The sequence below is a fragment of the Klebsiella sp. 141240 genome (assembly GCF_050600805.1).
GTDB classification, from domain to species: Bacteria; Pseudomonadota; Gammaproteobacteria; order Enterobacterales; family Enterobacteriaceae; genus Klebsiella; species Klebsiella aerogenes.
The window spans coordinates 56408-154448 of the sequence record NZ_JAQIRK010000012.1; the positions used below are offsets into that span (position 1 = coordinate 56408).

82 protein-coding genes, 3 tRNA genes, 1 other RNA gene and 3 pseudogenes (1 of these 89 only partly in view) are annotated in these 98041 nt (G+C 56.2%); 49 read left to right on the forward strand and 40 right to left on the reverse strand.

The annotated features are described in order from the left end of the window. The 3 genes from PGQ95_RS19305 to sseA all read right to left on the reverse strand — a co-directional run. A protein-coding gene (locus PGQ95_RS19305) for a hypothetical protein (RefSeq protein ID WP_087858402.1) crosses the window boundary here: on the reverse strand, positions 1-480 show its 5' portion. Its footprint begins 315 nt before the window's first position; only the first 480 of its 795 coding nucleotides appear in the window; its start codon is at positions 478-480; its stop codon lies off the left edge, out of view. A gap of 237 nt (positions 481-717) precedes the next feature. After that, complete coding sequence (locus PGQ95_RS19310; RefSeq protein WP_087858403.1) at positions 718-1368, reverse strand: DUF5066 family protein; 651 nt, start codon at positions 1366-1368, stop codon at positions 718-720. 164 nt (positions 1369-1532) lie between these two features. Next, entirely contained in the window at positions 1533-2390 is an 858-nt protein-coding gene (sseA, locus tag PGQ95_RS19315; RefSeq protein ID WP_087858404.1) for a 3-mercaptopyruvate sulfurtransferase, read from the reverse strand. A gap of 204 nt (positions 2391-2594) precedes the next feature. Between sseA and PGQ95_RS19320 the strand changes: the two genes are divergently transcribed. From PGQ95_RS19320 to PGQ95_RS19370, 11 genes are all read left to right on the forward strand, one after another. After that, positions 2595-7538 carry an alpha-2-macroglobulin gene (locus tag PGQ95_RS19320; RefSeq protein WP_430919055.1) on the forward strand — a complete coding sequence of 1648 codons (4944 nt, stop codon included), beginning with the start codon at positions 2595-2597 and terminating at the stop codon, positions 7536-7538. Beyond that, positions 7539-9863, forward strand: a complete 2325-nt coding sequence (pbpC, locus tag PGQ95_RS19325) for a peptidoglycan glycosyltransferase PbpC (RefSeq protein ID WP_430919057.1) — start codon at positions 7539-7541, stop codon at positions 9861-9863. A 160-nt stretch (positions 9864-10023) separates the two neighbouring features. After that, positions 10024-10455, forward strand: coding sequence for a nucleoside-diphosphate kinase (gene ndk, locus PGQ95_RS19330; RefSeq protein WP_004866348.1), 432 nt, complete (start codon positions 10024-10026; stop codon positions 10453-10455). A 290-nt stretch (positions 10456-10745) separates the two neighbouring features. After that, positions 10746-11912, forward strand: a complete 1167-nt coding sequence (locus PGQ95_RS19335) for a bifunctional tRNA (adenosine(37)-C2)-methyltransferase TrmG/ribosomal RNA large subunit methyltransferase RlmN (protein ID WP_015370322.1) — start codon at positions 10746-10748, stop codon at positions 11910-11912. 274 nt (positions 11913-12186) lie between these two features. Then, positions 12187-13173 (forward strand): cytoskeleton protein RodZ, encoded by a 987-nt coding sequence (rodZ, locus tag PGQ95_RS19340; RefSeq protein WP_430919059.1) that lies wholly within the window; start codon positions 12187-12189, stop codon positions 13171-13173. A gap of 26 nt (positions 13174-13199) precedes the next feature. Further along, complete coding sequence (ispG, locus tag PGQ95_RS19345; protein ID WP_087858408.1) at positions 13200-14321, forward strand: flavodoxin-dependent (E)-4-hydroxy-3-methylbut-2-enyl-diphosphate synthase; 1122 nt, start codon at positions 13200-13202, stop codon at positions 14319-14321. A gap of 89 nt (positions 14322-14410) precedes the next feature. Then, positions 14411-15685: a histidine--tRNA ligase gene (hisS, locus tag PGQ95_RS19350; protein ID WP_015703166.1), complete on the forward strand. Its 1275-nt coding sequence runs from the start codon at positions 14411-14413 to the stop codon at positions 15683-15685. A gap of 34 nt (positions 15686-15719) precedes the next feature. Next, positions 15720-16340 (forward strand): YfgM family protein, encoded by a 621-nt coding sequence (locus tag PGQ95_RS19355; protein WP_045377550.1) that lies wholly within the window; start codon positions 15720-15722, stop codon positions 16338-16340. Between the two features lie 10 nt (positions 16341-16350). Further along, a complete protein-coding gene (gene bamB, locus PGQ95_RS19360; RefSeq protein WP_045392712.1) occupies positions 16351-17529 on the forward strand; it encodes an outer membrane protein assembly factor BamB in 1179 nt (392 codons plus the stop codon). Between the two features lie 113 nt (positions 17530-17642). Continuing rightward, positions 17643-19121 carry a ribosome biogenesis GTPase Der gene (gene der / locus PGQ95_RS19365; RefSeq protein WP_015370328.1) on the forward strand — a complete coding sequence of 493 codons (1479 nt, stop codon included), beginning with the start codon at positions 17643-17645 and terminating at the stop codon, positions 19119-19121. Positions 19122-19238: 117 nt separating this feature from the next. After that, positions 19239-19454: a zinc ribbon domain-containing protein gene (locus PGQ95_RS19370; protein WP_087858409.1), complete on the forward strand. Its 216-nt coding sequence runs from the start codon at positions 19239-19241 to the stop codon at positions 19452-19454. Here PGQ95_RS19370 and PGQ95_RS19375 read toward each other — a convergent pair. The 3 genes from PGQ95_RS19375 to xseA form a co-directional block, all read right to left on the reverse strand. Then, positions 19451-19789 carry a protealysin inhibitor emfourin gene (locus tag PGQ95_RS19375; protein WP_045386960.1) on the reverse strand — a complete coding sequence of 113 codons (339 nt, stop codon included), beginning with the start codon at positions 19787-19789 and terminating at the stop codon, positions 19451-19453. The genes PGQ95_RS19370 and PGQ95_RS19375 overlap by 4 nt on opposite strands. After that, on the reverse strand, positions 19786-20814 hold the full coding sequence (locus PGQ95_RS19380) for a M4 family metallopeptidase (RefSeq protein ID WP_087858410.1): 1029 nt from the start codon (positions 20812-20814) through the stop codon (positions 19786-19788). The genes PGQ95_RS19375 and PGQ95_RS19380 overlap by 4 nt, the downstream gene beginning before the upstream one ends. Positions 20815-20894: 80 nt before the next feature. Continuing rightward, complete coding sequence (gene xseA, locus PGQ95_RS19385) at positions 20895-22268, reverse strand: exodeoxyribonuclease VII large subunit (protein ID WP_087858411.1); 1374 nt, start codon at positions 22266-22268, stop codon at positions 20895-20897. 158 nt (positions 22269-22426) lie between these two features. On the opposite strand from xseA, the gene guaB reads away from it, so the two are divergent. From guaB to PGQ95_RS19400, 3 genes and pseudogenes are all read left to right on the forward strand, one after another. Next, positions 22427-23893, forward strand: coding sequence for an IMP dehydrogenase (guaB, locus tag PGQ95_RS19390; RefSeq protein ID WP_015370334.1), 1467 nt, complete (start codon positions 22427-22429; stop codon positions 23891-23893). Positions 23894-23962: 69 nt separating this feature from the next. After that, complete coding sequence (gene guaA, locus PGQ95_RS19395) at positions 23963-25540, forward strand: glutamine-hydrolyzing GMP synthase (protein ID WP_015703162.1); 1578 nt, start codon at positions 23963-23965, stop codon at positions 25538-25540. Positions 25541-25743: 203 nt separating this feature from the next. Beyond that, positions 25744-25977, forward strand: a pseudogene (locus PGQ95_RS19400) (type II toxin-antitoxin system RelE/ParE family toxin); the annotation flags it as partial. A 34-nt stretch (positions 25978-26011) separates the two neighbouring features. Here PGQ95_RS19400 and PGQ95_RS19405 read toward each other — a convergent pair. Then, positions 26012-27220: an MFS transporter gene (locus PGQ95_RS19405; protein WP_087858412.1), complete on the reverse strand. Its 1209-nt coding sequence runs from the start codon at positions 27218-27220 to the stop codon at positions 26012-26014. 98 nt (positions 27221-27318) lie between these two features. Between PGQ95_RS19405 and PGQ95_RS19410 the strand changes: the two genes are divergently transcribed. Then, positions 27319-28212 (forward strand): LysR family transcriptional regulator, encoded by an 894-nt coding sequence (locus PGQ95_RS19410; RefSeq protein ID WP_087858413.1) that lies wholly within the window; start codon positions 27319-27321, stop codon positions 28210-28212. Positions 28213-28215: 3 nt separating this feature from the next. Here the strand turns inward: PGQ95_RS19410 and PGQ95_RS19415 are convergent, their stop codons facing one another. Next, positions 28216-28407 carry a YfgG family protein gene (locus PGQ95_RS19415; RefSeq protein WP_015370389.1) on the reverse strand — a complete coding sequence of 64 codons (192 nt, stop codon included), beginning with the start codon at positions 28405-28407 and terminating at the stop codon, positions 28216-28218. A 370-nt stretch (positions 28408-28777) separates the two neighbouring features. Between PGQ95_RS19415 and PGQ95_RS19420 the strand changes: the two genes are divergently transcribed. Further along, positions 28778-31009 (forward strand): EAL domain-containing protein, encoded by a 2232-nt coding sequence (locus tag PGQ95_RS19420; protein WP_087858414.1) that lies wholly within the window; start codon positions 28778-28780, stop codon positions 31007-31009. Positions 31010-31057: 48 nt separating this feature from the next. Here the strand turns inward: PGQ95_RS19420 and ppx are convergent, their stop codons facing one another. Both ppx and ppk1 read right to left on the reverse strand, forming a co-directional pair. Continuing rightward, positions 31058-32584, reverse strand: a complete 1527-nt coding sequence (gene ppx, locus PGQ95_RS19425; RefSeq protein WP_087858415.1) for an exopolyphosphatase — start codon at positions 32582-32584, stop codon at positions 31058-31060. A 3-nt stretch (positions 32585-32587) separates the two neighbouring features. Next, on the reverse strand, positions 32588-34648 hold the full coding sequence (ppk1, locus tag PGQ95_RS19430; RefSeq protein WP_087858416.1) for a polyphosphate kinase 1: 2061 nt from the start codon (positions 34646-34648) through the stop codon (positions 32588-32590). 177 nt (positions 34649-34825) lie between these two features. Here ppk1 and PGQ95_RS19435 point away from each other — a divergent pair, with 177 nt between their 5' ends. Then, the gene (locus PGQ95_RS19435) at positions 34826-36484 is read left to right on the forward strand and encodes a hypothetical protein (RefSeq protein WP_430919095.1); all 1659 of its coding nucleotides are present in this window, start codon (positions 34826-34828) and stop codon (positions 36482-36484) included. 5 nt (positions 36485-36489) lie between these two features. Here the strand turns inward: PGQ95_RS19435 and PGQ95_RS19440 are convergent, their stop codons facing one another. Continuing rightward, positions 36490-37587, reverse strand: coding sequence for a glycoside hydrolase family 88/105 protein (locus tag PGQ95_RS19440; RefSeq protein WP_430919064.1), 1098 nt, complete (start codon positions 37585-37587; stop codon positions 36490-36492). Then, on the reverse strand, positions 37562-39013 hold the full coding sequence (locus PGQ95_RS19445; protein WP_430919097.1) for an MFS transporter: 1452 nt from the start codon (positions 39011-39013) through the stop codon (positions 37562-37564). The genes PGQ95_RS19440 and PGQ95_RS19445 overlap by 26 nt, the downstream gene beginning before the upstream one ends. Positions 39014-39434: 421 nt before the next feature. Here PGQ95_RS19445 and PGQ95_RS19450 point away from each other — a divergent pair, with 421 nt between their 5' ends. Continuing rightward, complete coding sequence (locus PGQ95_RS19450; RefSeq protein WP_430919066.1) at positions 39435-40775, forward strand: glycoside hydrolase family 28 protein; 1341 nt, start codon at positions 39435-39437, stop codon at positions 40773-40775. Positions 40776-40828: 53 nt separating this feature from the next. On the opposite strand, the gene purN is transcribed toward PGQ95_RS19450, so the two are convergent. Together purN and purM are read right to left on the reverse strand one after the other, a co-directional pair. After that, the gene (gene purN / locus PGQ95_RS19455) at positions 40829-41470 is read right to left on the reverse strand and encodes a phosphoribosylglycinamide formyltransferase (protein ID WP_015370398.1); all 642 of its coding nucleotides are present in this window, start codon (positions 41468-41470) and stop codon (positions 40829-40831) included. Beyond that, positions 41467-42504 (reverse strand): phosphoribosylformylglycinamidine cyclo-ligase, encoded by a 1038-nt coding sequence (gene purM / locus PGQ95_RS19460; RefSeq protein WP_020078194.1) that lies wholly within the window; start codon positions 42502-42504, stop codon positions 41467-41469. Before purM ends, purN begins: the two co-directional genes overlap by 4 nt. Before the next feature lie 249 nt (positions 42505-42753). On the opposite strand from purM, the gene PGQ95_RS19465 reads away from it, so the two are divergent. From PGQ95_RS19465 to PGQ95_RS19480, 4 genes are all read left to right on the forward strand, one after another. Next, positions 42754-44184 carry a 6-phospho-beta-glucosidase gene (locus PGQ95_RS19465; protein ID WP_045379879.1) on the forward strand — a complete coding sequence of 477 codons (1431 nt, stop codon included), beginning with the start codon at positions 42754-42756 and terminating at the stop codon, positions 44182-44184. 196 nt (positions 44185-44380) lie between these two features. Then, positions 44381-45007, forward strand: coding sequence for a uracil phosphoribosyltransferase (gene upp, locus PGQ95_RS19470; protein ID WP_015370402.1), 627 nt, complete (start codon positions 44381-44383; stop codon positions 45005-45007). A 96-nt stretch (positions 45008-45103) separates the two neighbouring features. Further along, positions 45104-46390, forward strand: coding sequence for a uracil permease (gene uraA, locus PGQ95_RS19475; RefSeq protein ID WP_015370403.1), 1287 nt, complete (start codon positions 45104-45106; stop codon positions 46388-46390). Between the two features lie 98 nt (positions 46391-46488). Beyond that, complete coding sequence (locus PGQ95_RS19480; protein WP_026612247.1) at positions 46489-47190, forward strand: DnaA inactivator Hda; 702 nt, start codon at positions 46489-46491, stop codon at positions 47188-47190. Here the strand turns inward: PGQ95_RS19480 and PGQ95_RS19485 are convergent. The 3 genes and pseudogenes from PGQ95_RS19485 to bepA form a co-directional block, all read right to left on the reverse strand. Next, a pseudogene (locus PGQ95_RS19485) lies at positions 47187-47417 on the reverse strand (ISNCY family transposase); the annotation flags it as partial. The gene PGQ95_RS19480 and the pseudogene PGQ95_RS19485 sit on opposite strands and share 4 nt — an antisense overlap. Before the next feature lie 26 nt (positions 47418-47443). Then, the gene (arsC, locus tag PGQ95_RS19490; protein WP_047043470.1) at positions 47444-47803 is read right to left on the reverse strand and encodes an arsenate reductase (glutaredoxin); all 360 of its coding nucleotides are present in this window, start codon (positions 47801-47803) and stop codon (positions 47444-47446) included. Between the two features lie 9 nt (positions 47804-47812). Then, the gene (gene bepA / locus PGQ95_RS19495) at positions 47813-49276 is read right to left on the reverse strand and encodes a beta-barrel assembly-enhancing protease (protein ID WP_015703149.1); all 1464 of its coding nucleotides are present in this window, start codon (positions 49274-49276) and stop codon (positions 47813-47815) included. 223 nt (positions 49277-49499) lie between these two features. On the opposite strand from bepA, the gene PGQ95_RS19500 reads away from it, so the two are divergent. Next, positions 49500-50564 (forward strand): AI-2E family transporter, encoded by a 1065-nt coding sequence (locus PGQ95_RS19500; protein ID WP_087858424.1) that lies wholly within the window; start codon positions 49500-49502, stop codon positions 50562-50564. A 65-nt stretch (positions 50565-50629) separates the two neighbouring features. Here PGQ95_RS19500 and bcp read toward each other — a convergent pair whose 3' ends face one another. Together bcp and PGQ95_RS19510 are read right to left on the reverse strand one after the other, a co-directional pair. Next, positions 50630-51100 carry a thioredoxin-dependent thiol peroxidase gene (gene bcp, locus PGQ95_RS19505; RefSeq protein WP_015365462.1) on the reverse strand — a complete coding sequence of 157 codons (471 nt, stop codon included), beginning with the start codon at positions 51098-51100 and terminating at the stop codon, positions 50630-50632. Positions 51101-51103: 3 nt separating this feature from the next. Beyond that, entirely contained in the window at positions 51104-51679 is a 576-nt protein-coding gene (locus tag PGQ95_RS19510) for a glycine cleavage system transcriptional repressor (RefSeq protein ID WP_430919068.1), read from the reverse strand. Positions 51680-51832: 153 nt separating this feature from the next. Between PGQ95_RS19510 and dapA the strand changes: the two genes are divergently transcribed. The 6 genes from dapA to ypfH all read left to right on the forward strand — a co-directional run bounded on the left by dapA (position 51833) and on the right by ypfH (position 58431). After that, positions 51833-52711: a 4-hydroxy-tetrahydrodipicolinate synthase gene (gene dapA, locus PGQ95_RS19515; protein WP_032712143.1), complete on the forward strand. Its 879-nt coding sequence runs from the start codon at positions 51833-51835 to the stop codon at positions 52709-52711. A 16-nt stretch (positions 52712-52727) separates the two neighbouring features. Continuing rightward, entirely contained in the window at positions 52728-53762 is a 1035-nt protein-coding gene (gene bamC, locus PGQ95_RS19520; RefSeq protein WP_087858426.1) for an outer membrane protein assembly factor BamC, read from the forward strand. Between the two features lie 142 nt (positions 53763-53904). Further along, positions 53905-54618, forward strand: coding sequence for a phosphoribosylaminoimidazolesuccinocarboxamide synthase (purC, locus tag PGQ95_RS19525; protein WP_015703148.1), 714 nt, complete (start codon positions 53905-53907; stop codon positions 54616-54618). A gap of 121 nt (positions 54619-54739) precedes the next feature. Beyond that, entirely contained in the window at positions 54740-55615 is an 876-nt protein-coding gene (gene ypfJ / locus PGQ95_RS19530; protein ID WP_045392648.1) for a KPN_02809 family neutral zinc metallopeptidase, read from the forward strand. Positions 55616-55624: 9 nt separating this feature from the next. Continuing rightward, a complete protein-coding gene (locus PGQ95_RS19535) occupies positions 55625-57625 on the forward strand; it encodes a tRNA(Met) cytidine acetyltransferase TmcA (protein ID WP_430919070.1) in 2001 nt (666 codons plus the stop codon). Between the two features lie 107 nt (positions 57626-57732). Then, positions 57733-58431, forward strand: coding sequence for an esterase (gene ypfH / locus PGQ95_RS19540; RefSeq protein WP_430919072.1), 699 nt, complete (start codon positions 57733-57735; stop codon positions 58429-58431). 273 nt (positions 58432-58704) lie between these two features. Here the strand turns inward: ypfH and PGQ95_RS19545 are convergent, their stop codons facing one another. Genes PGQ95_RS19545 through PGQ95_RS19555 form a run of 3 tightly spaced genes read right to left on the reverse strand, consistent with a single transcriptional unit; the run spans position 58705 to position 60446 of the window. Continuing rightward, entirely contained in the window at positions 58705-58905 is a 201-nt protein-coding gene (locus tag PGQ95_RS19545; protein ID WP_015365470.1) for a YpfN family protein, read from the reverse strand. A 53-nt stretch (positions 58906-58958) separates the two neighbouring features. Beyond that, on the reverse strand, positions 58959-60086 hold the full coding sequence (dapE, locus tag PGQ95_RS19550) for a succinyl-diaminopimelate desuccinylase (protein WP_113374476.1): 1128 nt from the start codon (positions 60084-60086) through the stop codon (positions 58959-58961). A gap of 3 nt (positions 60087-60089) precedes the next feature. Continuing rightward, positions 60090-60446 carry an ArsC family reductase gene (locus tag PGQ95_RS19555; protein WP_015703145.1) on the reverse strand — a complete coding sequence of 119 codons (357 nt, stop codon included), beginning with the start codon at positions 60444-60446 and terminating at the stop codon, positions 60090-60092. A gap of 355 nt (positions 60447-60801) precedes the next feature. Between PGQ95_RS19555 and ypfM the strand changes: the two genes are divergently transcribed. After that, positions 60802-60861, forward strand: coding sequence for a protein YpfM (gene ypfM, locus PGQ95_RS19560; protein WP_087867655.1), 60 nt, complete (start codon positions 60802-60804; stop codon positions 60859-60861). 84 nt (positions 60862-60945) lie between these two features. Here the strand turns inward: ypfM and acrD are convergent, their stop codons facing one another. Then, positions 60946-64059: a multidrug efflux RND transporter permease AcrD gene (gene acrD / locus PGQ95_RS19565; RefSeq protein WP_308958894.1), complete on the reverse strand. Its 3114-nt coding sequence runs from the start codon at positions 64057-64059 to the stop codon at positions 60946-60948. 383 nt (positions 64060-64442) lie between these two features. Here acrD and aegA point away from each other — a divergent pair, with 383 nt between their 5' ends. The 3 genes and pseudogenes from aegA (at position 64443) to PGQ95_RS19580 (ending at position 68193) form a co-directional block, all read left to right on the forward strand. Continuing rightward, positions 64443-66413: a formate-dependent uric acid utilization protein AegA gene (aegA, locus tag PGQ95_RS19570; RefSeq protein ID WP_430919074.1), complete on the forward strand. Its 1971-nt coding sequence runs from the start codon at positions 64443-64445 to the stop codon at positions 66411-66413. Between the two features lie 58 nt (positions 66414-66471). Next, positions 66472-67069 (forward strand): annotated as a pseudogene (gene nudK / locus PGQ95_RS19575) (GDP-mannose pyrophosphatase NudK). 77 nt (positions 67070-67146) lie between these two features. After that, on the forward strand, positions 67147-68193 hold the full coding sequence (locus PGQ95_RS19580) for a DUF1176 domain-containing protein (protein WP_087858432.1): 1047 nt from the start codon (positions 67147-67149) through the stop codon (positions 68191-68193). Here PGQ95_RS19580 and tkt read toward each other — a convergent pair. Both tkt and tal read right to left on the reverse strand, forming a co-directional pair. Then, positions 68183-70177 (reverse strand): transketolase, encoded by a 1995-nt coding sequence (gene tkt, locus PGQ95_RS19585; protein ID WP_113374472.1) that lies wholly within the window; start codon positions 70175-70177, stop codon positions 68183-68185. The genes PGQ95_RS19580 and tkt overlap by 11 nt on opposite strands. Before the next feature lie 6 nt (positions 70178-70183). Then, the gene (gene tal / locus PGQ95_RS19590; RefSeq protein ID WP_430919076.1) at positions 70184-71152 is read right to left on the reverse strand and encodes a transaldolase; all 969 of its coding nucleotides are present in this window, start codon (positions 71150-71152) and stop codon (positions 70184-70186) included. A gap of 293 nt (positions 71153-71445) precedes the next feature. On the opposite strand from tal, the gene maeB reads away from it, so the two are divergent. Next, entirely contained in the window at positions 71446-73725 is a 2280-nt protein-coding gene (maeB, locus tag PGQ95_RS19595) for an NADP-dependent oxaloacetate-decarboxylating malate dehydrogenase (protein WP_015365481.1), read from the forward strand. Between the two features lie 58 nt (positions 73726-73783). Here maeB and hemF read toward each other — a convergent pair whose 3' ends face one another. After that, the gene (hemF, locus tag PGQ95_RS19600; RefSeq protein ID WP_015365482.1) at positions 73784-74683 is read right to left on the reverse strand and encodes an oxygen-dependent coproporphyrinogen oxidase; all 900 of its coding nucleotides are present in this window, start codon (positions 74681-74683) and stop codon (positions 73784-73786) included. Then, the gene (gene amiA, locus PGQ95_RS19605) at positions 74683-75555 is read right to left on the reverse strand and encodes an N-acetylmuramoyl-L-alanine amidase AmiA (RefSeq protein WP_087858435.1); all 873 of its coding nucleotides are present in this window, start codon (positions 75553-75555) and stop codon (positions 74683-74685) included. The genes hemF and amiA overlap by 1 nt, the downstream gene beginning before the upstream one ends. A 211-nt stretch (positions 75556-75766) precedes the next feature. Here amiA and PGQ95_RS19610 point away from each other — a divergent pair, with 211 nt between their 5' ends. The 4 genes from PGQ95_RS19610 (at position 75767) to PGQ95_RS19625 (ending at position 78271) form a co-directional block, all read left to right on the forward strand. Continuing rightward, complete coding sequence (locus PGQ95_RS19610; protein ID WP_045392622.1) at positions 75767-76192, forward strand: GNAT family acetyltransferase; 426 nt, start codon at positions 75767-75769, stop codon at positions 76190-76192. Beyond that, positions 76179-76628 (forward strand): DUF2919 domain-containing protein, encoded by a 450-nt coding sequence (locus PGQ95_RS19615; RefSeq protein ID WP_087858436.1) that lies wholly within the window; start codon positions 76179-76181, stop codon positions 76626-76628. The genes PGQ95_RS19610 and PGQ95_RS19615 overlap by 14 nt, the downstream gene beginning before the upstream one ends. Positions 76629-76689: 61 nt before the next feature. Further along, positions 76690-77277, forward strand: a complete 588-nt coding sequence (locus PGQ95_RS19620) for an RpoE-regulated lipoprotein (RefSeq protein ID WP_430919078.1) — start codon at positions 76690-76692, stop codon at positions 77275-77277. Positions 77278-77371: 94 nt separating this feature from the next. Further along, positions 77372-78271: a Dyp-type peroxidase gene (locus tag PGQ95_RS19625; protein WP_430919080.1), complete on the forward strand. Its 900-nt coding sequence runs from the start codon at positions 77372-77374 to the stop codon at positions 78269-78271. A gap of 74 nt (positions 78272-78345) precedes the next feature. Here the strand turns inward: PGQ95_RS19625 and PGQ95_RS19630 are convergent, their stop codons facing one another. Further along, on the reverse strand, positions 78346-78708 hold the full coding sequence (locus tag PGQ95_RS19630) for an endonuclease domain-containing protein (protein ID WP_072059378.1): 363 nt from the start codon (positions 78706-78708) through the stop codon (positions 78346-78348). 200 nt (positions 78709-78908) lie between these two features. Here PGQ95_RS19630 and PGQ95_RS19635 point away from each other — a divergent pair, with 200 nt between their 5' ends. The 5 genes from PGQ95_RS19635 (at position 78909) to cysM (ending at position 83727) form a co-directional block, all read left to right on the forward strand. Continuing rightward, entirely contained in the window at positions 78909-79925 is a 1017-nt protein-coding gene (locus PGQ95_RS19635) for a sulfate ABC transporter substrate-binding protein (protein WP_015365488.1), read from the forward strand. Beyond that, positions 79925-80758 carry a sulfate/thiosulfate ABC transporter permease CysT gene (gene cysT / locus PGQ95_RS19640; RefSeq protein WP_015365489.1) on the forward strand — a complete coding sequence of 278 codons (834 nt, stop codon included), beginning with the start codon at positions 79925-79927 and terminating at the stop codon, positions 80756-80758. Before PGQ95_RS19635 ends, cysT begins: the two co-directional genes overlap by 1 nt. Continuing rightward, entirely contained in the window at positions 80758-81633 is an 876-nt protein-coding gene (gene cysW / locus PGQ95_RS19645; RefSeq protein WP_015365490.1) for a sulfate/thiosulfate ABC transporter permease CysW, read from the forward strand. Before cysT ends, cysW begins: the two co-directional genes overlap by 1 nt. Next, positions 81623-82717, forward strand: a complete 1095-nt coding sequence (gene cysA, locus PGQ95_RS19650) for a sulfate/thiosulfate ABC transporter ATP-binding protein CysA (RefSeq protein ID WP_015365491.1) — start codon at positions 81623-81625, stop codon at positions 82715-82717. Before cysW ends, cysA begins: the two co-directional genes overlap by 11 nt. A gap of 98 nt (positions 82718-82815) precedes the next feature. Further along, a complete protein-coding gene (cysM, locus tag PGQ95_RS19655) occupies positions 82816-83727 on the forward strand; it encodes a cysteine synthase CysM (RefSeq protein ID WP_430919082.1) in 912 nt (303 codons plus the stop codon). 43 nt (positions 83728-83770) lie between these two features. Here the strand turns inward: cysM and PGQ95_RS19660 are convergent, their stop codons facing one another. Together PGQ95_RS19660 and ptsJ are read right to left on the reverse strand one after the other, a co-directional pair. Beyond that, positions 83771-84487, reverse strand: coding sequence for a type 1 glutamine amidotransferase (locus tag PGQ95_RS19660; RefSeq protein WP_430919084.1), 717 nt, complete (start codon positions 84485-84487; stop codon positions 83771-83773). 14 nt (positions 84488-84501) lie between these two features. Further along, entirely contained in the window at positions 84502-85797 is a 1296-nt protein-coding gene (gene ptsJ, locus PGQ95_RS19665; protein ID WP_430919086.1) for a transcriptional regulator PtsJ, read from the reverse strand. Positions 85798-85879: 82 nt separating this feature from the next. Between ptsJ and pdxK the strand changes: the two genes are divergently transcribed. Further along, positions 85880-86743, forward strand: a complete 864-nt coding sequence (pdxK, locus tag PGQ95_RS19670) for a pyridoxine/pyridoxal/pyridoxamine kinase (RefSeq protein ID WP_087858439.1) — start codon at positions 85880-85882, stop codon at positions 86741-86743. Positions 86744-86745: 2 nt separating this feature from the next. Further along, positions 86746-86973 (forward strand): cytoplasmic protein, encoded by a 228-nt coding sequence (locus PGQ95_RS19675; RefSeq protein WP_087858440.1) that lies wholly within the window; start codon positions 86746-86748, stop codon positions 86971-86973. Positions 86974-87015: 42 nt separating this feature from the next. Here PGQ95_RS19675 and crr read toward each other — a convergent pair whose 3' ends face one another. The 5 genes from crr to cysZ all read right to left on the reverse strand — a co-directional run bounded on the left by crr (position 87016) and on the right by cysZ (position 91887). Next, positions 87016-87525 (reverse strand): PTS glucose transporter subunit IIA, encoded by a 510-nt coding sequence (gene crr, locus PGQ95_RS19680; protein WP_015365497.1) that lies wholly within the window; start codon positions 87523-87525, stop codon positions 87016-87018. A 42-nt stretch (positions 87526-87567) separates the two neighbouring features. Further along, positions 87568-89295: a phosphoenolpyruvate-protein phosphotransferase PtsI gene (ptsI, locus tag PGQ95_RS19685; RefSeq protein ID WP_015365498.1), complete on the reverse strand. Its 1728-nt coding sequence runs from the start codon at positions 89293-89295 to the stop codon at positions 87568-87570. 44 nt (positions 89296-89339) lie between these two features. Beyond that, on the reverse strand, positions 89340-89597 hold the full coding sequence (gene ptsH, locus PGQ95_RS19690) for a phosphocarrier protein Hpr (protein ID WP_000487600.1): 258 nt from the start codon (positions 89595-89597) through the stop codon (positions 89340-89342). 379 nt (positions 89598-89976) lie between these two features. Then, on the reverse strand, positions 89977-90948 hold the full coding sequence (gene cysK / locus PGQ95_RS19695) for a cysteine synthase A (protein ID WP_430919088.1): 972 nt from the start codon (positions 90946-90948) through the stop codon (positions 89977-89979). Between the two features lie 177 nt (positions 90949-91125). Next, positions 91126-91887, reverse strand: a complete 762-nt coding sequence (gene cysZ / locus PGQ95_RS19700; protein ID WP_213794802.1) for a sulfate transporter CysZ — start codon at positions 91885-91887, stop codon at positions 91126-91128. A gap of 230 nt (positions 91888-92117) precedes the next feature. Between cysZ and zipA the strand changes: the two genes are divergently transcribed. From zipA to PGQ95_RS19715, 3 genes are all read left to right on the forward strand, one after another. Then, positions 92118-93200: a cell division protein ZipA gene (gene zipA, locus PGQ95_RS19705; RefSeq protein ID WP_213317530.1), complete on the forward strand. Its 1083-nt coding sequence runs from the start codon at positions 92118-92120 to the stop codon at positions 93198-93200. Positions 93201-93276: 76 nt separating this feature from the next. Further along, complete coding sequence (gene ligA / locus PGQ95_RS19710) at positions 93277-95292, forward strand: NAD-dependent DNA ligase LigA (protein WP_087858441.1); 2016 nt, start codon at positions 93277-93279, stop codon at positions 95290-95292. Between the two features lies 1 nt (position 95293). Beyond that, positions 95294-95512 (forward strand): DUF3820 family protein, encoded by a 219-nt coding sequence (locus PGQ95_RS19715; RefSeq protein ID WP_013878164.1) that lies wholly within the window; start codon positions 95294-95296, stop codon positions 95510-95512. Here PGQ95_RS19715 and PGQ95_RS19720 read toward each other — a convergent pair. Beyond that, a complete protein-coding gene (locus tag PGQ95_RS19720; protein WP_013878163.1) occupies positions 95509-96507 on the reverse strand; it encodes a bile acid:sodium symporter family protein in 999 nt (332 codons plus the stop codon). The genes PGQ95_RS19715 and PGQ95_RS19720 overlap by 4 nt on opposite strands. 89 nt (positions 96508-96596) lie before the next feature. Between PGQ95_RS19720 and PGQ95_RS19725 the strand changes: the two genes are divergently transcribed. Continuing rightward, positions 96597-97523, forward strand: coding sequence for a LysR family transcriptional regulator (locus PGQ95_RS19725; protein ID WP_430919091.1), 927 nt, complete (start codon positions 96597-96599; stop codon positions 97521-97523). Positions 97524-97589: 66 nt separating this feature from the next. On the opposite strand, the gene PGQ95_RS19730 is transcribed toward PGQ95_RS19725, so the two are convergent. The 4 genes from PGQ95_RS19730 to PGQ95_RS19745 form a co-directional block, all read right to left on the reverse strand. Continuing rightward, a non-coding RNA gene (locus PGQ95_RS19730) (RtT sRNA) lies at positions 97590-97725 on the reverse strand. 22 nt (positions 97726-97747) lie between these two features. Next, positions 97748-97823: transfer RNA gene (locus PGQ95_RS19735), tRNA-Lys, on the reverse strand. Positions 97824-97827: 4 nt separating this feature from the next. Then, a tRNA-Val gene (locus tag PGQ95_RS19740) sits at positions 97828-97903 on the reverse strand. Positions 97904-97949: 46 nt separating this feature from the next. After that, positions 97950-98025, reverse strand: a tRNA-Val gene (locus PGQ95_RS19745). Positions 98026-98041: the final 16 nt, after the last annotated feature.

Consider the following 98041-nt stretch of genomic DNA (forward strand, 5'->3'; position numbering starts at 1 on the left):
TTGTGACTGTCGCCAGGCGTCGTACAGTAGCATTCCACCTGTCGCCAGCAAAGTCATTATATATAGAATATGCTTAATTGTATGGATGGCAGATAACGTTACATAGCATGAAAGGATGTACTGCAGGATACAGTTGAGTATCAGCGCACATACTATATATCGAAAACAATTTTTAGCTGAAGGTTCGTTGTGCAATATCCATCCGGCGATGGATGCTTTGGCATAGCCGGGATGTAATAACACAATAAGAAAGCTGGAAAAGATTAAGCCGATGTATATCTTCAGCTCAGGGTAAGTTCTTTGTTCCATTGTTTCGCGAGATAAGCATATTAAAATGTTCTTAAATGTTATATCAGGAAGCCAGGATCCCCATTCGTTCAAGAAATAGAGTATAACCCCCCCTACGATCAGCCCCGCAATACCGCCCGACCAAAGATGATTTCGTGTGCTATCACGATTATTTTTGTCTATCAATGACATTATCTTTCCTTGTTCTTATTTATGCCTGAAAAATTAATAAACCATGAGTTATTCTGAAAATTACAGTTGATAGGCCGGATAAACGTAGCGCAACTCGGTAAAAATACGCATGCATTAGCTTAATTGTTATACGGGTTGGAGGAGACGACGTTAACGATGACACGTCCCAATACATACGCCGTTATCATCCCTGTGAATAGCGCGAACTGGCCGCGCTATTCGGGGTGAGACCGCGAGTTAGTCAGAGCAGCCTTCGATTTTCGCGTAAAGGTCCTCGTGGATGTATTCCAGCTCCAGCAAGGCGCCATCGCGTGCCTGGTTGAGGTCCTGCTGGCGTTGCCATTCGTCGTGGCTCTCCTCCTCATCGGTAAAGACCCCTTGCAGATATTCAATCAGCGACGATTCCGCCAGCCAGAGGTCATTCTCTTTACCTTCGAAGCGGACGACAGGATATTCACCCTGTTCATCACGTTCAGTGACATAAATAAATACCTGCTGATCGCCGGCATGGCTGATGCGAATCAGGGCTGGAAGACGCGGATCGTCGTTCCAGATTGGCGTCAGCTCTTCAAAGTCCAGTCCGGCCATATCAAGACCATTCATGTAATAAGCATCTTCATCCAGCGAGTCGGAAAGCAGGATGCCATGTTCATCAATAGAGTCTACAACCCATTCCAGTACCAGCTGGCCGGAGGGGCCTTTCAGCTGGCAATCGTAGGCCAACAGCGCTTTCAGACTGTCCGGAAGCGCCACGGTTTCGCTATTTTGCGGATCGCGATATTTCCGGACCCGCAGGCGCTCCACCTCATCTTCCGGCATAGGTTTCGGTGTGGGATTGCGGTTGTACTTTTTTACGACATCCATGAGGTTCTGTAATGAAACGGTCATTATTTAATTTCCTTATAAATTGGGTGTAAGTAGAGCAAATACGGCAGCTACAAGCCCTGCGGCAGGATAGAGTAACCGGTTTGGCGAGAAGCAGAATAAAAGGGCGGGGAAAATCAGAAATTATTTAGTGACCGCGGGACGGGAGGCCCGCGGTCACGCCGCGGTTACTCAGCGGCAGGAGCCGGCTCGATCGGCAAATCCGTTCTCGCGCCCCATTCGCTCCACGAACCATCGTACAGGCACACGCCGTTGACGCCGAGGGTGGTCAACGCCAGTACCACCACTGCCGCCGTTACCCCGGAGCCGCAGCTGGCGATAATCGGTCGTGAAAAATCAACGCCCTGACGCTTAAAGATATCGTTCATCTCATCAACTGTCTTCAGTTCGCCATTAATCACCAGCTCGGTCCACGGGACGTTAAGCGCGCCGGGGATATGCCCGCGGCGTAAGCCCGGACGCGGTTCATCCGCCAGTCCGTTAAAACGCGCCGCCGGACGGGCATCGACGATCTGCGCCGATCCTTCATGGCTGACCAGCAGCACATCGGTTAAGCGTTTGATCACCTCAGGATCGAAGTTCACCTCAAATTCGCCTTCTGGCAGGTCCGGTTCGCCTTTCTCCAGCGGCAATTCATCGCGGCGCCAGCCTTCGAGGCCACCGGCGACAATCGACACTCTTTCGACGCCGAAGGTGCGTAGCATCCACCAGGCGCGCGGCGCTGAGAACAGATTGCCTTCATCATAAACCACCAGGTGCTTATCGCTGCTGACGCCAAGCTCGCGCATCGCCACGGCGAAGGTTTCCGCCCGCGGCATCATATGCGGCAGCGGGCTGGTGTGGTCAGACAGCGCTTCGATATCAAAAAAAACCGCGCCGGGGATATGCCCGTCGCGGTATTCCGCCGCCATATCGCGCAGCGCTTCCTGACCCGCCGGTGCCATCCGCGCGTCCAGAATTTGAATCTGCGGGTCATCAATATGTTCCGCCAGCCAGTCGGCCGCAACAAAGAATGAGGTGGACATGAGTGCCTCCGTTTTATTATCGATCGATGAATTGTCGGCGTTTTATAAAGGGCTGACAAGTTAAGGTCGCGGGAGTGGGGAGGTGGTCACGTAGTTTCCCGATTCATCGGTGGTTTCTATGCTGGTAGCTGTTGAGAATCGCCGTGATGGCGCATAATAGAACGTTATTGATTGCATCAGGCTCTGGGCCGAGGGGTTAGAAGGATGAAACCATTTCGTTTAGCGGCGCTTTCGTTGGCGCTCCTTACCGCACTATCATTAAGCGGCTGCGATAACAGCGGTGAGCCGCAGGCCGTGTCGGCGGCCGATAAAGGCGCTACCGATAGCGCGAAAAAGCCGGATAGCGCGCAGCTGGCGACGTTAAAAGAAAAAAGCCAGGGCAAGGCTTTGACGTTGCTCGACGCTTCTGAAGTGCAGCTAGATGGCGCAGCGACGCTGGTGCTGACCTTCTCCATTCCGCTCAAACCGGATCAGGATTTTTCCCGCAGCGTCCATCTGGTTGATAAGAAAAGCGGCAAGGTTGACGGCGCGTGGGAGCTGGCGCCGAATCTCAAAGAGCTGCGTCTGCGCCACCTCGAGCCAAAGCGTGAATTGATCGTCACCGTTGACCCAACGCTCATTGCCCTCAATGACGCCACCCTCGGCAGCCCTTTTGAAAAAACCATCGCCACTCGCGATATCGCGCCGAGCGTCGGTTTCGCCAGCCGCGGTTCGCTGCTGCCGGGGAAAGTGGTCGCCGGGCTGCCGGTGATGGCGCTGAACGTCGACAATGTCGATGTCAATTTCTTCCGTATTAAGCCGGAATCACTCTCGGCCTTCGTCAGTCAGTGGGAATACCGTAATTCGTTAAGCAATTGGGAATCTGACGAACTGCTGAAGATGGCCGATCTGGTTTATAGCGGCCGCTTCGATCTCAACCCGGCGCGGAATACCCGTGAAAAGCTGCTGCTGCCGCTTAACGACATCAAGCCGCTCCAGCAGCCAGGCGTCTATGTGGCGGTGATGAACCCGGCGGGTCATTATAGCTACAGTAATGCGGCAACGCTGTTCACCCTCAGCGATATCGGCGTCTCCGCGCATCGCTACCATAACCGGCTTGATGTCTTTACCCAGAGCCTCGAAAACGGCGCCGCGCAGTCGGGTATTGAAGTGCAGTTGCTAAACGCCAAAGGGCAGACGCTGGCGCAGGCGAAAAGCGATAACCAGGGCCATGTTACTCTGCAAACCGATAAAGAAGCGGCGCTGCTGCTGGCGCGAAAAGACGGGCAGACTACGCTGCTTGACCTTAAACTGCCGGCGCTGGATCTGGCGGAGTTCTCCATCGCTGGCGCCCCTGGCTTCAGCAAACAGTTCTTTATGTTTGGCCCGCGCGATCTCTATCGCCCGGGGGAAACGGTTATCCTTAACGCGCTGTTGCGTGACGGCGATGGAAAACCGCTGGCGGAGCAGCCGGTGAAGCTGGAAGTGGTGCAGCCGGATGGCCAGGTGATTCGCTCTGTGATGAGCAAACCGGTCAATGGCCTGTATCAGTTTACTTATCCGCTCGACAGCGGCGCGGCCACCGGTATGTGGCACATTCGCGCCAGCACCGGCGATAATCAACCCCGCGAGTGGGATTTCCACGTCGAAGACTTTATGCCCGAGCGCATGGCGCTGAATCTGACGCCGCAGGCCGCGCCTATCGCCCCGGATGCCGACGTCGCCTTTAGCGTCAGCGGCGCTTATCTCTACGGCGCGCCGGCCAGCGGCAATCAGCTGCAGGGCAAACTATTCCTGCGCCCGCTGCGCGATGCCGTCGCTGCGCTGCCGGGCTTCCAGTTCGGCGATATCGCGGAAGAAAACCTCTCCCGTAGCCTCGATGAAGTTCAGCTGACGCTGGATGAAAAAGGCCATGGAGAAGTGACGACTTCGAGCCAGTGGCAGGATAGCCACTCGCCGCTGCAGGTGGTGTTGCAGGCCAGCCTGCTGGAGTCAGGCGGCCGTCCGGTGACCCGCACCGTACAGCAGCCAATCTGGCCTGCCGAGGCGTTGCCGGGGATCCGCCCGCAATTTACGCTGAAGGACGTTTACGACTACCGCACCGATACCACGGTGAAACAGCCGGTGGTTGATGAAAACAGTAACGCCGCGTTTGACATCGTCTATGCCGATGCCAAAGGCGAGAAAAAAGCGGTCTCCGGTCTGCAGGTGCGGTTGATCCGCGAGCGGCGCGACTACTACTGGAACTGGTCCGATAGCGAAGGTTGGCAGTCGCAGTTTGATCAAAAAGATCTGCAGGAGGGCGAAACGTCGCTGGATCTACAGGCCGGGCAGACTGGTAAAGTGAGTTTCCCGGTGGAGTGGGGCTCGTATCGCCTGGAGGTGAAAGGGCCGGACGACGTTGTCAGCAGTGTGCGCTTTTGGGCGGGCTATAGCTGGCAGGATAACAGCGAAGGCGCCGGCGCGGCGCGTCCTGACCGCGTAACGATGAAGCTCGATAAACCAGGCTATAAACCGGGTGACACCATCAAGCTGCATATTGCCGCCCCGGCGGCGGGTAAAGGCTACGCGATGGTGGAATCCAGCGAAGGGCCGCTGTGGTGGCAGGAAATTGACGTCCCGGCGGAGGGGATGGATCTGTCTATTCCGGTTGATAAAGCCTGGAATCGACACGATCTCTACCTCAGCACGCTGGTGGTTCGCCCCGGCGATAAATCGCGCTCGGCGACGCCGAAACGCGCGGTCGGCTTGCTGCATCTGCCGCTGGGCGATGAAAACCGCCGTCTGTCTCTGGCGCTGGAGGCTCCGGATAAAATGCGCCCGAACCAGCCGCTGACGGTGAAAGTGAAGGCCAGCGTGAAAGAGGGCGAGGTACCGAAACAGGTTAACGTTCTGCTCTCGGCGGTGGATAGCGGGGTGCTGAATATTACCGATTATGCCACGCCGGATCCATGGAACGCCTTCTTTGGCCAGAAGCGTTACGGCGCGGATATTTATGACATCTACGGCCAAGTGATCGAAGGGCAGGGACGCTTAGCCAGCCTGCGCTTCGGCGGCGATGGCGACGAGTTAAAACGTGGCGGCAAACCGCCGGTTAATCACGTGACGATCGTCGCCCAGCAGGCGCAGCCGGTAGTGTTGAATGACCAGGGCGAAGGCACGGTGACGTTGCCCATAGGCGATTTTAACGGCGAGCTGCGGGTGATGGCCCAGGCGTGGACGGCAGATGACTTCGGCAGCAGCGAAGATAAAGTGGTGGTTGCCGCCCCGGTTATCGCGGAACTGAATACCCCGCGTTTCCTTGCCAGCGGCGACGCCACGCGTCTGGCGCTGGATCTCAGCAATCTGACTGACAAACCGCAAACCCTGCAGGTGCATCTTACCGCCAGCGGGTTAGTCACGTTGACCGATGGCCAACTGCCGCCGGTACAGCTGGCCCCGGGCGCGCGCAGCACGCTGTTTATACCGGTGACCGCGTTAGCGGGATTCGGCGATGGTCAGGTCAATGCCACCATCAGCGGCCTGAACCTGCCGGGCGAAACCTTCGCGCCGTTGCAAAAACAGTGGAAAATCGGCGTGCGTCCGGCGTTCCCGGCGCAGACCGTCAATAGTGGCGCGGTGCTACAACCAGGCGAAAGCTGGCTGGCGCCGGCGGCGCAGAGTCAGGGGTTCGCCCCGCAAACGCTGCAGGGCCAACTGCTGCTCAGCGGTAAACCGCCGTTGAATCTCGCCCGCTATATTCGCGAGCTGAAAGCCTATCCTTACGGCTGCCTTGAGCAGACCGCGAGCGGCCTGTTCCCTTCTTTATACACCAGCGCGGCGCAGCTAAAAGCGCTGGGCATCAGCGGCGATAGCGATGAAAAACGCCGCGCGGCGGTCGATGTAGGTATCTCGCGCCTGCTGCAGATGCAGCTGGAAAACGGCGGCTTTGCGCTATGGGATAAAGAGGGCCCGGAAGAGTACTGGTTGACCGCCTACGCCATGGACTTCCTCGTCCGCGCGGGCGAGCAGGGCTATAGCGTGCCGGTCAACGCCCTTAATAAAGGCAACGAGCGCTTGCTGCGCTATCTGCAGGAACCGGGGTTGATGACCGTGCGCTACAGCGACGATGCCCAGGCCAGCCGCTTTGCCGCTCAGGCATACGCCGCGCTGGTACTGGCGCGTCAGCAAAAAGCGCCGCTCGGCGCTTTGCGTGAAATCTGGAGCCGTCACGAACAGGCGCGCTCCGGATTGCCGCTACTGCAACTCGGTATTGCGCTGAAAACCATGGGCGATGCGCCGCGCGGCGCTGAGGCTATGAAGCTGGCGGTTGCCACGCCGCGCCAGGATGAGAATCGTTGGCTGGGCGATTACGGCAGCCAACTTCGCGATGATGCGCTGAAGCTGGCGCTGCTGGAAGAAAACAAGCTGCTGCCGGAGGTGCAAAACCAGCTGTTGGGCAGCTTGTCGGAAGAGGCCTATGGCCAGCGCTGGCTGTCGACGCAGGAAACCAACGCGCTGTTCCTTGCCGGGCGTACGCTTGCCGACCTGTCGGGCAACTGGCAGGCGCAAACCTCGCTGCAGGCGGAGCCGCTTGCCAGCGACAAAGCGCAAACCCGCAATCTCGACGGCGATCGGCTGGCGTCGCTGCAGGTGACGAATACCGGCAATCAGCCGCTGTGGCTGCGCCTCGATAGCAGCGGTTATCCGCAAAGCGCGCCGCAGCCGGGAGGCAACGTGTTGGGGATTGAACGCGCTATTTTCGATACCCACGGACAGCAGAAATCGCTGACCTCGCTGCGCAGCGGCGAACTGGTGCTGGTCAAGCTGGAGGTGACCGCCAAACGTAACGTTCCTGACGCGCTGGTGGTCGATCTGCTGCCGGCTGGACTTGAGCTGGAAAACCAGAACCTGGCCAATAGCAGCGCCAGCCTGCAGGAGAATGGCGAAGCGGTACAAAACCTGCTTAACCAGATGCAGCAGGCGGATATTCAGCATATCGAGTTCCGCGATGACCGCTTTGTCGCCGCAGTCGCCATTAATGAAGGTCAGCCGGTGACGCTGGTCTATCTGGCGCGGGCGGTGACGCCGGGCACCTATCAGGTTCCGCAACCGCAGGTGGAATCGATGTATGTACCGCAGTGGCGGGCAACCGGAACGGCCAGCGGCCCGCTTACCGTTACGCCGTAAATGCGCGCATTACCTCGCATAAAACGTCGCTGGCGCTGGCTGGCGGCGTTTATTTTTCTAGTGTGGCTGGCGCTATTGGCGGCCGATCGTCTGTGGCCGCTGCCGCTGCATGAAGTCACGCCTGCCCGCGTGGTGGTGGCGGAAGACGGCACGCCGCTCTGGCGCTTTGCCGATGCGCAGGGCGTCTGGCGTTATCCGGTCACCATCGACGACGTTTCGCCGCGCTATCTGCAGGCGCTCATTCAGTATGAAGACCGCTGGTTCTGGAAACATCCGGGGGTCAATCCCTTCGCGGTGCTGCGTGCCGCCTGGCAGGATCTGACTTCCGGGCGGGTGGTTTCTGGCGGCAGCACGCTCACCATGCAGGTGGCGCGTCTGCTCGACCCTCATCCACGCACCTTCGGCGGCAAGCTACGCCAGCTATGGCGGGCGCTGCAGCTGGAGTGGCATCTGTCAAAAAGCGAAATTCTTACCCTGTATCTGAACCGCGCGCCGTTTGGCGGCACCCTGCAGGGGATCGGCGCGGCTAGCTGGGCTTATCTTGGTAAACCGCCCGCTCAGCTTAGCTACGGCGAGGCGGCGCTACTGGCCGTGCTCCCGCAGGCGCCGAGCCGTTTACGCCCGGACCGCTGGCCGCAGCGGGCGCAGGCGGCTCGCGATAAGGTGCTGGAGAGGATGCTCAGCCAGGGCGTCTGGCCGCAGCGAGCGGTACATGAAGCGATGGAAGAACCTGTATGGCTATTCCCACGGCAGATGCCTCAGCTGGGGCCGCTGTTTGCGCGCCGGGCGCTGGCGACAAGCGGTGATGAAAAGGTGACGACAACGCTCGATGCCGGGCTCCAGCGGCAGCTTGAAGATCTGGCGATGAACTGGAAATCACGTCTGCCGCCGCGCAGCTCACTGGCGATTGTTGTCGTCGATCATACTGATATGAAAGTCCGCGGCTGGGTGGGATCGGCGGATATCCGCGATGATAGCCGCTTTGGCCACATTGATATGGTCTCGGCGGTGCGCTCGCCGGGGTCGGTGCTGAAACCCTTTATCTACGCGATGGCGATGGATGACGGGCTGATTCACCCGGCATCGCTATTACAGGATGTGCCACGGCGCTTTAGCGATTATCGCCCCGGTAATTTCGACAGCGGGTTTCATGGCCCGGTGAGCGCCAGCGAGGCTCTGGTGCGTTCGTTGAATCTGCCGGCGGTGCAGGTGCTCGAAGCCTATGGACCAAAACGCTTTGCGGCTAATTTACGCAATGCCGGGCTCCCTCTGATGCTACCCGCCGGCGCCGAACCGAATCTGTCGCTGATCCTCGGCGGCGCCGGAGCGAGGCTGGAAGATATTGTCGCGGCGTACGGCGCTTTCGCCCGCCATGGCAAGGCGGCGCGGCTGCGCATGAAACCCGACGACCCGCTGGTGGAAAGAGCGCTAATGTCGCCGGGCGCGGCGTGGATCACCCGGCGGATATTGGCAGGCGAAGCCCAGCCGTTACCCGATGCGTCGCTGCCGCAAGCGGTGCCGCTGGCGTGGAAAACCGGTACCAGCTACGGCTATCGCGATGCGTGGGCGGTAGGCCTCAACGCGCGTTATTTGATTGGCATTTGGACCGGACGGCCAGATGGTACGCCGGTGGTGGGGCAGTTTGGTTTTGCCAGCGCTGTGCCGCTGTTAAACCAGGTCAATAATATGCTGCTGGCGCGTCCGTTAATGAGCCGTGGCGGGCTGCCGGTCGACCCGCGTCCACAGTCGGTCAGCCGCGGCACTATCTGCTGGCCCGGTGGGCAGGATCTGCCGGTTGGCGATAGCAACTGCCGCCGGCGCTTAGCCAGCTGGCTACTGGATGCCAGCCAGCCGCCGACGCTGCTGCTGCCGGGTCAGGAGGGCGTGCGCGGTATCCGCTTCCCGGTATGGCGCAACGCAGCAGGAGAAAGGGTCGCCGCGGATTGTCCGGGCGCGACAGAAACTTCTGTTGATGTCTGGCCGCTGCCGCTGGAACCCTGGCTGCCGGTTAGCGAGCGCCGCCGGGCGCGGCTGGGCATGGCATCGAAGACGTGTCCGCCGCTGCAAACTCAGGATGCCGCGCCGCTGGTGCTTTCCGGCATTCGCGAAGGGGCGGTGATAAAACGGCTCCCGGGCGAGGCGCGGGTGATGTTACCCGTGCAAACGAGCGGTGGAGAAGGGCGGCGCTGGTGGTTTATTAACGGCGAACCGTTAGAGGCGACAGGCGCAAGAACGACAATTACGCTAGATAAACCTGGCGAGTGGCAACTGGTGGTAATGGATGAGGCAGGGCAAACGGCAGCCGCCAGTTTTACCTTACAATAAACAGGGTAAATCTGTTGTTGGCGGTTTGTGTTGCTAATACTCATCTTATTTTAACAAAATGTTACCTTCATCCGTAGGCATCGCCGACGTTGCTCATTATAATGCGCGCCAGGCCATACGATCGTATGTGCAACAACAGAACATTTAATTAGAGGTAATCATGGCTATTGAACGTACTTTTTCCATCATCAAACCAAACGCGGTGGCAAAAAACGTTATTGGCAGCATCTTTTCTCGCTTTGAAGCTGCAGGGTTCAAAATCGTCGGCACCAAAATGCTGCATCTGACCGTTGAGCAGGCTCGCGGCTTCTACGCTGAGCACGAAGGCCGTCCGTTCTTCGACGGTCTGGTTGAGTTCATGACCTCCGGTCCGATCGTGGTTTCCGTACTGGAAGGCGAAAACGCGGTACAGCGTCACCGTGACCTGCTGGGCGCCACCAACCCGGACAACGCCCTGGCTGGTACCCTGCGCGCTGACTACGCTGACAGCTTCACCGAAAACGGCACCCACGGTTCCGACTCTGTAGAATCCGCTGCTCGCGAAATCGCGTTCTTCTTTGCTGAAGGCGAGGTTTGCCCGCGCACTCGCTAATCCTCGTCGTCTTTTCGACCGTCGCGGCGTTGGCTGCGCGCGTTCACCCCGGTCACATAGTTATCTATGCTCCCGGGGATTCACTAGCTTGCCGCCTTGCGACAATCGAAAAGCCTTAGAGGATTAAGTACGCAGCAACAGATTTTTTCATCATTGACTGCGTGTAGGCATGGCTTCTATGCGTCAGAATTTGTAGAATATAGCGCCCCCGGACGAGCAGTCGCTCTCCGGGGCGTTTCTTTTTCAACCCACCTGGGGCCATAACGTGTAATAACGAGGCCGGAAAAATTATGTCTGAACAAATTGTCACACCTGATACCGCCGCTCTGACGGTGCCGAATAAAGATGCCAAAATCAACCTGCTGGATTTAAACCGTCAGCAGATGCGCGAGTTTTTCAAAAACATGGGCGAGAAGCCTTTCCGCGCCGATCAGGTGATGAAATGGATGTATCACTACTGCTGCGATGACTTTGATGAAATGACCGACATCAACAAAGTCCTGCGCGGCAAACTGAAGGAAGTCGCCGAGATCCGCGCCCCGGAAGTCGTTGAAGAGCAGCGCTCCAGCGATGGCACCATCAAATGGGCGATTGCCGTTGGCGATCAGCGCGTTGAAACGGTCTACATCCCGGAAGAAGACCGCGCTACGCTGTGCGTCTCTTCACAGGTTGGCTGTGCGCTGGAATGTAAATTCTGCTCCACCGCTCAGCAAGGCTTCAACCGTAACCTGCGCGTTTCCGAAATTATCGGCCAGGTCTGGCGCGCGGCGAAAATCGTCGGCGCGGTGAAGACTACCGGCGTGCGTCCAATTACCAACGTGGTAATGATGGGAATGGGCGAGCCGCTGCTGAACCTCAACAACGTCGTTCCGGCGATGGAAATCATGTTGGATGATTTCGGTTTTGGTCTCTCCAAACGCCGCGTGACCTTGTCCACTTCCGGCGTGGTGCCGGCGCTGGATAAACTCGGCGATATGATCGACGTTGCGCTGGCGATTTCTCTGCACGCGCCGAACGATACCATCCGCGACGAAATTGTACCGATTAACAAAAAGTACAATATTGAGACCTTCCTGAACTCGGTGCGCGGCTATATTTCGAAGTCCAACGCCAACCAGGGCCGCGTGACTATCGAGTACGTCATGCTGGATCACGTCAACGACGGTACCGAGCATGCCCACGAACTGGCGGCGCTGCTGAAAGATACGCCGTGCAAGATCAACCTGATCCCATGGAACCCGTTCCCGGGCGCGCCGTATGGCCGTAGTTCTAACAGCCGTATCGATCGTTTCTCCAAAGTGCTGATGGAATATGGTTTCACCACCATCGTGCGTAAAACCCGCGGCGACGATATCGATGCTGCCTGCGGCCAGCTGGCGGGCGACGTAATCGACCGCACCAAACGTACGCTGCGTAAGCGTATGCAGGGCGAAGCGATCGACGTTAAAGCCGTCTGATAAGTTATGCAGCGCACAGCTTTCGCTGCGCGCTGCATAAATATGTCGAATTGCCAGGCGAAATACGCTGATTCGGTTAATAATTACGGTGCGTTTTTGTCGACTTTGAGGCAGTATGTAGCGGTACAACAACCGCTTAGCATTCAATATTGATAAGTCTCTGTGATAGTCGCCCGGACAGCCTTATACTGTCGGTTGACGTTGAGCAGTGTCTCGCGGCGCAGGCTCTTTCCCGCGCTGAACTTTAAATTTCACGTACCAGTAGTTGTAGCGAATGAATACTGAAGCCACTCAAGACCATCAAGAAGCAAACTCTACGGGCGCGCGCCTGCGTAACGCCCGCGAACAACTCGGACTCAGCCAGCAAGCGGTGGCTGAACGCTTATGCCTGAAGGTTTCCACGGTTCGTGATATTGAAGAAGATAAGGCGCCAGCCGATCTCGCTTCGACCTTCCTGCGCGGCTATATCCGTTCCTACGCTCGCCTCGTACATATTCCGGAAGAAGAACTGCTGCCGATGATGGCGAAGCAAGCGCCAATTCGCGCCGCCAAAGTGGCGCCGATGCAGAGCTTCTCGCTGGGTAAACGTCGTAAAAAACGCGACGGTTGGCTGATGAGCTTTACCTGGCTGATTTTGTTTGTGGTTATCGGCCTGAGCGGCGCATGGTGGTGGCAAGACCACAAAGCGCAGCAGGAAGAGATCACCAGCATGGCCGATCAATCCACCAGCGACCTGAACGGCAGTCAGTCAATTCCGCTGGATACCAGCTCGGCGAATAATGCGCTGGATACGACGGCAGCCAATACCAATAGCGCGCCGGTCGATACCTCCACCGCACCTGCGCCAAGCGCACCAGCGGCTACCTCTGCGCCGGTGGATAACAACGCCGTGGTCGCCCCTTCGCAGGCTAACGTCGATACCGCCGCCGCCGCGCCGGCTGCGCCAGCCCCGACCTCCGCGTTGCCGACCGATCAGGCGAATGCCGCAGCGGCGGCTTCCGCTCAGGATCTGGTAATGAACTTTAGCGCCGATTGCTGGCTGGAAGTGAGCGATGCGACCGGTAAAAAACTGTTCAGCGGCCTGCAGCGTAAAGGCGGGAACCTGAACCTGAGCGGTCAGGCGCCATATAAGCTGAAAATCGGCGCCCCGGCTGCGGTACAAATCCAGTATCTGGGCAAACCAGTCGATTTGAGTCGTTTTATCAGAACTAACCAGGTTGCGCGTCTGACCCTAAATGCCGAACAATCACCGGCGCAGTAACAGACGGGTAACGCGGGAGATTTTTCATGCATAACCAGGCTCCGATTCAACGTAGAAAGTCCAAACGCATTTACGTTGGTAATGTGCCGATTGGCGATGGGGCACCCATCGCCGTACAGTCGATGACCAATACTCGCACCACCGATGTGGCCGCGACGGTAAATCAAATCAAAGCGCTGGAGCGCGTGGGCGCGGACATCGTCCGCGTTTCCGTCCCGACGATGGACGCGGCGGAAGCTTTCAAGCTCATCAAACAGCAGGTCAATGTCCCGCTGGTCGCCGATATCCACTTTGACTACCGTATCGCGCTGAAAGTCGCGGAATATGGCGTTGATTGCCTGCGCATCAACCCAGGCAACATCGGTAACGAAGAGCGTATCCGCATGGTTGTGGACTGCGCGCGCGACAAAAACATTCCTATCCGCATCGGCGTCAACGCCGGTTCGCTGGAAAAAGATCTGCAGGAAAAATACGGCGAGCCGACGCCGCAGGCGCTGTTAGAGTCCGCCATGCGTCACGTCGATCATCTCGATCGTTTGAACTTCGATCGGTTCAAAGTTAGCGTAAAAGCCTCTGATGTCTTCCTCGCCGTTGAATCCTATCGTCTGTTGGCGAAGCAGATCGATCAGCCGCTGCATCTCGGGATCACCGAAGCCGGCGGCGCGCGTAGCGGCGCGGTGAAATCCGCGATCGGTTTAGGTTTGCTGCTGTCTGAAGGGATCGGCGATACCCTGCGCGTGTCGCTGGCCGCCGACCCGGTGGAAGAGATCAAAGTCGGTTTCGATATCCTCAAGTCGCTACGCATCCGCTCTCGCGGTATTAACTTCATCGCTTGCCCGACCTGCTCGCGTCAGGAATTTGACGTCATTGGTACGGTGAACGCGCTGGAGCAGCGTCTGGAAGATATCATCACTCCGATGGATGTTTCGATCATCGGTTGCGTGGTTAACGGCCCAGGCGAAGCGCTGGTTTCCACTCTCGGCGTCACCGGCGGCAACAAGAAAAGCGGCCTGTACGAAGACGGCGTGCGCAAAGACCGACTGGACAATAACGACATGATCGACCAGCTGGAAGCGCGTATCCGTGCGAAAGCTACCATGCTGGATGAAGCGCGTCGTATTGAAGTTCAGCAGGTTGAAGCAAAATAACGTGTTGGGAAGCAATACGCTTCCCGTGTATGATTGAACCTGCGGGCGCAAGGCGCCGGGGTTCATTTTTATATATAAAGAGAATAAACGTGGCAAAGAACATTCAAGCCATCCGTGGCATGAACGATTATCTGCCGGGCGAAACCGCTCTCTGGCAGCGCATTGAAGGCTCACTGAAGCAGGTGCTCGGTAGCTACGGTTACAGCGAAATTCGTTTGCCGATTGTAGAGCAGACCCCGTTATTCAAACGCGCGATCGGCGAAGTGACCGACGTGGTTGAAAAAGAGATGTATACCTTCGAAGACCGCAATGGCGATAGCTTGACGCTGCGTCCGGAAGGAACGGCGGGCTGCGTACGTGCCGGCATCGAACATGGTCTGCTGTACAATCAAGAACAGCGTCTGTGGTACGTGGGGCCGATGTTCCGCCACGAGCGTCCGCAGAAAGGGCGCTACCGTCAGTTCCATCAGATTGGCGCGGAAGTCTTTGGCCTGCAGGGCCCGGACATCGACGCCGAGCTTATCATGTTGACCGCGCGCTGGTGGCGCGAGCTTGGCATTTCCGATCACGTCAGCCTCGAACTGAACTCCATCGGTTCGCTGGAGGCGCGTGCCGCCTATCGCGACGCGCTGGTGGCCTATCTGGAACAATTCAAAGATAAGTTGGATGAAGACTGCAAACGCCGCATGTATACCAACCCGCTGCGTGTGCTGGACTCTAAAAATCCGGAAGTACAGGCGCTGCTGAACGATGCGCCGGCGCTGGGCGATTATCTGGACGACGAGTCCAAAGAACACTTCGCCGGTCTGTGCGCGCTGCTCGACGCGGCCGGAATTCGCTATACCGTCAACCAGCGTCTGGTGCGCGGGCTTGACTATTACAATCGCACCGTATTTGAGTGGGTCACCACCAGCCTCGGTTCGCAGGGCACCGTCTGCGCCGGCGGCCGTTACGACGGTCTGGTTGAGCAGCTTGGCGGTCGCGCAACGCCTGGCGTTGGCTTTGCAATGGGCCTGGAACGTCTTGTTTTACTGGTTCAGGCCGTCAATCCGGAATTTAAAGCCGATCCTGTTGTCGATATATACCTGGTAGCCTCCGGTACCGATACTCAGTCCGCAGCAATGCGTCTGGCTGAGCAGGTTCGCGATGCGCTGCCCGGCGTTAAGCTGATGACTAACCACGGCGGCGGTAACTTTAAGAAGCAGTTCGCCCGCGCTGACAAGTGGGGCGCGCGCGTCGCGCTGGTGGTCGGTGAGTCAGAAATTGCTGACGGAAACGTGGTAGTGAAGGATTTACGCTCAGGTGAGCAAACTACCGTAACGCAGGATAGCGTTGCCGCGCATTTGCGCACACTTCTGGGTTAATTTCCCGGAAACTATTAGTCAGGAGAAGGACTGCGTGGAAACTTTCAACAACGAAAACGAGCAGGTCGACGCCCTCAAGCGTTTCTTTGCCGAGAACGGTAAAGCGCTGGCCGTCGGGGTGATTTTAGGGATCGGCGCGCTGGTTGGCTGGCGCTACTGGACTTCCCATCAGCTGGATTCGGCCCGGGATTCCTCTTTGGCCTATGAGAATGCCATTTCCGCGCTGAAGTCAGGTTCGCCTGAAACGCTGACCGCGGCGGAGAAATTCGCCGCCGACAGTAAAAACACCTATGGCGCGTTCGCATCGCTGGAGCTCGCGCAGCGTCTGGTCGATAAAAACGATCTGCAGGGCGCGGAGAAGCAGCTGCAACAAGGGCTGGCTGCCGCCTCTGATGATAACCTGAAATCAGTTATCAATATGCGTCTGGCGCGCGTACAGCTGCAGCTCAAGCAGCCGGATGCGGCGCTGAAAACCCTGGAAGGCATTAAAGGCGAAGGCTGGACCGCTATCGTCGCCGATTTGCGTGGTGAAATTCTGCTGAGCAAAGGCGACAAGCAGGGCGCCCGCGCGGCCTGGGAAGCAGGCGTGAAAAGCGATGCATCGCCAGCGCTCAGCGAAATGATGCGTATGAAAATAAATAATTTGTCCATCTGAGAGGGACTCGATGCAATTGCGTAAATTACTTTTGCCAGGGCTGCTTTCCGTCACCTTACTGAGCGGTTGCTCGCTGTTTAACAGCGAAGAAGATGTGGTGAAAATGTCACCGCTGCCGACGGTGGAAAATCAGTTTACGCCGTCCACGTCCTGGAGCACTTCAGTTGGCGATGGTATCGGTGATTTCTATTCCAACCTGCACCCGGCGTTTGCCGACGGCGTTGTGTATGCGGCTGACCGTAAAGGCACCGTGAAAGCGCTGCACGCTGAAGACGGTAAAGAAGTCTGGTCAGTGAACTTGGCGGAAAAAGACGGCTGGTTCTCGCGCGCTCCGGCGCTGCTCTCCGGCGGGCTGACCGTTTCCGGCGGCCACGTTTACGTTGGTACTGAAAAGGCGCAGCTGTTCGCGCTGAATACCAGTGACGGTACCGTCGCGTGGCAGAGCCGTGTTGCGGGTGAAGCGATTTCTCGTCCGGTCGTTAGCGATGGCATGGTACTGGTGCATACCAGTAACGGTCAGCTGCAGGCGCTGAACGAAACCGACGGCGCGGTGAAATGGACCGTGAACCTGGACATGCCTGCGCTCTCCCTGCGCGGTGAATCCGCTCCGGCTACCGCCTATGGCGCGGCGATTGTCGGCGGCGACAACGGTCGCGTCAGCGCCGTGCTGATGCAACAGGGGCAGATGATTTGGCAGCAGCGTATTTCTACGGCCACCGGCCCGACTGAAATCGACCGTCTGAACGATGTTGACACCACGCCGGTTATCGTTAATGGCGTTGTTTATACGTTGGCTTATAATGGCAACCTGACCGCGCTGGATCTGCGCAGCGGCCAGATTATCTGGAAACGCGAACTGGGTTCAGTGAACGATTTCATCGTTGACGGCAACCGTATCTATCTGGTCGATCAGAATGACCGCCTGCTGGCGCTGACCACCGATGGCGGCGTAACGCTGTGGACCCAGAGCGACCTGCTGCACCGTTTGCTGACCGCTCCGGCGCTGTATAACGGCAGCCTGGTGGTAGGCGACAGCGAAGGTTACATGCACTGGATTAATCCGGAAGACGGCCACTTTGTGGCGCAGCAGAAAGTCGATAGCTCCGGTTTCCTGACCGACCCGGTTATCGCCGACGGTCGCCTGCTTATCCAGGCCAAAGACGGTACGCTGTATTCGATCACGCGTTAACTCGCGCGGTAGTATCGCTTTAATAAACGGCTCCTGACAGACAGGGGCCGTTTTGACTTTTTAAAAAACCTCGTAAAATGAGGTTGTATTGCAATTTGTATGAGGCATTTAACATGATACCTGTGGTCGCGCTTGTCGGGCGCCCTAACGTTGGAAAATCCACGCTCTTCAACCGCTTAACGCGCACTCGTGACGCGTTGGTCGCGGATTTCCCGGGGCTGACTCGCGACCGTAAGTACGGTCGTGCTGAAGTGGAAGGCCGCGAATTCATCTGTATCGATACCGGTGGTATCGACGGTACGGAAGAAGGCGTGGAAACCCGGATGGCGGAACAGTCTCTGCTGGCGATTGAAGAGGCCGACGTGGTGCTGTTTATGGTTGATGCGCGCGCGGGCCTGATGCCGGCGGATTCCGCGATCGCCAAACATCTGCGTTCTCGCGAAAAACCGACCTTCCTGGTGGCGAACAAAACTGACGGCATCGACGTCGATCAGGCGATGGCCGACTTCTGGTCGCTGGGGCTGGGCGATATTTATCCGATTGCCGCTTCGCATGGCCGCGGCGTCACCAGCCTGCTGGAACACGTACTGCTGCCGTGGGTAGATGAGGTTAATCCTCAGGAAGAAGTGGATGAAGACGCCGCCTACTGGGCGCAGTTTGAAGCCGAGCAAAACGGCGAAGAAGTTGAAGAGCCGGAAGACGACTTCAACCCGCAAGATCTCCCGATTAAGCTTGCGATCGTCGGTCGTCCAAATGTCGGTAAGTCAACGCTGACTAACCGTATTCTCGGCGAAGACCGCGTGGTGGTTTACGATATGCCGGGTACAACCCGCGACAGTATCTACATCCCGATGCAGCGCGATGAACGCGAATATGTGCTTATCGATACCGCCGGCGTGCGTAAGCGCGGCAAAATTACCGACGTCGTGGAGAAATTCTCGGTCATCAAGACGCTGCAGGCGATTGAAGACGCCAACGTGGTGATGCTGGTCATTGATGCCCGTGAAGGCATCTCCGATCAGGATCTGTCGCTGCTGGGCTTTATTCTTAACAGCGGTCGTTCCCTGGTTATCGTGGTTAACAAATGGGATGGCCTGAGCCAGGAAGTGAGAGAGCAGGTGAAAGAGACCCTCGACTTCCGTCTGGGCTTCATCGACTTCGCCCGCGTGCACTTTATCTCCGCTCTGCACGGCAGCGGCGTTGGCAACCTGTTCGAATCGGTGCGCGAAGCTTACGACAGCGCCACCCGTCGCGTGGGTACCGCCATGCTGACCCGCATTATGACCATGGCGGCAGAAGACCATCAGCCGCCGCTGGTACGCGGTCGCCGCGTGAAGCTGAAGTATGCGCATGCCGGTGGTTATAACCCGCCGATCGTGGTGATTCACGGCAACCAGGTGAAAGACCTGCCGGATTCCTACAAGCGTTACCTGATGAACTACTTCCGTAAATCCCTGGATGTCATGGGAACGCCGATCCGCATTCAGTTCAAGGAAGGGGAGAACCCGTTTGCCAATAAACGTAATACCCTGACGCCGAACCAGATGCGTAAGCGTAAACGCTTGATTAAGCATATCAAGAAAAGCAAATAATGCAGAAACCCGCCGCCGGCGGGTTTTTTTATCTACCCTATTCAACGCTTCGCCGGGTCAGCAACGCTGACGTATGACGTGATAAACTCATGCTATTCATTATGAGAAGGAGACGCCATGGAACTCAATTGCCCCATTTGCCATGCCCGGTTGGAAGCACAAGGCAACAGCGCGCATTGCGCGCACTGTGAGAAAGATTTTGCTTTAGAGGCGCGCTGCCCGGACTGCCATCAGCCGCTGGAAGTGCTGAAGGCGTGCGGCGCGGTGGACTATTTCTGCCAGCACGGCCACGGGCTGATCTCGAAAAAGCGCGTCGAATTTGTGCCTGTCTAATCGCTAACGCAGCCTTCACCATTACGCCAGAGTTCAACCAGCGCCTGCGGCGCGCGCTCTTCCGGGATGAGAATGATCAGGCTGTGATAGTGCTGGGCGCTGATTATCTGAATGCGAAAAAAACGCTGGTCGCCGCTACCCGGAGAATCCGGCTGCCCCGGCGGCTTGCCCAGCGGCAACGACTGCTGCAGTATCGCGGCGATGCGCTGTTTTTGTTGCTCGTTAAGCTGCGCCACGACAATCTTACGCATGCCGCTGAGCGTCGGGATCCAGGCGACGCCGCCCTCGCGCGCCAGTTCAATAATTGCGTCATCGCTGAGGTCGGCCTCGTTCATGATGTGACTCCAACGCCCTCCCAGGCCTGGCGAATCGCCTCGGCGACCGCTTTATCAAAGCGTTTTTCGCCATGTTGAATCGTCAGTCTGGCAAAGGCTGAAAAATCGGCGTCTTTGGCCAGTGACTTATCACAAACCGCGTCGTACCAGGCATATCCCGCTTTTTCCCATGCAAAACCACCCAGCGCACTGGCGGCGAGATAGAAAGCATGATTAGGAATGCCGGAGTTAATATGCACGCCGCCGTTATCCTGCTGGGTATGCACAAAATCTTTCATATGGGCGGGTTGCGGGTCTTTACCAAGAATGGGGTCATCATAGGCGGTTCCGGGATGCGACATCGATCGCAGTCCTTGGCCGTGAATACCTTTCGCGAGGAGCCCCTCGCCAATTATCCAGTCTGCTTTATCTGCCGTTTGCTGGCGTTGATATTGCTTGACCAGTGAGCCAAAAACATCGGAAAGCGATTCATTGAGCGCGCCGGATTGTTCGAAATAGATAAGCCCGGCTTCGCTCTCCGTAACGCCATGGCTTAACTCGTGCGCCACCACATCAATCGCAATAGTAAAGCGATTAAAGATTTCACCATCACCGTCGCCAAACACCATTTGCTGCCCGTTCCAGAAAGCGTTTTGATATTCGTGACCATAGTGGACGCTGCCGGTCAGCTTCAATCCGCGGTTGTCCAGCGAATCACGATGATAGCTTGTCCAGAAAAACTCATGGGTGATGCCGAGATAGTCGTAGGCCTCATCCACGGCGACATCGCCGTTGGAAGGCTGTCCTTCAAAGCGCACCTGGAATCCTGGAAGTTCCTGAGTCTGCCTGGCATCGTAAATGTCGCGCTCAAGCTGGCCTGGCGTGGCGACATGGGCGGCGGCGGGGCGGCCCGGCACGTGCGTCATCAGGGTTTGTACATGGCTCAGCGTTTGCTGCGCGCAGCGCTGCTGCTGAACGGAACCATGATCGACAATGCGGCGTAAAATGTAGGGTGGAATCACGAAACGAGGACAAGTATCTGGCATATCACGCTCCCTGGCCGGATGAACGGTTTTAAAAGGGCATGACAGCAGTATAGTTATCCCCGCATGATACGGGGGGATAATCAGACTTTTTTGCGGGCGCGCGTTTTCTTCACCGGAGTAATGGTTGTCACTTCGCTTTCGACCCAACCATCTTCCAGCCGGGTAGTCACGACATCGCCAGCCTGCACCTGTTTGATTTTTTTCAGCACTTTGCCGTCACCGGCTGAGGTGACGCTATAGCCGCGAGCCAGCGTCGCCAGCGGACTGACGGCTTCCAGATGCGTCACGGTATTGCCGAAACGCTCGCGCTGCTCGCTCAGTCGGGCGCGAATATTTTCCGCCAGACGATACTCCAGTTGCTGAATACGCGACTGCGCGCGATGGATGCGCGGCTGCGGGTTTTGCTGATTCAACCTCTGCGCGGCGCGCTGCTGACGCTGGTCGGCACGTTTGAGCTGGCTTTCCAGCGCAAAGCGCATCCGCTGTCGCAGGCGTTCCAGCTCGGTTTGCTGACGCGCTAAGCGCAGCTGAGGATGTTGCTGCTGTAAGCGGTGAAACAACTGCGTAAAGCGGCGCTGGCGGTTGGCGAGGAAATAATCCATCGCCATCTCCAGGCGCTGCTGGCCTGACTGTAGCTGACGCAGAAGCTCCTGCTGATTGCGGCTGACGATCTCTGCCGCCGCAGAGGGCGTCGGCGCCCGCAGGTCGGCGACGAAGTCGGCGATGGTGACGTCGGTTTCATGGCCAACGGCGCTTACTACCGGAATGCGGCTGGCGAATATTGCCCGCGCCACCCGTTCGTCGTTAAAGCTCCATAAATCTTCCAGCGAACCGCCGCCGCGCCCGACGATCAGCACGTCGCACTCCTGGCGCAGGTTGGCTACTGCTATCGCGCGCACGATTTGCCCCGGCGCATCATCGCCTTGCACCGCCGTTGGATAAATGATCACCGGCAGCGAGGGGTCGCGGCGTTTCAAAACATGTAAAATATCATGCAGCGCGGCGCCGGTTTTGGAGGTGATGACGCCGACGCAGTGCGCGGGAGAGGGGAGCGCCTGCTTGTGGCTTTGATCGAATAACCCTTCCGCCGTCAGGAGCGCCTTGAGCTGCTCATATTTCTGCTGCAGCAGGCCTTCACCGGCGGGTTGCATGCTTTCGACGATGATCTGGTAGTCGCCGCGCGGCTCGTAAAGGGTAATGTTGGCGCGAACCAGCACCTGCTGGCCATGCTGCGGGCGAAACGTGACGCGGCGGTTGCTGTTGCGAAACATCGCGCAGCGCACTTGTGCGTTATCGTCTTTTAAGGTGAAGTACCAGTGGCCGGAAGAGGGCTGGCTGAAGTTAGAGATTTCGCCGCTTATCCAGACCTGGCCCATTTCGCGTTCCAGCAGTAAGCGAACCGTCTGATTCAGGCGGCTGACCGTAAATATTGCAGGGGATTGAGATGGCAACATGTGAGCAAGATCAAATTCTAAATCAGCAGGTTATTCAGTCGATAGTAACGCGCTGAGAGGGGATCGCAAGTATTATTTGCAAAAAAGGGTGGATGCAATCGGTTACGCTCTGTATAATGCCACGGCAATATTTATCCACCCTGGTCGAGATATTGCCCATGCTACGTATCGCTAAAGAAGCCCTGACGTTTGACGACGTCCTCCTTGTTCCCGCTCATTCTACCGTTCTGCCGAATACCGCCGATCTCAGCACGCAGCTGACGAAAACTATTCGTCTGAATATTCCTATGCTCTCCGCAGCGATGGATACCGTAACTGAAGCGCGCCTGGCAATTGCCCTGGCCCAGGAAGGCGGCATCGGCTTTATTCATAAAAACATGTCCATCGAGCGCCAGGCTGAAGAAGTCCGTCGCGTGAAGAAACATGAATCCGGCGTGGTAAGCGATCCACAGACCGTTCTGCCGACTACCACCCTGCGCGAAGTGAAAGAACTGACCGAACGTAACGGTTTCGCCGGTTATCCGGTAGTGACCGAAGACAACGAACTGGTCGGCATTATCACCGGCCGCGACGTGCGTTTTGTTACCGACCTGAATCAGCCGGTCAGCGTTTATATGACGCCGAAAGAGCGCCTGGTTACCGTGCGTGAAGGCGAAAGCCGTGAAGTGGTTTTTGCTAAAATGCACGAAAAACGCGTAGAAAAAGCGCTGGTGGTGGATGATAGCTTCCATCTGCGCGGCATGATCACCGTAAAAGATTTCCAGAAAGCGGAACGTAAACCGAATGCGTGTAAAGACGAGCACGGTCGTCTGCGCGTTGGCGCGGCCGTTGGCGCTGGCGCCGGTAACGAAGAGCGCGTTGACGCGCTGGTTGCCGCAGGCGTTGACGTTCTGCTGATCGACTCCTCTCACGGTCACTCCGAAGGCGTTCTGCAGCGTATTCGCGAAACGCGCGCTAAATATCCTGACCTGCAAATCATCGGCGGCAACGTGGCGACCGGCGCGGGCGCTCGTGCCCTGGCGGAAGCTGGCGTCAGCGCGGTGAAAGTGGGTATCGGCCCTGGCTCCATCTGTACTACCCGTATTGTTACCGGCGTAGGCGTTCCGCAGATCACCGCCGTTTCCGACGCGGTTGAAGCGCTGGAAGGCACCGGTATTCCGGTTATCGCCGATGGCGGTATCCGCTTCTCCGGCGATATCGCAAAAGCGATTGCTGCAGGCGCCGCCGCGGTGATGGTTGGCTCCATGCTGGCCGGTACCGAAGAATCCCCGGGTGAAATCGAGCTCTATCAGGGTCGTTCTTACAAATCCTACCGCGGTATGGGTTCCCTGGGCGCGATGTCCAAAGGTTCCTCCGACCGTTACTTCCAGAGCGATAACGCTGCTGACAAACTGGTGCCGGAAGGTATCGAAGGCCGCGTTGCCTATAAAGGCCGCCTGAAAGAGATCATTCACCAGCAGATGGGCGGCCTGCGCTCCTGTATGGGTCTGACCGGTTGTGGTACTATTGACGCACTGCGTACCAAAGCAGAGTTCGTGCGCATCAGCGGCGCGGGCATCCAGGAGAGCCACGTTCACGACGTGACGATCACCAAGGAATCCCCGAACTACCGCATGGGCTCCTGATTTTCATCGCCCGGCTACGCGCCGGGCGATTTTTATTCAATCATCGCTACTTCTCTGGAATTAACGTCAATGACGGATAACATTCATAAACATCGCATTCTTATCCTGGACTTCGGTTCTCAGTACACCCAGCTGGTTGCGCGTCGCGTACGTGAATTAGGGGTCTATTGCGAGCTCTGGGCTTGGGACGTGACCGAAGCTCAAATCCGCGAGTTCAACCCGAACGGCATTATTCTTTCCGGCGGCCCGGAAAGCACCACCGAAGACAACAGCCCGCGCGCGCCGCAGTACGTCTTCGAAGCCGGCGTACCGGTATTCGGCGTATGCTACGGCATGCAGACCATGGCCATGCAGCTGGGCGGCCACGTTGAAGCTTCCAACGAGCGTGAGTTCGGTTACGCGCAGGTGGAAGTGCAGACCGATAGCGCGCTGATCAAGGGCATCGAAGATGCGCTGAGCGCTGACGGTAAGCCGCTGCTGGACGTGTGGATGAGCCATGGTGATAAAGTCACCGCTATCCCTTCCGACTTTGTGACCGTCGCCAGCACTGAAAGCTGCCCGTTCGCCATCATGGCGAATGAAGAAAAACGCTTCTACGGCGTACAGTTCCACCCGGAAGTCACCCACACCCGTCAGGGGCTGCGTATGCTGGAGCGCTTCGTGCGCGATATCTGCCAGTGTGAAGCGCTGTGGACGCCGGCGAAGATCATCGACGACGCAGTTGAGCGTATTCGTCAGCAGGTAGGTGAAGATAAAGTCATCCTCGGCCTGTCCGGCGGCGTTGACTCTTCCGTTACCGCGATGCTGCTGCACCGCGCCATCGGCAAAAACCTGACCTGCGTATTCGTGGATAACGGCCTGCTGCGCCTGAACGAAGCCGAGCAGGTTATGGATATGTTCGGCGACCGTTTCGGCCTGAACATCGTGCACGTTGCGGCGGAAGACCGCTTCCTGACCGCGCTGAAGGGCGAAAATGATCCGGAAGCGAAGCGTAAAATCATTGGCCGCGTCTTCGTTGAAGTGTTCGACGAAGAAGCGCTGAAGCTGGAAGACGTGAAATGGCTGGCGCAGGGCACTATCTACCCTGACGTGATCGAATCCGCCGCTTCCGCGACCGGTAAAGCGCACGTCATCAAGTCTCACCACAACGTGGGCGGTCTGCCGAAAGAGATGAAGATGGGCCTCGTTGAACCGCTGAAAGAGCTGTTCAAAGACGAAGTGCGTAAGATTGGTCTGGAGCTGGGCCTGCCGTACGACATGCTGTTCCGTCACCCGTTCCCGGGGCCGGGCCTTGGCGTTCGCGTACTCGGCGAAGTGAAGAAAGAGTACTGCGACCTGCTGCGTCGCGCGGACGCTATCTTCATTGAAGAACTGCGCAAAGCCGACCTGTATGACAAAGTGAGCCAGGCATTTACCGTGTTCCTGCCGGTTCGCTCCGTCGGCGTGATGGGCGATGGCCGTAAATACGACTGGGTCGTCTCCCTGCGTGCGGTAGAAACCATCGACTTTATGACCGCGCACTGGGCGCACCTGCCGTATGATTTCCTTGGCCGCGTCTCCAACCGCATCATCAACGAAGTTAACGGTATTTCCCGCGTGGTGTACGACATCAGCGGTAAGCCGCCAGCGACTATTGAGTGGGAATAATTTAGCGTCTGGCAACAGCCTGCACGTAAAAGCAGTAAAGTACCTCTAAGCCCGCGTAACTGCGGGCTTTTTTGTTTTTATGTCTGGCACTTTCTGGCAGCTGTTAGCAATGGGAAGCACGGTTTTTTCAATGGAATTTTTGATGGTACTCTCTGGTTTTGAATTCAGGTTTGAAAAAGTACCATGTAATAAATTTCGGTTGGGTTATCGCAGATATTCTTACACAGTTTGAGAGCACCGTAGGCCAGTTCCCCTTGGGCTGCCAGATTTGCCCCGAATTGCTGAAAATTGGCTGCGCCAAATACCGGGAGTTTAATCACGCTGAAGGCTACCGGGTTTTGTATTCCGTACACGGAACGTTAGTGACCGCGCATGCGATCCTGGCACATCGTCAGGACGTCCAGCAGCTGCTGTTTAATCGTCTGATAGTGGCCTGATAGTCCTAAATGTGTGTGTTTTACAGAGGCTTTTTCATACCCTCTCTTCACTTTGTCTCTGACTTATACGTACAACCTGCGGCCGCTGCAGCCAGCCGATTCTCAGCGCCAGCCCCAGTACGACCAGCGATAATAGACCCGAAATAGCAAGGCTCCTTTCTATCCCCAGATGTTGATTTAGCCAGGCATAGGCAAATGGCGAGACGGCGGCCAGCAGTTGCGCTGGGATCAGCAGCCGTCCGGTACGCCGCGCGTAATCTTCCGCTGCGAATAGCTGCAACGGTAATGTTGCCTTAAATACCGTTGTCAGGCCGTTAATTGCCCCGTAGGCGAAAACAAAACCGCCAACGGTCCAGCTTAGCGAGGTGGCGTTGAGGCCCAGTAAAAAGCAGAGCGGCAATAGCGCTGTGGTCAACAGCGTTAGCCGGAGTGGGGTGAGTCGCGCTCCTGAAATCACCTCCAGAAAGCGGGCGCCGGTCTGTCCGATGCCCCATAGTACGCCTATCGTTACCGGCAGACCGTAGCTGGCGATAAACTCAGGCAGATGGGTGGATGTGCCGTTAGAAATAAAGGTGACCAAAGCGATAAGCGAGGCGTACAGCAGGCCTATGTGCTGGTTGCGGCGGGAAAGCGGCACTTTCTCCTGATGAGCGCTCCGGTCGGGCAAGCGTTGATTAGGCATCCGCCACAGCAGTAGTGCGCTAAACAAGCCAAACAGGCTGTAGATTACCAGCGCTCCACGCCATCCCATTAGCGCGAGCAGCGCGGTGCCCAGCGGCCAGAATATCGCTGAGGCCAGTCCTCCAGCCAAGGTCACCCGTGAAATAGTCATTCTCGCGCGTTGACCATACAGGTTAACCAGCGCGGCGAACAGCGCATCGTATAGCGCCAGCCGCATACCGACACCGGCCAGTAGCCATGCGACGTACCAGAAGATCAGGCAGTCTGCCTGCGACATAGCCAGGCAGCTTGCCGCGATGGTTAATGAACCGATGAACACCACCCGCTGACCGCCAAACCAGGCCAACAGGCGGGCGATAAAAGGCGAGATCGCCGCCATCATCAGCATGGCGAAGGTCAAACCGAGATAGATCTCCGTTCCGCCCCAGCCAGTATCACTAGCAATAGCGCCGGCAAAGGTACCGGGCATATAAAAAACGATCCCCCAGTTGATGAGCTGGTTGCCGCCGGCTGCGAGAGTAAGGGAAAGAGGCGCGGTGGCAGGCAAGGTTGACGTTTTCATTGAATTCCAAAGCGTTATGCAGTTGTCGGCAGCATATCGCGCGCGCTATTGTGCAGGCAGTCCCTGGGGCTTATAGCCTGCATAAGAGAAACTTTGTGATGACGATGCTGAATTTGGTAAATCTGACGACCTTTCGGCTGGTGGCGCAGCGCGGCAGTTTTTCCGCCGCCGCTGATGTACTGGGAATATCGCAGCCGGCGGTAAGCCAGCAGGTTCGCCAGCTTGAGCAGTTCCTGAAGACGCGGTTGGTTGAGCGTACCGGCCGAGGGATCAAAGCCACTGCCGCCGGATTGGCGCTACTGGCCCATAGTGAAATTATTGAGCAGGCGGTGAATACGGCGGTGCAGTCGGTGGCTGAGTTTAACCATGAAGTGCACGGCACGATGAGCTTCGGTACCGGGGCGACGGCCTGTATTCATTTGCTGCCGCCGCTATTGCGCCATCTACGCGAGAAGCATCCGCTGTTAACGGTTGGCGTCACGACCGGTAATACGCTTGACATTGTACGTGCGGTGGAAGAGAGCCGGCTTGATCTGGGATTGGTGACCTTACCTGCCAGCGGCCGCAGCCTGGCGGTAACGCCAGTGCTGGAGGAAGAGTTTGTATTTATTACTGCCAACGATGATGAACCGCTAGTGGGGCAAGTGACGCCTTCACTGCTACAGGCACTTTCGCTAATAGCATTTGAAGCCGGCAGCGGGACCCGTGGGCTAATCGATGGCTGGTTTCGCGCTGCCGGGGTAAACTCGGCGCCGGTGATGCAACTCGGTAGCATTGAGGCTATCAAGCGTATGGTGCGTGCCGGTCTGGGATACAGTATCGTACCGAAGATGGCGGTGGCGGATGAAGATGACCGCACCGGAATACGTATACAGTCGCTATCGCCGCGGCTCTATCGCCAACTGGGCGTGGTGATGCGTCAGGATAAAGTTATCAACAAAGGGATAGCGGAGATGCTGCGTCTGCTGCAACAACTAAAAATTTTGCCGTAGGCGTTATTCCTGGGCTGGAGTCGTTGGCGTCGCCGGAGCATCAATGGTGATGGTCGATTGCTGCGACTCTTGTTTGTCCTGATGATGGTACCAGGCACCGATAGAGGAGTAGACAAAGCGTCCAAAGAAGAAGAGAAAACTGATAAGTAGTACGATACGGGTCATGCGACGGTTAAATCGATGTCGTTTACGCATACTGGGTGCCTGACTCACAAAAGGTTCCTTGAAGTATACCCGAAGACGGGCGATGGGGGTATTAAGTCATAGTATAGCGGTGGGGTCAATTGTCGGCGGTGTAAAAATCGTAGTGCTAAAACATTACTTAATGTTATATAAGATGAACATCGTATTTACACAGATTTTGGTTGTTGCACGAGGTCGCAAAAAAATAAGTTTTATTAATATTAGCTAAATAGTTTATTGATTTGCGTCAATTGCTTGATTCCATTGCTCACTAAAATCGTCCATCTGTTCCGCATCGTTATTACTTTCGCGGTTAGCCTGGTCGGGTTGGATGCCTGTCTGAATATACTCCGCAGGAGTTGGGGTAATCTGTCGAGCATCTATGAGTATTATTAAACTATACAAACGATATCAGGATAAATGGTGGGCGCTACCGCTCATCCTGCCTACGCTGCTGTTGCCACTGGCGCGCGCCGCGAATACATTTGCAAATCTTAACGGTCATACCGTCTTCCTGTATTACCTTCCACTGGCGCTAGTATTAAGCCTGATGCTTTTTTTTGGCTGGGCGGCGCTGCCGGGCATCGTTATCGGTTTGCTGCTGACCATTACGCGCGGCATGACCTTTGAGCAAGCCATCGGTGTGTTATTTCATTTTTTGATCCCCGCGGTGTTGTGCTGGGGCGGGTATCGTATTTTCGTTCCGCGCCGTCAGCAGATTTCCCACGGCAATGTTGCCCTGATGCCGTATCGGTTGTTCTGGCAAATGCTGCTGCCTTCGGTGATTTTTCTCATTATTTCTCAACTTGCTGAGTATCTTGGCCTGCATCCGCGTGCGGCGGAACTGGTTGGGACGACGCCATTTAGTTTACGATCGTTAATCACTTTTCAGGCGCTGATGGTCGGTTGTCTGACCGGCGTGCCGCTGTGCTATTTTTTGCTTCGCGTTATTCGTAATCCGCTACACTTACGCGGCTTTATATCCCAGGTACGTTTACAAATCGACCAAAAAATAAAACCGCTGGAAATTATTGTCTGGGCAATAGTATTGTTAATAATACTGGCTTTATTATTCATGCCGTTAAATGCCAACAGCACGATATTTAGCACAAATTATACACTTTCATTACTTATGCCGGTCATGCTATGGGGAGCGATGCGTTTCGGTTATCGTTTTATTTCCCTGGTGTGGCCGCCGATATTAATTCTGGTTATCCATTTTCATTACAGCTATCTGCCATTTTCCCCGATCTACAATAACCAGCTGGCGATTACCTCCTCCAGCTACCTGGTTTTCTCCTTTATTATCGCTTATATGGCGATGCTGGCGACGCAGCAGCGGATGATCCACCGTCGGGTTCGTAGGATGGCCTTTCTCGACCCGGTCGTTCATATGCCAAATTTACGGGCCCTGAGCCGAGCGCTAAACCACTCGACCTGGTCGGTACTATGCTTTTTACGCATGCCGGAGCTGGAGTTGCTTGGTCGGCACTATGGCGTGATGCTACGCATTCAGTATAAGCAGCAGCTGTCGGAATACTTAAGTCACATGCTGCAGCCGAATGAAATGGTCTATCACCTTTCGGGCCATGATCTGGTGGTACGCCTGAATAGCGACGATCATCAACAACGCATCGTGATGCTGGATGAGCGGATTAAGCAGTTCCGTTTCATCTGGGATGGTATTCCGCTGCAGCCGCCCGTCGGGATCAGCTATTGCAACGTGCGCTCTCCGGTCAAGCATCTGTATTTACTGCTCGGCGAACTGAATAATATTGCCGATATGTCGTTAACCAGCGGCCACCCGGAAAACGTGCAGCGCCGCGGCGCCGTTCACGTCCAGCAGGGATTAAAAGAACGCGTGTCCATGATGAACCAGATCCTGCAGGCGCTGGAACAGAATCGCTTTCGGCTGATGGCGCAGCCCATTATCGGCATGCGTGGCGATAGCTATCATGAAGTCCTGTTGCGTATGGTGGGCGAGCAGGGCGAACTGGTTGCGCCGGATAATTTTTTGCCCGCGGCGCACGAATTTGGCCTGGCTTCGCGCATCGACAGCTGGGTTATCGACAATACGCTGGCTTTTATGAACGATAATCGACATACGCTGCCAGGCATGCGTCTGGCCATCAATCTGTCGCCAGTCTCGGTCAGCCGCAGCCGGTTCCCGGACGAAGTCGAGGAAATGTTGCATCATTATAATATCGAGCCGTGGCAGCTTATTTTTGAACTGACGGAAAATCACTCGCTCAGTAATCCGGAGCAGGCGCAACAAACGCTCGCGCGGTTGCAGGAGTTGGGATGCCGGGTGGCGATTGATGATTTCGGGACCGGCTATGCCAGCTATGCGCGGCTGAAAACGCTCAACGTCGACATGCTGAAAATTGATGGGAGCTTTATCCGTAATCTGGTGACCAGTAGCCTGGATTATCAGGTTGTGGCGTCGATTTGCCGGTTGGCGCAAATCAAAAATATGCAGGTAGTGGCGGAGTATGTGGAATCGCCGGAGATCCGCCAGGCGGTGATTTCTCTGGGGATTGATTATATGCAGGGCTATGACATTGGTATGCCGGTTCCGATAGAACAGTTGGCCTGTGCGGCTGAAGTCGCATAAAAAACGGCCGGGCGTATGACCCGGCCGTTTTAGTCAAAGATGTCAGCTTTACGCTTCTTCTTCAGTAATTTTCAGCAGCCATTCCGGCACGCCTTCCCAATACTGTTGCTCTTTTTCCAGATCCAGCAGTACCAACGCGTTCTGGCTAAACCAGTCGTGCGGGAAAATTAAGGTCCAGTGGTTGGCTTCCGTCTTCAATGTCAGTTTTGGCGGCGTCGTCGTCGCCTGACGCTGATTGTTCAGTAACACGCCCAGACGCAGCAGTTGGATAAGCGGCAGGAACTGTTTTTTCTTGAACAAGGTAAAACGCGGCAAATCATCCAGCTTGATAGCCTTGCGATGATAGCGCACCAGCGTGGCCATCAGCATCTGCTGCTCCTGATTAAAGCCCGGCAAGTCGCTATTTTGCAGGATATAGGCGGAGTGGCGATGCATGCCGCTGTGGTTAATGTTCAGCCCCACTTCATGTAGCATTACCGCCCACTTCAGCAGGGCAGACAGATGCGGATTCGCCAGTTTCGGGTTTTGTTCCTGCCACTGTTCCAGCATCTGAGTGGTGGTCTCCAGTACACGGCGCGCCTGTTCGCGATCGATATTGTACTGGTTCGCCAGGCTTTGGGCCGTTCGGCTGCGAATATCCTGGTGGCGGAAGCGGCCTTCCATCTCGTACAACACGCCTTCGCGCAGGGCGCCGTCGGACAGGCGCAGCTCTTTGATCGCCAGCGCGTCGAATACCCCGCACAAAATCGCCAGGCCCGGAGCGAATACCGCTTTGCGGTCTTCCGACAATCCCGGCAGGCTTAATGAATCGAAGTTTTTATTCTTCAGCAGCTCACTAACCAGCATTTCCAGGCGATCAGGCGTAATAAATCCGTCTTTTTCCCCCATGGCGATCAGCACTTCATGCGCGGCTTTGATGGAGCCAGAGGCGCCCAGCGCCACGTTCCATCCCTGAATACGGAACTGCCATGCCAGCGTTTCCAGCTTCTGCACCGCCGCCAGGCGCGCGCGCTGGAAGTTTTCTTTATTGATAACGCCGCCGGGGAAATAGGCCTGGGAGAAGCTTACGCAGCCCATACGTCGGCTTTCCACCAGGCGGGGTTCGAAATCTTCGCCGATCACGAGCTCAGTCGAGCCGCCGCCGATGTCGATAACCAGCTTACGACCGCGCTCCGGTTGCGTATGCTCAACGCCCATAAAAATCAGACGCGCTTCTTCGTTACCGGAGATTATCTCGATGGGATAAGGAATAACTTTTTCCGCTCGTTTGAGAAAGTCCGCCGCGTTGGCCGCCTGGCGCAGGGTATGCGTCCCGACGATACAAACGCTGGAAGGGGAGAACCCTTGCAGACGTTCAGCAAACAGCGACAGGCAGTTCAGTCCGCGAGTAATCGCTTCTTCGCTCAACACCGAGTTTTCATCCAGGCCATCGGCCAGGTGGACGCGTTGCTTCAGGCGACCGATGATCTGCATTGCCCCGTCGACGACACGGGCGATCACCATATGAAAACTGTTCGAACCAAGGTCGACCGCAGCGAACTCCTGCGGCCGAGGGGTTTTTTCGTTTATTGGCATAGGTTAATCGGGTTGTTCGAGTGATTTGAGATAATCGTAAATCGCCATCTGTGCGCGTACTTTGCGACGATTGCCGCGCGGCACGTAGCGATTACTCAGTTCTTTATCAAGATAGCGCGCTTTTACGGTATCGTTGAACAGGATATCGAGAATATCCAGTACGCGTTGCTTCAGACGCGGGTCCAGCAGCGGTACGGCGACTTCGATACGATAGTCGATATTGCGCGTCATCCAGTCGGCGGAGGATAACCACACCTGTTTATCACCGCCGTTTTCAAAACAATAGACCCTGTCGTGCTCAAGGAAACGGTCAACGATACTAATAACGCGAATATTTTCGCTTATTCCCTCAAGACCGGGGATCAGCGAGCACATGCCGCGGATAAGCAGGTTCACCGGCACGCCGGTGCTGGAGGCGGCGTAGAGTCTGTCCACCAGCCCTTTATCGACCAGGTTATTTAATTTAAGCGTAATTCCGGACGGTTGCCCATTCTGCGCATTGGCGATTTCGCGGTCGATCATTTCATACAGCAGACGACGCGAGTTCTGCGGCGACACCAGCAGGTAGTCGAAGCTAACTGGCCGGTAAGGGTTTTCGATAAAGTTAAATACGCGACGAACTTCATTGGTGATGCGCGCGTCGGCGGTGAGAAGTGAATAGTCGGTGTAGATACGAGCGGTTTTCTCGTTGAAGTTGCCGGTGCCGATATGCGCATAGCGTATTACTTCATCGCCTTCTTTGCGCGAAATGAGGAATAGCTTGGCGTGGATCTTCAGCCCCGGCGCCGAGAAGATAACGTGTACGCCGGCTTCTGTCAGACGTTTGGCCCAGTGAATATTGGCCTCTTCGTCGAAGCGAGCCTGGAGTTCAACCACCACGGTCACTTTTTTACCATTGTGGGCGGCGTGGATCATCGAATCGATAATCCGTGAATCCTTAGCGACGCGGTAGATATTGATTTTGATCGCCAACACGCTCGGGTCGAACGAGGCCTGACGCAGCAGTTCAAGCACGTGCTCGAAGGTATGGTATGGGTAGTAGAGCAGTACGTCGCGTTCGCGAATGGCGTCAAAGCCGTTGCGGAATTTATCGAACCACAGATGGCGCAGGCGCGGCATCGGTTTGTTGACCAGATTGGCCTTGCCAACATTCGGGAAACCGATAAAGTCTTTAAAGTTGTGATAACGCCCGCCCGGCAGCATTGAATCGTAGTTGGAGATGGAGAGCTTATCGCGCAGCATTTCAACCATCGCGTCCGGCATATCGCGCTGGTAGACAAAACGTACCGGCTCGGCGGTTAAGCGCTGCTTCAGGCTGGAGGACATCAGCTCCATCAGGCTCGATTCCATTTCGTGTACCAGATCGTACTCGGCATCGCGGGTCATTTTCATCGAGTATGCATTCAGGGCATCGTAGTCAAAGAAGCCCTTAAAGATATCATCCAGGCAGTAACGCAGAATGTTATCCAGCAGAATCATCGGTTTGCGGCGTCGCGGCGTTTCCGGCGGCAGGTTCACAAAGCGCGGCACCTTATCAGATGGAATCTCCAGCAGCGCATAATTAATGGTGTCGCCGCGGATAATCTCCACCGCCAGATAGGTGTAATCATCTTTCAGGAATTGAACCAGGTCCGTCTCGCGGTTGATCAGAATCGGCGAAATATGCTGGCGAAGATACTGTTTGAAGTAGTTGCGCAGCCAGGACTGCTGGTTAACGGACAGCTGGCGTTCGTTAATCAGGAAGATCTGATTACGCGCCATTTCCAGCAGCAGTTCATTGTAAAGACCATCAAATTCCTGATCGGCCTTTAGCACGCGGGCCTGGATTTTGCCTAACAGATGACGTGAATGGGCGGTACTACCTTGTTCTTCACTGATAAGAATGCGTCGCTTAAGTTCGGCGAAGCGCACTTTGTAAAACTCATCAAGGTTGTTGGAGTAAATTCCTAAGAAGCGCATGCGCTCGATAAGCGGGTTGCTCTTGTCCGCCGCTTCCTGAAGTACGCGCTCGTTAAAGGACAACCAGCTGAGTTCTTTTTCGATGTATAGCTTTTCCTGGCCCATTACAACTCACACTCCGGATCATTGACGTCGCTTTTTCATTATGGCGAGCTTTGCCATTGAATGTCCAACTATGTCAAAGCAATATGACAGTTTTCTTTCAATCAGATGTCAGGAAAAAGCGGACGCGTTTGTTTGCTTACGTTATGTTCAGTCAGGGGCGAAATGGAGGGCGAAACGATGTGGGAAACGCGGGCGCTGGAGCTTAACAACCAGGATATCTGGCACTGGCCGTCGGCCTGCCGGTTGATTGAATACGCACTTGAGCATGATTTTAATACCGTGGTGGTGGGGCAGGCCGAGCTATTTGGCAAGCTGGTTTCGCCACAGGGGTATACGCCGTTTGACTATAACGACCGGTTGTCGAGCCAACAACGAGCGCGCTGTATCTATCTCAATCGCCTGGCGTTACGCTGCCGCGAACAGGGGTTGCGATTTTATCTGCAGGCGAAAGAACTTAGCTTTCCAACCGAACTGTTATTAGCGCATCCGGAACTGCTGGATACCCCGCGCGGGGTGCGTTTCGATGTCGATTTCTGGAGCCGCTGGTTAACTGACAAAATCCGCGCCGTGTGCCAAAGCGTGCCAGCGCTCACCGGTTTGATTATCGCGCTCTCCAGTACCGACGGCTTATTACCAATCTCTCACCCGCAGTGGGCCAGACAACACGACGATCCCCGCCAGCCCGCGCAAAGCTTGATGCTGTATCGCCGCTGCTTTAATGCCCTGAGTCAGGCGGTAGCCGCGCAAAATAAACATCTGGTACTGCGCGTTTTCCCGGCCAGCAATGACGATCTCAGCGCCGTGCTGGATGCGATTGAACCGCTGCCGCCTGCGGTTTCGGTATCGATAAAACTCACGCCGGAACGTTTCTGGCCTGCATTCCCTAATAATCCGGCGCTGCTGGCGGTGCAGACGCGAGATGTATGGATCGATATCGATCTTGCCGGCGAGGAAGTGGGATGGGGAGTCATGCCGTTTTTACGTATTGATGAGCTACAGGGGCGACTGTTGTGGTGCCAGAGCCGCAATCCGCGCATTACCGGCGCTATCTGTAAAACCAGTTGGGAAAGTATCGATAATCACTGGATCCCTGCGACGTTAAGCGAATGTAACCTCTTCGCCTGCAGCCAATTGCTGGGCGAAGGGGCGGCAAAAAATCAGCAGCAGTTACTGGTGCAATGGCTGGCGCAGCGTTACGGCTGGTGTCCGCCAGCCGATGTCGCACAGCAGTTCCAGTCGCTGCTTGAGCAGGCGACGCAGACGCTCTATCAGTCAATATATGTGCGAGACCATGTGTTCCATCGCCATAGCCAATTGCCTGAAAGCTACGGCCAGGCGGTGTGGAGCCTTTACGGACAACTGGCGCGCAGTCACTGGTTACCCGGTTCGGCGCACGATATCCACTTCAACCGTGACGATCCGCAGAAATCGATGGCGAATCTCACGCAAATCGCGCAAGAAAAAGATGACGTCGCAGCCAGCGCGCAGCAGTTGGGGAAAGCGGCGCAAGCGTTCGCTCTCACGGCGGATTTTCCCGCCGCGCTGGCGCTTCGGTGGCGTGAAGAGTGGCAGGGACTGGCGCTCTATTGCCAGACATTTACCCACGCGCAAAAGGCCTTCTTTACCCTGCACTTCGCCCGAGAGGTGGAAAACAGCTGGAGCATGCGGGAAATTTGTCATATCAACGTGCAGGCGCTGTATCGCTGCGCATCGGAAATGGAAACGCTTTGTCAGCAGACAGGAGAGGCCTCGCCGGCGTTTTACGTGATGTTCGATCCCGTACGAGCACGTCATCTGGCGGATAGCCTGAGCACCGAACTGACGGCGCTCAGATAGCCGTATTAAAGCGTGCGGTGTAGCGCTTCAACCAGGCACAGTATCGCCATTGCCTGGCCGTAGGGCATGGCGGTCAGGGGGATGTTACGATAGTGGTCGAGGTCGCGGCCCATCGCTGTGCCAAACGACACCTGCGTTAGCTCTCCTTGCGGTGAGATATGTTCGATTATACCCCGGCAGGCCCGCTCGGCGACCGGCAGAAACGCGTCGTCGAGGTAGCCGAGGCGCACCGCCTTAAAAATACCCGCGGCAAACCCCGCCGTCGCAGAGGCTTCCAGATAACTATCGGGGTCGTTGAGCAGCGTCGGCCATAGGCCGTTTTCGGCCTGGCAGCGGGCAAGGGCGCTGACCTGAATCTGCAGAGTATTTTGCAACTGGCGGTAAAAGGCATCGTGCTCGTCGAGCGCGAGCATCTCCAGTAGCTCAGGTATCGCCAGCGTTATCCAGCTATTGCCGCGAGCCCACAGCGCGCCGGCGAAATGGTGTCTGCCGTTGAAATGCCAGCCGTGAAACCACAGGCCGCTTTGGTGGTCGCTTAAATAGTGCAGGTGCTGCAAAAACTGAAATTTCGCCTCTTCTACCCAGCGCGGTTTACCAAACATCTTGCCGAGCATCGCCAGCGGCAGTACCGCCATCATGAGCGTATCGTCCCAAATTTGTTGATGATGGGGATTCTCATAGGTGACGTGTTGCAGGCAGCCCTCTTCGGTACGCGGCATCTGGCGATATATAGCATCTCCCCAGCTTTCCAGATAGGCGCGCCAGTCGCTGCGCGGCGTCTGTTGATAGCACAGCGCCAGGGTTAAAAACGGACAAGCGGTGTTGATGTTTTTCTCCGGCGTACCCTCGGCGAAACGGGCGCTAAACCAGCTGTCGATAAGTTCACGAGCCCGAAGCGATCCTGTCAACTGCTGGTAGCGAAACAGGCCAAACAGGGCGATGCCATGCGTCCACTCCCAACCGTCCCAACCTTTAGTGTCAACCACCCGGCCATCTGCCAGCCGCTGCAAATACTCGCCGCTATCATCGGTAATCGCGGTTAAGTTGCCGATTAGCGCTTCGATGAGTGATTGTAATTCAGGACGGTTGTTTTTCTGCGACATAGTGATTTCCTTGAGAAGAAACGGCGGCGTGTTGCCAGCGATCGTTGCGATGAGGATGGCCGGTCAGTAGCTCGATAGTTTCGCGGGTCTGCGGGCTGGCATCCTGTGGATGACCACCGGCGCGCAGACGCTCCAGTTCGCTAATCAGGATTTGATGTCGCGGCTGGCTCAAGCGAAAACGAAAAGCGCCATACATCGCCAGTAAGGCCAGCAGGCCGGGGCCAACGAGGAATACCCACCAGATACCATTCAGCGCGGCGGTATTCTGCGTTTCGGCGCCTTTGGTGAATCCAAAGGTTTCCAGCGCCAGGCCGACGATAAACAGCGCCAGCGCCTGGGAGAATTTGCGCGTCAGCATCATCACCCCCGCGTAGATCCCTTCGCGGCGCACGCCGGTGTAGGCTTCATCGATATCGGGCAGGAAATTGTAGACATTCCATGGGATGAGATAGGTGCCGCCGCGGGCGATGCCCATCACGATTGCGCCGCCGAGCAGCAGCCAGGAAAGATGGCTGAAAGAAGCGGTTAGTTGGCTGAACCACAGTAGCGCGCAGAGGATCAGCGCGATGGCGACCTTATAGGCGTTGCCGTTGCCGACGCGGATGCAAAGCCAGGTAAATAAAGGGATCGCGAAGAATTGAAACAGCGTCATCAGACTCATGGCCTGCGAAGCCAGCGAGGTGCCGACACGTAGCACGTAGGTCATGTAGTGCATAAACAGCGAGCCGAAAATATCCAGCGCTACCGCGCCGCCGACGTACATCATGATATGGATACGGAAGGTCCGCAGACGGAAGGTAGAGGCCATTTCCCGATACAGCGAGCGCAGCGTTTTACCTAAACCTTGCTGCGTCTGCGGTGGTGGGAGATGCTCACGTTCCCAGGTACCGCGCCAGACGAAGATCCACGGCAAGGCAAAAAGCAGGGCAAAGATAATGCCGATATAGAGAAACGCCTGCGATTTATCGTCGATGTGGGCCATGATTTGTCCGGGGATTAACGCCGCGAGAAAGGCTGTCGCCTGAGCAAATAGCATTCGTGCCCCGGACATTTTCGAGCGCAAATCATAGCGCGCGGTCATCTCTGCAGGCAGCGTATCGTAAGGCACCATCAGCAGGGTGAAGACGGTGCTGAATAGTAGATAGGTACCGAGGTACCAGGCGTAGCCAAAACCACTTATCCACATCAGAGCGAAACAGAGCGATAGCGGCGCGCCGACAATAAAGAAGATCCGTCGCCGTCCCCAACGGGTGCGAATGTTGTCGGTAATGTAGCCCATTACCGGGTCGGTGATGCCGTCCCAAATCTTGGCGATGGCGAAAATAGAGGCCGCGGCGGCGGGCGAGAGCCCGGCGACTTCAATATAAAAGTAGAGCAGCCACAGGCCGGTGATGGTCATCGCGCCGCTGCCGAAAATATCGCCCATCCCCCAGCAGAGGATATTGCGGGTTTTGACTTCTCGTTGCGGGGTTACTGTCCTCGTCATGCGCGTATCTCTTTTATCAGGGATGAGAGGTTGCACAGTAAAAGAGGGAGATGGGGGCGAAAATCCCGATAGACGGTTTTTCGTACCGTTCTGCGAGCAGCATGCCAAATGGCGACAAAATGAAATAAACCCCGCGATGCGCCTCACGTTTTCTGTGGTTGAATCAGGCCTTAAATGTGATGCGGACCCTTTTTTCATTTTTGTCAGGGGTAAAGTTTGCGGGTGTTATCACGTTTTGCCCCTGGTCGTGACGGCGATTGTGAAAGGGTACGCAGATATTTCCGCGATATCGCTTTCGACCCTACGCTGAGAGTGAGAGAGATGGTGAGATAGCCTCCACGTTGATTTTCCAGGACATGCTATGAACATTTATCTTTCGCAGCGCCATCCCCATGCGGATGGCGTGACGCCTGATACCGAACTCTTTCAACAGGCGCTGGACGAACTGGCGCAGGCGGGCGGCGGCCGGTTGGTGGTTGATTGCGGCAGGTACGCGCTCGGCGGTTTACGGATAGGCTCGAACACCTGTCTGTGGCTGTCGCCGGGCGCCGAGCTTATCGTTAGCGAAAACTATGATGACTTTGCCCAGGCGACGGCGCTGAGCCGGGCGGAATCGTCAGATCGGGCCTTTCTGTATGCTGTGGATGCGCAGAATATTACCATCTGCGGCGGCGGTGAGATTTACGGCAGCGCTGACGGCTGGTTTTCCCGTCGCGTTGATGCCATGGGTTACCGCACGCCAGCCACGGCGCGCCCGAGGATCATTTTGCTGGAAAATTGCCGTCGCGTCCGGCTGGAGAACATCACCGTACGACATGCCCCGATGTGGACAATTCATCTGGTCTCCTGCACGGGCGTGGTGGTTGACGGTGTCACCGTTGACAATGATTTGACGATGGCTAATACCGATGCGCTGGATATCGACAGCTGCCAGCAGGTACATATCGCCAATAGCTATTTCAGCGCGGCGGATGATGCCATCTGTCTGAAGACCACCGATAAACCTGAGCGCATCCAGCGACCGTTGCGTCAGGTAACCATTGTTAACTGCACGCTGCGCTCGAAAAGCTGCGCCTTTAAAATCGGTACTGAAACCTGGCAGGATATTGAGGATGTGCTGGTGAGTAACTGCACTATCTTTGACTCCAATCGCGGCATCGGCCTGATATCCCGCGACGGCGGGCGGCTACGGCGGATGATTTTTAGCAGCATTGCTTTTGATTGCGTGAGCGCGCCGGCCTGTCACTGGGGCGAGGCGGACCCTGTTTTCCTTTCCGCGCGCCGCCGCGATCCGGCGATTGAACCCGGCGAAATCTCACAGATCCAGTTCCGCGGGCTGGTTGGCGAGTGCGAAGGCGCGATAAACCTACATAGTGAAACGCCAGGCCAGATCCGGCGTATTCTGTTTGACGGCGTGCAGCTAACCCAGAAGCTGAACCTGGCAGCGGAGCAGGGGCTTTATGATATCCGCCCGCCGTGCAATCCGATGTCGCCGACCGGGATGGGGATTGATAACGCCTGGTGTTTGAATCCGCAAAGCGGCCGCGTTTGGGGTGTTGAGCCTTATCCCGGCGGTTTGCCGATACTGTATGCTAACGGCGTTGCGGGCCTGACACTGCGCGAGTTTGATTATCAGCGCCCGATACCGTTACCGGCAGCCTGGAACCCCAACGCGCTGTGTCTGGAAAACGGCGATAATTAGCGAGGAAATAAGAGAGGAAGTTGCCCCGGCGAATGCTCCGGGGCAGGTCGAACTTATTCTTCGGCGGCATAGCCCTGCGGCGGCAGCTTGCGATTATCCAGCCACGCAGAGTTAGCTTCCATACGCAGGCGGCCATCAACAAACCAGCTCACCACCAGCGGGTAGATGTCGTGCTCCTGCGCCTGAACGCGGGCGGTAACGTCATCTTCGCTGTCTTCCGGAAATACCGGCACCCGAGCCTGTAAGATCACCGGCCCGCCGTCGAGTTCGTCGGTGACGAAATGCACCGAGGTGCCATGTTCCTCATCACCATTTTCCAGCGCCTGGCGATGAGTATGCAGCCCTGGATATTTCGGCAGCAGAGAAGGATGGATATTCAGCAAGCGCCCCTGATAGTGGCCAACAAACGCTGGGCTAAGGATACGCATGTAGCCCGCCAGCACCACCAGATCGGGTTGGAAGACATCGATTTGCTGCATCAGCTCGCGGTCGAAGGCTTCGCGGCTATCAAACGCTTTCGGCGAGAGCGCAAAGGCCGGAATACCGGCCTCGCGGGCGCGCTCAAGGCCGAATGCTTCAGCCTTATTGCTGAATACCGCACGCAGGGTGCCGTTGATTTGCTTCCGGGCGCAGGCATCAATAATCGCCTGTAAATTACTGCCGTTACCGGAAATCAGCACCACAATGTTTTTCATTCAATGACCACGCGTTGTTCGGCATCGGATGCCTTGATGTAACCGATTTTCCAGGCGTTTTCACCCTGCTCGTTCAGCAGGGCGATGGCTTTATCCGCCTCGGCTGCCGGCAGAGCGACCAGCATGCCGACGCCGCAGTTAAAGGTGCGGTACATTTCGTGGCTGCTGACATTACCGGCGGTTTGCAGCCAGTTGAAGACTTCCGGCCACTGCCAGGAGGACTCGTCAATCACCGCCTGGGTGTTGTCCGGCAGTACGCGCGGGATATTTTCCCAGAAGCCGCCGCCGGTAAGGTGAGCGATAGCATGGACGTCGACGTTGGCAATCAGATTCAGAATCGATTTGACATAAATGCGGGTCGGCGCCAGCAGATGGTCGGCCAGCGGTTTGCCGTTGAGGTCGGTGGTTTGTGGGTCAACGCCGCTGACTTCGATAATCTTACGCACCAGCGAGTAGCCGTTAGAGTGCGGGCCGCTGGAGGCAAGGGCGACCAGTACGTCGCCGTCAGCCACTTTGCTGCCGTCGATGATTTCTGATTTTTCTACCACGCCGACGCAGAAACCGGCCACGTCGTAATCTTCACCGTGGTACATACCCGGCATTTCCGCCGTTTCGCCGCCAACCAGCGCGCAGCCGGACTGTAAGCAGCCTTCGGCGATGCCGCTTATCACGCTTGCCGCGGTATCCACGTCCAGTTTACCGGTCGCGTAGTAGTCGAGGAAAAACAGCGGCTCGGCGCCCTGAACTACGAGGTCATTGACGCACATGGCGACCAGATCGATACCGATAGTGTCGTGACGTTTAAGGTCCATCGCCAGACGCAGCTTGGTGCCGACGCCGTCGGTACCGGAGACCAGTACCGGTTCGCGGTATTTCTGCGGCAGAGCGCACAGCGCGCCGAATCCGCCCAGTCCGCCCATCACTTCCGGGCGACGGGTTTTCTTCACCACGCCCTTAATACGGTCGACGAGAGCGTTGCCTGCATCAATATCCACGCCGGCATCTTTATAGCTGAGAGAGGTTTTATCGGTCACTGCGAAGTCTCCACGCGTTTGCGGTAGCAAGAAAAATCGGCGCAATTCTAACAGGGAAAGCAAACGTTTGCGAGCCTGCTTTACACTCGATTTAAAACGGCTTAGAGATGAGCAAATTTGATACTGTTCACGAAAATGAAACCGGGTACAGTCTTCTGCTTGCCTCGCCTTTAATGAATGACCATTATGCCAATGAAACCGGTTTCTGTTTGGTGAAAAGCGCATAACGATCGTCTATAGGGAGAGTATATGTCCGGATTCAAAGAAGGTTTTCTGTGGGGCGGCGCGGTTGCGGCGCATCAGCTTGAGGGCGGCTGGCAAGAAGGAGGGAAGGGGATTAGCGTCGCTGACGTGATGACCGCAGGCGCCCATGGGGTGCCGCGAACGATCACCGACGGCGTACTGCCCGGCCATAACTATCCCAACCATGAGGCGATTGATTTTTATCATCGTTATAAAGAAGACGTGGCGCTGTTTGCCGAACTGGGATTTAAGTGTTTCCGTACTTCAATTGCCTGGACGCGCATTTTTCCGCTGGGCGATGAGCTGGAGCCCAATGAGGCGGGCCTGCAATTCTATGACGATCTGTTCGATGAGTGCCTGAAATATGGTATTGAACCGGTGATCACGCTCTCCCATTTTGAGATGCCTTACCACCTGGTGACTGAATACGGCGGCTGGCGCAACCGTAAACTCATTGATTTCTTCGTCCGCTTTGCGAAGGTGGTGTTTACCCGTTATCAGCACAAAGTGAAGTACTGGATGACCTTTAACGAGATCAACAACCAGGCCAACTTCCATGAAGATTTCGCCCCCTTTACCAACTCCGGCCTGAAGTATCAGCCCGGAGAAGACCGTGAGCCGGTGATGTTTCAGGCCGCCCATTATGAACTGGTGGCCAGCGCGCTGGCGGTAAAGGCGGCACGTGAGATTAATTCGGACCTGCAGATTGGCTGTATGATCGCGATGTGTCCAATCTATCCGCTCACCTGCGCGCCGGACGACATCATGATGGCGATGAACGCTATGCATCGTCGTTACTGGTTTACCGATGTGCACGTGCGTGGCCGCTATCCGCAGCATTTGCTCAACTACTTCGCGCGCCGCGGTTTTACGCTGGATATCACCGACGCCGATCGCCTGGCGTTAAAAGAGGGTTGCGTCGACTATATTGGTTTTAGCTACTACATGTCCTTCGCCACCAAAGCGACTGACGATAATCCGCACCTGGATTACGACGAAAGCACCAGCCTGGTCTCCAATCCCTACGTCAAGAAATCGGATTGGGGCTGGCAGATTGACCCGGTTGGTCTGCGCTACTCGCTCAACTGGTTCTGGGATCACTATCAGCTGCCGCTGTTTATCGTTGAAAACGGCTTTGGCGCCATTGACGTGCGTGAAGCTGACGGCAGCGTGGACGACCAGTACCGTATCGAGTATCTCAGTGCCCATATTGCCGAAATGAAAAAAGCGGTAGTGGAGGATGGCGTCGATCTGATGGGGTATACCCCGTGGGGCTGTATCGATCTGGTCTCCGCCGGTACCGGCGAGATGAAAAAACGCTATGGATTTATCTTTGTCGATAAAGATAACGACGGTCGCGGCACGTTGGCCCGCAGCCGTAAAAAATCCTTTGCCTGGTATCAGCAGGTTATTGCCAGTAACGGCGAAAATCTGTAATCGCCAACTAGCATAGCCTTGTCAAAGATAAAAGCCGAAGGGGAACCTCCGGCTTTTTTTGTTTGTTTTATAATGTGTAACAATCCATAAATCACTTTGTTTGATATACGTCAAGCAAGATGGGTATGGCGCAATCCGCAAAAAGCGGTATAATCCCGCGATTTTTTTTGTGGCTGCCCCTCAGAGGAGAAAGAGAATGAAGATCGTGGAAGTGAAACATCCACTCGTCAAACACAAGCTGGGCCTGATGCGTGAGCATGACATCAGTACTAAACGCTTCCGTGAACTCGCCTCAGAGGTTGGTAGCTTACTGACCTACGAAGCAACCGCCGATCTCGCTACCGAGCGTGTCACTATCGAAGGCTGGAACGGTCCGGTCGAAGTTGAGCAGATTAAAGGTAAGAAAATTACCGTGGTGCCTATCCTGCGTGCCGGTCTGGGTATGATGGAAGGCGTGCTGGAGCACGTGCCGAGCGCGCGTATCAGCGTTGTTGGTATCTACCGTGATGAAGAAACGCTGGAGCCGGTTCCTTATTTCCAGAAGCTGGTTTCAAACATTGACGAGCGTATGGCGCTGGTGGTTGACCCGATGCTGGCAACCGGTGGTTCGATGATCGCGACCATCGACCTGCTGAAAAAAGCGGGCTGCTCGAGCATTAAGGTGCTGGTGCTGGTGGCGGCGCCGGAAGGCATTGCCGCGCTGGAGAAAGCGCATCCTGACGTCGAGCTGTACACCGCCTCCGTCGACCAGGGCCTCAACGAGCACGGATACATTATTCCGGGCCTCGGCGATGCCGGCGATAAGATTTTCGGTACCAAATAAATGATGAAGTGATAAAAAGCCGACTTTGAGAGTCGGCTTTTTTTTGAATAAATCACGCCCACAACAAATAACAAACGACTCTCAGAGGATAATATTATGACGCGCCGTGCAATCGGGGTGAGTGAAAGACCGCCGCTTTTACAGACAATCCCGCTTAGTTTGCAACATCTGTTCGCCATGTTTGGCGCAACGGTTCTGGTGCCTATCCTGTTCCACATTAACCCGGCTACCGTACTGCTGTTTAACGGCATCGGTACGCTGTTGTACCTCTTTATCTGTAAAGGCAAAATTCCGGCCTATCTGGGGTCGAGCTTCGCCTTTATCTCCCCGGTGCTGCTGTTGTTGCCGCTGGGTTATGAAGTAGCGCTCGGCGGTTTCATTATGTGCGGCGTCCTGTTCTGCATCGTCTCCTTTATTGTCAAAAAAGCCGGTACCGGCTGGCTGGATGTGATGTTCCCGCCGGCGGCGATGGGCGCCATCGTGGCGGTTATCGGCCTGGAACTGGCGGGCGTGGCGGCGAACATGGCCGGGCTGCTGCCGGCTGACGGCCAATCGCCCGATAGCAAAACCATTATTATTTCGATGGTGACGCTGGCGGTGACGGTTTTTGGTTCCGTACTGTTCCGCGGCTTCCTGGCGATTATCCCGATTCTTATCGGCGTGCTGGTGGGCTATGCGCTCTCCTTTGTGATGGGCGTTGTCGATACGACGCCTATCGCCGAAGCGCACTGGTTTGCACTGCCGACCTTCTACACCCCGCGCTTTGAGTGGTTTGCCATTTTCACCATTTTGCCTGCCGCGCTGGTGGTGATCGCCGAGCACGTGGGGCACCTGGTGGTGACCGCCAATATCGTTAAGCGCGATCTTATCCGCGATCCGGGTCTGCACCGCTCGATGTTCGCCAACGGGCTGTCGACGATTGTCTCCGGTTTCTTTGGCTCAACGCCAAACACCACCTACGGGGAAAATATCGGCGTGATGGCGATTACCCGGGTATACAGTACCTGGGTTATTGGCGGCGCGGCGATTATCGCGATTCTGCTCTCCTGCGTCGGCAAGCTGGCTGCGGCGATCCAGATTATCCCGGTTCCGGTGATGGGCGGCGTTTCTCTGCTGCTGTACGGGGTGATCGGCGCATCCGGTATCCGCGTGCTGATCGAATCAAAAGTCGATTACAGCAAAGCGCAGAACCTGATTCTGACCTCAGTCATCCTGATCATCGGCGTGAGCGGCGCGAAGGTGCATATTGGCGCGGCGGAGCTGAAAGGCATGGCGCTGGCGACGATCGTCGGTATCTGCCTGAGCCTGATCTTTAAACTGATCAGCGTCCTGCGTCCGGAAGAAGTGGTGCTGGACGCCGCGGATAGCGAAGAAGCGAAATAACGATCCTCATACCGGGCAGCGATCCTGCCCGGTTCTCTCCGGACCTAAAACTGTGTTAAACTCTTCGCGTTTTTCTGTAAGCCTATGTTGAGGTCCATCTGAACGCTCCGGCACAGCTCTCTTTGCCACTGTATCTTCCTGACGACGAAACGTTCGCGAGTTTCTGGCCGGGTGATAATCCTTCCCTACTTGCCGCTCTGCAGAACGTGTTGCGGCAGGAACACAGCGGATACATCTATATCTGGTCACGCGAAGGCGCGGGGCGTAGCCATCTTTTGCATGCCGCCTGCGCTGAGCTATCCCAGCGTGGCGATGCCGTCGGCTACGTGCCGTTGGATAAGCGCACCTGGTTCGTGCCGGAAGTGCTGGACGGCATGGAGCAACTGGCGCTGGTGTGCATCGATAACATCGAGTGCGTGGCCGGGGATGAGCCCTGGGAAATGGCTATTTTCAACCTCTATAACCGTATTCTCGAATCAGGTAAAACTCGCCTGCTGATCACCGGCGATTGCCCGCCGCGACAGCTGCATCTTGGCTTGCCGGATCTCGCCTCGCGCCTTGACTGGGGGCAAATCTATAAGCTACAGCCGCTGTCGGATGAAGATAAGCTGCAGGCGCTGCAGTTGCGCGCCAGACTGCGCGGTTTCGAGATGCCGGAAGATGTCTGCCGTTTCCTGCTCAAGCGTCTGGATAGAGAAATGCGCTCGCTGTTTATGACGCTCGATCAGCTCGATCACGCGTCAATTACCGCTCAACGAAAACTGACGATCCCATTTGTTAAAGAGATCCTGAAGCTTTAGGCCGAAAGCGACGCCAGTTCCTGCTCTGCCAGCCCGGTTAGCTGCGCCACCAGCGCTGGGGCGAGACCGCTACGTAACATCGCGGCGGCGATACGCTGTGCTTCTTCTTTCCGGCCTTCTTGCCGGCCCTCTTGCCGTCCCTGAAGCAAACCGCGCTCCAGCCCTTGCTGCTCGAGATATTCTGCAATAGTCATCAGCGTCTCCTTATGTTGAAAAAATCGCGCCGCGGGCAAGACCGGCGGCGCGTAGGGGATTAGCTGACGATTTCCAGTACCTGTTCCGGCGGGCGGCCGATACGTGCCTGGCCGTGGCTGACCACGATGGGCCGTTCGATGAGTTTCGGGTTCTCGACCATAGCCTTAATCAACGCCTCTTCGCTGAGCTGTGGGTCGGCGAGATTGAGCGACTTATACAGATCTTCTTTCTGGCGCATCAGTTCACGGGCGCTGCTCATATTCAGCATTTTCAACAGCTGGCGCAGCGTCGCGGCATCCGGCGGCGTCTCCAGATACAGCACCACTTCAGGGTCGATGCCGTTAGCTTTCAGCAGGCTGAGCGTGTCACGGCTCTTCGAGCAGCGAGGGTTGTGGTAAATTTTTACCGCGTCAGACATGTGGTCTCCTTACATTTTCTGATAGGGGCGGAATCTTTCCTGCAGTTGGCGCAGCTGGTCGATGCGAGCGTCGTAGCGCGCCTGCTGCAAACTGCCCAATTTCACTTGCGAACTGGCGCTGCTCAGCAGCGAGATGGCCTGGTCAAGCCTACCGGCCAGCGCCATGCCTTCGGCCCGCGCCGCCAGCTCCTGGTCGCGATGACCCAATGCGCCTTCCGCCTGCGCCAACAGGTCCCAACCGTTGCCGTCATCCTTGTTATTAAAGGTGTAGCGGTTGAGAATGGTCGCGGCTTCCGCCGGCTGTCCGCCCTGCAGATAGGCATTGGCCAGGTTCAGCTGCAGGACCGGATCGGTGCGGATCTCTTTGGCGTTTTTCAGACGGTTAATCGCGTCGGTAGTCTTTTTCTGCCCAAGATCGATATCGGTGGCGAGATCCAGATACCAGGGATTTTGCGGGTCGGCGCCGAGCAGCGGCTGGAGCGCTTTGCGCGCCTGATCGTAGTTATTGCTCTCCATGGCCAGTAGCGCGCGGCCATACTGCGCGGCGTGCTGTTCGCGGATATTCCCTTTTGACCAGGCGTCAAGCAGATCGCTGCCGAGCTTATTTTCCCCGGAGTTGTACATACCGAGGGTACGGGCCTTAGCGAGATAGAAATCCGCCGAGGATTGGACTACTACCGGGCGCATCTGATTGGCGCGGTTACGGGCATCGGCCAGACGGCTTTCCGGCAGTGGGTGAGTGAGCAGCATTTCCGGCGGGCGGCTGGAATAGCGGGATTCGTCGAGTAATTTACCCATAAAAGCCGGCATCGCCTGCGGATCGAACCCGGAGCGCTGCAGTACCTGAATACCGATGCGGTCGGCTTCTTCTTCATTCTGACGGGTGAAACTAATCATTCCCTGCTGGGTGCCGGCCAGGGTGCCGGTTAATGCCGCCATCCCCGCCTGCGGGCTGGCCATCGCCAGCAGAATAGAGCCCAGCGCGCCGACCCAGGTTAGCGGCGCGCTACGTTTTTGATCTTCCATCGCGCGCGCCAGATGGCGCTGGGTGACGTGGGAGATTTCGTGCGCCATTACCGAGGCAAGCTGGCTTTCGTTATCCGCGTAGCGGAACAGCGCCGAGTGCAGCACTACGTTGCCGCCGAAGAAAGCAAAGGCGTTAATCTGATCGTTATTAATCAGATAAAAGTGGAACGGCGTACGCACTGAGTTAGCGTGGGCGACCAGGCGCATGCCCAGCCCGTTAATGTATTGCACCAGTAGCGGGTCGTTTATCAGCGGCGCGCTACCGCGCAGCTGGCGCACGTAGTAATCGCCCATCTGCATTTCCTGCCCGATGGAAAGCGTGCTTCCTGCCGAGGTGCCCATATCCGGCAGCGTATCCGCCGAGTCAGCGGCGGCAGGTAATATCGTCCCCAGCGTCAACGACGCGACGGCGGCGGCCACCAGCGTTTTCTTTAACTGCCTGAACATAACCTCTGTCCTGTAATGTGGGTGTGCCAGTTTGACCGGTTGCGCGGCCCAATGTTCCCGTGCCGCAGATTCTGCGAGTTTAGCTGTGGTTGATGGCGTTGAAAATATGATATTCGCACAGTTGTGCAGGTTTGTGTCATAGCCAATAAAAAGCGAAGTCTTTTTTGTGACACTTAGATACAATTCCCCGGATTGTGGCGATTTGCGCTTCAGGGAAGGGTTTATGCTTGAGATGTTAATGCAGTGGTATCGTCGTCGTTTCAGCGATCCGGAAGCGATAGCGCTGCTGGTTATTCTGCTGGCCGGCTTCGGCATTATGTTCTTTTTCAGCGGGCTGCTGGCGCCGCTGCTGGTCGCCATCGTGCTGGCCTATCTGCTGGAATGGCCGACCGTTCGCCTGGAGCGTATCGGTTTGTCGCGAACCTGGGCCACGTCGTTGGTGCTGGTGCTTTTTGTCGGTATCTTGCTGTTGATGGCCTTTGTGGTGATGCCGGTGGCCTGGCAACAGGGTATTTATCTCATCCGCGATATGCCAGGCATGCTGAATAAGCTTTCCGATTTCGCCGCCACGCTGCCGCGGCGTTATCCGGCATTGGTGGATGCCGGCATCATCGATGCGATGGCGGAAAATGTGCGCACTCGCATGTTGACCGTGGGGGATTCGGTGGTGAAGTATTCGCTCGCCTCGCTGGTGGGCCTGCTGACGCTGGCGGTTTATCTGGTCCTGGTTCCGCTGATGGTCTTCTTCCTGCTGAAAGACAAACAGCAGATGCTGAATGCCGTACGCCGCGTATTGCCGCGTAATCGCGGCCTGGCGGGGCAGGTGTGGAAGGAGATGAACCAGCAGATTACCAACTATATCCGCGGCAAGGTGCTGGAGATGATTGTCGTCGGCGTCGCCACCTGGATAGGCTTCATTCTCTTTGGTCTCAACTACTCGCTGCTGCTGGCCGTACTGGTAGGATTCTCGGTGTTAATCCCGTATATCGGCGCTTTTGTGGTCACCATTCCGGTGATCGGCGTGGCGTTGTTCCAGTTCGGCGCGGGCACTGAGTTCTGGAGCCTTTTTGCCGTATACCTGATTATTCAGGGGCTGGATGGCAACCTGCTGGTGCCGGTGCTGTTCTCGGAGGCGGTGAATTTACATCCGCTGGTGATTATTCTGTCGGTAGTGATTTTCGGCGGGCTGTGGGGTTTCTGGGGGGTATTCTTCGCGATTCCGCTGGCGACGTTAATCAAGGCGGTGGTTCACGCCTGGCCTGACGGAATGGTTATTGAAGACGAGTGACACGCTGATTGACTCAAAAAAAACGCCGGGCGATTTATTATCCCCCGGCGTTTTTCATTTAGACGTTATGCGTTTTCTTTCAGCCAGTTCAGCACGACGTCGTGGTGATTGCTGGTTTTGAAGTTATCAAACACATGTTCAATCTTGCCGTCAGCATCAATGAGGAAGCTAATACGGTGAATACCGTCGTAGGTTTTCCCCATAAATGATTTTTCGCCCCAGACGCCGAACTGTTCGCAGACCTGATGATCTTCATCAGACAGCAGCGTAAAGTTCAGCAGCTCTTTTTCGGCAAAACGGGACAGCTTTTCTGGTTTATCAGTGCTGATACCCAGAACTTCGACGCCCGCTTTTTTCAGGTCGTCCATGTTATCGCGTAAACCGCACGCTTGTACGGTGCAGCCCGGGGTCATGGCTTTCGGGTAAAAATAAACCAGAACACGCTGTCCCTGGAAGTCGGTTAAATTTACTTCCTCGCCGTCCTGGTCCGGTAAGCTAAATTTCGGTGCGATATCACCGGCTTTCAGTGGGGTCATTGGTTAAACTCCATCCTGTTCATCATGCTGTGAATAATTAACGATGTTAATACTGCCTTGTGCGCTCAGTTCTGTACATAGGGCTTTGAACGCTTGCTCGATATTTGTCGTGTTTTGCGAGGCAGGACTGTGTGCGGTGATTTGAATAAATAGCTGAGCGGCGTCTTTATCTTCATCTTCGCCCGGTTGAGTACGGGAGACCAGTTCGGCGATATTCATATTCCACGTGTCGCACAGCGCGGTAAAGCGCTCAATGATATGCGGCGAGTCCGGCACCTCTACCTGGATCCAAACCGTATTCGGCATCGCCTGCGGCGGCCGGGCGGAGGTGCGCTTCATTACGATCAGCAAATCCAGCTCGGCTCCTTTTAACGGCAGCGTTGATTCGATCAGGTTAATCGCGTTCCACGAGCCGGAAAGCAGCATTATAAACGTGAACTCGTCGCCGAGCATGGCCAACCGGCTGTCTTCAATGTTGCAGCCGCAGCTGCTGACGTGGCGAGTGATTGTGTTTACGATGCCGGGGCGGTCTGCGCCCAGAGCGGTAATCACCAGATAGTGTTGTAATGAGGCTGTCAAACCTGTTCTTCCTTTAAAAAGGTGAGGTAACATTAGGAAAGCATAAAAAAAACCGGCGTACAACATCCCAGATGGCGTTGGGTCTCTTGCTTTTATTGCGGCACCAAACGTAACATTGAGAATCTTGTCCCACTTCTGCTCTGAGGATGGCCCATGTTCACGGGAAGTATTGTAGCGCTTGTCACGCCGATGGATGATAACGGTAATGTCTGCCGGTCAAGCCTGAAAAAACTGATTGATTACCATGTCGCCAACGGAACCTCGGCGATTGTTTCGGTAGGGACTACCGGTGAATCCGCAACGTTAAGCCATGAAGAGCATGGCGACGTCGTGATGATGACCCTTGAACTGGCCGATGGCCGCATCCCGGTCATTGCAGGTACCGGTGCAAATGCAACCGCAGAGGCGATTAGCCTGACCAAACGTTTCAACGATAGCGGCGTTGTCGGCTGCCTGACGGTCACTCCTTATTATAACCGTCCGACTCAGGAAGGCCTGTTCCAACACTTTAAAGCTATCGCTGAGCATACTGACCTGCCGCAAATTCTGTATAATGTGCCGTCCCGTACCGGTTGCGATATGCTGCCGGAAACCGTTGGTCGCCTGGCGGAAATTAAAAATATTGTCGGTATTAAGGAAGCAACAGGGAACTTAAGTCGCGTTCACCAGATCAAAGAGCTGGTTTCAGACGACTTTATTCTGCTGAGCGGCGATGACGCGACCGGCATGGACTTTATCCAGCTCGGCGGCGTCGGCGTCATTTCCGTCACGGCGAACGTCGCCGCCCGTGAAATGGCGGACATGTGCCGACTGGCGATGGCGGGTCAATTCGCGGAAGCTCGCGCGATTAACCAGCGTCTGATGCCGCTGCATACAAAATTATTTGTCGAACCCAACCCGATCCCAGTCAAATGGGCTTGTAAGGCGTTGGGACTTGTAGCGACCGACACGCTGCGCCTGCCGATGACGCCGATTACCGAAACGGGTACGAAAGCGGTTACCGCAGCGCTGAAGCATGCCGGTTTGCTGTAGAGTTTAGGGAGATTTGATGGCTTACTCAGTACAGAAGTCGCGCCTGGCGAAGGTTGCGGGTGTTTCGCTGGTTTTACTCCTCGCGGCCTGTAGTTCTGACTCGCGCTATAAGCGTCAGGTTAGCGGCGACGAGGCTTATTTAGATGCCGCGCCGCTCAGTGAACTTCACGCCCCGGCGGGGATGATCCTGCCGCTGCAGACTGGCGACTACAACATTCCGGTTGCCGCCAGCACCGGTGCGGTAGGTAAAGCGCTGGACATTCGTCCTCCGGCTCAGGCGTTAGCCCTGGTCAGCGGCGCGCGTACCCAGTTTAACGGCGACACTTCCACCCTGATGGTTGAAAATAGCCGTAGCGGTTCTTTATGGGCGCAGGTTGTCAGCATCGTACAGGCGAAAAACTACACCATCACCAAGCGTGACGATGCAGGCCAGACGCTGAATACCGATTGGGTAGAGTGGAACCGCCTTGATGAAGACCAGCAGTACCGTGGCCGTTATCAAATCTCCGTTAAGCCGCAGGGCTATCAGCAGGCGGTGGTGGTGAAGCTCGTGAACCTGGAGCAGGCGGGCAAGCCCGTGTCTGACCCGGCTTCTCTGCAGCGCTACAGCACCTCGATGCTGAACGTTATCTCCTCCGGTCTTGATTCCAACGCCACCAATGCGCAGAATGCGGCGCAGAGAAGCGCTGGCGCGACCTTTGACGTGCAGAGCGCGGCGGATGACACCGGCTTGCCGATGCTGGTGGTGCGCGCGCCATTCAACATGGTATGGCAGAAACTGCCGGCCACGCTTGAAAAAGTGGGCATGAAGGTGACCGACAGCACTCGCTCCCAGGGCAGCATGGCGGTAACTTACAAGCCGCTGTCTGACAGCAGCTGGCAGGAACTGGGCGCAAGCGATCCGCAGTTGGTCTCTGGCGACTATAAACTGCAGGTCGGCGATCTCGATAACCGCAGTAGTCTGCAGTTCATCGACCCGAAAGGCCATACCCTGACGCAGTCGCAAAATGACGCCCTGGTAGCCGTATTCCAGGCTGCATTTAACAAGTAATAAAAAGGGCTGGAGCAATCCGGCCCTTTTTAATGTATAGTGACGCAAACGTGTGCGTAGCCGCAAAGTCCGGTAATTTGCCTGATTTTGCCTACGGGCGGAAAGGTAATTTTTTGGCTTAATATCACTGGAGTGGTGAAAGATGAAAAAGCAAGCTGAGTTGTATCGTGGCAAAGCGAAAACGGTATACAGCACCGAAAACCCGGATCTGCTGGTACTTGAATTCCGTAACGATACGTCAGCAGGGGATGGCGCCCGCATCGAGCAGTTCGATCGTAAAGGCATGGTGAATAACAAATTCAACCATTTCATTATGAGCAAGCTGGAAGAAGCCGGTATCCCGACCCAAATGGAAGCGCTGCTTTCCGATACTGAATGCCTGGTGAAAAAGCTGGATATGGTGCCGGTTGAATGCGTGATTCGTAACCGCGCTGCGGGTTCGCTGGTGAAACGCCTGGGTATTGAAGAAGGTATCGAACTGACTCCGCCGTTGTTCGATTTGTTCCTGAAAAACGACGCCATGCACGACCCGATGGTCAACGAATCCTACTGTGAGACGTTCGGCTGGGTGAATAAAGAAAACCTGGCGCGCATGAAGGAGCTCAGCTACAAAGCGAACGACGTACTCAGCAAGCTGTTTGATGATGCCGGTCTGATTCTGGTCGACTTCAAGCTGGAGTTTGGTCTGTTCAAAGGTGAAGTGGTGCTTGGCGATGAATTCTCTCCTGACGGCAGCCGTCTGTGGGATAAAAACACCCTCGATAAAATGGACAAAGACCGCTTCCGCCAGAGCCTCGGCGGCCTGATCGAAGCTTACGAAGAAGTGGCCCATCGTCTGGGCGTCAAGCTCGACTAATCCCCTCCGCGCCGGAAGAAATCGTCTCTTCCGGCACTCTTATTCGTTGTTTCCTGTGGTAATCCTCCGCTGAACCGCCTACGATCTCTCATATTCGTAACATGATGGAATAGAGGTGCTTATGCGCTGGCAAGGGCGTCGTGAAAGCGACAACGTGGAAGACAGACGTAGTGATTCAGGTTCGCCGCTGGGCGGCGGTGGTGGCGGTTTCCGCATTCCAAGCGGTAAAGGCGGCATCGTCCTACTGATTATCGTTCTGGTGGCGGGTTATTATGGCGTGGATTTAACCGGCATGCTGACCGGCGAACCGATGCCGCAGCAGCAAACCTCCACCCAGCGTTCCATCAGCCCGAAGGATGACGAAGCGGCGAAGTTCACCTCCGTTATTCTGGCCACCACCGAAGACACCTGGGGGCCTATTTTCGAAAAGATGGGGCGGCAATATGTTCAGCCGAAGCTGGTGATGTATCGCGGCGCGACCCGTACCGGTTGCGGCACCGGCCAATCGGTGATGGGGCCGTTCTACTGCCCGGCGGACAGCACGGTCTATATCGACCTGTCATTCTATGACGAGATGAAAAACAAACTCGGCGCTGACGGCGACTTTGCGCAGGGCTACGTGATTGCGCACGAAGTCGGCCACCATGTGCAGAAGCTGCTCGGCATTGAACCTAAGGTCCGTCAGATGCAGCAGCAGGCTTCGCAGACCGAAGTGAACCGCCTGTCGGTGAAAATGGAGCTGCAGGCAGACTGCTTTGCGGGCGTCTGGGGCAATAACATGCAGAAACAGGATGTGATGGAAACCGGCGATCTGCAGGAGGCGCTCAATGCCGCTGAGGCCATCGGCGACGATCGTCTGCAGGAGCAGAGCCAGGGCCGCGTGGTGCCGGATAGTTTCACCCATGGGACTTCCCAGCAGCGCTATACGTGGTTCAAACGCGGTTTCGATAGCGGCGACCCTGCGCAGTGTAATACCTTCGGCAGCGCGCTTCGCTAACGTTTGCCGATGGAAACGCTGCTTGACCTGACCGCGCAGATGGCGCGCGAGGGTATTCGTCGCCTGCTGGTGCTCAGCGGCGACGAACATTGGTGTCTGGCGCAGGCCGTTGAGCTGCGAGAGCGGCTGGACGGCGATAGTCTATGGGTCGGCGCGTTGCCGCAGCAGGAACCCTGCGTGGCGCCGGGCGCGCTGAAAACGCTGCTCGGGCGCGAATTTCAGCATGCCTTTTTCGACGCTCGCCACGGTTTTGACGTGGCGGCTTTTGCCGCGCTTGCCGGCACGCTGCGCGCCGGCAGCTGGTTAGTGCTCCTGGCGCCGGATTTTGCCCGCTGGCCTGAGCAGGCGGATGGCGATTCGCTGCGCTGGAGCGATACGTCTGAACCGATCGCCACCCCTAACTTTGTCCACCGTTGTCTTCAACTCTTTAACGCGGATCCTGAGGTCGCCCTGTGGCGACAGGGCTACGGCTTACGGTTGCCGGAGGCGGTGCCGCGCAGGCACTGGCATGCTGCCGATGGTTACCCGCAGGCCGAACAGGCCGCTATTCTCACTTCGCTGACGTCGTCGCCCCCACACATTGCCGCCGTCACCGCCGGGCGCGGGCGCGGTAAATCTGCGCTGGCGGGAATGTTGATTCATCAGCTAGCTGGTTCCGCCATCGTCACCGCGCCAACGCGCGACGCGACAGCGGTCATCGCCGCTTTTGCGGGACAGAAGATGCGCTTTATGGCGCCTGATGCGCTGCTGGCAAGCGACGCAAAAGCCGACTGGCTGGTGGTCGATGAGGCCGCCGCTATCCCGGCGCCGACGCTACGCCAGCTGACGGCGCGTTTTCCCCATACGCTGTTAACGACGACGGTTCAGGGCTATGAGGGGACCGGTCGTGGCTTCTTGTTGAAGTTCTGCGCCAGTTTCCCAACGCTACGGCGGTATCATCTGTCGTCGCCGATTCGCTGGGCGCCGGGTTGCCCGCTGGAGTCGGTTATCGATCGGCTATTGTTGTTTAACGATGAGGCGTTTCTCCAGGCGCCGCACGGGGAACCGCAGCTGGAGACGTTAAGCCAGCGTGCCTGGCGCGAACAGCCCTCGCGCCCATCAGAGGCTTATCAACTGCTTTCCGGCGCGCATTACCGCACTTCGCCGCTAGATTTGCGCAGGATGATGGATGCGCCGGGCCAGCACTTTACCGTGGCTCGCTGCGCGGATGGCGTCGCTGGCGCGGTGTGGCTGGTGGAAGAGGGCGGTCTCGAACCTGAGCTTAGCCGCGCCGTCTGGGCCGGATATCGCCGCCCGCGCGGCAATCTTGTGGCCCAGTCATTGGCCGCGCACGGCGGTAGCCCGCTGGCGGCGACGCTGACCGGCAGACGCGTCAGCCGTATTGCCGTACATCCAGCGCGCCAGCGCGAAGGGCTGGGGCAGCGTTTAATCGCCCATGCCGTCAAGCAGACGCATGGGTGTGACTATCTCTCCGTCAGCTTTGGTTTTACCCCTGAACTATGGCGCTTCTGGCAGCGCTGCGGGTTTCTGCTGGCGCGTATGGGAACGCATCGCGAGGCGAGCAGCGGCTGTTATACGGCGATGGCGCTTTATCCGCTCAGCGAAGAGGGGCGGCAGTTGGCCTGGCGTGAACATCAACGGCTGGCGCGGGATGAGCGCTGGCTAAGTCAGTGGCGTGATGAACGCGCTCCGGTGACGGCGGATGAAACAACTATGCTTACTGAGGAGGACTGGCTGGAGGTCGCCGGTTTTGCCTTTGCGCATCGTCCGCTGTTGACGGCGGTCGGGAGTCTGAACCGGCTCTTACAGGCGACGCCGCTGCCGTTAGTGGCGCTTCGTGCGCGATTAGCGCAGCAGGATGAGGCAACGCTGTGCGCAAACCTTGGTTTATCCGGCCGAAAGGCGCTACTGGCGCGACTGCGGGAAGAGGCGGCGGCGGCCATGGCGGGACTCGATCCTGCCCGCGCGCAACAGCTGGAAGAGTGGGTCAGAAAGCTGCAATTTTTTTAACTAACTCATTCAGTTAAATGGCATGGTCATATTCCCTGCGCGGCGTAAACTGCCTTGCATCAACCAGGAGCCAGATTCCTGTTTATCTGAGACATCAGGAGACAACCATGAAACACGATCACTTTATTGTTCAGAGCCCGGCGACGCCTGCGCAACAGTTGCTGCTGCTGTTTCATGGCGTGGGCGATAATCAGGTTTCGATGGGGCAAATAGGTAGCTGGTTTGCGCCGCAATTTCCCAATGCGCTTATTGTCAGTATTGGTGGCGCAGAACCCTGCGGTCCGGCGCCGGCACGCCAGTGGTTTTCGGTGCAAGGCGTGACGGAAGAGAATCGTCAGCAACGCATCGATGCCATTATGCCGACCTTTATTGAAACGGTGCGCTACTGGCAAAAACAGAGCGGTTTAGGCCCGCAGGCAACGGCGCTGATCGGTTTTTCGCAGGGTGCGATTATGTCGCTTGAGAGTATTAAAGCCGAGCCAGGGCTGGCGTCACGGGTGATTGCCTTTAACGGCCGTTACGCGACGTTGCCGCAAACGGCGACTACGCAAACCACCGTGCATCTGATCCACGGCGGCGAGGATCGGGTGATCGATCTGGCGTGGGCGGTTTCCGCGCAGGAGCGGCTGCAGGAGCTGGGGGGAGATGTTACGCTGGATATCGTTGAAGATCTCGGACATGCCATTGATGATCGCAGCATGCAGTTTGCCCTCGATCGGCTGCGTTATACCGTACCGAAGCACTATTTTGATGAAGCGTTAAGCGGCGGTACGCCGAAAGATGACGATATAATCGAAATGCTGTAGTGGCTCCGCGGTACAACGTCGGCTGGTTTAGGTAAATACTGTTATCGGTTTACAACTTTTATAAGGGTTTTCCCGGACGCGGCGCGTTGCGCCTTCTCCGGGCTACCAAATCGCACAGCGCTGTAGCCCCGGTAAGCGGCAGCGCCACCGGGGAATTTTGAGGCCGCCAACACCGGCAGTTTCAGTTCGCAATGGTACGGGCCGTAGCCCGGGTAAGGCGTCAGCCGCTACCCGGGAATGCATCCAGCCCGCGCGATGACGGGGAGCGCAGGTTTACTTCTTCGGCTGGTCTTTGTTCGGCCAGTCGTCGTCGTCATCCCACTTGCTATTGAAGTCGCGATGCGGCGGCAGATCCGGTTTGTTGTCGAGATACTTTTTCGGGTCGACGCGATTAAGATCTTTAATCACGTTGATCATTACCCCGACTAAAAATACTAACACCAGAATCCACCAGTGGTTGATAAGCCATTCCATGCTGTGTCCTCTTTTTACCCCGCAGCGGCGCTGCGGGGTAATCGTTATTGTCGTCAGGCGACCAGTTGTTCCATGATGCGTTGATACATCCGCGCCAGCAGCTGCAGGTCGGCGGCGTTGACGCATTCATTAATTTTATGAATGGTCGCATTCACCGGGCCCAGTTCAACTACCTGCGCGCCCATGCGGGCGATAAAGCGTCCGTCAGAGGTACCGCCGGTGGTTAGCAACTGCGGTTTTACTTCATTATAGTGCTCAATGGCGTTCACGACCGCATCGACAAGATTGCCGCGACCGGTCAGGAATGGCTGGCCGGAAAGCCACCATTCGACGGTATAGCGCAGCTGATATTTTTCCAGCAGCGCGATGATGCGCGCCTTGATCATCTCGTCGGTCAGCTCGGTGCTGAAACGGAAGTTGAACTGAACGAACATATCGCCAGGGATGACGTTGTTACTGCCGGTGCCGGACTGCACGTTGGCGATTTGCATGCTGGTTGGCGGGAAGTATTCGTTGCCTTTATCCCATTCGATAGCCACCAGCTCCGCCAGCATCGGCGCCGCGCGGTGTACCGGGTTATCGGCGAGGTGCGGATAAGCGACGTGGCCCTGGACGCCGTGAATCGTCAGGTTACAGGTGAGTGAACCGCGACGGCCGTTTTTCACGACATCGCCAACCACTTCGGTACTCGAGGGTTCGCCGACCAGGCAGTAATCAAGACGCTCGTTACGCGCCATCAGCGCTTCGACCACTTTTACCGTGCCGTGGGTGGCGCTGGCCTCTTCATCAGAGGTGATGAGAAACGCCAGACGGCCTTTGTGATTCGGGTACTGCGCGACAAAGCGCTCGGCGGCGACAACCATCGCCGCCAGCGACCCTTTCATATCCGCCGCGCCGCGGCCAAACAGCATGCCATCGCGGATAGTCGGTTCAAACGGCGGATTGATCCAGCGGTCGGCGTCGCCTGCCGGCACCACATCGGTATGGCCGGCAAAGGCCAGCGTTTCACCCTGTCCACGCCAGGCCCAGAAATTTTGCGTATCGCCGAAGTCCATCGCTTCAACGGTAAAGCCGATCGCCCGCAGGCGTTCAATCATTAACGCCTGGCATCCCGCATCATTGGGGCTAAGGGAAGGGCGGCGAATAAGCTGCTGAGCCAGCTCAATGACCGGGCAAGACATAGACTACACCTCGTTAATAAATTTTTCGTAGTTTGCTTCGCTAAAGCCCAGCAGCATAGGCTGACCGGGCGCGCAGAGCAATGGGCGTTTGATAATTGCCGGCATTTCCAGCATCAACGCCGCCGCCGCATCGGCATTATCGATCCCAGTGCGGACCGATTCATCGAGTTTGCGCCAGGTGGTGCCGCGGGTGTTAAGCAGCGCTTCCCAGCCTAATTCGGCAATAAAGGTATTCAGCAATTCGCGGTCCAGTCCGTCAACACGATAATCGTGGAAGCGATAGTCTATCTGATGGGCTTCCAGCCAGCGGCGGGCCTTTTTAATGGTGTCGCAGTTTTTGATGCCGTACATGGTCAACATAATTAAACCTTCACGTTAAAAGAATATGTTTCTCAGTTTTTTCCGAATATATAAGCTTTGTTAAATAATACGTGAATCGGCAGGATAAATATAACTTTTCAGCCTTGTCTGATTAAAATTTGTTCTTTTTCTCGGCAGACTAAGATAATGAATTACAGGAATTCTGATATTAACAAAATGTTGCGTAATGTTGCTCCATGTCACATTAAATTTACATGAACCGGCTTATGGTAGCCGCAAGCCAGAGTATTCAAGGCTTGTGGCGACAAGAAAAGCGATTAGAGCGATAGATCGGACGAACTTCTCCTGAGCGGGGAAATTATCTAAAATCGCCATAATAATAAGAGAGGCTATTATGATTGAACATGAACTGGGGAACTGGAAAGATTTTATCGAAGATATGCTGCGTAAATAAAATCTGGCTTTGTCGGTACTGAAGACAATGTTTGACCCATGAAAAAGGCGACTGTGACAGTCGCCTTTTCTGTTATTTGACGGTTTATTCCGGCCTCTCTTTCAGCGGGAAGCGGCGGCGTACCAACACGAAGAACAGCGGTACAAAGAAGATGGCCAGCACGGTGGCGGAGATCATGCCGCCCATGACGCCGGTACCAACAGCGTGCTGGCTGCCGGAGCCCGCGCCGGTACTGGTGGCCATTGGTAGCACGCCAAAGATAAACGCCAGTGAGGTCATCAGTATCGGGCGTAGACGCTGGCGGCAGGCCGATAGCGTGGCGGTCAGCAGATCTTCACCTTTCTGGTTGAGTTCGTTGGCGAACTCAACAATCAGGATGGCGTTCTTGGCCGACAGGCCGATGACCGTCAACAGACCTACCTGGAAGTAGACATCGTTTTCCAGGCCGCGCATCCAGGTCGCCAGCAGCGCGCCGATAACCCCCAGCGGCACCACCAGCATCACCGAGAACGGTACCGACCAGCTTTCATATAGCGCCGCCAGACACAGGAAGACCACCAGCAGAGAAATGGCATACAGGGCAGGCGCCTGAGCGCCAGACAAACGCTCCTGATAGGACATCGCTGTCCATTCCAGGCCGAAACCGTTCGGGAGCTGTTTGGCTAACTCTTCCATAATGGTCATGGCGGTTCCGGTGCTGACGCCAGGCGCAGCTTCGCCAACGATCTCGACCGCTGAGTAGCCATTGTAACGTTCGAGGCGCGGCGAACCTGTTTCCCAACGCGAGGTGGCGAAGGCGGAGAACGGTACCATGGTGCCGCTGTTGTTACGCACATACCACAAATTGATATCGTCCGGCAGCATGCGATATTTCGCCGCCGCCTGGACGTAGACCTTCTTCACGCGTCCGCGATCCATAAAGTCGTTTACGTAGCTCGAACCCCAGGCGGTCTGTAGCGTATCGTTAATATCATCAATGGAGACTCCCAGCGCCTGGGCTTTACGCTGGTCGATATCAACCTGTAGCTGCGGGCTGTCGTCCAGGCCGTTGTGGCGCACGCGGGTGAGCTGGTCGTTGTTCGCCGCCAGCTCCAGCAGCTTATCGCGCGCTGACATCAACGCCTCGTGGCCGTTACCAGCGTGGTCTTCAAGCTCCATATCGAAGCCGGCGGAGCTGCCGAGACCGCTGATGGCCGGCGGGCTGCTGGCAAAGACGCGCGCTTCTTTAATTTTGTTGAAAGCCTTGGTCGCGCGCTCAATGATAGCGAATGAGGAGCCAGTGGTTGGGTCGCGTTGGTCCCAGTCTTTCAGGCGCACAAACATACGAGCAACGTTCTGGCCGTTGCCGCCGGGGCCGGAGCCGACGGTTGCAAATACCGACTCGACGTTACTCTTCTCGTTATTGAGGAAATAATCTTCCGCTTTCTGCACCACCTTCAGCGTCTGCTGTTGGGTGGAACCGCTCGGGAGCTGTATCGAGGTGGTGAACATACCGCGGTCTTCCAGCGGCAGGAATGAGGTCGGCAGATGCAGGAACAGCAGCACCATGCCGCCGAGCAGCAGGACATAAATCAAAATCCAGCGCAGCGAGCGGTGGAGAATTTTGCCCACGAAAGTTTCATAGCGGCTGGCGCTGCGGTTGAAGGTGCGGTTAAACCAGCCGAAGAACCCTTTTTGACCATGCACCTCGCCTTTATGAATCGGTTTTAACAGCGTGGCGCACAGCGCCGGGGTGAGGATCATCGCTACCAGCACCGACAGCACCATTGCTGAAACGATGGTAATGGAGAACTGGCGGTAAATGGCGCCGGTGGTGCCGCCGAAGAAGGCCATGGGGACGAATACCGCCGATAGCACCATAGCGATACCGACCAGCGCCCCCTGGATCTGTTTCATCGATTTTCGCGTCGCTTCACGCGGCGAAAGACCTTCTTCGCTCATAATGCGCTCGACGTTTTCAACCACGACGATGGCATCATCGACCAGCAGTCCGATAGCCAGCACCGTCGCGAACATCGTCAGGGTGTTAATACTGTAACCGCAGGCGTAGAGCACCGCGAAGGTGCCCATCAATACTACCGGCACGGCGATGGTCGGGATCAGGGTCGCGCGGAAGTTCTGCAAGAACAAATACATGACCAGGAACACCAGCAGAATCGCCTCCAGCAGCGTTTTCACTACATCGGTAATCGAGGCTTTTACAAAAGAGGTGGTCTCGTAGGCGACTTTATACTGCAGCCCGTGCGGAAAATATTGCGACAGTTCATCAAGACGGGCGATAACGCGCTCGGCGGTGGCCATTTCGTTGGCGCCAGAGGCGAGCTTAATCCCCAGTCCCGAAGCGGCCTGACGATTATAGCGGCTCAGATAATCATATTTTTCTGCGCCCATTTCGACGCTGGCGACGTCGCCCAGCGTGACTTCCGAACCATCCTGATTAACGCGCAGGGTAATATCGCGGAACTGCTGCGGCGTTTGCAGCAGCGATTGCGAGTTGATGGTGGCGTTCAGCGCCTGCTTATCAACCGACGGCGTACCGCCCAACTGGCCGACGGCAATCTGCGCGTTCTGCGATTCGATGGCGTCAGTCACATCTTTCGCCGTCATCTGATAGCTGTTGAGTTTCGCCGGATCGAGCCAGATACGCATTGAGTACTGCGAACCGTAGGCGTCGATATCGCCGACGCCGTTGACGCGGCTTAGAGGATCCTGCACGTTACTGGCGACGTAGTCAGCAATATCCTGCTTATCCATGCTGCCGTCGGTAGAGACAAACGCAAGAGTCAGAATGTTGGTGTCGCCGGTTTTGCGTACCGTTACCCCCTGATTCTGTACCGCCTGCGGCAGTTTTCGCATTGCCGATTGCAGCTGGTTTTGTACCTGCTGCACGGCTTCATCCGGATCGGTACCGGCGGTAAAGCTCAGGGTAACCGTTGCCTGACCGGTGGCGCTACTCTGCGATGACATGTACATGAGGTTATCAAGGCCGGTCATGTTTTGTTCGATAACCTGGGTGACGGTATTCTCCAGCGTTTGCGCCGAGGCGCCGGGATAATTCGCCGTGACTCGGACGTTAGGCGGCGCCAAATCCGGATATTGTTCTACGGGGAGCGACAAAATTGCCAGCGTGCCGGTCAGGACCAACAGAATAGCCAAAACCCAGGCAAAGATGGGGCGATCGATAAAGAAATTCGCCATCGGAATCAGGACCTCATTGTGTACATTTTTTGTTATTGCGCAGCCTGTGATACTTTATAGATAACCCCGCAGGCAATCGTGGAGAAATTAAGGAGATAGTGTAATTTATCATGTGTCTTTTATGAGAGCGTAAAGAAACGTCTGCCGCTCCTCTCTGAATTTATATGCGCTTATCACGTCTTTTCTGTCATTCCGCCAAAGCCGCCTATTATTGCTCAGCTAAATGAAACAAAATTTCATTCAGGTCAATATTTTTGATCTAAACCGGATTCTGGCGAGAAAAGCCGATTTCTGGGCAAATGACCATTGTCCCGCGGTCATGATGTCGGGTAATAAACAGTCATACTAAATGAGGGGTTATTAGCGATAAGCCGGAAGGATGTATGAACCATTTTATTATGAGCGATAGTCGCAAATGCATCGGATGCAGGGGCTGCGAAGTGGCCTGCGTGCTGGCGCATAATGGCGAACAACATGTCTTGACCCCACAGCGCTTTTTGCCGCGCATTAGCGTTATTAAAAACCAGAGCCAGCGTAACGCGGTAACCTGTCGTCACTGTGAAGGCGCGCCCTGCGTGCGTAGCTGCCCTAACGGCGCCATTAGCCAGCAGGATGACAGCGTATTAGTGCATGGAGAAAAATGTATTGGCTGTAAATCCTGCGTGGTGGCTTGCCCCTTTGGCGTGATGCAAATCGTCGTCACGTCAGACGGCAGAGCAACCGCGCATAAATGCGACTTATGCCATGAGCGCGACGCCGGGCCGGCCTGCGTGCAAAATTGTCCGGCGCAGGCATTACAGTTGGCGACCGATTCCGCGTTAAGCGAGATGGCGAAAGCGCGGCGCCTGCGGGCGGCGCGAGCGGATGCGGCGTCATGGCAACATCGGACTTTGACCGCCTTAGCGCCGACTACCGGCGATAAAGCCAGCCAGATGGCGGCCACGCCCGCCCGCGGCGAGGCGGATAAACTGGCGGCTGACGCGCGTAAACAGCACTTTGGCGAAATCTATTTGCCGTTCAGCGCCGCGCAGGCGCAGCGGGAAACGCAACGCTGTCTGAAATGCGGCGATCGCAGCATCTGCGAGTGGACCTGTCCGCTGCATAACCATATTCCGCAGTGGATCGAGCGGGTAAAAGCCGGCGACATCGCCAGCGCCGTTGAGCTTTCCCATCAAACCAATTGCCTGCCGGAAATCACCGGTCGCGTCTGCCCGCAGGATCGTCTGTGCGAGGGGGCCTGCACGCTGCGCGATGAGAGCGGCTCGGTGACGATCGGCAATATCGAACGCTATATCTCCGACCAGGCGCTGGCCGGCGGCTGGCGCCCGGACCTTTCGGCAGTAAAAGCCAGCGGCAAGAAGGTTGCCATCATCGGCGCCGGGCCTGCGGGCCTGGCCTGCGCCGACCTTCTGGCGCGTAGCGGCGTGGCGGCGGTGGTGTTCGATCGCCACCCGGAAATCGGCGGCCTGCTGACTTTCGGCATTCCGCCTTTCAAACTGGATAAATCATTGCTGGCGCGTCGGCGCGAGATTTTCAGCCAGATGGGCATCCGCTTTGAACTGAACTGCGAGGTGGGAAAAGACATCAAACTCGCTCAACTGCTTGCAGATTATGACGCGGTTTTCGTCGGCGCCGGTACCTATCGCTCGATGAAAGCCGATCTGCCCAACGAGGAGGCGCCGGGCGTGTATGAGGCGCTGCCGTTCCTTATTGCCAACACCAAACAGGTGATGGGGCTGGAGGCGCTGGCCGATGAGCCTTATATCGATACCGCCGGGCTGAAGGTTGTCGTGCTGGGGGGCGGCGATACGGCGATGGACTGCGTGCGTACCGCGCTGCGCCACGGCGCGCAACAGGTCACCTGCGCTTATCGTCGTGATGAAGCCAATATGCCGGGGTCGAAAAAAGAGGTCAAAAATGCCCGGGAAGAGGGGGCGAGCTTTGAATTCAATGTTCAGCCGATCACCCTTGAGCTCGGCGAGGACGGCCGGGTCAGCGGCGTGCGTTTTCTGCGCACCCAGCTTGGCGAACCTGACGCACAGGGGCGTCGCAGCCCGTCGCCGATCCCCGGCAGCGAATTTGTCATGCCTGCCGACGCGGTCATTATGGCGTTTGGTTTCCACCCGCATTCGATGCCGTGGCTGGAAGCCGCAGGGGTACAGCTGGATAGCCGCGGGCGGATCAAGGCGAACGTGGAGAGCCGCTATCGTTACCAGACCAGTAATCAGAAGGTCTTCGCCGGCGGCGACGCGGTACGCGGCGCGGATTTGGTGGTGACGGCGATGGCGGAAGGGCGGCATGCCGCGCAGGGGATCATGGACTACCTGGGCGTCGCTTCCGCACTGACGCACTAACGACAAAGCAGGCTCCGCGGCGTAGTATGACCGGGTTATTTCACGCTGCGGAGTTTGCATGTCACTTAATATCCACGTCATTAAAGATAAAATTCTCTCCGAAAACTATTTTCTGCTGCGCAACATGACCTATGAGTTGACGCGCCGCGACGGCAGCGTCGTGCGTCACAAACGCGAAGTGTACGATCGCGGCAACGGCGCCACGGTTCTGCTTTACAACCCCAACAAGCAGAGCGTGGTACTGGTGCGCCAGTTCCGCGTCGCCACCTGGGTTAACGGCAACCCGGATGGCATGCTGATTGAAACCTGCGCCGGACTGCTGGATAACGACGCGCCAGAGGTATGTATCCGCAAGGAGGCGATCGAGGAGACCGGCTATCAGGTCGGCGAGGCGCGCAAGGTCTTCGAACTTTATATGTCGCCCGGCGGCGTGACCGAGCTGATTCACTTTTTTATCGCCGAATACAGCGAAGCGCAGCGCGCTAACCGGGGCGGCGGCGTGGATGATGAAGATATTGAGGTGCTGGAACTGCCGTTCGTCCGGGCGCTGGAGATGGTCGCCAACGGTGAAATCCAGGATGGCAAAGCGGTGATCCTGCTGCAATACCTACAAAATTCCGGCCTGATGTCGCGGGATCTCTGATAAATCTGATTGAGCAAAACCCCGCCAGTGCTGATGATAATGATGAATTAGAAATCACTCTGTCAGTCATACTTCGGGATTGTGCCGCTCATGCTTTATCGGGTTTTAATACTGCTTTTTTTCGGTTTTCTGCCGACATCGTTGGCGTGGGCGGCGCCAGCCCAGCAGCTGTTTGGAGACTGGCTTGTCACCTGCAACAATCAAAATTATTGCGTCACGCGTAATGTCGGGCTGCATCATGGATTGGTGATGACGCTAAGCCGCAGCGCGGGAGCGGCCACTGATGCCGCTTTGCGCATCGAACTTGGCGGCGTTGGTAATCCGGTTGCCGCGCTGGCGGCCATCGGCCCGCGGCTGCAGCTAGATGAAAAACCGCTGCATTTTGACGGTAAACATTGGCAGATTGCCGATAAGCTAATTAAAACCAGCGATAGCGTCAGCATCGACGCTTTCCTGCAGCAGGCCCAGGAGGGGAAAGAAATTACCCTGCAAAACGGTCTGCAAAGTATTTCATTAAAGGGCCTCAAGGCCGCGCTGCTATTTATTGATAATCGGCAAAAGCGGGTCGGCAGCGAAACCGCGTGGGTCGGCAAAGGTGAAGAACCACCGCTCAGCGTACCGCCAGCGCCGGCATTGCGAACCGTCGGCCAGGCGGAAGTGGCGCAATCGCCGCTTAGCCGCGACGAACTTAATGAGCTTATCGATTATGGCAATGAGCGGATGAATGCCAGTCCCTGTTCGCTGGATCCTTTCCGCCGGGAAATCCGCGTCACCGCGCTGACCGATGAGAAAGTTCTGCTGATGACTAGTTGCGAAGCGGGCGCCTACAACACCGTCTGGCTGGCGTGGCTGGTGTCGCGCAAAACGCCGCATCTCTCCCGCCAGGTGCGCCTGGCGCTGCCTTTCCAGCCGCCCGGCAATGCGCCGCGCGATATTGAGTTGATTAACGCCAGCTTTGACGAGCAGCGTCATGAACTGGTGACCTTCGATAAAGGCCGCGCGCCGGGTGATTGCGGGATCCAAACCCGCTGGCGTTATGACGGCCAGCGGTTCAATTTGACCCGCTACGCTCAGCAACCGCAGTGCGATAACTGGCAGGGCCCAGACGCCTGGCCCACACTATGGATCACCCGTTAAGCACTTTGCGGCTGACTTCGACAATATGTTCAGCGGTAAAGCCGAAGAACGGGAACAGCTTGTCGGCGGGCGCCGATTCCCCGTAGCGGGTCATACCAACAATTGCGCCTTTCAGGCCGACATATTTATACCAGTAGTCGGCAATACCGGCTTCGATAGCGACGCGGGCGCTAACATCGGAAGGCAGCACCGACTCGCGCCAGGCCTCATCCTGAGCATCGAAAACGTCGGTGGAAGGCAGCGACACCACCCGCACGTTTACGCCGCTGGCCAGCAGCGTCTCCGCCGCCTGAACGGTAATCTCGACTTCCGAACCGGTGGCGATAAGGATGAGATCCGGCTTGCCGCCCGCATCCTTCAGAACGTAACCGCCGCGCGCAATTTCCTGCACCTGTTCCGGCGTACGGGCCATTTGAGCCAGATTCTGTCGCGAAAGGATTAACGCGGTAGGGCCGTCATTGCGCTCGATGGCCGCCTGCCAGGCGACGGCGGTTTCCACCTGATCGCACGGCCGCCAGGTACTAAAATTGGGCGTCAGCCGCAGGCTTGCCAGTTGCTCCACCGCCTGATGCGTTGGGCCGTCTTCGCCAAGGCCGATTGAATCATGGGTGTAGACCATAATCTGGTGCGCTTTCATCAGCGCCGCCATGCGCGCGGCGTTGCGCGCGTATTCGACGAACATCAGGAAAGTCGAGGTATAGGGAATAAAACCGCCGTGCAGGGCGATGCCGTTAGCTACCGCGGTCATACCGAATTCGCGTACGCCGTAGTGGATATAATTACCCGCCTGATCCTCTTTGATCGACTTAGAGCCGGACCAGATCGTCAGGTTACTGGGCGCCAGGTCGGCGGAACCACCGAGCAGCTCAGGCAAATCCGGGCCGTAGGCGTTAAGCGCATTTTGCGAAGCCTTACGGCTGGCGATTTTCGCCGGTTCCGACTGTAGCTTCGCCACATAATCGTGGGCCGTTTTTTGCCAGTCAGCCGGGAGCTCACCTTCCATGCGGCGTTTCAGTTCAGCCGCCAGTTCTGGATACTGCTGCTGGTAAGCGGCGAATTTTTCATTCCACGCATGTTCTGCTTTCTCGCCGCGCGGTCGCGCATCCCAGCCCTGATAAATTTCTTTCGGAATTTCAAACGGCGGATATTTCCAGCCCAGCTGTTCGCGGGCCAGCGCGACCTCTTTTTCCCCCAATGCCGCGCCGTGCGACTCTTCGGAACCGGCTTTATTCGGTGAACCAAAGCCAATTATGGTGCGGCAAATAATCAGCGAGGGTTTGTCTGTTACCGCCTGCGCTTGCTGGATTGCCTGCTTCACCGCCTGCGGATCGTGACCGTCGATATCACCAATCACGTGCCAGTGGTAGGCGCGAAAGCGCTCGGCGGTATCGTCGGTGAACCAGCCTTCAACGTGGCCGTCAATAGAGATACCGTTGTGATCGTAGAACCCGATCAGCTTGCCTAACCCCAGGGTGCCCGCCAGCGAACTGGCCTCGTGTGAAATCCCCTCCATCAGACAGCCATCGCCCATAAACACCCAAGTGTAGTGATCGACGATGTCGTGGCCGGGACGGTTAAACTGCGCCGCCAGCGTGCGTTCGGCGATAGCCATCCCGACGGCGTTAGCCAGCCCCTGGCCGAGCGGCCCGGTGGTGGTTTCCACGCCGGGGGTATAGCCATGTTCCGGGTGGCCCGGCGTTTTCGAATGCAGCTGGCGGAAGTTTTTCAGCTCATTCATCGGCAGATCGTAGCCGGTCAAATGCAGCAGGCTATACAGCAGCATCGAAGCATGGCCGTTAGACAAAATGAAACGATCGCGATCGTACCAGTGCGGATTTACCGGGTTGTGCTTGAGAAAATCGTTCCACAGCACTTCGGCGATATCCGCCATCCCCATCGGAGCGCCGGGGTGACCGGAATTGGCTTTCTGGACGGCGTCCATGCTCAGGGCGCGAATGGCGTTAGCAAGCTCTCTTCGGGACATAGTCGTTTACTCCGTGACAAAGGATGACAGTTTTGCTGCTAGCAGATCTTCCAGTTTGCGTTGATCGACGGCGAACTGGCGAATACCTTCCGCCAGCTTTTCTACCGCCATCGGATCCTGGTTATGCTCCCAGCGGAATTCCGCTTCGCTTAGCGGAACCGGGCGCGGAAGTATCTGATGAGCGGGGATGAGTTTGCGTATTACCGGCGCGTCGCTGGCCTGCAGCTCTTGTAACAAGGCCGGGGAGATGGTGAGGCGGTCGCAGCCGACCAGCGCGAGGATTTGTTCGGTACGGCGGAAGCTGGCGCCCATCACGATGGTGTTGTACTTATGAAGTTTGAAATAGTCGTAGATATTGCGCACCGATTTCACCCCCGGGTCTTCATCAACCACGTAAGGCTCTAACGGCTGACGCGCCTGATACCAGTCGTAAATACGCCCGACGAAGGGCGAAATCAGAAACACGCCGGCTTCGGCGCAGGCGCGAGCCTGGGCGAATGAGAACAACAGCGTCAGGTTGCAGTGGATCCCTTCTTTTTCCAGCACCTCCGCGGCGCGGATCCCCTCCCAGGTGGAGGCCAGTTTGATCAGGATCCGCGACTTATCGATCCCCATTTCCTGATAGAGAGTGACCAGATGGCGCGCTTTCTCGATACTTTTTTCACGATTGAAGGAGAGACGGGCATCGACTTCGGTGGAGACGCGCCCTGGGATGCTTTTGAGTATTTCCGCACCAAAATTGACCGCCAGTTTATCGCAGGCATTGGCGACCTGCGTCTCGCGGTTGCCGCCCTGTTTTGCAGCCCAGGCGAGGGCATCATCGATAAGCCCGGCGTAGTTTTCCAGTCCGGCAGCCTTTAAGAGCAGCGAAGGATTGGTGGTGGCATCTTCCGGCTGATAGTGGCGGATAGATTCAATGTCGCCGCTGTCGGCGACCACGGTGGTGAACTGTTTGATACTGTCTAGCTGATTCATTAAAAAGTACTCCTGGAACAATAAGTTGCATGAGTTCTTGTCGTTATGCGGTAGAGATGGTGATGAGGTACATAACTAAAAAGCATAGCAGACGGGGCTATCATTGACCGTGAAACTAGGTTACATAAATATTATAAATTGATAACAACCAGACCTTTGTGATGGCAAGAGTATGGCGGCCTTCAAAGTTTAAACCGCCGTCAGGCGCGATACTAAGCATCGCCTTAAGGCGGGCCGACGGCTCGCCATCACGCTTCACCCCCTACGATTCGATACGTGAAAGGAACCATAAAATGGATGAGCAGTTGAAACAAAGCGCCCTCGATTTCCACGAGTTCCCGGTGCCCGGGAAAATTCAGGTGTCGCCGACTAAACCTCTGGCGACCCAACGCGATCTGGCGCTGGCATATTCGCCGGGCGTTGCCGCGCCGTGCCTGGAAATTGAGAAGGATCCTTTGGCCGCTTACAAATATACCGCTCGCGGCAACCTCGTGGCGGTGGTCTCTAACGGTACCGCCGTCCTCGGTTTAGGCAATATCGGCGCGCTGGCCGGAAAACCGGTAATGGAAGGAAAGGGCGTTCTGTTTAAGAAATTCGCCGGCATTGATGTGTTTGATATTGAAGTCGATGAGCTGGATCCTGACAAATTCATTAATGTCGTTGCCGCCCTGGAGCCGACATTTGGCGGCATCAACCTCGAAGATATTAAAGCGCCGGAATGTTTCTATATTGAGCAGAAACTGCGTGAACGCATGAATATTCCGGTGTTCCACGACGATCAGCACGGTACGGCGATTATCAGTACCGCGGCAATTCTCAACGGTCTGCGGGTGGTGGAGAAGAATCTCTCCGATGTGCGGATGGTGGTCTCCGGCGCGGGAGCGGCGGCTATCGCCTGTATGAACCTGCTGGTGGCGCTGGGAATGCAGAAACACAATATCGTGGTCTGCGACTCGAAAGGCGTTATCTATAAAGACCGCGAAGCCAACATGGCGGAAACCAAAGCGGCCTACGCGGTGGAGGACGACGGGAAACGTACCCTCGACGATGTCATCGATGGCGCGGACATTTTCCTCGGCTGCTCCGGGCCGAAAGTTCTGACTCCGGAGATGGTCAAGAAGATGGCGCGCTCGCCGCTGATCCTCGCGCTGGCGAACCCGGAGCCGGAAATCCTGCCGCCGCTGGCGAAGGAAGTGCGCGACGACGTGATTATTTGTACCGGCCGTTCCGACTATCCAAACCAGGTCAACAACGTGCTGTGCTTCCCGTTCATCTTCCGCGGCGCGCTGGATGTCGGCGCGACGGCGATAAACGAAGAGATGAAGCTGGCGGCGGTTCATGCTATCGCCGAGCTGGCGCATGCCGAACAGAGCGAAGTCGTGGCTTCCGCCTATGGCGACCAGGACCTCAGCTTTGGCCCGGAGTACATTATTCCGAAACCGTTCGATCCGCGTCTGATCGTCAAGATCGCCCCAGCGGTCGCTAAAGCGGCGATGGAATCCGGCGTGGCGACGCGGCCGATTGCCGACTTCGATGCCTACATCGAGAAGCTGAGCGAGTTCGTTTATAAAACCAACCTGTTTATGAAGCCGATCTTCTCCCAGGCGCGCAAAGAGCCGAAGCGCGTGGTGCTGGCGGAAGGTGAGGAGACCCGCGTGCTGCACGCTACGCAGGAGCTGGTATCTCTGGGGCTGGCGAAGCCAATCCTCATCGGTCGTCCGAGCGTGATTGAAATGCGCATCCAGAAACTGGGTCTGCAGATCAAACCGGGCGTGGACTTTGAAATCGTCAATAATGAATCCGATCCGCGCTTTAAAGAGTACTGGAGCGAGTACTATCAGCTGATGAAGCGCCGCGGCATTACCCAGGAGCAGGCGCAGCGGGCGGTCATTAGCAACACTTCGGTCATTGGCGCGATTATGGTTCATCGCGGTGAGGCGGATGCGATGATCTGCGGAACCATCGGCGATTATCATGAGCACTATCGCGTGGTTCAGCCGCTGTTTGGCTTCCGCGACGGCGTCAGCACCGCCGGGGCGATGAATGCGCTGCTGCTGCCAAGCGGCAACACCTTTATCGCCGACACCTACGTCAATCACGATCCATCGCCGGAAGAGCTGGCGGAGATCACCCTGATGGCGGCGGAAAGCGTGCGTCGTTTTGGTATCGAACCGCGCGTGGCGCTGCTGTCGCACTCTAACTTCGGTTCAGCTGATTGCCCGTCCGCCAGCAAAATGCGCAAAACGCTGGAATTGGTGAAAGCGAGCGCGCCGGATCTGATGATTGACGGCGAAATGCACGGCGACGCCGCACTGGTCGAAAGCATCCGTAATGACCGTATGCCGGATAGCCCGCTGAAAGGGGCGGCTAATATTCTGGTGATGCCGAATATGGAAGCCGCGCGTATCAGCTACAACCTGCTGCGCGTCTCCAGTTCGGAAGGGGTCACCGTCGGGCCGGTACTGATGGGTATCGCTAAGCCGGTGCATATTCTGACGCCTATTGCCTCCGTGCGCCGTATCGTCAATATGGTGGCGCTGGCGGTCGTGGAAGCGCAGACCCAGCCGCTATAAGCACAATAAAAAAGTAAGCCCCGGTATGCCGGGGCTTTTTTGTCTCAGAAGACCTAAATTAGATCCACTCTTTGACTTTAATAAACTCGCTCAATGCGGCTTCCGGGCTGCCTTCTTGCGGGTGGTAGTCATACTCCCAGCGCACCAGGGGCGGCATCGACATCAGAATAGACTCCGTACGCCCGCCGGTCTGCAGGCCAAACAGCGTGCCGCGATCCCACACCAGATTGAATTCCACATAACGCCCGCGGCGATAAAGCTGGAAATCGCGTTCGCGTTCGCCATAAGGCGTGGTTTTTCGGCGCTCAACGATCGGCAGGTAAGCGTCGGTAAAGCCGTTGCCCACCGCCTGCATAAAGGCGAAGCAGTGGTCGAAATCCGGCGTATTTAAATCATCAAAGAACAGGCCGCCAATGCCGCGCTGCTCATTGCGGTGCTTAAGGAAGAAGTAATCATCGCACCACTTTTTATAGCGCGGATAGACCTCGTCGCCGTACGGCAGGCACAAATCGCGGGCGGTACGATGCCAGTGGATGGCGTCTTCTTCAAATCCGTAATAAGGCGTTAAATCAAAACCGCCGCCGAACCACCACACCGGATCGGCGCCGGGCTTCTCGGCAATAAAAAAGCGAACGTTAGCGTGGCTGGTCGGCACATAGGGGTTGCGCGGATGCACCACCAGCGAAACACCCATTGCTTCAAAGCTGCGCCCGGCCAGTTCCGGGCGGTGGGCGGTGGCAGAGGCGGGCATCGCATCGCCGTGGACGTGAGAAAAATTAACTCCGGCCTGCTCAAAGATGCCGCCGTCACGTAAAACCCGGCTGCGTCCGCCGCCGCCGCCTTCACGCTGCCAGCTATCTTCAACAAAATCCTTGCCGTCAACGGCGGAGAGTTTGGCGCAAATGGCATCCTGCAGCTGAAGAAGGAAGGCTTTGACCTGCTGTACATCGGGTTTCATTAACGTCTCTTCGAATGCGCTTTCTGGTTATCGAACCAGTGGAAATAACTAATAATGCCGGAAGCAATAGCGTTAGCAATCTTCTGGCGAAACGCGGTTGTGCCGAGTAGCTTCTCTTCATTTGGGTTGGTAATGAACGACGTTTCGACCAGCACCGAGGGAATAGAAGGGGACTTCAGCACCACAAAGGCCGCCTGCTCTGTATTGCGGCTGTGCAGCTTATGCACCGGCTTAATCTTTTTCAGAATATGCGAGCCAAGCGTCAGGCTGTTCTTAATGGTGTCGGTTTGCACCAAATCGAACAATACCTGCTGCAGCAGATGGTCCTTATCCGTCGCTTTTTTACCGGCAACCTCATCGGCGCGGTTTTCGCGCTCGGAGAGATATTTCGCCATGGCGCTACTGGCGCCGCGGTTGGAGAGCGCAAAGACGGAGGCGCCGGCCGCACTCGGGTTGGTAAAGCCGTCGGCGTGAATCGACATAAACAGATCGGCGCCGTGCTGGTGGGCAATCTCAACGCGATCGTACAGCGGAATAAAGGTATCGCCGCTACGCGTCAGACGGGCATCGATGCCGTTGCTGCGTAAAATGCTGCGCACATTTTTGGCAATGGCCAGCACGACGTGTTTTTCTTTCGAACCGTTGTGGCCAATTGCCCCCGTATCGATGCCGCCATGACCGGGGTCAAGCATCACCAGGCGCTTGCTGCCTGCTTTCTTTGCGACGGGTTTGCTGTGTCCATTGGAAGTTTTTAGCGGCTGTTCTTTGGCTTTGGCTTGGGAAGCAACGCCGGTTAGCGTCATCGCAGCCAGTCCTGCCTTCAGCACCTGACGGCGCGAAGCAAGTATTTTTAATGGTTTAAAAGTGCTCATTCGGCCTGAATTGTAAACAAGTGATGTCCAATGTTATATCGTATCGCGTTTCCCGTTACGACCACTCAAAATAAGAATTGTTTTACTTTTCATTTCAATACATGACAAAGCCATATTATGCCATTTTTTGCCGATGATTTCGCCTGATATTGGCTATCAGTCATATTCGCGCCATAATCACTGTTTTTAACCGTAAATGGTGGGGAATACCATGGAGATTCGCGTTTTTCGCCAGCAGGATTTCGAAGAAGTGATCACCCTTTGGGAGCGCTGCGATCTTCTGCGCCCATGGAACGATCCGGAAATGGATATCGAGCGTAAGCTCAACCACGACGTGAGCTTGTTTCTGGTCGCTGAAGTGAACGGTGAAGTGGTAGGGACGGTAATGGGCGGTTACGACGGTCACCGCGGTTCCGCTTACTATCTTGGCGTACATCCGGAATACCGTGGCCGCGGTATCGCTAATGCGCTGCTCAATCGGCTGGAAAAGAAGCTGATCGCCCGCGGCTGCCCGAAAATTTCAATTATGGTGCGTGACGATAACGAAGTGGTGCAGGGGATGTATGAGCGTCTCGGTTACGAGCACTCGGATGTACTCACCCTCGGTAAACGCCTGATTGAAGATGAAGAATACTGAATTTATTCCTGCCGATTATGATACCCAGGGCCGTTTACGGCTGCCGCTGTTGTTTTGGGGCGTTCTGTTGCTGCAGGCGCGCACCTGGGTACTGTTCGTTATGGCCGGCGCCTCCCGCCAGCAGGGAGATGCGCTGCTGAGCCTGTTCTATCCCGATCACGATAACTTCTGGCTGGGGTTACTGCCCGGCGTACCGGCGGTAGCGGCGTTTTTGTTGAGCGGTCAGCGTCAGCGTTTCCCGCGGCTCTGGCCGCTGATGCGTTGGCTGCTGATTGCCTCGCAGGCGCTATTGCTGGCCTGGCAGCCGTGGCTGTGGCTAACCGGCGAGGCGCCTTCCGCGCTGACCATCGCCCTGCTGGCGGCCGATATTTATGCGCTATGGTGGCTGATAACCAGCCGCAGGTTGCATGCCTGTTTTCGCCTTGAAGCGCTTTAATGGCACTTTTTGCCGATCGCGTACTCCAACATGCGTTGAATTAATCAGAAAGGATTGAGTTATGAAATCGCTACGTCTAATGCTCTGCGCGCTTCCGCTAGCGCTTCCGCTAGCGCTAACCGGCTGCTCAACGATGAGCGCGGTGAACTGGTCGGCTGCCTATCCGTGGAACTGGTTTGGTTCCTCTAACGAGGTCACCGAGCAGGGCGTGGGTAAACTGACGGCGTCGACGCCGTTGAATGAACAGGCGATTAGCGACGCCCTCGGCGGCAGCTACCGTCTGCGCAGCGGAATGAAAACCACGGATGGCAAAATCGTTCACTATTTTGAAGCGCTAAAGGATGACAAGTTGGCGCTGACCATCAACGGCGATGGCGGTACGGTGAGCCGCATTGACGTGCGCGATAGCGCAATTCCCGCCGCCAGCGGCGTGAAAATCGGTACCCCGTTTAGAGAACTGTACAGCAAAGCGTTTGGCAACTGCGAGAAAGGCGCTCCTGATAACGGCGCGGTGGTGGAATGTAAAGCCGCAGGGAGCCAGCACATCAGCTACGCCTTTACCGGCCACTGGAGCGGCCCGGATGAACTGATGCCGTCCGACGATACCCTGAAGAACTGGAAAGTCAGCAAAATTATCTGGCGTCGCTAATTTGATCTGAAGAGACACGTGGGCGGATAAAAACGGTTACAATGGCGCGTTAGCAACGCGATAGCGTTGTGGTTGCATCATTTCAGGAGGAGCGATGTCTCAGGTTCAGAGCGGCATTTTGCCGGAACATTGCCGCGCGGCGATTTGGATTGAAGCCAATGTCAAAGGGGACGTTAACGCCCTGCGCGAAGCGAGCAAAATTTTTGTCGATAACGTGGCCACCTTCCAGGCTAAATTCCCTGACGCCAAACTCGGCGCGGTGGTCGCTTTCGGCAATACCGTCTGGCGTCAGCTGAGCGGCGGTGAAGGCGCGGAAGAGTTAAAAGATTTTCCGGTTTACGGTAAAGGGCTGGCGCCATCCACGCAGTATGACGTGTTGATTCATATTTTATCCGCCCGTCATGAAGTGAACTTTTCCGTCGCCCAGGCGGCGGTGGCCGCTTTCGGCGACGCCATTGAAGTGAAAGAAGAAATTCACGGTTTCCGCTGGGTGGAAGAACGCGATCTGAGCGGCTTTGTCGACGGCACCGAAAACCCGGCAGGCGAAGAAACCCGCCGTGAAGTCGCGGTGATTAAAGACGGCGTTGACGCGGGCGGCAGCTACGTATTCGTGCAGCGCTGGGAGCACAATCTTAAGCAACTGAACCGCATGAGCGTGCCGGATCAGGAGATGATGATTGGCCGTACCAAAGACGCCAACGAAGAGATCGACGGCGACGAGCGCCCGATTACTTCGCACCTGAGCCGCGTGGACTTAAAAGAAGATGGCAAAGGCCTGAAAATCGTCCGCCAGAGCCTGCCGTACGGTACCGCCAGCGGCACTAACGGCCTGTACTTCTGCGCCTACTGCGCGCGCCTGTATAACATTGAGCAACAGCTGCTGAGCATGTTCGGCGATACCGACGGTAAGCGTGATGCGATGCTGCGCTTTACAAAACCGGTGACCGGCGGTTATTACTTCGCGCCGTCGATGGAGCGTATCCAGGCGCTGTAATTTTTCCCCTCACCCTAACCCTCTCCCCAATGGGGAGAGGGGACGGCACGGTGGACTCTCTTTCTCCCTCTCCCTCAGGGAGAGGGGCGGGGTGAGGGCATCGGCGACTCAAGCGCTTCAAGTATTCTCTCCATCACCGCATCTTCATACTCTTCAAACTCATTATTCCAGAAGCGTAAAACCCGCCATCCCTGGCTCTGTAGCCAGCGGGTGCGGCGAACATCGTAGACGCGCCTCTCATCGTGCTGACCGCCGTCCAGTTCGATCGCCAGCCGTGTTGCGCAGCAGGCAAAATCGAGAATGTAGGGACCAACGGGATGCTGGCGGCGAAACTTATAGCAAGCAAAACGGCGGTTGCGCAGTAAGTACCATAGTCGACGTTCTGTTGGCGTTAAGCTACGTCTGAGCTGACGAGCAAATATCTGTGTATTTTTCATATAAACACAGTGCACGCCTGGCTGCCGTTTGTCACAATGACACGTCGAATCTGCGAGCCGCTTTCAGCAAAGCTTTGCCAGTTGCTTATTCTCTTTTCTACTTCCAAATCGCCAAACGGTATATAAAACCGTTACTCCTTTCGTACTCGTTATAAATATGATGATCATCAGTAAATGATCATTTTTGATAAGGGTGCGCAATGGCCGTTAAATCACTGAAAAAAGGATATCTGGCGCTGGCGGCTTCCATGCTGCTGGTGGCGCAGGCGCAGGCGACTGAACTGCTGAACAGTTCCTATGATGTTTCCCGCGAGCTGTTCGCCGCCCTTAATCCGCCTTTTGAGCAGCAGTGGGCAAAAGAAAACGGCGGCGATAAGCTGACCATCAAGCAGTCCCATGCGGGTTCCTCCAAGCAGGCGTTGGCGATTCTGCAAGGCCTGAAGGCTGACGTCGTGACCTATAACCAGGTGACGGACGTCCAGATTCTGCATGATAAAGGCAACCTGATCCCGGCAGACTGGCAGAGCCGTCTGCCGAATAACAGCTCGCCGTTCTATTCGACCATGGCTTTCCTGGTGCGTAAGGGCAATCCCAAAAATATTCATGACTGGAACGATCTGGTGCGTTCCGACGTGAAGCTGATTTTCCCGAATCCTAAAACTTCCGGTAACGCGCGTTATACCTATCTTGCGGCCTGGGGGGCGGCGGACAAAGCCGATGGCGGCGATAAAGCCAAAACCGAACAGTTCATGACCCAGTTCCTGAAGAACGTCGAGGTATTCGATACCGGCGGTCGCGGCGCGACCACCACCTTCGTCGAGCGCGGGCTAGGCGATGTGCTGATTACTTTTGAATCGGAAGTTAACAACATCCGTAAACAGTATGAAGCGCAGGGGTTTGAAGTCGTTGTGCCGAAGGTCAATATCCTCGCCGAATTCCCGGTAGCGTGGGTAGACAAAAACGTTAAGGCCAACGGTACTGAAAAAGCGGCGAAAGCCTACCTGAACTATCTCTATAGTCCGCAGGCGCAGACCATCATCACCGATTACTACTATCGCGTGAACGACCCGAAAGTGATGGCGTCGCTGAAAGATAAATTCCCGCAGACCGAACTGTTCCGCGTGGAAGACCAGTTCGGCAGCTGGCCTGAAGTGATGAAAACCCACTTCGTCAGCGGCGGTGAGCTGGACAAACTGCTGGCAGCGGGGCGTCAGTAATGTTGGCTGTGTCGTCCAAGCGCGTGCTGCCGGGCTTTACCCTGAGCCTTGGCACCAGCCTGCTGTTTGTGTGCCTGATTTTACTGTTGCCGCTCAGCGCACTGGTAATGCAGCTGGCGCAGATGAGCTGGGCGCAGTATTGGGAGGTGATTACCAACCCGCAGGTGGTCGCTGCCTATAAAGTCACGCTACTGTCTGCTTTTGTGGCGTCAATTTTTAACGGCGTGTTTGGCCTGCTGATGGCGTGGATCCTTACCCGCTATCGTTTCCCGGGCCGTACCTTGCTGGATGCCCTGATGGATCTGCCGTTCGCGCTGCCAACGGCGGTGGCCGGCCTGACGCTGGCCTCGCTGTTCTCGGTAAATGGCTTGTACGGCGAATGGCTGGCGAAGTTTGATATCAAAGTGACCTATACCTGGCTTGGCATCGCGGTGGCGATGGCCTTTACCAGTATTCCGTTTGTGGTGCGTACCGTGCAGCCGGTGCTGGAAGAGTTAGGGCCGGAATATGAAGAGGCGGCGGAAACCCTCGGCGCGACGCGCTTACAGAGTTTCCGCAAAGTGGTGCTGCCGGAGCTGTCGCCGGCTCTGCTGGCGGGGATTGCGCTGTCGTTTACCCGCAGCCTTGGCGAGTTCGGCGCGGTGATTTTTATCGCCGGCAACATCGCGTGGAAAACGGAAGTGACTTCGCTGATGATTTTCATTCGTTTGCAGGAGTTTGATTACCCGGCGGCGAGCGCGATTGCCTCGGTGATCCTCGCGGCGTCGCTGCTGCTGCTGTTCTCCATCAACACTCTGCAGAGTCGCTTTGGTCGACGCGTGGTAGGTCACTAATGGCGGAAGTTACTCAATTGAAGCGCTATGACGCGCCCCGGATCAACTGGGGCAAATGGTTTCTGATCGGCGTCGGGATGCTGGTATCCGCCTTCATCCTCGTGGTGCCGATGATTTATATTTTTGTCCAGGCTTTCAGTAAAGGGTTAATGCCGGTGCTGGAAAATCTGGCCAACCCGGACATGCTGCACGCCATCTGGCTGACGGTGATGATCGCGTTGATTACCGTGCCGGTGAATCTGGTGTTCGGTACGCTGCTGGCCTGGCTGGTGACGCGCTTTACCTTCCCTGGCCGCCAGCTGCTGCTGACGATGCTGGATATCCCGTTCGCCGTCTCGCCGGTGGTGGCAGGTCTGGTTTATTTGCTGTTTTACGGCTCCAACGGCCCACTCGGCGGCTGGCTTGATGAGCACAACCTGCAGATCATGTTCGCCTGGCCGGGCATGGTGCTGGCGACTATCTTCGTCACCTGTCCGTTTGTGGTCCGCGAGCTGGTGCCGGTGATGATGAGCCAGGGGAGCAACGAAGATGAAGCGGCGATCCTGCTCGGCGCTTCCGGTTGGCAGATGTTCCGTCGGGTGACGCTACCCAATATTCGCTGGGCGCTGCTGTACGGCGTGGTGTTAACCAACGCCCGCGCGATTGGCGAATTCGGCGCGGTGTCGGTCGTTTCCGGCTCGATCCGCGGCGAAACGTTGTCGCTGCCGCTGCAAATTGAACTACTGCAGCAGGACTACAACACCGTCGGTTCGTTTACCGCCGCGGCCCTGCTGACGTTAATGGCTATTTTGACCCTGTTTTTAAAGAGTATGTTGCAATGGCGTCTGGCCAATCAGGAAAAACGCGCGCAACAGGAGGGAAATCATGAGCATTGAGATTGCCAATATTAAGAAATCGTTTGGTCGCACCCAGGTGCTGAATGATATCTCGCTGGATATCCCTTCCGGGCAAATGGTTGCGCTGTTGGGGCCGTCCGGCTCCGGTAAAACCACCTTATTGCGGATTATCGCCGGGCTGGAGCATCAATCCAGCGGCCATATCCGTTTTCACGGTACCGACGTGAGCCGAATGCACGCCCGCGATCGTAAAGTGGGCTTTGTTTTCCAGCACTATGCGCTGTTTCGACATATGACGGTATTCGATAACATCGCCTTTGGCCTGACCGTGCTGCCGCGCCGTGAGCGTCCCAATGCGGCGGCGATTAAAGCCAAGGTGACCAAACTGTTGGAGATGGTGCAACTGGCCCATCTTGCCGACCGTTATCCGGCGCAGCTTTCCGGCGGCCAGAAGCAGCGCGTGGCGTTAGCGCGCGCGCTGGCGGTCGAGCCGCAAATTCTGCTGCTGGATGAACCCTTTGGCGCGCTGGATGCGCAGGTGCGTAAAGAACTGCGCCGCTGGCTGCGCCAGCTGCATGAAGAATTAAAATTCACCAGCGTGTTTGTTACCCACGACCAGGAAGAGGCGATGGAAGTCGCCGATCGGGTAGTGGTAATGAGCCAGGGCAACATCGAACAGGCCGATGCGCCTGAACGCGTCTGGCGTGAACCTTCGACCCGTTTTGTGCTCGAGTTTATGGGCGAAGTTAACCGCCTGCAGGGCACCATTCGCGGCGGCCAGTTCCACGTCGGCGCCCACCGCTGGCCTTTAGGCTATACCCCGGCATACCAGGGGCCGGTCGATCTGTTCCTGCGACCGTGGGAAGTAGATATCAGCCGCCGTACCAGCCTGGATTCGCCGTTGCCGGTGCAGGTGCTGGAAGCCAGTCCGAAGGGGCACTACACCCAATTAGTCGTCCAGCCTCTTGGGTGGTATGACGAACCGCTGAGCGTGGTGCTGGCGGGCGATGAGGCCCCGTCCCGCGGCGAACGCCTGTTTGTCGGCTTGCAGAATGCGCGCCTGTATAACGGAACCGAGCGCATCGAACCGCGCGGCGAACTTGCTCTGGCAGAGTCGGCCTGATAGCTTAAATCCACGTGCTTTTGCCGGGCGGCGTTGCGCTGCCCCGGCTGACAGCCCGGAGCGCATGACGCGGCCGGGCTTTTTATTGGACAGCTGAAGTGAACACATTAGAACAAACAATCGGCAACACGCCGCTGGTGAAATTACAACGTCTGGGGCCGGACAACGGCAGCGAAATTTGGCTTAAGCTTGAGGGCAACAACCCGGCGGGCTCGGTAAAAGATCGCGCTGCGCTATCGATGATTGTCGAAGCGGAAAAGCGCGGTGAAATTAAACCCGGCGATGTATTGATCGAGGCGACCAGCGGTAATACCGGTATCGCGCTGGCGATGATTGCGGCGTTAAAAGGCTATCAGATGAAACTGCTGATGCCGGACAACATGAGCCAGGAGCGCCGTGCCGCGATGCGCGCCTACGGCGCTGAATTGATTCTGGTCACCAAAGAGCAGGGGATGGAGGGTGCTCGCGATCTGGCCGCCGCGATGGCCGAGCGTGGCGAGGGTAAACTATTGGATCAGTTTAACAATCCCGATAACCCTTACGCTCATTACACCACCACCGGCCCGGAGATCTGGCGCCAGACGGACGGGCGTATTACCCACTTTGTTTCCAGCATGGGCACCACCGGTACGATTACCGGCGTATCGCGTTTTCTGCGCGAACAGGCGAAGCCGGTAAGCATCATTGGGCTGCAGCCGGAAGAGGGCAGCAGCATTCCGGGGATCCGTCGTTGGCCGCAGGAATATATGCCGGGCATTTTTAATGCCTCGTTGGTCGATGAGGTACTGGATATCCACCAGCAGGATGCGGAAAACACGATGCGCCAGCTGGCCGTACAGGAAGGGATCTTCTGTGGCGTCAGTTCCGGCGGCGCGGTTGCCGGGGCGTTGCGTATTGCTTGCGCCAATCCGGGCGCGGTGGTGGTGGCGATCATCTGCGATCGCGGCGATCGCTATCTCTCAACCGGCGTGTTCGGCGAAGAACACTTCAGCCAGGGGGCGGGTATCTAAACGCGCTATCACGGCCCCGATGCCAGGCATGGGGGCCGGTTAACTAAAGTGCGTATTTCGCTACCAGCTTATCCAGAAACGCCCATAGTTTTTGATTCATCTCGCGATAATCCCATTGCCTCATTTCATCTTCGCTGCGAATAAAGCGCCTGCCTTTTGCGGCGGCAAGTTCATGTTGCGAGTGGGTAATTAATAACTCGATGACCTCCGCGTCAAACTCCATATGGCACTGAAAACCGTAGACCCGATCGCTATATTTGACGATTTGCCGCGGGCACCCTTCGCTGGAAGCCAGGACTTCCGCCGCAGGCGTCAGGCCCGGCATATCGTTGTGCCAGTGACCGACTACCACCGATGAGCCGAAATGGGCGATGTTGTCATCCTGCAGTCCGGCGGTGGTCAGGATGATAGGATAGTGGCCAATCTCTTTTTCCGGGCTTTGCATCACCGGCGCCCCCAGCGCTTCGCCGATGAGCTGCGATCCGAGACAAATCCCGACCACGATACGCCCGGCGGCAATCGCCTGGGCAATCAGGTTTTTCTCGGCATGGGCATCAAACCATGGGCACTCGGCAAGCGTGGTGCGTGGTGATTGCGGGCCGCCAAGTACCACCAGCATATCAAAACCCTCGGCACTCGCCGGCAGCGGATCCCCTGCATAAACCCGCGACCAGCTGGCCTGATAGCCGCGCGCGTTAACCCAGCGCAGATAGGCGCCGGGCGCTTCAAAAACTTCATGGACGATAAAGTGGATCCGCATAACAACTCCCGTGTTTAACAAGGTAAGACCAGCGATAAATCGTGTGCAAGTTGTTCAATTTGCGCCTCGGTTAAGGCGCCCAGCGACAGGCGCAGACCGTGCGACGGTGTTTTCACGCCAAAGGCTTCACCTTCACGCACCAGCCAACCGGCCCGCGCCAGACGCAACGCCAGCGGCTGGCTGGCGGTTGATAGCGGCAGCCAGAAATTAAGACCATCGCCAGGCGGATAATCGCCAACGCCGTGGTGGGCCAACGCGACGGTGAGCCGCTGATTTTGCTGCTGATAATGGCGCTGGCTCGCAGTCAGAGAAGCGGCAAAAGCGCTATCATTCAGGCAGGCGAACGCCAGCTCTTGCAGTAAATGGCTGACCCACTGGCTACCGGCGTTCAGGCGCAGGCGCAGCGCCGCCGAGGTTGTCGGGTCGCTGGCGACTATCGCCAGCCGCAAATCCGGGCCCAGGGTTTTAGACATTGAGCGCACCAGCGCCCAACGCTGAATGCCTTCGGGTAGCGGATTGTGCCAGCGTGTCGCTGAAAGCAGGGCGAAGTGATCGTCAACAATCGCCAGCGTCTGCGGATAGCGGGCGAGCACGGTGCGAATCGCTTCTGCGCGCTCCGGCGTCAAACTGCAGCCGGTCGGGTTGTGGGCGCGTGGAGTCAGTATTACCGCGCGTGCGCCGTTGCGCAGGGCTTCTTCAAGCCGCTCCGGGTTCATGCCTTCACCGTCGACGGCGACAGGGCTGGGCTGGAAACCGGCGTAACGCAGCATATTGATGCTGCTCAGAAAGCAGGGGTCTTCTACCGCGACGCTGTCGCCGGGTAGCAGCAGCGCGCAGAGCAGGCGTTCCAGGGCGTCAATCGCGCCGCTGGTCAAGTTGATGTCAAATTCCTGGCCGATATCGCGACTGACCCACTCCCGGGCCCAGACAGCCAGCCGTGGCTCAACGGCGGCATCGCCATATAAGTGCGGGGTCTGCGCCAGCTGCGGAAGAAAACGGCCAATATCCGGCAGACATCGTGGATCCGGATTGCCGCCGGAAATATCAATCAGCGATGTCGTTGGATCGCCGCCCTCGACCGCATTAAGCGTATTGCGCGCCTTAATGGCCGTGCCGTTGCGCCCCTGACTGACGGCGAGCCCTGAAGTCACCAGCCGCTTGTAGGCCGCCGCCACCGTATTGCGGTTGACTGCCAGTTCGCCTGCCAGTTCGCGCACCGGCGGCAGCGCCTCGCCGGGTTGCAACGCGCCGCTCTGCACCAGATGACGGATGTTATCGAAAATCTCGCTTGCGGTTTTTCCGGTGAACATTATTGACCTATGACAAAATGAATTTTAGCATAGGACGAATGATAATCAGAGTATGACCCGCTGTCCAGCGGGGGGAGAAAGGATGAGTCAGCAAGACGAAATACAGTCCGTGCTCTTTAACGACCACAGCCGGGCGCTGGAGGTTGATATTGTGGCGGTGCAATCGCAGGTGGTATACGGCAGCGTTGGCAACAGTATCGCGGTACCGGCAATCAAGCAGCATGAATTACGGGTGATGGCGGTGCCGACGGTGTTATTCAGCAATACCCCACATTACGATACTTTCTACGGTGGAGTGATCCCGGAAGAGTGGTTTAGCGGCTATCTGCGGGCGCTGGAGGAGCGTGATGCGCTTCGCGAACTGCGGGCGGTAACCACCGGGTATATGGGCAGCGCCGGGCAAATTGCGCTGCTGGCGCAGTGGCTGCAGCGGATCCGCGTGCACCATCCCGACCTCTGTATTCTGGTTGACCCGGTGATTGGCGATGTGGATAGCGGCATCTACGTAAAAGCGGAGATCCCCGAGGCTTATCGCCGCCACCTGTTGCCGCTGGCGCGGGGTATCACGCCAAATCTGTTCGAGCTCGAAACCCTCAGCGGCATGCCGTGCCACAACCAGCAGGAAGCGGTGGTCGCCGCGCGAAGTCTGCTTTCCGATACGCTAAAGTGGGTGGTGATTACCAGCGCACCTGGACTGGATGCTTCGACTATTAACGTGCTGGTTGTCACCGACGACGCGGTCGAAGTGGTCGTCCATCCTCGCGTCGAAACTGACCTTAAAGGCACCGGCGATCTGTTCTGCGCCGAACTCATCAGCAACCTGGTACGCGACATGCCGTTGGGCGACGCTACGCGCGCCGCCGCTCAGCGCGTGCTGGCGGTAATGACCTGGACCGAGAGTCAGGGCTGCGATGAACTCATTTTACCGCCGTCTGGAGCGCAATAACGATGCATAGCTATCGGTTAGTGGTACGCAGGGAGGGAAGAACCGTCGGCCATTATGAGACGACGGGAATGAACGCGCTGGAAGATGCCTGTAGGGCGAGGTCGTTGTTTGAAAGCGATCCTGGCTACCAGTGCGAGCTATGGGTCGCGGATAGCGAACGGCGTATTCTGGAAAGTAGCCCGCAGGGGATGAAGATCCTGGCGAGTGAAAAGTGCTACCGGCCGGCATAAAAAAATGGCGCCTTCAGGCGCCATTTTCTCGGCAAGCAAGAATTACTTCTTGATGCGGATAACCGGAGTTTCACCAACGGTGACGCTACCGGACAGTTTGATCAGCTCTTTGATCTCGTCCATGTTGGAGATAACAACCGGAGTCAGGGTAGACTTGGCTTTTTCTTCCAGCAGCGGCAGATCGAATTCGATAACCGGGTCGCCGACTTTCACGCGCTGACCTTCTTCAGCGATGCGCTTGAAGCCTTCGCCTTTCAGTTCAACGGTATCGATACCGAAGTGAACAAACAGCTCAATGCCGCTATCGGATTCAATAGAGAAAGCATGGTTGGTTTCAAAAATTTTACCGATGGTACCCTCTACCGGCGCAACCATTTTGTTGCCAGTAGGTTTGATGGCAATGCCATCACCCACAATTTTCTCCGCAAAAACCACATCCGGCACGTCTTCGATGTTGACGATCTCGCCAGAGAGCGGAGCAACAATCTCAATAGTTCCGGTGTCTTTTTTGTCATCAGAAACCAGAGATTTCAGTTTATCGAACAAACCCATGATCTTCTCCTAAGCAGTAATTTGGGCCGCGCATCTCGTGGATTAGCAGATTGTTTTTTCTTCAATGAACTTGTTAACCAGCGTCATTAACTCGTCCGTCGTCGGTTGAGCAAGAGCCTGCTCTGCTAATACTTTCGCATCTTCGAAGTTCGTGTTACGAATAATCTTCTTGATGCGCGGGATGGAAATGGCGCTCATAGAGAATTCGTCCAGCCCCATACCCAGCAACAGAAGTGTAGCACGTTCATCGCCCGCAAGCTCACCACACATACCAGTCCATTTGCCTTCTGCATGAGAAGCATCAATAACTTGCTTGATCAGAGTCAGCACAGACGGTGACATCGGCTGGTAAAGATGCGAGATCATATCATTACCACGGTCAACTGCCAGAGTATATTGCGTTAAATCATTGGTTCCGATACTAAAGAAATCAACTTCTTTGGCTAAATGACGAGCAATGGTCGCGGCCGCCGGGGTTTCCACCATCACGCCGATCTCAATCGATTCGTCAAAAGCTTTACCTTCGTCACGCAGTTCCTGTTTGTAGATCTCAATCTCTTTCTTCAGTGCGCGCACTTCTTCAACAGAGATGATCATCGGGAACATGATGCGCAGTTTACCGAAAGCGGAGGCACGCAGGATAGCGCGAACCTGGTCGCGGAGGATCTCTTTACGATCCATCGCGATACGCACGGCGCGCCAACCGAGGAACGGGTTCTCTTCTTTCGGGAAGTTCATGTACGGCAGCTCTTTATCGCCGCCGATGTCCATGGTGCGAACGATAACGGCCTGTGAGCCGCACGCTTCAGCCACCGCTTTATAGGCTGCGAACTGTTCTTCTTCAGTCGGCAGAGAATCGCGGTCCATGAACAGGAATTCAGTACGGTACAGGCCTACGCCTTCCGCGCCGTTGCGCTCAGCGCCGTCTACGTCGCGAACGGTACCGATGTTAGCGCAAACTTCAACCTGATGACCGTCGAGAGTGATGGCCGGCAGATCTTTCAGTTTCGCCAGTTCTGCTTTTTCTTCAGCAACCTGCGCCTGCAGCGCACGCAGCTCTTCGATTTTTTCGTTGCTTGGGTTAACCAGAACCTGGTTGTTAACCGCATCAAGAATCAGATAGTCGCCGTTTTTCACCTGGGAGGTGACGCTTCCGGTACCGACGATTGCCGGCAGTTCAAGGGAGCGCGCCATGATAGAGGTGTGGGAAGTACGGCCGCCCGCGTCGGTGATGAAACCCAGCACCTTATTCAGGTTCAGCTGTGCGGTTTCCGACGGGGTCAGATCGGCGGCAACGAGGATGACTTCATCCGCGATAGCGCTCAGATCGATGATTGCCAGGCCCAGAATGTTGCGCAGCAGACGTTTACCGATGTCGCGTACGTCAGCGGCACGCTCTTTCAGGTATTCATCATCCAGCTCTTCCAGTGCAGTTGCCTGACCTTCGATAACTTCATTGGCTGCCGCATCGGCAGTCATGTGCTTATCTTTAATCAGGGCTATGATTTCCTGCTCAAGCTCCTCATCTTCCAGCAGCATAATATGCCCTTCGAAGATGGCTTCTTTTTCTTCACCGAAAGTTTCACCAGCTTTGGTTTTGATGACCTCCAGCTGGGCGGAGGCCTTGGTGCGGCCGTTCAGGAAACGTTCAACTTCCTGATCAACCTTATCGGCAGAAATTTTCTTCCGGTCGATGACAATTTCATCTTCTTTCAGCAGGAGAGCCTTGCCGAAAGCGATACCCGGGGATGCTAAAATGCCTGAAATCATAACCCTACCTTACTTGTGACTGATATTAAAAAGAACCCGTGAACTTACTCGAGTTCAGCCATCAGTTTAACCAGATGCTCAACTGCTTTTTGCTCATCTTCGCCTTCAGCGGAGATGGTCACAACGGTACCCTGAGTCAGGCCCAGAGTTTGCAGTTTGAACAGGCTTTTTGCGCTGGCGCTTTTGCCGTTGGAGGTTACAGTGATCTCAGAAGTGAAGCCTTTCGCTTCTTTAACAAACTGAGCAGCAGGGCGGGTGTGCAGACCGTTCGGAGCGGTAATGGTAACTTCTTGCTGGAACATTATATTTCCCCAACTTATAGGTTTAGTGTTGTGGACCTAAAGTCTAGCCTAACGACCAAACTTTAGCCTGTATTGTTAGCGCCGGCGTTACGTGTGTGGCTAAGGCGTCAGCAGCGAAACCGCTGAGAGGACCTTAAGTCCGTTGACGTCTAGCACTTCATTAAACATTATGCCGCGAAAGGAAGACTTGAACCAAATCATAAAATCGATTCAGCCTGCGGAAATCCAAATCTGAATAATTTCGCGCTTCAAAATAAATGTGCTGGTTAAATACCAGACCCTACGAGGTGAATCAATGCCAGGAGGGGTAAAACTTTGACGTATGCCACAAAAAAGCACCCGAAAAGGTGCTTTTTTACACGGTTTTTACAAACTGGCACTACTGTTGCAATTCTTTCTCGGTGAAGAGATCTGCGAACAGCGCCGTGCTTAAATAACGCTCACCGGAAGACGGTAGGATAACCACAATATTCTTATTGGTAAAGGCTTCATCTTCCTGCAGCTTTAACGCCGCGGCGACAGCCGCGCCGGAAGAGATACCGGCCAGAATGCCTTCTTCTTCCATCAGGCGACGGGCGGTGGAGATAGCCTCTTCATTGGTAATAGCGACCACTTTATCGACCAGTTTCAGGTCGAGGTTGCCCGGGATAAAGCCGGCGCCGATGCCCTGAATTTTGTGCGGGCCAGGTTTCAGCTCTTCGCCAGCCAGCGCCTGAGTGATAACCGGCGAGTCGGTCGGCTCAACGGCGACGGTAACCAGATCTTTTTTGCCTTTCGTGCCTTTAATATAACGAGAAACACCGGTCAGAGTACCGCCGGTACCGACGCCGGAAATAAAGACGTCAACCTGGCCATCGGTGTCTTCCCAGATTTCCGGGCCGGTGGTTTTTTCGTGAATTTCCGGGTTCGCCGGGTTACTGAACTGCTGCAGCAGCAGATACTTTTCCGGGTCGCTGGCGACAATCTCTTCCGCCTTCTGGATGGCGCCTTTCATGCCTTTCGCGCCTTCGGTCAGCACCAGGTTAGCGCCCAGCGCTTTCAGCAGCTTGCGGCGTTCCACGCTCATGGTTTCCGGCATGGTCAGCGTCAGTTTGTAGCCGCGAGCGGCGGCGACGTAGGCAAGGGCAATACCGGTGTTGCCGCTGGTTGGTTCAACCAGTTCCACACCCGGTTTCAGTACGCCGCGCTTTTCAGCATCCCAAATCATATTGGCGCCGATACGGCATTTAACGCTAAAGCTCGGGTTACGAGATTCTACCTTGGCCAGGATTCGGCCATTACCGATGCGGTTCAGTCGTACCAGCGGCGTATGACCGATTGTCAGGGAGTTGTCTTCAAAAATCTTACTCATGGCCCGTCCTTAACTGTATGAAATTTGGGGGTACGGCTTCAGCATACCCGCTTAAACAATATCCGGAAGTAAGGATTTAGCATATCTATATGCTGAAGGGAAATAATGATGAGCAAGAAGGAATAAGACGGAAATAAGGGGCGGCGTGAACCGCCCCGAAAGAGACAGCTAAGCGCGCTATTTCCACATCGCGTGCTTATCGCGGTAGCAATCCACCCACATCGCCGTCGCGCCGCAGATAGCGACTGGCAAAATCACCAGGTTGAGAACCGGGATCATGGTGAACAGGCTGGTCAGCGCGCCAAACTGCATGTTAATGACCTTCCGCGAGCGCAGCGCCTCGCGCATGGTTTTAAACGGCACTTTATGGTTATCGAACGGATAGTCGCAGTACTGAATGGCCAGCATCCAGGCGCTAAACAGGAACCACAGTACCGGCGCGACGGTTTGACCAATGCCGGGGATAAAGTACAGCAGCAACAGAACGATGGCGCGCGGCAGGTACCAGGCAAACTTTTGCCATTCGCGTTTCATAATGCGCGGGACATCTTTCATAATGCCGAATACGCCAACGTCCGGCGGCGTCGCGCCGGTCAGCCGCGCTTCGAGCTGTTCCGCCAGCAGGCCGCTAAACGGCGCGGCAATCCAGTTGGCGATGGTCGAAAAGAAGTAACCAAATACCAACAAAATAGAGATAACCGCCACCGGCCACAGCAGGTAGTTTAACCACTGAAGCCATTCAGGCACATAGCTCATTAATGAAGGGATCCAGCTATCGAGACGGGTAAACAGCCACCAGAACGCGCCGCCCATCAGAATCACGTTAACTAATAAAGGCAGGAACACGAAACGTCGGATCCCTGGCAGCCTGATGAGTTTCCAGCCTTGTGAAAAATAGTAGACGCCGCTACGTGGGGTAGTTGCGGATGATGAAACCATAGTCAGGCGATGCTCCTTTTTTAACATTCAGTGTGAATGCCCGCTTATTTTATCGGGTTGCCAGACAATAACCAGTTAGGAAATGTTCGAAAAAACAGCAAAAAGCACGATTTAGTTCATCTTTATGGGGTGAAAGGGGCAGACGCACTTGCACTTGATGTAATCGGCAAATACTCTTAGTGAGTAAATGTTTGCCGTGGTGGCAAGGTGTTAGAACAACAGAGAATATAATGATGCAGGATTTGCGTCTGATATTAATCATTGTTGGCGCGATCGCCATAATCGCTTTACTGGTACATGGTTTCTGGACCAGCCGTAAAGAGCGTTCCTCGATGTTCCGCGATCGCCCACTGAAACGTATGAAGTCTCGCGACGATGAAACATCGGAAGGCGATGACTTTGATGACGATGTTGAAGGCGTAGGTGAAGTTCGCGTTCACCGGGTTAATCACGCCCCGAATGGCGCATATGGGGAGCAAGAAGCACCTCGTCAGGCGCCGCAACACCAGTATCAGCCTCCGTACGAGCGTCAGGTGCAGCAGCCTGTGCGTCAGGACGAGCCGGTTCATCAGGCGCCGCCGCACGCGCCGCGCCCGCAGCAGCCTGTTGCTCCGCAGCCGCAGGCCCAGCCGCCGCATCATGTTGCCCCTGCTCAGCCGGTACATCCAGCGCAGCCGGTTCATCAGCCGCAGCCGGTACCGCCGCAATATCAGCAGCCGGTGCAGCCTGCGCCGCAGCAGCCTGTAGCGCAACAGCCGGCGCCAGTCCAACAACCTGTTGCTCAACAACCTGCGCCGGTTCAACAGCCAGCCGCGCCGCAGCCGCAACAGGCGCCTGTTGCGCCAGCCGCTGAACCTCAGCAGCCCGCCGCCGCGCCGCAGCCAAAAGAGCGCAAAGAGACGGTCATCGTGATGAACGTCGCCGCGCATCACGGTTCGCAGCTTAATGGTGAATTGCTGATCAACAGCATCCAGCAGGCCGGCTTTAAGTTTGGCGATATGAATATTTTCCATCGTCATTTAAGCCCGGACGGTAGCGGACAGGTATTGTTCAGCCTGGCGAACATGGTTAAACCTGGCACCTTTAATCCGGATGCGATGGTGGATATGACCACGCCGGGCGTGACTATCTTTATGCAGGTGCCGTCGTTTGGCGACGAGCTGCAAAACTTTAAACTGATGCTGCAGTCGGCGCAGTACATCGCCGATGAAGTTGGCGGCGTGGTGCTTGACGACCAGCGTCGGATGATGACGCCGCAGAAACTGCGTGAGTACCAGGATCGTATTCGCGAAGTAAAAGAGGCTAACGCCTGATTTCTACGCGCTAGCGTGTCGTCTGCTTAATCTGAACCCCCGCCCGTCGGGGGTTTTTTATCATTGATGGTGCGATATGGAACCAATCGAACAAAAACTGACTGAACTGCGAACCACCCTTCGCCATCATGAATATCTGTATCATGTTATGGACACCCCGGAGATTCCCGATGCGGAATATGACCGGCTGATGCGCGAACTGCGCGAACTCGAAGCGCAACATCCTGAACTGATTACCCCTGACTCGCCAACCCAGCGCGTTGGCGCGGCGCCATTGGCCTCTTTTAGCCAGATTCGCCATGAAGTGCCAATGCTATCGCTGGATAACGTCTTTGATGAAGAGAGTTTCCTCGCCTTTAACAAACGCGTGCAGGACCGTTTAAGCGATACGGCGGATCTGACCTGGTGCTGCGAGCTCAAGCTCGATGGCCTGGCGGTCAGCATCCTCTATGAAAACGGCGTGCTGATGCAGGCGGCGACCCGTGGCGATGGCACCACCGGCGAGGATATTACCTCCAACGTGCGCACCATTCGCGCTATTCCGTTGAAGCTACGCGGCGACAATATCCCGGCGCGTCTGGAAGTGCGCGGAGAAGTGTTCCTGCCGCAGGCTGGATTTGAAAAAATTAATGAAGAAGCCCGCCGCACCGGCGGTAAAGTGTTTGCTAACCCGCGCAATGCCGCTGCGGGCTCGTTGCGCCAGTTGGACCCGCGTATTACCGCGAAGCGACCGCTTACTTTCTTCTGCTACGGCGTTGGCGTGCTGGAAGGCGGCGAACTGCCGGCCAGCCACTCTGCGCGTCTGCAGCAGTTTAAACAGTGGGGGCTACCGGTGAGCGACCGCGTGAAGCTGTGTCATTCTCCAGAGGAAGTGCTCACTTACTATCGCCAGGTTGAAGAAGATCGTCCGAAACTTGGTTTTGATATTGACGGCGTGGTAATTAAAGTCGATTCGCTGGCGCTGCAGGAGCAGCTTGGTTTCGTCGCCCGCGCCCCGCGCTGGGCGGTAGCCTTTAAATTCCCGGCCCAGGAGCAGATGACTTTTGTCAACGATGTGGAATTCCAGGTTGGCCGTACCGGGGCGATTACGCCGGTAGCGCGCCTTGAACCGGTGCACGTGGCCGGGGTTCTGGTCAGTAACGCCACCCTGCATAACGCCGACGAAATCGAACGTTTAGGTCTGCGTATTGGCGACAAAGTGGTGATTCGCCGCGCGGGGGACGTGATCCCGCAGGTCGTCAACGTAGTGCTTTCTGAACGCCCGGAACATACGCGTGAAATCATCTTCCCAACCCATTGCCCGGTATGTCATTCCGATGTTGAACGCGTGGAAGGGGAAGCGGTGGCGCGCTGTACCGGCGGGCTTATCTGCGGCGCACAGCGTAAAGAAGCGCTGAAGCACTTCGTCTCCCGACGGGCGCTGGATGTCGACGGTATGGGCGATAAAATCATCGATCAGTTGGTTGAGAAAGAGTACGTCCATACGCCAGCCGATCTGTTCCGTCTCAGCGCGGGCAAACTAACCGGGCTGGATCGCATGGGGCCTAAATCGGCGCAAAACGTGGTCAACGCGCTGGAGAAAGCGAAAGAGACGACTTTCGCCCGCTTCCTGTATGCGTTAGGTATTCGCGAAGTCGGTGAGGCGACCGCCGCGGGACTGGCGGCGCATTTTGGCACAATTGAAGCGCTGGAACAGGCTTCAATTGAGGAACTGCAGAAGGTGCCTGACGTCGGGATTGTCGTCGCCACGCATACTTTTAACTTCTTCGCCGAAGAGAGCAACCGCGAGGTCATCGCGCAACTGCGCGCTGAAGGCGTCCGCTGGCCGGCGCCGGTGGTGGTGAAGGCGGAAGAAATTGACAGTCCGTTTGCTGGTAAAACCGTGGTATTAACCGGTAGCCTGAGCCAGCTGTCGCGCGATGAAGCCAAAGCGCGGCTGGTCGCGATGGGGGCGAAAGTCGCCGGCAGCGTGTCGAAGAAAACCGATCTGGTGATTGCCGGCGAAGCGGCGGGCTCTAAGCTTGCGAAGGCGCAGGAGTTAGGCATTGAGGTTATCGACGAAGCCGAAATGATGCGCCTGCTGGGAGAATAACGTGGATAAAGCGCAGCTCATCGAGATTGCTAATACCGAGATGCCATTTGGCAAATATAAGGGGCGCCGTTTGATCGACGTCCCGGAAGAGTATTTGCTGTGGTTTGCCCGTAAGGATCAATTCCCTGCCGGGCATCTCGGCGAGCTGATGGCGTTGACCTTATTAATCAAGACCGAGGGGCTGACGCAACTGGTGCAGCCCCTGAAGCAACCGCGTTAACCTGCCGTAGCGCGGGATTTCTCCTGCGCCTGTTGGGCGTCTGTTTGCGCTTTATAGCGACGAGCCAGCACGGCGCAGACCATCAGTTGGATCTGATGGAAGATCATTAGCGGCAGCACCATTATCCCCAGAATCGATGCCGGGAACAGGATATTCGCCATCGGTATCCCGTTCGCCAGGCTCTTTTTCGAGCCGCAGAAGACGATGGTAATTTCATCCGGCTTGCTAAAGCCGCAGCGGCGGGCGACAAAAACGTTGATCGCGATGACAATAGCCAACAGCACCAGGCTGACAACGACGATAAACAGCAGCGATCCCACGCCCACTTTGTGCCAGATTCCATTGACGACGGCTTCGCTGAAGGCTGAGTAGACCACCAGCAAGATCGAGGTCTGATCGGTTTTGCCAATCCATTTTTTATGTTTCGCCACCCAGCTACCGATCCACGGGCGCGACAAGTGTCCAAGAACAAACGGCAGCAGCAGTTGCAGCATAATCTTACCGACCTGTTCCAGATCGCCGCCAGCGCCATGCAAATGCATTAGCAGCCCTACCAGCAATGGCGAAACAAAAATACCGAGCAGACTTGATGCTGAAGCGGAACAGACCGCCGCGGCGACGTTACCGCCGGCGAGCGAAGTAAAGGCAATTGCTGACTGTACGGTCGCCGGCAATATGCAAAGGTAAATAAAACCGCTATAGAGCATCGGGTCGACCTTAATCGGCGCCCACCACGCAAACAGAACCCCCAGAACCGGAAAAACAATAAAGGTGCTGCACATCACCCACAGGTGTAAACGCCAGTGGCTGCCACCGGCGATAATGGCTTCACGCGACAGCTTGGCGCCGTGCATAAAGAATAACAGCGCGATGGCGGCGGTGGTGAGATGCTCGACGAAAGGGACGAATTCGCCGCGCGCCGGGAAGAACGAGGCCAGCAGAACCACGGTGATCAATGTCAGTGTAAATGGATCAAGAATGCGGAAAAGTTTCATAAACGCTCCTGAAATTCGATGCCGCTATTGTGCTTTCTTTGTTTTGAGAAATAAAATTGATTTATTGCATCTATTCATGAATAAAACAGATGAATTATTCGTTACGTCAGTTAAAGGTCTTTGTCACCGTCGCCAGGGCGCGCAGTTTTAGCCGTGCCGGGGAAATTATTGGTCTTAGCCAGTCGGCAGTGAGCCATAGCGTTAAGGAACTGGAGCACCAGACCGGCGTACGTTTGCTAGACAGAACGACGCGTGAAGTGATGCTCACCGAAGCAGGCCATCAGCTGGCGGGCAAGCTTGAGCGTTTGCTTGATGAACTCCATGTGACCCTGCGCGAAGCGGGGCGGGTAGGGCAGCAGCTGACGGGGACCGTGCGCGTCGCCGCCAGCCAGACCATCTCGGCGCATCTGATCCCGCAATGCATCGCTCATAGCAATCGCCGCTATCCGGATATTGATTTCGTACTGCATGACAGGCCGCAGCAGTGGGTGCTGGAAAGTATCCGTCAGGGAGAGGTTGATTTTGGTATCGTTATCGATCCGGGGACGGCGGCAGACTTGCAGTGCGAGTCCGTATTGGCGGAACCTTTTCTGTTGTTATGTCGTGAGGATCACCGCTTTTCCCGGCAGTCATCGGTCAACTGGCAGGAGTTGCAAGGGGAGAGGCTGGTATTGCAGGACTATGCTTCCGGCAGTCGGCCGCTGATTGATGCCGCGCTGGCGCGTTTCGCTATCAAAGCCGATATCGTGCAGGAGATTGGTCATCCGGCGACGCTGTTCCCGATGGTGGAATCGGGGATTGGTATTAGCGTACTGCCGGCGCTGGCTTTACCCTTGCCGCAGGGCAGCCGTTTGCAGATAAAAAGATTAACCCCGGTTGTGGAACGCCAATTGATGCTGGCGCAGCGAAAAAACCGTTCGCTGTCGACCGCGGCGCAGGCGCTGTGGGAAATCGTGCGAGAAGAGGGCGCAAACCTGACATCAGCCAGAATTGAGGACCCGCTGTATCAGCGCTGAAGTTTTTTGCCTGAGCGCTGAGTTCTGCGCATAGTAAAAAGGCGCCTTTAGGGCGCCTTTTTACATTGGTGGGTCGTGCAGGATGACTCGGCTTCGCCTCGCCCTACGGGCCGTCGCCGCAAGCGGCGCCGTTGTCTCACTGCGTTCGACCCGAACCTGCTGCAGGTTCGAATCTTAAAGTTCTGCGCATAGCAAAAAGGCGCCTTTAGGGCGCCTTTTTACATTGGTGGGTCGTGCAGGATTCGAACCTGCGACCAATTGATTAAAAGTCAACTGCTCTACCAACTGAGCTAACGACCCGAAGTGGTGGGTGATGACGGGATCGAACCGCCGACCCCCTCCTTGTAAGGGAGGTGCTCTCCCAGCTGAGCTAATCACCCACTTCGGTACTTCACATTTTGACAGAAAATCCAGCTGGCGAGAAAGTGGTGGGTGATGACGGGATCGAACCGCCGACCCCCTCCTTGTAAGGGAGGTGCTCTCCCAGCTGAGCTAATCACCCACTTCTCAATTTTCTG

Excerpts from the sequence above, each read along its gene's own strand:
- PGQ95_RS19310 (WP_087858403.1), bottom strand. The coding sequence starts at position 1,368 with ATGACCGTTTCATTACAGAACCTCATGGATGTCGTAAAAAAGTACAAC.
- sseA (WP_087858404.1), bottom strand. The coding sequence starts at position 2,390 with ATGTCCACCTCATTCTTTGTTGCGGCCGACTGGCTGGCGGAACATATT.
- PGQ95_RS19320 (WP_430919055.1), top strand. The coding sequence starts at position 2,595 with ATGAAACCATTTCGTTTAGCGGCGCTTTCGTTGGCGCTCCTTACCGCA.
- pbpC (WP_430919057.1), top strand. The coding sequence starts at position 7,539 with ATGCGCGCATTACCTCGCATAAAACGTCGCTGGCGCTGGCTGGCGGCG.
- ndk (WP_004866348.1), top strand. The coding sequence starts at position 10,024 with ATGGCTATTGAACGTACTTTTTCCATCATCAAACCAAACGCGGTGGCA.
- PGQ95_RS19335 (WP_015370322.1), top strand. The coding sequence starts at position 10,746 with ATGTCTGAACAAATTGTCACACCTGATACCGCCGCTCTGACGGTGCCG.
- rodZ (WP_430919059.1), top strand. The coding sequence starts at position 12,187 with ATGAATACTGAAGCCACTCAAGACCATCAAGAAGCAAACTCTACGGGC.
- ispG (WP_087858408.1), top strand. The coding sequence starts at position 13,200 with ATGCATAACCAGGCTCCGATTCAACGTAGAAAGTCCAAACGCATTTAC.
- bamB (WP_045392712.1), top strand. The coding sequence starts at position 16,351 with ATGCAATTGCGTAAATTACTTTTGCCAGGGCTGCTTTCCGTCACCTTA.
- der (WP_015370328.1), top strand. The coding sequence starts at position 17,643 with ATGATACCTGTGGTCGCGCTTGTCGGGCGCCCTAACGTTGGAAAATCC.
- PGQ95_RS19370 (WP_087858409.1), top strand. The coding sequence starts at position 19,239 with ATGGAACTCAATTGCCCCATTTGCCATGCCCGGTTGGAAGCACAAGGC.
- PGQ95_RS19375 (WP_045386960.1), bottom strand. The coding sequence starts at position 19,789 with ATGAACGAGGCCGACCTCAGCGATGACGCAATTATTGAACTGGCGCGC.
- PGQ95_RS19380 (WP_087858410.1), bottom strand. The coding sequence starts at position 20,814 with ATGCCAGATACTTGTCCTCGTTTCGTGATTCCACCCTACATTTTACGC.
- xseA (WP_087858411.1), bottom strand. The coding sequence starts at position 22,268 with ATGTTGCCATCTCAATCCCCTGCAATATTTACGGTCAGCCGCCTGAAT.
- guaB (WP_015370334.1), top strand. The coding sequence starts at position 22,427 with ATGCTACGTATCGCTAAAGAAGCCCTGACGTTTGACGACGTCCTCCTT.
- guaA (WP_015703162.1), top strand. The coding sequence starts at position 23,963 with ATGACGGATAACATTCATAAACATCGCATTCTTATCCTGGACTTCGGT.
- PGQ95_RS19405 (WP_087858412.1), bottom strand. The coding sequence starts at position 27,220 with ATGAAAACGTCAACCTTGCCTGCCACCGCGCCTCTTTCCCTTACTCTC.
- PGQ95_RS19410 (WP_087858413.1), top strand. The coding sequence starts at position 27,319 with ATGACGATGCTGAATTTGGTAAATCTGACGACCTTTCGGCTGGTGGCG.
- PGQ95_RS19415 (WP_015370389.1), bottom strand. The coding sequence starts at position 28,407 with ATGCGTAAACGACATCGATTTAACCGTCGCATGACCCGTATCGTACTA.
- PGQ95_RS19420 (WP_087858414.1), top strand. The coding sequence starts at position 28,778 with ATGAGTATTATTAAACTATACAAACGATATCAGGATAAATGGTGGGCG.
- ppx (WP_087858415.1), bottom strand. The coding sequence starts at position 32,584 with ATGCCAATAAACGAAAAAACCCCTCGGCCGCAGGAGTTCGCTGCGGTC.
- ppk1 (WP_087858416.1), bottom strand. The coding sequence starts at position 34,648 with ATGGGCCAGGAAAAGCTATACATCGAAAAAGAACTCAGCTGGTTGTCC.
- PGQ95_RS19435 (WP_430919095.1), top strand. The coding sequence starts at position 34,826 with ATGTGGGAAACGCGGGCGCTGGAGCTTAACAACCAGGATATCTGGCAC.
- PGQ95_RS19440 (WP_430919064.1), bottom strand. The coding sequence starts at position 37,587 with ATGTCGCAGAAAAACAACCGTCCTGAATTACAATCACTCATCGAAGCG.
- PGQ95_RS19445 (WP_430919097.1), bottom strand. The coding sequence starts at position 39,013 with ATGGGCGATATTTTCGGCAGCGGCGCGATGACCATCACCGGCCTGTGG.
- PGQ95_RS19450 (WP_430919066.1), top strand. The coding sequence starts at position 39,435 with ATGAACATTTATCTTTCGCAGCGCCATCCCCATGCGGATGGCGTGACG.
- purN (WP_015370398.1), bottom strand. The coding sequence starts at position 41,470 with ATGAAAAACATTGTGGTGCTGATTTCCGGTAACGGCAGTAATTTACAG.
- PGQ95_RS19465 (WP_045379879.1), top strand. The coding sequence starts at position 42,754 with ATGTCCGGATTCAAAGAAGGTTTTCTGTGGGGCGGCGCGGTTGCGGCG.
- upp (WP_015370402.1), top strand. The coding sequence starts at position 44,381 with ATGAAGATCGTGGAAGTGAAACATCCACTCGTCAAACACAAGCTGGGC.
- uraA (WP_015370403.1), top strand. The coding sequence starts at position 45,104 with ATGACGCGCCGTGCAATCGGGGTGAGTGAAAGACCGCCGCTTTTACAG.
- arsC (WP_047043470.1), bottom strand. The coding sequence starts at position 47,803 with ATGTCTGACGCGGTAAAAATTTACCACAACCCTCGCTGCTCGAAGAGC.
- bepA (WP_015703149.1), bottom strand. The coding sequence starts at position 49,276 with ATGTTCAGGCAGTTAAAGAAAACGCTGGTGGCCGCCGCCGTCGCGTCG.
- PGQ95_RS19500 (WP_087858424.1), top strand. The coding sequence starts at position 49,500 with ATGCTTGAGATGTTAATGCAGTGGTATCGTCGTCGTTTCAGCGATCCG.
- bcp (WP_015365462.1), bottom strand. The coding sequence starts at position 51,100 with ATGACCCCACTGAAAGCCGGTGATATCGCACCGAAATTTAGCTTACCG.
- dapA (WP_032712143.1), top strand. The coding sequence starts at position 51,833 with ATGTTCACGGGAAGTATTGTAGCGCTTGTCACGCCGATGGATGATAAC.
- bamC (WP_087858426.1), top strand. The coding sequence starts at position 52,728 with ATGGCTTACTCAGTACAGAAGTCGCGCCTGGCGAAGGTTGCGGGTGTT.
- purC (WP_015703148.1), top strand. The coding sequence starts at position 53,905 with ATGAAAAAGCAAGCTGAGTTGTATCGTGGCAAAGCGAAAACGGTATAC.
- ypfJ (WP_045392648.1), top strand. The coding sequence starts at position 54,740 with ATGCGCTGGCAAGGGCGTCGTGAAAGCGACAACGTGGAAGACAGACGT.
- PGQ95_RS19535 (WP_430919070.1), top strand. The coding sequence starts at position 55,625 with ATGGAAACGCTGCTTGACCTGACCGCGCAGATGGCGCGCGAGGGTATT.
- ypfH (WP_430919072.1), top strand. The coding sequence starts at position 57,733 with ATGAAACACGATCACTTTATTGTTCAGAGCCCGGCGACGCCTGCGCAA.
- PGQ95_RS19545 (WP_015365470.1), bottom strand. The coding sequence starts at position 58,905 with ATGGAATGGCTTATCAACCACTGGTGGATTCTGGTGTTAGTATTTTTA.
- dapE (WP_113374476.1), bottom strand. The coding sequence starts at position 60,086 with ATGTCTTGCCCGGTCATTGAGCTGGCTCAGCAGCTTATTCGCCGCCCT.
- PGQ95_RS19555 (WP_015703145.1), bottom strand. The coding sequence starts at position 60,446 with ATGTTGACCATGTACGGCATCAAAAACTGCGACACCATTAAAAAGGCC.
- acrD (WP_308958894.1), bottom strand. The coding sequence starts at position 64,059 with ATGGCGAATTTCTTTATCGATCGCCCCATCTTTGCCTGGGTTTTGGCT.
- aegA (WP_430919074.1), top strand. The coding sequence starts at position 64,443 with ATGAACCATTTTATTATGAGCGATAGTCGCAAATGCATCGGATGCAGG.
- PGQ95_RS19580 (WP_087858432.1), top strand. The coding sequence starts at position 67,147 with ATGCTTTATCGGGTTTTAATACTGCTTTTTTTCGGTTTTCTGCCGACA.
- tkt (WP_113374472.1), bottom strand. The coding sequence starts at position 70,177 with ATGTCCCGAAGAGAGCTTGCTAACGCCATTCGCGCCCTGAGCATGGAC.
- tal (WP_430919076.1), bottom strand. The coding sequence starts at position 71,152 with ATGAATCAGCTAGACAGTATCAAACAGTTCACCACCGTGGTCGCCGAC.
- maeB (WP_015365481.1), top strand. The coding sequence starts at position 71,446 with ATGGATGAGCAGTTGAAACAAAGCGCCCTCGATTTCCACGAGTTCCCG.
- hemF (WP_015365482.1), bottom strand. The coding sequence starts at position 74,683 with ATGAAACCCGATGTACAGCAGGTCAAAGCCTTCCTTCTTCAGCTGCAG.
- amiA (WP_087858435.1), bottom strand. The coding sequence starts at position 75,555 with ATGAGCACTTTTAAACCATTAAAAATACTTGCTTCGCGCCGTCAGGTG.
- PGQ95_RS19610 (WP_045392622.1), top strand. The coding sequence starts at position 75,767 with ATGGAGATTCGCGTTTTTCGCCAGCAGGATTTCGAAGAAGTGATCACC.
- PGQ95_RS19615 (WP_087858436.1), top strand. The coding sequence starts at position 76,179 with ATGAAGAATACTGAATTTATTCCTGCCGATTATGATACCCAGGGCCGT.
- PGQ95_RS19620 (WP_430919078.1), top strand. The coding sequence starts at position 76,690 with ATGAAATCGCTACGTCTAATGCTCTGCGCGCTTCCGCTAGCGCTTCCG.
- PGQ95_RS19625 (WP_430919080.1), top strand. The coding sequence starts at position 77,372 with ATGTCTCAGGTTCAGAGCGGCATTTTGCCGGAACATTGCCGCGCGGCG.
- PGQ95_RS19630 (WP_072059378.1), bottom strand. The coding sequence starts at position 78,708 with ATGAAAAATACACAGATATTTGCTCGTCAGCTCAGACGTAGCTTAACG.
- PGQ95_RS19635 (WP_015365488.1), top strand. The coding sequence starts at position 78,909 with ATGGCCGTTAAATCACTGAAAAAAGGATATCTGGCGCTGGCGGCTTCC.
- cysT (WP_015365489.1), top strand. The coding sequence starts at position 79,925 with ATGTTGGCTGTGTCGTCCAAGCGCGTGCTGCCGGGCTTTACCCTGAGC.
- cysW (WP_015365490.1), top strand. The coding sequence starts at position 80,758 with ATGGCGGAAGTTACTCAATTGAAGCGCTATGACGCGCCCCGGATCAAC.
- cysA (WP_015365491.1), top strand. The coding sequence starts at position 81,623 with ATGAGCATTGAGATTGCCAATATTAAGAAATCGTTTGGTCGCACCCAG.
- PGQ95_RS19660 (WP_430919084.1), bottom strand. The coding sequence starts at position 84,487 with ATGCGGATCCACTTTATCGTCCATGAAGTTTTTGAAGCGCCCGGCGCC.
- ptsJ (WP_430919086.1), bottom strand. The coding sequence starts at position 85,797 with ATGTTCACCGGAAAAACCGCAAGCGAGATTTTCGATAACATCCGTCAT.
- pdxK (WP_087858439.1), top strand. The coding sequence starts at position 85,880 with ATGAGTCAGCAAGACGAAATACAGTCCGTGCTCTTTAACGACCACAGC.
- PGQ95_RS19675 (WP_087858440.1), top strand. The coding sequence starts at position 86,746 with ATGCATAGCTATCGGTTAGTGGTACGCAGGGAGGGAAGAACCGTCGGC.
- crr (WP_015365497.1), bottom strand. The coding sequence starts at position 87,525 with ATGGGTTTGTTCGATAAACTGAAATCTCTGGTTTCTGATGACAAAAAA.
- ptsI (WP_015365498.1), bottom strand. The coding sequence starts at position 89,295 with ATGATTTCAGGCATTTTAGCATCCCCGGGTATCGCTTTCGGCAAGGCT.
- ptsH (WP_000487600.1), bottom strand. The coding sequence starts at position 89,597 with ATGTTCCAGCAAGAAGTTACCATTACCGCTCCGAACGGTCTGCACACC.
- cysK (WP_430919088.1), bottom strand. The coding sequence starts at position 90,948 with ATGAGTAAGATTTTTGAAGACAACTCCCTGACAATCGGTCATACGCCG.
- cysZ (WP_213794802.1), bottom strand. The coding sequence starts at position 91,887 with ATGGTTTCATCATCCGCAACTACCCCACGTAGCGGCGTCTACTATTTT.
- zipA (WP_213317530.1), top strand. The coding sequence starts at position 92,118 with ATGATGCAGGATTTGCGTCTGATATTAATCATTGTTGGCGCGATCGCC.
- ligA (WP_087858441.1), top strand. The coding sequence starts at position 93,277 with ATGGAACCAATCGAACAAAAACTGACTGAACTGCGAACCACCCTTCGC.
- PGQ95_RS19720 (WP_013878163.1), bottom strand. The coding sequence starts at position 96,507 with ATGAAACTTTTCCGCATTCTTGATCCATTTACACTGACATTGATCACC.
- PGQ95_RS19725 (WP_430919091.1), top strand. The coding sequence starts at position 96,597 with ATGAATTATTCGTTACGTCAGTTAAAGGTCTTTGTCACCGTCGCCAGG.